The sequence below is a fragment of the Microbacterium sp. UNCCL10 genome (genome assembly GCF_000746195.1).
In the GTDB taxonomy this organism is placed as follows: domain Bacteria; phylum Actinomycetota; class Actinomycetes; order Actinomycetales; family Microbacteriaceae; genus Microbacterium; species Microbacterium saccharophilum.
Genome location: NZ_JQKT01000008.1, coordinates 171,883 through 281,308, shown reverse-complemented (window position 1 = coordinate 281,308; position 109,426 = coordinate 171,883). Strand labels below are relative to the sequence as shown.

Annotated in this window: 117 protein-coding genes and 1 tRNA gene (2 of these 118 running past the window's edge); 71 read left to right on the top strand and 47 right to left on the bottom strand. The window is 71.7% G+C overall.

What is annotated here, in order from left to right:
• From BR85_RS09890 to BR85_RS09880, 3 genes are all read left to right on the top strand, one after another.
• Positions 1 to 818, top strand: partial view of a VOC family protein gene (locus BR85_RS09890; protein ID WP_028496268.1) — the 3' portion only. The gene continues 67 nt to the left of window position 1, outside the view; 818 of the gene's 885 nt are visible here — the last part of the coding sequence; its start codon lies beyond the left edge, outside the window; its stop codon occupies positions 816 to 818.
• Positions 819 to 894: 76 nt separating this feature from the next.
• A complete protein-coding gene (locus tag BR85_RS09885) occupies positions 895 to 1,533 on the top strand; it encodes a hypothetical protein (RefSeq protein ID WP_028496269.1) in 639 nt (212 codons plus the stop codon).
• On the top strand, positions 1,530 to 1,853 hold the full coding sequence (locus tag BR85_RS09880; protein WP_036275390.1) for a hypothetical protein: 324 nt from the start codon (positions 1,530 to 1,532) through the stop codon (positions 1,851 to 1,853). The genes BR85_RS09885 and BR85_RS09880 overlap by 4 nt, the downstream gene beginning before the upstream one ends.
• A 196-nt stretch (positions 1,854 to 2,049) precedes the next feature.
• Here the strand turns inward: BR85_RS09880 and purB are convergent, their stop codons facing one another.
• The gene (gene purB, locus BR85_RS09875; RefSeq protein ID WP_028496271.1) at positions 2,050 to 3,432 is read right to left on the bottom strand and encodes an adenylosuccinate lyase; all 1,383 of its coding nucleotides are present in this window, start codon (positions 3,430 to 3,432) and stop codon (positions 2,050 to 2,052) included.
• A 28-nt stretch (positions 3,433 to 3,460) separates the two neighbouring features.
• A complete protein-coding gene (locus tag BR85_RS09870) occupies positions 3,461 to 3,967 on the bottom strand; it encodes a low molecular weight protein-tyrosine-phosphatase (protein WP_028496272.1) in 507 nt (168 codons plus the stop codon).
• 113 nt (positions 3,968 to 4,080) lie between these two features.
• Here BR85_RS09870 and BR85_RS09865 point away from each other — a divergent pair, with 113 nt between their 5' ends.
• Positions 4,081 to 4,332: a hypothetical protein gene (locus BR85_RS09865; protein WP_028496273.1), complete on the top strand. Its 252-nt coding sequence runs from the start codon at positions 4,081 to 4,083 to the stop codon at positions 4,330 to 4,332.
• Entirely contained in the window at positions 4,329 to 5,672 is a 1,344-nt protein-coding gene (locus BR85_RS09860; protein ID WP_051526260.1) for an alpha/beta hydrolase family protein, read from the top strand. The genes BR85_RS09865 and BR85_RS09860 overlap by 4 nt, the downstream gene beginning before the upstream one ends.
• Here the strand turns inward: BR85_RS09860 and BR85_RS09855 are convergent.
• Complete coding sequence (locus BR85_RS09855; RefSeq protein ID WP_028496274.1) at positions 5,638 to 6,036, bottom strand: phage holin family protein; 399 nt, start codon at positions 6,034 to 6,036, stop codon at positions 5,638 to 5,640. The genes BR85_RS09860 and BR85_RS09855 overlap by 35 nt on opposite strands.
• 73 nt (positions 6,037 to 6,109) lie before the next feature.
• Between BR85_RS09855 and BR85_RS09850 the strand changes: the two genes are divergently transcribed.
• From BR85_RS09850 to BR85_RS09795, 12 genes are all read left to right on the top strand, one after another.
• The gene (locus tag BR85_RS09850) at positions 6,110 to 7,180 is read left to right on the top strand and encodes a histidinol-phosphate transaminase (protein WP_028496275.1); all 1,071 of its coding nucleotides are present in this window, start codon (positions 6,110 to 6,112) and stop codon (positions 7,178 to 7,180) included.
• Between the two features lie 103 nt (positions 7,181 to 7,283).
• Entirely contained in the window at positions 7,284 to 8,429 is a 1,146-nt protein-coding gene (locus tag BR85_RS09845; RefSeq protein ID WP_028496276.1) for a thiamine pyrophosphate-dependent dehydrogenase E1 component subunit alpha, read from the top strand.
• Positions 8,426 to 9,409, top strand: a complete 984-nt coding sequence (locus tag BR85_RS09840) for an alpha-ketoacid dehydrogenase subunit beta (RefSeq protein ID WP_028496277.1) — start codon at positions 8,426 to 8,428, stop codon at positions 9,407 to 9,409. Before BR85_RS09845 ends, BR85_RS09840 begins: the two co-directional genes overlap by 4 nt.
• A 22-nt stretch (positions 9,410 to 9,431) precedes the next feature.
• On the top strand, positions 9,432 to 10,784 hold the full coding sequence (locus BR85_RS09835) for a dihydrolipoamide acetyltransferase family protein (protein ID WP_028496278.1): 1,353 nt from the start codon (positions 9,432 to 9,434) through the stop codon (positions 10,782 to 10,784).
• Positions 10,785 to 10,845: 61 nt separating this feature from the next.
• Positions 10,846 to 11,811 carry a metal ABC transporter substrate-binding protein gene (locus tag BR85_RS09830; protein ID WP_028496279.1) on the top strand — a complete coding sequence of 322 codons (966 nt, stop codon included), beginning with the start codon at positions 10,846 to 10,848 and terminating at the stop codon, positions 11,809 to 11,811.
• A complete protein-coding gene (locus tag BR85_RS09825) occupies positions 11,808 to 12,632 on the top strand; it encodes a metal ABC transporter ATP-binding protein (RefSeq protein WP_028496280.1) in 825 nt (274 codons plus the stop codon). The genes BR85_RS09830 and BR85_RS09825 overlap by 4 nt, the downstream gene beginning before the upstream one ends.
• Positions 12,629 to 13,489: a metal ABC transporter permease gene (locus BR85_RS09820; protein ID WP_028496281.1), complete on the top strand. Its 861-nt coding sequence runs from the start codon at positions 12,629 to 12,631 to the stop codon at positions 13,487 to 13,489. Before BR85_RS09825 ends, BR85_RS09820 begins: the two co-directional genes overlap by 4 nt.
• A gap of 47 nt (positions 13,490 to 13,536) precedes the next feature.
• On the top strand, positions 13,537 to 13,932 hold the full coding sequence (locus BR85_RS09815; RefSeq protein WP_028496282.1) for a Fur family transcriptional regulator: 396 nt from the start codon (positions 13,537 to 13,539) through the stop codon (positions 13,930 to 13,932).
• Positions 13,929 to 14,933: a permease gene (locus tag BR85_RS09810; protein WP_028496283.1), complete on the top strand. Its 1,005-nt coding sequence runs from the start codon at positions 13,929 to 13,931 to the stop codon at positions 14,931 to 14,933. The genes BR85_RS09815 and BR85_RS09810 overlap by 4 nt, the downstream gene beginning before the upstream one ends.
• Complete coding sequence (locus BR85_RS09805) at positions 14,926 to 15,702, top strand: TIGR03943 family putative permease subunit (protein ID WP_028496284.1); 777 nt, start codon at positions 14,926 to 14,928, stop codon at positions 15,700 to 15,702. Before BR85_RS09810 ends, BR85_RS09805 begins: the two co-directional genes overlap by 8 nt.
• Positions 15,692 to 17,122, top strand: coding sequence for a hypothetical protein (locus tag BR85_RS09800; protein WP_028496285.1), 1,431 nt, complete (start codon positions 15,692 to 15,694; stop codon positions 17,120 to 17,122). Before BR85_RS09805 ends, BR85_RS09800 begins: the two co-directional genes overlap by 11 nt.
• Positions 17,119 to 17,781: a DNA-3-methyladenine glycosylase gene (locus BR85_RS09795; protein WP_174799852.1), complete on the top strand. Its 663-nt coding sequence runs from the start codon at positions 17,119 to 17,121 to the stop codon at positions 17,779 to 17,781. The genes BR85_RS09800 and BR85_RS09795 overlap by 4 nt, the downstream gene beginning before the upstream one ends.
• Positions 17,782 to 17,793: 12 nt before the next feature.
• On the opposite strand, the gene BR85_RS14925 is transcribed toward BR85_RS09795, so the two are convergent.
• Positions 17,794 to 19,188, bottom strand: a complete 1,395-nt coding sequence (locus BR85_RS14925) for an HNH endonuclease signature motif containing protein (protein ID WP_051526261.1) — start codon at positions 19,186 to 19,188, stop codon at positions 17,794 to 17,796.
• A 282-nt stretch (positions 19,189 to 19,470) separates the two neighbouring features.
• Between BR85_RS14925 and rpmB the strand changes: the two genes are divergently transcribed.
• The 5 genes from rpmB to BR85_RS09760 all read left to right on the top strand — a co-directional run bounded on the left by rpmB (position 19,471) and on the right by BR85_RS09760 (position 22,796).
• Complete coding sequence (gene rpmB, locus BR85_RS09780) at positions 19,471 to 19,707, top strand: 50S ribosomal protein L28 (RefSeq protein WP_028496287.1); 237 nt, start codon at positions 19,471 to 19,473, stop codon at positions 19,705 to 19,707.
• On the top strand, positions 19,707 to 19,877 hold the full coding sequence (gene rpmG, locus BR85_RS09775) for a 50S ribosomal protein L33 (RefSeq protein WP_005051772.1): 171 nt from the start codon (positions 19,707 to 19,709) through the stop codon (positions 19,875 to 19,877). Before rpmB ends, rpmG begins: the two co-directional genes overlap by 1 nt.
• Before the next feature lie 4 nt (positions 19,878 to 19,881).
• Positions 19,882 to 20,187 (top strand): 30S ribosomal protein S14, encoded by a 306-nt coding sequence (gene rpsN / locus BR85_RS09770; RefSeq protein WP_028496288.1) that lies wholly within the window; start codon positions 19,882 to 19,884, stop codon positions 20,185 to 20,187.
• A gap of 269 nt (positions 20,188 to 20,456) precedes the next feature.
• Positions 20,457 to 20,735, top strand: coding sequence for an HU family DNA-binding protein (locus BR85_RS09765; RefSeq protein WP_028496289.1), 279 nt, complete (start codon positions 20,457 to 20,459; stop codon positions 20,733 to 20,735).
• A gap of 84 nt (positions 20,736 to 20,819) precedes the next feature.
• On the top strand, positions 20,820 to 22,796 hold the full coding sequence (locus tag BR85_RS09760; RefSeq protein WP_028496290.1) for a bifunctional copper resistance protein CopD/cytochrome c oxidase assembly protein: 1,977 nt from the start codon (positions 20,820 to 20,822) through the stop codon (positions 22,794 to 22,796).
• Between the two features lie 6 nt (positions 22,797 to 22,802).
• Here BR85_RS09760 and BR85_RS09755 read toward each other — a convergent pair whose 3' ends face one another.
• Positions 22,803 to 23,948 carry a hypothetical protein gene (locus tag BR85_RS09755; protein ID WP_028496291.1) on the bottom strand — a complete coding sequence of 382 codons (1,146 nt, stop codon included), beginning with the start codon at positions 23,946 to 23,948 and terminating at the stop codon, positions 22,803 to 22,805.
• A gap of 44 nt (positions 23,949 to 23,992) precedes the next feature.
• On the opposite strand from BR85_RS09755, the gene BR85_RS09750 reads away from it, so the two are divergent.
• The gene (locus BR85_RS09750; RefSeq protein WP_028496292.1) at positions 23,993 to 25,369 is read left to right on the top strand and encodes an ATP-dependent DNA helicase; all 1,377 of its coding nucleotides are present in this window, start codon (positions 23,993 to 23,995) and stop codon (positions 25,367 to 25,369) included.
• Between the two features lie 12 nt (positions 25,370 to 25,381).
• Here the strand turns inward: BR85_RS09750 and BR85_RS09745 are convergent, their stop codons facing one another.
• Together BR85_RS09745 and BR85_RS09740 are read right to left on the bottom strand one after the other, a co-directional pair.
• Positions 25,382 to 26,035 carry a biliverdin-producing heme oxygenase gene (locus BR85_RS09745; RefSeq protein ID WP_028496293.1) on the bottom strand — a complete coding sequence of 218 codons (654 nt, stop codon included), beginning with the start codon at positions 26,033 to 26,035 and terminating at the stop codon, positions 25,382 to 25,384.
• Between the two features lie 44 nt (positions 26,036 to 26,079).
• Positions 26,080 to 26,391, bottom strand: a complete 312-nt coding sequence (locus tag BR85_RS09740; protein WP_028496294.1) for a DUF2470 domain-containing protein — start codon at positions 26,389 to 26,391, stop codon at positions 26,080 to 26,082.
• Positions 26,392 to 26,493: 102 nt separating this feature from the next.
• Here BR85_RS09740 and BR85_RS09735 point away from each other — a divergent pair, with 102 nt between their 5' ends.
• Together BR85_RS09735 and BR85_RS09730 are read left to right on the top strand one after the other, a co-directional pair.
• Positions 26,494 to 27,756 carry a serine hydrolase domain-containing protein gene (locus BR85_RS09735; RefSeq protein ID WP_028496295.1) on the top strand — a complete coding sequence of 421 codons (1,263 nt, stop codon included), beginning with the start codon at positions 26,494 to 26,496 and terminating at the stop codon, positions 27,754 to 27,756.
• On the top strand, positions 27,753 to 28,628 hold the full coding sequence (locus tag BR85_RS09730; protein WP_028496296.1) for an EamA family transporter: 876 nt from the start codon (positions 27,753 to 27,755) through the stop codon (positions 28,626 to 28,628). Before BR85_RS09735 ends, BR85_RS09730 begins: the two co-directional genes overlap by 4 nt.
• A 7-nt stretch (positions 28,629 to 28,635) precedes the next feature.
• On the opposite strand, the gene BR85_RS09725 is transcribed toward BR85_RS09730, so the two are convergent.
• Together BR85_RS09725 and BR85_RS09720 are read right to left on the bottom strand one after the other, a co-directional pair.
• Positions 28,636 to 30,354 carry a long-chain-fatty-acid--CoA ligase gene (locus BR85_RS09725; RefSeq protein ID WP_028496297.1) on the bottom strand — a complete coding sequence of 573 codons (1,719 nt, stop codon included), beginning with the start codon at positions 30,352 to 30,354 and terminating at the stop codon, positions 28,636 to 28,638.
• A gap of 446 nt (positions 30,355 to 30,800) precedes the next feature.
• Positions 30,801 to 31,163 (bottom strand): VOC family protein, encoded by a 363-nt coding sequence (locus BR85_RS09720; protein ID WP_028496298.1) that lies wholly within the window; start codon positions 31,161 to 31,163, stop codon positions 30,801 to 30,803.
• Positions 31,164 to 31,219: 56 nt separating this feature from the next.
• On the opposite strand from BR85_RS09720, the gene BR85_RS09715 reads away from it, so the two are divergent.
• Positions 31,220 to 31,666 (top strand): MarR family winged helix-turn-helix transcriptional regulator, encoded by a 447-nt coding sequence (locus BR85_RS09715; protein WP_028496299.1) that lies wholly within the window; start codon positions 31,220 to 31,222, stop codon positions 31,664 to 31,666.
• A gap of 82 nt (positions 31,667 to 31,748) precedes the next feature.
• Complete coding sequence (locus tag BR85_RS09710) at positions 31,749 to 31,976, top strand: RNA-binding S4 domain-containing protein (protein WP_028496300.1); 228 nt, start codon at positions 31,749 to 31,751, stop codon at positions 31,974 to 31,976.
• Positions 31,977 to 31,992: 16 nt separating this feature from the next.
• On the opposite strand, the gene BR85_RS09705 is transcribed toward BR85_RS09710, so the two are convergent.
• Both BR85_RS09705 and BR85_RS09700 read right to left on the bottom strand, forming a co-directional pair.
• Positions 31,993 to 32,066 (bottom strand) — tRNA-Gly (locus BR85_RS09705).
• A gap of 65 nt (positions 32,067 to 32,131) precedes the next feature.
• Positions 32,132 to 32,368: a hypothetical protein gene (locus tag BR85_RS09700; RefSeq protein ID WP_028496301.1), complete on the bottom strand. Its 237-nt coding sequence runs from the start codon at positions 32,366 to 32,368 to the stop codon at positions 32,132 to 32,134.
• 52 nt (positions 32,369 to 32,420) lie between these two features.
• Between BR85_RS09700 and dcd the strand changes: the two genes are divergently transcribed.
• The gene (gene dcd / locus BR85_RS09695; protein WP_028496302.1) at positions 32,421 to 33,026 is read left to right on the top strand and encodes a dCTP deaminase; all 606 of its coding nucleotides are present in this window, start codon (positions 32,421 to 32,423) and stop codon (positions 33,024 to 33,026) included.
• 162 nt (positions 33,027 to 33,188) lie between these two features.
• Here the strand turns inward: dcd and BR85_RS09690 are convergent, their stop codons facing one another.
• Positions 33,189 to 33,911: a MarR family winged helix-turn-helix transcriptional regulator gene (locus tag BR85_RS09690; protein ID WP_231478639.1), complete on the bottom strand. Its 723-nt coding sequence runs from the start codon at positions 33,909 to 33,911 to the stop codon at positions 33,189 to 33,191.
• A 114-nt stretch (positions 33,912 to 34,025) separates the two neighbouring features.
• Here BR85_RS09690 and BR85_RS15800 point away from each other — a divergent pair, with 114 nt between their 5' ends.
• Complete coding sequence (locus tag BR85_RS15800) at positions 34,026 to 34,637, top strand: MarR family winged helix-turn-helix transcriptional regulator (protein WP_028496304.1); 612 nt, start codon at positions 34,026 to 34,028, stop codon at positions 34,635 to 34,637.
• Positions 34,638 to 34,640: 3 nt separating this feature from the next.
• On the opposite strand, the gene BR85_RS09680 is transcribed toward BR85_RS15800, so the two are convergent.
• From BR85_RS09680 to BR85_RS09655, 6 genes are all read right to left on the bottom strand, one after another.
• Positions 34,641 to 36,050 (bottom strand): MFS transporter, encoded by a 1,410-nt coding sequence (locus BR85_RS09680; RefSeq protein WP_028496305.1) that lies wholly within the window; start codon positions 36,048 to 36,050, stop codon positions 34,641 to 34,643.
• Between the two features lie 64 nt (positions 36,051 to 36,114).
• On the bottom strand, positions 36,115 to 36,678 hold the full coding sequence (locus BR85_RS09675; protein ID WP_231478641.1) for a GNAT family N-acetyltransferase: 564 nt from the start codon (positions 36,676 to 36,678) through the stop codon (positions 36,115 to 36,117).
• A 40-nt stretch (positions 36,679 to 36,718) separates the two neighbouring features.
• Complete coding sequence (locus tag BR85_RS09670; RefSeq protein WP_155947968.1) at positions 36,719 to 37,342, bottom strand: signal peptidase I; 624 nt, start codon at positions 37,340 to 37,342, stop codon at positions 36,719 to 36,721.
• Positions 37,339 to 38,259 (bottom strand): hypothetical protein, encoded by a 921-nt coding sequence (locus BR85_RS09665; protein ID WP_028496307.1) that lies wholly within the window; start codon positions 38,257 to 38,259, stop codon positions 37,339 to 37,341. The genes BR85_RS09670 and BR85_RS09665 overlap by 4 nt, the downstream gene beginning before the upstream one ends.
• The gene (locus BR85_RS09660) at positions 38,256 to 38,837 is read right to left on the bottom strand and encodes a hypothetical protein (RefSeq protein WP_028496308.1); all 582 of its coding nucleotides are present in this window, start codon (positions 38,835 to 38,837) and stop codon (positions 38,256 to 38,258) included. Before BR85_RS09660 ends, BR85_RS09665 begins: the two co-directional genes overlap by 4 nt.
• A gap of 64 nt (positions 38,838 to 38,901) precedes the next feature.
• Positions 38,902 to 39,480 carry an alternate-type signal peptide domain-containing protein gene (locus BR85_RS09655; RefSeq protein WP_028496309.1) on the bottom strand — a complete coding sequence of 193 codons (579 nt, stop codon included), beginning with the start codon at positions 39,478 to 39,480 and terminating at the stop codon, positions 38,902 to 38,904.
• A gap of 414 nt (positions 39,481 to 39,894) precedes the next feature.
• On the opposite strand from BR85_RS09655, the gene dnaK reads away from it, so the two are divergent.
• The 5 genes from dnaK (at position 39,895) to BR85_RS09630 (ending at position 45,093) form a co-directional block, all read left to right on the top strand.
• Positions 39,895 to 41,766, top strand: coding sequence for a molecular chaperone DnaK (gene dnaK / locus BR85_RS09650; protein ID WP_028496310.1), 1,872 nt, complete (start codon positions 39,895 to 39,897; stop codon positions 41,764 to 41,766).
• Positions 41,767 to 41,771: 5 nt separating this feature from the next.
• Positions 41,772 to 42,386 carry a nucleotide exchange factor GrpE gene (locus tag BR85_RS09645; RefSeq protein WP_028496311.1) on the top strand — a complete coding sequence of 205 codons (615 nt, stop codon included), beginning with the start codon at positions 41,772 to 41,774 and terminating at the stop codon, positions 42,384 to 42,386.
• Positions 42,387 to 42,401: 15 nt separating this feature from the next.
• A complete protein-coding gene (locus BR85_RS09640) occupies positions 42,402 to 43,382 on the top strand; it encodes a DnaJ C-terminal domain-containing protein (RefSeq protein WP_028496312.1) in 981 nt (326 codons plus the stop codon).
• Between the two features lie 19 nt (positions 43,383 to 43,401).
• Complete coding sequence (locus BR85_RS09635; RefSeq protein ID WP_028496313.1) at positions 43,402 to 43,836, top strand: heat shock protein transcriptional repressor HspR; 435 nt, start codon at positions 43,402 to 43,404, stop codon at positions 43,834 to 43,836.
• A gap of 156 nt (positions 43,837 to 43,992) precedes the next feature.
• Positions 43,993 to 45,093 carry an alcohol dehydrogenase catalytic domain-containing protein gene (locus tag BR85_RS09630; RefSeq protein WP_028496314.1) on the top strand — a complete coding sequence of 367 codons (1,101 nt, stop codon included), beginning with the start codon at positions 43,993 to 43,995 and terminating at the stop codon, positions 45,091 to 45,093.
• Here the strand turns inward: BR85_RS09630 and BR85_RS09625 are convergent, their stop codons facing one another.
• Positions 45,094 to 45,687 (bottom strand): hypothetical protein, encoded by a 594-nt coding sequence (locus BR85_RS09625; RefSeq protein ID WP_028496315.1) that lies wholly within the window; start codon positions 45,685 to 45,687, stop codon positions 45,094 to 45,096. It abuts the gene before it with no gap.
• 166 nt (positions 45,688 to 45,853) lie between these two features.
• Between BR85_RS09625 and BR85_RS09620 the strand changes: the two genes are divergently transcribed.
• The 5 genes from BR85_RS09620 (at position 45,854) to BR85_RS09600 (ending at position 52,466) form a co-directional block, all read left to right on the top strand.
• A complete protein-coding gene (locus BR85_RS09620) occupies positions 45,854 to 47,059 on the top strand; it encodes a glycosyltransferase (protein WP_028496316.1) in 1,206 nt (401 codons plus the stop codon).
• Positions 47,060 to 47,061: 2 nt separating this feature from the next.
• A complete protein-coding gene (locus BR85_RS09615) occupies positions 47,062 to 48,153 on the top strand; it encodes a glycosyltransferase family 4 protein (RefSeq protein ID WP_028496317.1) in 1,092 nt (363 codons plus the stop codon).
• Between the two features lie 202 nt (positions 48,154 to 48,355).
• Positions 48,356 to 49,321 carry a GlxA family transcriptional regulator gene (locus BR85_RS09610; protein WP_028496318.1) on the top strand — a complete coding sequence of 322 codons (966 nt, stop codon included), beginning with the start codon at positions 48,356 to 48,358 and terminating at the stop codon, positions 49,319 to 49,321.
• Positions 49,322 to 49,391: 70 nt separating this feature from the next.
• Entirely contained in the window at positions 49,392 to 51,596 is a 2,205-nt protein-coding gene (locus BR85_RS09605; protein ID WP_081782738.1) for an ATP-dependent Clp protease ATP-binding subunit, read from the top strand.
• A 36-nt stretch (positions 51,597 to 51,632) separates the two neighbouring features.
• Positions 51,633 to 52,466 carry a UbiA family prenyltransferase gene (locus BR85_RS09600; protein WP_028496319.1) on the top strand — a complete coding sequence of 278 codons (834 nt, stop codon included), beginning with the start codon at positions 51,633 to 51,635 and terminating at the stop codon, positions 52,464 to 52,466.
• Positions 52,467 to 52,486: 20 nt separating this feature from the next.
• On the opposite strand, the gene BR85_RS09595 is transcribed toward BR85_RS09600, so the two are convergent.
• From BR85_RS09595 to BR85_RS09580, 4 genes are all read right to left on the bottom strand, one after another.
• Positions 52,487 to 53,623: an FAD-dependent oxidoreductase gene (locus tag BR85_RS09595; protein WP_028496320.1), complete on the bottom strand. Its 1,137-nt coding sequence runs from the start codon at positions 53,621 to 53,623 to the stop codon at positions 52,487 to 52,489.
• Entirely contained in the window at positions 53,616 to 54,338 is a 723-nt protein-coding gene (locus BR85_RS09590) for a methyltransferase domain-containing protein (RefSeq protein ID WP_028496321.1), read from the bottom strand. Before BR85_RS09590 ends, BR85_RS09595 begins: the two co-directional genes overlap by 8 nt.
• Positions 54,335 to 55,468: a type III polyketide synthase gene (locus BR85_RS09585; RefSeq protein ID WP_028496322.1), complete on the bottom strand. Its 1,134-nt coding sequence runs from the start codon at positions 55,466 to 55,468 to the stop codon at positions 54,335 to 54,337. Before BR85_RS09585 ends, BR85_RS09590 begins: the two co-directional genes overlap by 4 nt.
• Positions 55,469 to 55,551: 83 nt before the next feature.
• A complete protein-coding gene (locus BR85_RS09580; protein ID WP_051526263.1) occupies positions 55,552 to 56,826 on the bottom strand; it encodes an MFS transporter in 1,275 nt (424 codons plus the stop codon).
• A gap of 58 nt (positions 56,827 to 56,884) precedes the next feature.
• On the opposite strand from BR85_RS09580, the gene BR85_RS09575 reads away from it, so the two are divergent.
• Positions 56,885 to 57,415, top strand: coding sequence for an ArsR/SmtB family transcription factor (locus tag BR85_RS09575; RefSeq protein ID WP_028496324.1), 531 nt, complete (start codon positions 56,885 to 56,887; stop codon positions 57,413 to 57,415).
• A gap of 7 nt (positions 57,416 to 57,422) precedes the next feature.
• On the opposite strand, the gene BR85_RS09570 is transcribed toward BR85_RS09575, so the two are convergent.
• Positions 57,423 to 58,001 (bottom strand): nitroreductase family protein, encoded by a 579-nt coding sequence (locus BR85_RS09570; protein WP_028496325.1) that lies wholly within the window; start codon positions 57,999 to 58,001, stop codon positions 57,423 to 57,425.
• Between the two features lie 115 nt (positions 58,002 to 58,116).
• Between BR85_RS09570 and rraA the strand changes: the two genes are divergently transcribed.
• Together rraA and BR85_RS09560 are read left to right on the top strand one after the other, a co-directional pair.
• Positions 58,117 to 58,584, top strand: a complete 468-nt coding sequence (gene rraA, locus BR85_RS09565) for a ribonuclease E activity regulator RraA (RefSeq protein WP_028496326.1) — start codon at positions 58,117 to 58,119, stop codon at positions 58,582 to 58,584.
• Between the two features lie 70 nt (positions 58,585 to 58,654).
• On the top strand, positions 58,655 to 59,041 hold the full coding sequence (locus BR85_RS09560; RefSeq protein WP_028496327.1) for a VOC family protein: 387 nt from the start codon (positions 58,655 to 58,657) through the stop codon (positions 59,039 to 59,041).
• A 5-nt stretch (positions 59,042 to 59,046) separates the two neighbouring features.
• On the opposite strand, the gene BR85_RS09555 is transcribed toward BR85_RS09560, so the two are convergent.
• On the bottom strand, positions 59,047 to 60,144 hold the full coding sequence (locus BR85_RS09555) for an ABC transporter permease (protein ID WP_028496328.1): 1,098 nt from the start codon (positions 60,142 to 60,144) through the stop codon (positions 59,047 to 59,049).
• Positions 60,141 to 61,025 (bottom strand): ABC transporter ATP-binding protein, encoded by an 885-nt coding sequence (locus BR85_RS09550; protein WP_028496329.1) that lies wholly within the window; start codon positions 61,023 to 61,025, stop codon positions 60,141 to 60,143. Before BR85_RS09550 ends, BR85_RS09555 begins: the two co-directional genes overlap by 4 nt.
• 181 nt (positions 61,026 to 61,206) lie before the next feature.
• On the opposite strand from BR85_RS09550, the gene BR85_RS09545 reads away from it, so the two are divergent.
• Positions 61,207 to 61,776 (top strand): NADPH-dependent FMN reductase, encoded by a 570-nt coding sequence (locus BR85_RS09545; protein ID WP_028496330.1) that lies wholly within the window; start codon positions 61,207 to 61,209, stop codon positions 61,774 to 61,776.
• A 310-nt stretch (positions 61,777 to 62,086) separates the two neighbouring features.
• Here the strand turns inward: BR85_RS09545 and BR85_RS09540 are convergent, their stop codons facing one another.
• Positions 62,087 to 62,737 carry a response regulator gene (locus BR85_RS09540; RefSeq protein WP_028496331.1) on the bottom strand — a complete coding sequence of 217 codons (651 nt, stop codon included), beginning with the start codon at positions 62,735 to 62,737 and terminating at the stop codon, positions 62,087 to 62,089.
• Positions 62,734 to 63,978 carry a sensor histidine kinase gene (locus BR85_RS09535; RefSeq protein WP_028496332.1) on the bottom strand — a complete coding sequence of 415 codons (1,245 nt, stop codon included), beginning with the start codon at positions 63,976 to 63,978 and terminating at the stop codon, positions 62,734 to 62,736. The genes BR85_RS09540 and BR85_RS09535 overlap by 4 nt, the downstream gene beginning before the upstream one ends.
• A gap of 151 nt (positions 63,979 to 64,129) precedes the next feature.
• Between BR85_RS09535 and BR85_RS09530 the strand changes: the two genes are divergently transcribed.
• The 3 genes from BR85_RS09530 to BR85_RS09520 are packed head-to-tail and all read left to right on the top strand — an operon-like array spanning position 64,130 to position 65,882.
• Entirely contained in the window at positions 64,130 to 64,567 is a 438-nt protein-coding gene (locus BR85_RS09530; protein ID WP_028496333.1) for a VOC family protein, read from the top strand.
• Entirely contained in the window at positions 64,567 to 65,253 is a 687-nt protein-coding gene (locus tag BR85_RS09525) for a winged helix-turn-helix transcriptional regulator (protein ID WP_028496334.1), read from the top strand. Before BR85_RS09530 ends, BR85_RS09525 begins: the two co-directional genes overlap by 1 nt.
• On the top strand, positions 65,250 to 65,882 hold the full coding sequence (locus tag BR85_RS09520; protein ID WP_028496335.1) for a dihydrofolate reductase family protein: 633 nt from the start codon (positions 65,250 to 65,252) through the stop codon (positions 65,880 to 65,882). The genes BR85_RS09525 and BR85_RS09520 overlap by 4 nt, the downstream gene beginning before the upstream one ends.
• A 199-nt stretch (positions 65,883 to 66,081) precedes the next feature.
• Here BR85_RS09520 and BR85_RS09515 read toward each other — a convergent pair whose 3' ends face one another.
• The 3 genes from BR85_RS09515 to BR85_RS09505 are packed head-to-tail and all read right to left on the bottom strand — an operon-like array spanning position 66,082 to position 69,911.
• On the bottom strand, positions 66,082 to 66,927 hold the full coding sequence (locus BR85_RS09515; RefSeq protein WP_028496336.1) for an exodeoxyribonuclease III: 846 nt from the start codon (positions 66,925 to 66,927) through the stop codon (positions 66,082 to 66,084).
• A gap of 48 nt (positions 66,928 to 66,975) precedes the next feature.
• On the bottom strand, positions 66,976 to 68,376 hold the full coding sequence (gene pntB / locus BR85_RS09510) for a Re/Si-specific NAD(P)(+) transhydrogenase subunit beta (RefSeq protein WP_028496337.1): 1,401 nt from the start codon (positions 68,374 to 68,376) through the stop codon (positions 66,976 to 66,978).
• Entirely contained in the window at positions 68,373 to 69,911 is a 1,539-nt protein-coding gene (locus BR85_RS09505) for a Re/Si-specific NAD(P)(+) transhydrogenase subunit alpha (protein ID WP_028496338.1), read from the bottom strand. The genes pntB and BR85_RS09505 overlap by 4 nt, the downstream gene beginning before the upstream one ends.
• Positions 69,912 to 70,100: 189 nt before the next feature.
• Between BR85_RS09505 and pyrE the strand changes: the two genes are divergently transcribed.
• Positions 70,101 to 70,679 (top strand): orotate phosphoribosyltransferase, encoded by a 579-nt coding sequence (gene pyrE, locus BR85_RS09500; RefSeq protein ID WP_028496339.1) that lies wholly within the window; start codon positions 70,101 to 70,103, stop codon positions 70,677 to 70,679.
• A gap of 19 nt (positions 70,680 to 70,698) precedes the next feature.
• On the opposite strand, the gene BR85_RS09495 is transcribed toward pyrE, so the two are convergent.
• Positions 70,699 to 70,878: a hypothetical protein gene (locus BR85_RS09495; protein WP_231478643.1), complete on the bottom strand. Its 180-nt coding sequence runs from the start codon at positions 70,876 to 70,878 to the stop codon at positions 70,699 to 70,701.
• 106 nt (positions 70,879 to 70,984) lie between these two features.
• Complete coding sequence (locus BR85_RS09490) at positions 70,985 to 71,794, bottom strand: HAD-IIA family hydrolase (protein ID WP_028496340.1); 810 nt, start codon at positions 71,792 to 71,794, stop codon at positions 70,985 to 70,987.
• Between the two features lie 41 nt (positions 71,795 to 71,835).
• Here BR85_RS09490 and BR85_RS09485 point away from each other — a divergent pair, with 41 nt between their 5' ends.
• Positions 71,836 to 72,789, top strand: coding sequence for an SDR family NAD(P)-dependent oxidoreductase (locus BR85_RS09485; protein WP_028496341.1), 954 nt, complete (start codon positions 71,836 to 71,838; stop codon positions 72,787 to 72,789).
• 18 nt (positions 72,790 to 72,807) lie between these two features.
• On the opposite strand, the gene BR85_RS09480 is transcribed toward BR85_RS09485, so the two are convergent.
• Positions 72,808 to 73,446: a metal-dependent transcriptional regulator gene (locus BR85_RS09480; RefSeq protein ID WP_028496342.1), complete on the bottom strand. Its 639-nt coding sequence runs from the start codon at positions 73,444 to 73,446 to the stop codon at positions 72,808 to 72,810.
• 8 nt (positions 73,447 to 73,454) lie between these two features.
• Positions 73,455 to 74,801 carry an Nramp family divalent metal transporter gene (locus tag BR85_RS09475; protein WP_028496343.1) on the bottom strand — a complete coding sequence of 449 codons (1,347 nt, stop codon included), beginning with the start codon at positions 74,799 to 74,801 and terminating at the stop codon, positions 73,455 to 73,457.
• A gap of 149 nt (positions 74,802 to 74,950) precedes the next feature.
• Here BR85_RS09475 and BR85_RS09470 point away from each other — a divergent pair, with 149 nt between their 5' ends.
• Positions 74,951 to 75,604, top strand: coding sequence for a TrmH family RNA methyltransferase (locus BR85_RS09470; RefSeq protein WP_028496344.1), 654 nt, complete (start codon positions 74,951 to 74,953; stop codon positions 75,602 to 75,604).
• Between the two features lie 133 nt (positions 75,605 to 75,737).
• Here the strand turns inward: BR85_RS09470 and BR85_RS09465 are convergent, their stop codons facing one another.
• Positions 75,738 to 77,057: an MATE family efflux transporter gene (locus tag BR85_RS09465; protein ID WP_028496345.1), complete on the bottom strand. Its 1,320-nt coding sequence runs from the start codon at positions 77,055 to 77,057 to the stop codon at positions 75,738 to 75,740.
• Between the two features lie 66 nt (positions 77,058 to 77,123).
• Here BR85_RS09465 and BR85_RS09460 point away from each other — a divergent pair, with 66 nt between their 5' ends.
• From BR85_RS09460 to BR85_RS09450, 3 genes are read left to right on the top strand one after another with little or no spacing between them, the layout of a single operon-like run.
• On the top strand, positions 77,124 to 78,944 hold the full coding sequence (locus BR85_RS09460; protein WP_231478644.1) for a lipase family protein: 1,821 nt from the start codon (positions 77,124 to 77,126) through the stop codon (positions 78,942 to 78,944).
• 25 nt (positions 78,945 to 78,969) lie between these two features.
• A complete protein-coding gene (locus BR85_RS09455; protein WP_028496347.1) occupies positions 78,970 to 80,949 on the top strand; it encodes a M13 family metallopeptidase in 1,980 nt (659 codons plus the stop codon).
• Positions 80,950 to 80,997: 48 nt separating this feature from the next.
• Complete coding sequence (locus BR85_RS09450; protein ID WP_051526264.1) at positions 80,998 to 81,915, top strand: serine hydrolase; 918 nt, start codon at positions 80,998 to 81,000, stop codon at positions 81,913 to 81,915.
• Between the two features lie 33 nt (positions 81,916 to 81,948).
• Here the strand turns inward: BR85_RS09450 and purU are convergent, their stop codons facing one another.
• Genes purU through BR85_RS09435 form a run of 3 tightly spaced genes read right to left on the bottom strand, consistent with a single transcriptional unit; the run spans position 81,949 to position 85,853 of the window.
• A complete protein-coding gene (gene purU / locus BR85_RS09445; protein WP_028496349.1) occupies positions 81,949 to 82,827 on the bottom strand; it encodes a formyltetrahydrofolate deformylase in 879 nt (292 codons plus the stop codon).
• Positions 82,828 to 82,885: 58 nt separating this feature from the next.
• Positions 82,886 to 84,370: a peptide MFS transporter gene (locus BR85_RS09440; RefSeq protein ID WP_036272667.1), complete on the bottom strand. Its 1,485-nt coding sequence runs from the start codon at positions 84,368 to 84,370 to the stop codon at positions 82,886 to 82,888.
• A 43-nt stretch (positions 84,371 to 84,413) separates the two neighbouring features.
• The gene (locus tag BR85_RS09435) at positions 84,414 to 85,853 is read right to left on the bottom strand and encodes an MFS transporter (protein WP_051526265.1); all 1,440 of its coding nucleotides are present in this window, start codon (positions 85,851 to 85,853) and stop codon (positions 84,414 to 84,416) included.
• Between the two features lie 97 nt (positions 85,854 to 85,950).
• Here BR85_RS09435 and BR85_RS09430 point away from each other — a divergent pair, with 97 nt between their 5' ends.
• Positions 85,951 to 86,670 carry a GNAT family N-acetyltransferase gene (locus tag BR85_RS09430; protein WP_028496352.1) on the top strand — a complete coding sequence of 240 codons (720 nt, stop codon included), beginning with the start codon at positions 85,951 to 85,953 and terminating at the stop codon, positions 86,668 to 86,670.
• Positions 86,671 to 86,677: 7 nt separating this feature from the next.
• Here the strand turns inward: BR85_RS09430 and BR85_RS09425 are convergent, their stop codons facing one another.
• Positions 86,678 to 87,055 carry a hypothetical protein gene (locus BR85_RS09425; protein WP_028496353.1) on the bottom strand — a complete coding sequence of 126 codons (378 nt, stop codon included), beginning with the start codon at positions 87,053 to 87,055 and terminating at the stop codon, positions 86,678 to 86,680.
• A 239-nt stretch (positions 87,056 to 87,294) separates the two neighbouring features.
• Between BR85_RS09425 and BR85_RS15420 the strand changes: the two genes are divergently transcribed.
• From BR85_RS15420 to BR85_RS09415, 3 genes are read left to right on the top strand one after another with little or no spacing between them, the layout of a single operon-like run.
• The gene (locus tag BR85_RS15420) at positions 87,295 to 87,444 is read left to right on the top strand and encodes a hypothetical protein (protein WP_155947969.1); all 150 of its coding nucleotides are present in this window, start codon (positions 87,295 to 87,297) and stop codon (positions 87,442 to 87,444) included.
• Between the two features lie 38 nt (positions 87,445 to 87,482).
• Entirely contained in the window at positions 87,483 to 88,616 is a 1,134-nt protein-coding gene (menC, locus tag BR85_RS09420; protein WP_036272671.1) for an o-succinylbenzoate synthase, read from the top strand.
• A 19-nt stretch (positions 88,617 to 88,635) separates the two neighbouring features.
• On the top strand, positions 88,636 to 89,490 hold the full coding sequence (locus tag BR85_RS09415) for a hypothetical protein (protein ID WP_028496355.1): 855 nt from the start codon (positions 88,636 to 88,638) through the stop codon (positions 89,488 to 89,490).
• Between the two features lie 43 nt (positions 89,491 to 89,533).
• On the opposite strand, the gene BR85_RS09410 is transcribed toward BR85_RS09415, so the two are convergent.
• Positions 89,534 to 90,988: an SPFH domain-containing protein gene (locus BR85_RS09410; protein WP_051526266.1), complete on the bottom strand. Its 1,455-nt coding sequence runs from the start codon at positions 90,986 to 90,988 to the stop codon at positions 89,534 to 89,536.
• Between the two features lie 168 nt (positions 90,989 to 91,156).
• On the opposite strand from BR85_RS09410, the gene BR85_RS09405 reads away from it, so the two are divergent.
• The 6 genes from BR85_RS09405 (at position 91,157) to BR85_RS09380 (ending at position 96,980) form a co-directional block, all read left to right on the top strand.
• Positions 91,157 to 91,531, top strand: coding sequence for a DUF4870 domain-containing protein (locus BR85_RS09405; RefSeq protein ID WP_036272674.1), 375 nt, complete (start codon positions 91,157 to 91,159; stop codon positions 91,529 to 91,531).
• Between the two features lie 10 nt (positions 91,532 to 91,541).
• The gene (locus BR85_RS09400; protein ID WP_028496357.1) at positions 91,542 to 92,285 is read left to right on the top strand and encodes a GntR family transcriptional regulator; all 744 of its coding nucleotides are present in this window, start codon (positions 91,542 to 91,544) and stop codon (positions 92,283 to 92,285) included.
• Positions 92,286 to 92,506: 221 nt separating this feature from the next.
• Positions 92,507 to 94,084, top strand: a complete 1,578-nt coding sequence (locus tag BR85_RS09395) for a sugar ABC transporter ATP-binding protein (RefSeq protein WP_051526267.1) — start codon at positions 92,507 to 92,509, stop codon at positions 94,082 to 94,084.
• On the top strand, positions 94,084 to 95,091 hold the full coding sequence (locus BR85_RS09390; protein ID WP_028496359.1) for an ABC transporter permease: 1,008 nt from the start codon (positions 94,084 to 94,086) through the stop codon (positions 95,089 to 95,091). Before BR85_RS09395 ends, BR85_RS09390 begins: the two co-directional genes overlap by 1 nt.
• A gap of 69 nt (positions 95,092 to 95,160) precedes the next feature.
• A complete protein-coding gene (locus BR85_RS09385) occupies positions 95,161 to 96,327 on the top strand; it encodes a sugar ABC transporter substrate-binding protein (protein ID WP_028496360.1) in 1,167 nt (388 codons plus the stop codon).
• Positions 96,312 to 96,980 carry a TetR/AcrR family transcriptional regulator gene (locus BR85_RS09380; protein WP_051526268.1) on the top strand — a complete coding sequence of 223 codons (669 nt, stop codon included), beginning with the start codon at positions 96,312 to 96,314 and terminating at the stop codon, positions 96,978 to 96,980. Before BR85_RS09385 ends, BR85_RS09380 begins: the two co-directional genes overlap by 16 nt.
• Before the next feature lie 7 nt (positions 96,981 to 96,987).
• Here the strand turns inward: BR85_RS09380 and BR85_RS09375 are convergent, their stop codons facing one another.
• Positions 96,988 to 97,578, bottom strand: coding sequence for a TetR/AcrR family transcriptional regulator (locus BR85_RS09375; RefSeq protein ID WP_028496361.1), 591 nt, complete (start codon positions 97,576 to 97,578; stop codon positions 96,988 to 96,990).
• 144 nt (positions 97,579 to 97,722) lie between these two features.
• On the opposite strand from BR85_RS09375, the gene BR85_RS09370 reads away from it, so the two are divergent.
• Entirely contained in the window at positions 97,723 to 99,111 is a 1,389-nt protein-coding gene (locus BR85_RS09370) for a glycine--tRNA ligase (protein ID WP_028496362.1), read from the top strand.
• 3 nt (positions 99,112 to 99,114) lie between these two features.
• Here BR85_RS09370 and BR85_RS09365 read toward each other — a convergent pair whose 3' ends face one another.
• From BR85_RS09365 to BR85_RS14920, 3 genes are all read right to left on the bottom strand, one after another.
• Entirely contained in the window at positions 99,115 to 99,543 is a 429-nt protein-coding gene (locus tag BR85_RS09365) for a DUF1801 domain-containing protein (protein ID WP_028496363.1), read from the bottom strand.
• Positions 99,544 to 99,546: 3 nt separating this feature from the next.
• Positions 99,547 to 100,116 (bottom strand): HhH-GPD-type base excision DNA repair protein, encoded by a 570-nt coding sequence (locus BR85_RS09360; protein ID WP_028496364.1) that lies wholly within the window; start codon positions 100,114 to 100,116, stop codon positions 99,547 to 99,549.
• A gap of 234 nt (positions 100,117 to 100,350) precedes the next feature.
• The gene (locus BR85_RS14920) at positions 100,351 to 101,241 is read right to left on the bottom strand and encodes an Ltp family lipoprotein (protein WP_051526269.1); all 891 of its coding nucleotides are present in this window, start codon (positions 101,239 to 101,241) and stop codon (positions 100,351 to 100,353) included.
• Positions 101,242 to 101,876: 635 nt separating this feature from the next.
• On the opposite strand from BR85_RS14920, the gene BR85_RS09350 reads away from it, so the two are divergent.
• The 6 genes from BR85_RS09350 to BR85_RS09325 all read left to right on the top strand — a co-directional run bounded on the left by BR85_RS09350 (position 101,877) and on the right by BR85_RS09325 (position 105,983).
• Positions 101,877 to 103,319 (top strand): protoporphyrinogen/coproporphyrinogen oxidase, encoded by a 1,443-nt coding sequence (locus tag BR85_RS09350; RefSeq protein WP_028496365.1) that lies wholly within the window; start codon positions 101,877 to 101,879, stop codon positions 103,317 to 103,319.
• A 93-nt stretch (positions 103,320 to 103,412) separates the two neighbouring features.
• Positions 103,413 to 103,784 carry a hypothetical protein gene (locus BR85_RS09345; protein WP_028496366.1) on the top strand — a complete coding sequence of 124 codons (372 nt, stop codon included), beginning with the start codon at positions 103,413 to 103,415 and terminating at the stop codon, positions 103,782 to 103,784.
• Between the two features lies 1 nt (position 103,785).
• Positions 103,786 to 104,196 carry a phage holin family protein gene (locus BR85_RS09340; protein ID WP_028496367.1) on the top strand — a complete coding sequence of 137 codons (411 nt, stop codon included), beginning with the start codon at positions 103,786 to 103,788 and terminating at the stop codon, positions 104,194 to 104,196.
• Positions 104,186 to 104,455, top strand: a complete 270-nt coding sequence (locus BR85_RS09335; protein ID WP_028496368.1) for a hypothetical protein — start codon at positions 104,186 to 104,188, stop codon at positions 104,453 to 104,455. Before BR85_RS09340 ends, BR85_RS09335 begins: the two co-directional genes overlap by 11 nt.
• Before the next feature lie 172 nt (positions 104,456 to 104,627).
• Entirely contained in the window at positions 104,628 to 105,431 is an 804-nt protein-coding gene (locus tag BR85_RS09330; RefSeq protein WP_028496369.1) for a uroporphyrinogen-III synthase, read from the top strand.
• A 93-nt stretch (positions 105,432 to 105,524) separates the two neighbouring features.
• Positions 105,525 to 105,983: a hypothetical protein gene (locus tag BR85_RS09325; RefSeq protein WP_028496370.1), complete on the top strand. Its 459-nt coding sequence runs from the start codon at positions 105,525 to 105,527 to the stop codon at positions 105,981 to 105,983.
• A gap of 6 nt (positions 105,984 to 105,989) precedes the next feature.
• On the opposite strand, the gene BR85_RS09320 is transcribed toward BR85_RS09325, so the two are convergent.
• On the bottom strand, positions 105,990 to 106,811 hold the full coding sequence (locus BR85_RS09320; protein ID WP_028496371.1) for an ABC-2 transporter permease: 822 nt from the start codon (positions 106,809 to 106,811) through the stop codon (positions 105,990 to 105,992).
• Positions 106,808 to 107,947: an ATP-binding cassette domain-containing protein gene (locus BR85_RS09315; protein WP_081782740.1), complete on the bottom strand. Its 1,140-nt coding sequence runs from the start codon at positions 107,945 to 107,947 to the stop codon at positions 106,808 to 106,810. Before BR85_RS09315 ends, BR85_RS09320 begins: the two co-directional genes overlap by 4 nt.
• A 100-nt stretch (positions 107,948 to 108,047) precedes the next feature.
• On the opposite strand from BR85_RS09315, the gene BR85_RS09310 reads away from it, so the two are divergent.
• Both BR85_RS09310 and BR85_RS09305 read left to right on the top strand, forming a co-directional pair.
• A complete protein-coding gene (locus BR85_RS09310) occupies positions 108,048 to 109,133 on the top strand; it encodes an enoyl-CoA hydratase/isomerase family protein (RefSeq protein WP_081782741.1) in 1,086 nt (361 codons plus the stop codon).
• Positions 109,134 to 109,136: 3 nt separating this feature from the next.
• Positions 109,137 to 109,426, top strand: the beginning of a protein-coding gene (locus BR85_RS09305; protein WP_028496373.1) for a nuclease-related domain-containing protein. 640 nt of this gene lie beyond the right edge of the window; only the first 290 of its 930 coding nucleotides appear in the window; its start codon is at positions 109,137 to 109,139; the stop codon falls past the right edge of the window.

Genomic DNA, 109,426 nt, shown 5'->3' with positions numbered 1-109,426 from the left:
TCTTCCCCGGCTCCCGGGTGAGAACCTCCTCCTTCTATCCGCAGGAGGGCCTGCTCGACTTCCAGAAGGACTACGCCGGGAAGCCGTTGACCGTCGACGTCGAGATCGACGGCTACCGGCTGGTCCTGATCAACGCGGGCGACACGTTCCGCCCGAACCCCTCGATCTCATTGACGCTGAGCTTCGCGGATGCGGAGATGGATCGGCTCGACGCGCTCTGGGCCGCGCTCGCCGACGGCGGACGCGTCCTCATGCCCCTTCAGGAATATCCCTACAGCGCGCGGTACGGCTGGGTGGAGGACCGGTTCGGGGTCAGCTGGCAGCTGACGGTGGCGGGCGATGAGCAGAGGCCGCCGGTCATGCCGACGTTCCTCTTCAGCGGACCGGCGCAGAACCGCGCCCGCGAGGCGATCGAGGAGTACACCGGACTCTTCCCCGACGCGCAGGTCGGCACGATGGTCGACTATCAGGAGAAGAGCGGCCCCGCGGATGCCGGTGCGGTCATGTACGCCGACTTCACCCTCGCCGGCCAGTGGTTCACCGCCATGGACTCGGCCGCGACCGAGTCGCATCCGTTCACGGAGGGCGTCTCGCTGCAGGTCGAGTGTGCGGACCAAGCGGAGATCGACCGCTACTGGGCGGTGCTGTCCCAGGTGCCGCAGGCGGAGCAGTGCGGCTGGTGCAAGGACCGGTTCGGCGTCAGCTGGCAGATCGTCCCCGGCGGCATGGACGACCTCATCTCCTCGCCAGCCGCGTATGCGGCGATGATGGAGATGCACAAGATCGACATCGAGGGGCTGCGAGCCGCGGCATCCTGACTCCCCCGGCGGGTCCTCAGGTGGCGGCGACCTAGACTGGAGCCGTCCCATTCCGCCCCTTCGGAGGAGTTCCGTCGTGTCCCAGGCCGCCGCCACCCGCACTTTCGAGGTGCGGCACGTGCAGCTCGCGCGTGCGTTCTTCGCGGCACTCGCGGCGGTCATGATCACCTTCACGCCGGATCACTCGGCGGCGGTCGGGCTCTCCGTCTTCAGCGGCTTCGCCATGGCGACCGGGATCGTCCTGCTGCTCGCGGCCTGGCTCGTCCGCCCCCGCGGGCGGCGCGCGCCGGCTGTCGCGCTCGGCGTGGTCACGATCCTCGCCGGCATGGTCGGCGGACTCGGCGGCATCCGCAGCATCACCCTCTTCTTCGTGCTCGTGATCGCGTGGGCTCTCCTCGCGGGCATCGTCGAACTCGTCGTGGGCCTGCGCGGCCGTCGGCGCGGCGATGCCACGGCCCGGGACGCCGTCTTCATCGGCGCGCTGACGATCCTGCTGGCCGTCGGGCTGCTGCTCGTGAACCCCGCGTACAGCCTGGAGTACTTCATCAAGGAGGCCGGCGCGACGTTCGAGCTGACCGGCATCAGCATCGGCGTCGGCATCTTCGGGGCCTACGCCGCGATCGTCGCCGTGTTCCTCGGCATCGCCGGCTTCAGCCCGCGTCCCGCCGACGCCACCGCGGACGACCTGACTGCCTCGGCAGGAGAGAGCGCATGACCGACCCACCCCCCCCCCGCCGCGACCTGCTCAAGCCGGTGCAGCTCATCGGCTTCGCCTTCATCGCCGCCGCCTTCGCGGGCGTCATCACCCTCGTGACGATGGGCTTCTTCCAGACGCTCACCGGCGACCAGCGCACGCACGTCATCGTCGTCGCGCTCATCGTCGCCGGCATCGCGTTCATCGTGACCCTCGTCGGCATCGCGCTGCTGATCCTCGCCGTCGACCCGGTGGAGATGTCCAAGCCCGTCGACCGCCCTGTGCTGATGCGCGAGGACGACCGCCCGGCCGACCCCGACAAGGGAACGCCCCGCGCCTGACCGGGTCCCTCGCGGCGCGCCGGTGCGCCGCGCGGCCCCGCCCCGCCGCATCCGCGCCGGCGAGCCCACCCGCCGGGCCCCCGCCGCGAACTGCAGGATCGGGCGTGACGGGTGGGGCCTGTGGGGCTCACGCGTCACTCCAGCCACAGGTCATCCTGCGGTTTGCCGTCCGCGCCGGGAGCGGTACGCGGCGGGGTCAGGCCAGTTCGTCGACCAGCGCGTCGGCGAGGCCCACGTAGCCGGCGGGGGTGAGGGCCAGGAGGCGCTGCTTCGCGGCATCGCCGATGTCGAGGCCCTGCACGAACTCGGCGAGCTCGGGTCCGCCGACGCGGCGGCCCCGAGTGAGGTCCTTCAGCAGGGCGTACGGGTCGGTGATCTGCGAGCGACCGGCGACGATCTCGGCGCGGACGACGGTCTGGATGGCCTCGGCGAGGACCTCCCAGTTGGCGTCGAGGTCGGCCAGCAGCACGTGGCGCGACAGCGAGATCTCGGTGAGGCCGCGCTGCAGGTTGTCCAGCGCCAGCAGCGAGTGCCCGAACGCGACGCCGATGTTGCGCTGCGTCGTGGAATCGGTGAGGTCGCGCTGCATGCGGCTCGTGACGAGCGTCGATGCCAGCGTCGCGAAGAGGCCGCCGGAGATCTCCAGGTTCGCCTCGGCGTTCTCGAAGCGGATGGGGTTGATCTTGTGCGGCATCGTCGATGACCCCGTCGCACCGGCGACCGGGATCTGGGCGAAGAAGCCCATCGAGATGTAGGTCCAGATGTCCGTGGCCAGGTTGTGCAGGATTCCGCCCGCGTGCCGGACCCGGTCGTAGAGCTCGACCTGCCAGTCGTGCGACTCGATCTGCGTCGTCAGCACGTTGAAGCCGATGCCCAGGCTCTCGATGAAGCTGCGGGACAGCTCCGGCCAGTCGACGTCCGGGGCGGCGGCGAGGTGCGCCGACCACGTCCCGGTCGCGCCGGAGAACTTCGCGAGGTACTCCCCGCCCTCGATCTGCCTCGCGACGCGGTCGAGGCGCCACGCGAAGACGGCGAGCTCCTTGCCCATCGTCGACGGGGTCGCCGGCTGCCCGTGCGTGCGGGAGAGCATCGCGGCATCCCGGTGCTCGCGGGCAAGGTCGGCCAGCGCGGCGGACACGGCGCGCAGCTTCGGCAGCCACACGTTCTCGACGGCGCGCTTGACCGTCAGGGCGTAGGAGGCCGAGTTGACGTCCTCGCTCGTGCACGCGAAGTGCGTCAGCTCCGCCACGGCATCCAGGCCGAGCGCACTCAGCCGGTCGCGGACCAGGTACTCGACCGCCTTGACGTCGTGCCGCGTCACGGCCTCCTTCTCGGCGAGCCAGTCGATGTCCGTCTGCCCGAAGTCGGTGTAGAGGGCCCGCAGTGCGGCCTTGTCGGCCGGCGACAGCGGCGACGAGCCGAACAGCGACCGATCGGTGAGGGCGATGATCCACTCGACCTCGACCTCGACGCGCGCGCGGTTCAGGCCCGCCTCGGAGAGGTAGTCGGCGAGGCCCGTGACCGCGGAGCGGTAGCGGCCGTCGAGCGGGCTGAGGGGCTGGGGAGGCAGAGAGGTCACGAGGCTCCGATCGGGTGAAAACGGGCGCTCAGGACGTCGGACGGATGGCGGGTTCGAGCTGCCGGAAGAGCGCCCGGCTCGCACTCTCGATCATACCGAGCACCTCGTCGAACATTCCGGGCCCCGCGTAGTACGGGTCGGGGACGTCGAGCGAGCCGTCCGGCTGGGGGTCGAACGACAGCAGCAGCGCGAGCTTGTCGGTGTCGGCGGCCGACGGCGCCCAGCTGGCGAGGATGCGCTCGTGGGAGCGGTCGAGCGCGACGACGAGGTCGCTGCGCTGGAAGTCGTCGAGGGTGAACTGCCGGGCGCGGTGCTTCGATCCGTCGTAGCCGCGCCGCTGCAGCGCCTCGATCGTGCGGACGTCGGCGCGTTCCCCGACATGCCAATCCCCGGTGCCGGCGCTGCTGGAGTGCACGCGGTCGCCGAGTCCCGCCTGCTCCGCGAACCAGCGGAAGACGACCTCCGCCATGGGCGACCGGCAGATGTTCCCGGTGCACACGAACAGCACGCGGAAGGGCTCGGACGCAGGGGGCACGCTCCATATTGTGGCGAATACAGCGCCTTCTGCACAGGATGCCGTTTTCCGGCGCTCCGAACGGCGCCGCGGCGGCCGCACCGCAGCCGCTCCCGCGCGGTCAGGATCGGCTCATGGACCTGCAGGCGGCGACCGCTCTCGCGTTCGCCCGCGAGCGGCTCGCCGGCGCCGCCGCCGACGTCGACGACCTCCGGGCGCAGGCGCGCGCGCTCACGGCCGCGACCGCCTGGACGGCGCGCGCGGCCGATGCGTACCGCGCCGCGCTGCAGGAGTGGAGCGACCGGCTCGACGCCCTCGCGGTCGGCATCGCCCTGTGCGAGAGCGAGCTCGCCGCCCGGATCCGCGCACTGGATGCCGGCCGATGAGCGATGACCTGGAGATCCGCAGCGGCGGCGTGATCGCCGTCGACACGGCCGACCTCCGGCACGCGGCGGGACGGCTGACCTCGCTCGCGTCGGCGGGGGACCGGGTCCACGCGGCCCTCGTCGGGGTGGCGCACCACCTGGCCATGCACGGGGTATTCGCGTCCGTGCCGTGCGCTCTCGCGGACGAGGCCGCCGGCCGCGCCGCCGCGCTCGCCGCCGACCTGCGCACCCTCTCGCTCGTGTACGAGCTGGTCGAACTGGAGGCGCAGCGCGCCGCGGCGGAGGCCGGCGGCGACCCGGCCCGCGCGGCGCGTCTGGGCCGGGCGTACGCCGCCCGCCAGGCGGAGGCCGGCGACGCGGGCGCCGAGGCGATGCGGCTCCTGGACGGGTGGCGCGGCGAGGCGCACGCCGAGCTCGAGCGTCAGATCGCGCAGGCGCTGCAGCCGCTCGGCCCGCAGGGGTGGGGTGCGGCGTTCGCGCTGCCCCTGCTCCTCGCCCGAGTGCGCACGCTCGGCCGCGGGTTCGTGCCGCGCGACGCACAGCTCCGGGGCGGGCCTCAGCCCGTCACGGTGCCGGTCCTCCGGCGCGGCGCGGCGACCGCGCCGCGTGCGCTCGCCGACGTCGCGGCGCGGATGCCGGGCCACGGCGACGGCCGCATCCGTGTGGAGCGCTACGTCATGCCGGACGGGTCGCGGCAGTTCGCCGCCTACCTCGCCGGTACGCAGAGCGCGATGTCGGTGTCGGAGCCGTTCGACATGGCATCGAACCTCGACCTGTACGACGGAGCGCGCGCCGCCTCCTACGACGCCGCCGTCGCGGCCCTGCACGCGGCGGGTGCGCGGGATGGGGACACGGTGCACCTGGCCGGGCATTCGCAGGGCGGGATGATCGCCGAGCGGCTCGCGCTGGACGGGCAGTTCCGCGTCGCCACGGTCGTCACCTTCGGCTCGCCCGTGCAGGCCGATGTCCGGGGCGACACCCTGCAGGTCGCGCTGCGGCACACCGACGACCCGGTCGCGGCGCTGGCGGCCGGCGGCGCGCCGTACCCCACGGGCGCGCCCGGCAGCTTCGTCGCCGAGCGCGTCGCCGATCCCGGCGGCTCCGTCACCGACCTCGCCTTCGGCGCGCATCAGCTGGATGCCTACGCCGAGACCGCACGGCTCGTCGACGCCTCGGACGACCCGCGGGTGGAGGCCGTGCGCGAGCGTCTCGCGGAGCTCGGCACTGCGACGTCGGTCACGGCCACGCTCTACGGCGCGGAACGCGGCTGGGTGCGCGCGCCCGGCCGCGCCGATCCGAACCCCGTCAGCGCTTCTTCTTCAGCTGCGGGCGGAGGATGATCCCGAGGATCCAGTTGATGAGCGAGATCACGATCGCGGCGACCACGCCGAGCCAGAACTCCTCGACGCGCAGCCCCCAGCCCCACCACAGCGTCAGCCAGGCGGTCAGCCACAGCAGGAAGCCGTTGATGACGACCGAGATGAGGCCCAGCGTCAGGATGTACAGCGGGAAGGCGACGATCTTGATGACCGTGCCGATCACCGTGTTGACGATCGCGAACACGGCGGCGACGGCGAGCAGCGTCAGGACGAGCTGCAGCGTCTCACCGGGCGCGAACGGCAGGACGTCGACCTTGAGCGGCTCGATGAGGGTGACGACCCAGATCGCGAAGGCGTTGATGACGACGCGGATGAGGAAGCGCATAGTGCGCTCAGTCTGGCACGCCGCATGGTTCGGGGGCACGGGTGTGCGGGAGACTCGTCAATAGACTCGTCGCGTGACCGACATCCCCGTCCGCATCCGTCCCGAGATCGCCGCCCTCCCGCCGTACCGGCAGGGCAAGCAGGCCGGCGAGGGAGCCTTCAAGCTGTCCAGCAACGAGAACCCGTTCGGGCCGCTGCCGGGCGTCGTCGCGGCCGTCGCCCGCGCGCAGGCCTTCAACCGGTATCCGGATGCCTCCTCCCCGCGCCTGAGCGCACGCATCGCCGAGCGGTACGGGGTCGCGCCGGACGCGGTGCACATCGGCGCGGGCTCGGTGTCGATCCTCTTCCAGCTCGCGCAGGCCACCTCCGGGCCCGCGGACGACATCGTGTTCTCCTGGCGCTCGTTCGAGGCCTACCCGAGCCTCGCGACGGTCGCCGGCGCCACCGCGACCACCGTGCCGAACACGCCCGACGGGCGCCACGACCTCGTCGCGATGGCCGCCGCCGTCACGGAGCGCACAGGCATGGTGCTCGTCTGCAGCCCCAACAACCCGACCGGTCCCATCGTGACGCAGGACGAGTTCGACGCGTTCCTGGCCGCGGTGCCGGCGAACGTCCTCGTGGTCCTCGATGAGGCGTACGCCGAGTTCGTCACCGACCCCGCCGCCGTCGACGGCCGCCGTGTGCTCGCCGCCGGCCACGACAACGTCGTGGTCCTGCGCACGTTCTCGAAGGCGTACGGCCTCGCCGGTCTCCGCGTGGGCTACGCCGTCGGGCACCCCCGCATCCTCGACGCCGCCCGCTCGACCGGCATCCCGCTGTCGGTCACCGCAGCCGCCGAGGAGGCGGCGCTCGCGAGCCTCGACGCCGAGGAGGAGCTGCTCGAGCGCGTCCGCGTCATCGCCGACCGCCGCGACCGCCTCGTGCGGCTGCTCCGCGATGCCGGCTGGGACGTCCCCGACGCGCAGGGCAACTTCGTGTGGCTGCCCGCCGGAGACCGGGCGCTCGAGGTCGCCGAGGTCTTCGAGGCCGCCGACCTCATCGTCCGCCCGTTCGCCGGCGACGGCGTGCGCATCACGGTCGGCGAGGAGGAGTCGCTGGACCGCGTGGTCGAGGCGGCGCACCGGAGCATCGCGTCGGAGTGACGGTCGCGCCCCCGCGTCGCCTGTGGACTCGGCACCGTGAATCCCGGCATCCGTTGTCGATGTCCTGCAGAAGCCGCACCGGAGGGCACGTTAGCGTAGGACCGTGACCCCCTCTTTCGAGGCTCAGGCCGATGATCCCGCCCTCGTCCGCGTCCTCGCGGCCGACGGCACGTTCGCGCCCACCCCGGAGGCCGAGCGCCTCCTCCCACTGATCGACGCGCTGAGCGACGACGACCTCCGCGGCCTCTACCGCGACATGGTGGTCGTCCGCGCCTTCGACCAGCAGGCGACGAACCTGCAGCGTCAGGGCCAGCTCGCGCTGTGGCCGCCGTCCTTCGGGCAGGAGGCCGCACAGGTGGGCTCCGCGCGGGCCGCGCGTCCGCAGGACCACCTCTTCCCGTCGTACCGCGAGCACGTCGTATGCACGATCCGCGGCGTCGACCCCATTGACATCGTCCGGCTCATGCGCGGCCTTACGCACGGCGGATGGGACCCGACAGACCCGAAGAACGGCAACACGCACATCTACACGCTCGTGCTCGGCGCGCAGACGCTGCACGCCACGGGCGTCGGGATGGGGATGGTCTTCGACGGCCGCTGCGGCACGGGCGACCCGGAACAGGACGCCGCCGTCATGGTCTACTACGGCGACGGCGCGTCCAGTCAGGGCGACGTGCACGAGGCCATGGTCTTCGCGAACACCTACCGCACGCCGCAGGTGTTCTTCCTGCAGAACAACCACTGGGCGATCTCGGTGCCCGTCGCCACCCAGGCGCGTGCTCCGCTCTACCGCCGCGGTGAGGGCTACGGCATGCCGTCGCTGCGGGTGGACGGCAACGACGTGCTCGCCAGCTACGCCGTCACGAAGCTCGCGCTCGACGAGGCGCGGGCCGGCGAGGGCCCGCGCGCCATCGAGGCGCTCACGTACCGGATGGGCGCCCACACGACGAGCGACGACCCCACGAAGTACCGCACCTCCGACGAAGAGGCCTCGTGGGCGCGCCGCGATCCCATCCAGCGGATGCGCGCGTATCTCGAGGGTCGCGGCGCGGCCTCGACCCTCTTCGCCGAGGTGGATGCCGAGGCCCGGGCCTACGCGGACGACGTCCGGGTGCGCACGAACGCGCTCGGCGACATCGACGCCGCGTCGATGTTCGCGCACGCGTACAGCGACGAGCACCCGCTCATCGATGCGCAGCGGCAGTGGCTCGCCGACTACGAGGCCGCGTTCGGGGAGGCCCAGGCATGACCGACGTCCAGAACCTGCCGTTCGCGAAGGCCCTCAACGCCGGCCTCCGCGCCGCGATGGCCGCCGACGACCACGTCCTGCTCATGGGTGAGGACATCGGCCGCCTCGGCGGCGTCTTCCGCGTCACCGAGGGGCTGCAGGCGGAGTTCGGCGACCGTCGCGTCCTCGACACCCCGCTCGCCGAATCCGGCATCGTGGGCACGGCCATCGGGCTGGCGATGTCGGGCTTCCGGCCCGTCTGCGAGATCCAGTTCGACGGGTTCGTCTTCCCGGCGTTCGATCAGATCACCTCGCAGCTCGCGAAGATCACGAACCGCCACGAGGGCGCCTACCGGATGCCGGTGGTCATCCGCATCCCGTACGGCGGGCACATCGGCGCGGTCGAACACCACCAGGAGAGCCCCGAGGCGTACTTCGCGCACACCCCCGGCCTGCGGGTGGTGTCCCCCTCGACGCCCAACGACGCGTACTGGATGATCCAGGATGCGATCACCTCGCCCGACCCCGTGATCTTCCTGGAGCCGAAGGCGAAGTACTGGATCAAGGGCGAGGTCGACACCGCCGACCGGGCGCTGCCCCTGCACGCCTCGCGCGTCGTCCGCCGCGGCACCGACATCACGTTGGTCGGTCACGGCGCCATGGTCACGACGCTCCTGCAGGCCGCCGCGCTGGCCGAGTCGGAGGGCACGAGCTGCGAGGTCATCGACCTGCGCTCCCTCTCGCCCATCGACTACGGCCCCATCCTGGACTCCGTGCGCCGCACGGGCCGCATGGTCTACGCGCAGGAGGCCCCAGGCTTCACCTCCGTCGGGTCGGAGGTCGCCGCGACCGTCATGGAGAAGGCGTTCTTCGCCCTGGAATCCCCCGTCCTCCGGGTCTCCGGCTTCGACGTGCCGTTCCCGCCGGCCAAGCTCGAGGGCACGTACCTTCCCGACCCCGACCGCATCCTCGAAGCCGTCGACCGCGCACTGGCGTACTGACGCAGACTGATTTGGAGCACCGATGAGCACGCAGACCTTCCATCTGCCGGATGTCGGCGAAGGCCTCACCGAGGCGGAGATCGTGCAGTGGCGCGTCTCCCCCGGCGACGCCGTCGCCGTCAACGACGTGCTTGTCGAGATCGAGACCGCCAAGTCGCTCGTCGAGCTGCCGTCGCCGTTCGAGGGAACGGTCGGCGAGCTCCTCGCCGCGGAGGGCGACACCGTGACGGTGGGTGCCGCGATCATCACGATCGCGGGAGCCGCCGCCGAGCCGGACGCGTCTGCGGGCCTGTCGGAGCACGGCGAGAAGGCCGCCGAACCCGAGGACGGCGGCGCGGTCCTCGTCGGCTACGGCACCGGCGGGCACGTGCAGTCGCGGCGGCGCAAGCCCGCCGAGCGTCCGGTGAAGGCGTCGGTCGGCGTCGTCGCGAAGCCGCCCATCCGCAAGCTCGCCCGCGACCTCGACGTCGACCTCACGCAGGTCGTCCCCTCCGGCCCCGCCGGGGAGGTCACCCGCGACGACGTCGTCAAGCACGCCTCGCAGGCCTCGGTGTTCCGCAACATCGCGACGCCCGAGGCGCCCGAGGTCCGCGAGCAGTCCATCCCGGTGGCGCCGCAGGCCGCGTCCCGCCCGGCTCAGCCCGTCGCGGCGCCGCCCGCCGCCGACCCGGAGCGCGAGGAGGCGATCCCCGTCAAGGGTGTCCGGAAGGCCATCGCGAGCGGCATGGTGCGCTCCGCCTACACGGCCCCTCACGTCTCGGTCTGGACCGACGTCGACGCAACCCGCACGATGGAACTCGTCAAGCGGCTGAAGGCGTCGCCGGACTTCGCCGACATCAAGGTCTCGCCGCTGCTCATCATGGCGCGCGCCGTCATCTGGGCCGTCCGCCGCACGCCCATGGTCAACGCCGCCTGGATCGACAACGAAGACGGCTCCGCCGAGATCCGCGTGCGCAACTACGTCAACCTCGGCATCGCCGCCGCGACGCCGCGCGGCCTGCTGGTCCCGAACATCAAGGATGCGCAGGACCTCAACATGCAGGGTCTCGCCCGCGCGCTCGAGAAGCTCACGCTCACGGCGCGCGAGGGCAAGTCCACCCCCGCCGACCAGCAGGGCGGCACGATCACCATCACCAACATCGGGGTCTTCGGGATGGATGCCGGCACGCCGATCATCAACCCCGGCGAATCCGGCATCATCGCGATGGGCACGATCCGGCAGAAGCCCTGGGTCGTCGACGGCGAGGTGCGCCCCCGCTTCGTCACGACCGTGTCGGGGTCGTTCGACCACCGCGTCATCGACGGTGACGGCGTGAGCCGGTTCGTCGCCGACATCGCCTCGATCCTCGAGGAGCCCGCGCTGCTGCTGGACTGAGCGCCGCCGCAGGCATCCCGTTGATTTGAGAATGGTTATCAATAGCACGTAGGCTGGAGGCATGCGCCGCTCCGCCCCCGTCCTCTCGCTGGTCGCCGCCTCCGGGCTGCTCCTCGCCGGATGCTCCGCCGCGGGCACCGAGGACGACGGCATCCGGGTCGTCGCGTCCACGACGGTGTACGGCCAGATCGCCGAGGCGATCGGGGGCGACCTGATCGAGGTGACCTCCCTCATCTCCTCCGTTGCACAGGACCCGCACGCGTACGAGGCTCCCGCCCGCGACCAGCTGACCATCTCCCGCGCCGACCTCGTCATCCGCAACGGCGGCGGCTACGACGCCTTCGTCGATGGACTCATCGAGGCGAGCGATGCGGATGCCGTCGTGCTGACGGCCGTGGAGTTCTCGCACGCCTACCCGGGCAACGACGGCCACAGTGTCACAGGGGACAGCGCCGAGGCCGACCACGATCACGACAGCGGCGCCGCCCACGACCACATCGACGGCTTCAACGAGCATGTCTGGTACGACCCGGATGCCATGGCGCACCTCGCCGCGGACATCGCCCACGAGCTGAGCGAGCTGGACGCGGCCCACGCCGGCGACTACGCCGCCAACCTCGCCGACTTCCAGTCCGGCATCGAGGAGATCACGGGCGACCTCGCCGCCGTCGCGGCCGCGCACGCGGGCGACCGCGTCTTCGTCACCGAACCCGTCCCGCTGTACCTGGTCGAGGCGGCGGGTCTCGTCGACGCCGCGCCCGCCGCGTTCAGCGAGGCCGTAGAGGAGGGGCAGGACGTCCCGCCGGCGACGCTGCTCGAGGCGCGCGACATGCTCGACACCGGCGAGGTGCGTGCGGTCCTCGCCAACGCGCAGACCGGCGGGGCCGAGACCGGCGAGGTCCTGCGCTGGGCGGCCGCCGACGGCATTCCGGTCGTGGAGTTCACCGAACTCGTCCCCGAGGGCGAGACCTACCTCGGCTGGATGCGGGCGAACATCGCCGATCTCGCCGGTACGCTGACCCGGTGACCTCGCCCGCCGACCCCGCGCTGCAGAATCCGCTGCAGATCCGCGGCGCCGCCCTCCGGCGCGGCGACCGGGAGCTGTGGAGCGGTCTCGACCTCGACGTCGCGCCCGGCGAGCTCATCGCCGTGCTCGGACCGAGCGGCTCCGGCAAGACCACGCTGCTGCGCGCCATCCTGGGCCTGGAGCCGCTCAGTGAGGGCACCATCACGGCGCTCGGCGAACCGGTGCGCCGGCGCGGCAACCGCCGGATCGGGTACCTGCCGCAGGCGCGTCCCCTCCCGCGGGACACCTCCATCCGCGGGCGCGAGCTCGTCGGCCTCGGCGTCGACGGCCACCGCTTCGGTCTGCCGCTGCGCCGCCGCGGCGACCGGGCCCGCGTCGACGCGCTGATCGACGCCGTGGGCGCGGGCCACTTCGCCGACGAGCCGGTCGGCGTGCTCTCCGGCGGCGAGCAGCAGCGGCTGCGCGTCGGGCAGGCGCTCGCCGACGACCCCCGCCTGCTGCTGTGCGACGAGCCGCTCACGAGCCTCGACCTCGCGAACCAGCAGGCCGTCGTGCGGCTCATCGACGCGCACCGGAAGACCGGGGCCGGCGTGCTCCTCGTCACCCACGACATCAACCCGGTGCTCGGGAAGGTCGACCGCATCCTGTACCTCGCGAACGGCCGCTTCACCCTCGGGAAGCCGAAGGACGTGCTGACCTCACCCGTCCTCAGCGACCTCTACGGCGCCCCCGTCTTCGTGCTGCGCGCCGGCGACCGGCTCGTCGTGGTCGGCGCGCCCGACGCCGAGGAGTCGCACCACCACCACGAGGGGCACCAGTGAACTGGGCGGACGTCGGGGACGCCATGTTCGGCGGCCTCGCGGACTACGGCGACATCCTCGCGCTCGTGTCGAACTCGGTGTGGGCAGGCGCGATCCTCGGGCTCGTCGGCGGGCTCATCGGCGTCTTCGTGATCCAGCGCGACATGGCCTTCGCAGTGCACGGCATCAGCGAGCTGTCGTTCGCCGGCGCCGCCGCGGCGCTGCTGGTCGGGGCGGACGTCGTGACGGGGTCGATCGTCGGGTCGCTCGTGGCCGCCGGTCTCATTGGGTGGCTGGGGGCGCGGGCCCGGGAGCGCAACTCCATCGTCGGCGTGCTCATGTCGTTCGGGCTGGGTCTCGGCATCCTCTTCCTCTCGCTCTACAACGGACGCAGCGCCAACCGCTTCAGCCTGCTGACGGGGCAGATCGTGTCGGTGCAGTCCGCGCAGCTCGGCTGGCTCATCGGGATCTCCGCGTTCGTGCTCATCGCGCTGCTGCTCATCTGGCGTCCGCTGCGGTTCGACTCCCTCGACCCGCAGTCCGCCGCCGCCCGCGGTGTGCCCACCGCGGCGGTCTCCCTCGGGTTCATGCTGCTGCTGGGCCTCGCGGTCGCCGTCGCGGTGCACATCATCGGCGCGCTCCTCGTGATGGCGCTCGTCGTCACGCCCGCCGCCGCGGCCGTGCGGGTCGCGTCGGGAGCCGTCGCGGTGCCGCTCCTGTCGGCGCTGTTCGGCATCGTCGCGGCGGTCGGCGGCATCCTGCTCGCCATCATGGGGACCCTGCCCGTGAGCCCCTACATCACCACCATCTCCTTCGTGATCTACCTCGTCTGCCGCGTCATCGGTGCGCGGCGCGGGCGGGTCACGACGGCGCGATGAGGGCTTCCGCACGGGGAGCTCGGAAGCCCCGCGGGTAGACTCCGGCCATGGCCCAGCGCAACACCTGGCAGCGCGATCGCGTGCGCGCGGCGCTCTCCGGCTCCCCCGGATTCGTGTCCGCGCAGGACCTGCACGCCTCCCTCCGCGACGACAACACCGGCATCGGTCTCGCCACCGTCTACCGCACCCTCGCCTCCCTCGCCGCCTCCGGCGAGGCCGACCAGCTGCAGAGCCCCGAGGGCGAGGCGATCTACCGCGCCTGCTCGAGCGAGGGCCACCACCACCACCTCATCTGCCGCAGCTGTGGCACGACCGTGGAGATCCAGGCCACCGACGTCGAGACGTGGGCGCAGCGGACGGCGGCAGCGCACGGCTTCACCCGGGCAGAGCACGTCGTCGACATCTTCGGGCTGTGCGCGGCCTGCTCGGAAGCGGCGCGGTGACCAGCACCCCGACGGCCCCCGCGCGGGTGCTGCCCTGGGCAGCCCTCGGCGCGGGCGTCGCCGTGATCGCGGCGCTGCTCGCTCTCGCGCTGATCTCCCCGGCACCGCTGCTGCCGACCCGCGCGCAGGACGCCCTGACCCTCTCCATCAGCGTGCTCGTCGAGTCGCTGCCGTTCGTGCTGCTCGGCGTCATCCTCTCGATCGTCGTGCAGGTGTGGGTGCCGCCGGACGTCATCGAACGCTGGATGCCGCGGCGCGCCTGGGCCCGCCGGGCCGTGCTGTCGCTCCTCGGGATGCTGATCCCGGTCTGCGAGTGCGGCAACGTCCCGTTCGCCCGCGGCCTCATGATGCGGGGGTTCACGGTCCCCGAGACGCTGACGTTCCTCATCGCCGCGCCGATCGTGAACCCGATCGTGATCATCACGACCCACCAGGCGTTCGGCTTCGACGACGGCATCCTCATCGCCCGCCTCCTCGGCGGGTATGCCGTGGCCAACCTCATCGGCTGGCTGTACAGCCGTCACCCCGACCCCGACGGCCTCGTCACCGACCGGTTCCGCGCCGCGTGCGAGATCGTCGAGACCGAGACCGAGTCCGGCGGTCGCGGGCGGCGCAGCCTCGCCCAGTTCGTCGTCGAGCTGCGCGCCGTCATGCCCGCCCTCGTGATCGGATCCGCCCTCGCCGGCGCCGTGCAGGTGCTCGTCCCGCGCGACCTGCTCCTCGCGATCGGGTCGAATCCGGCGCTGTCGATCGTCGCGATGATCGCGCTCGCGATGGTCGTGTCGATCTGCTCGAACGTCGACGCGTTCTTCGCCCTGTCGTTCGCATCCGCGTTCACACCGGGCTCGATCGTCGCGTTCCTGATCGTGGGCCCGCTCGTCGACGTGAAGATGCTCGCGCTGCTGCGGACGACCTTCCGCACGCGCGTGCTCGTGGGACTCGTCGTGGTCGTCGTGCTGAGCGCGGTCGCGCTCGGCGGGGTGGTGAACCTCCTTGCCTAGGCTCCTCGGGACGCGCCTGCTCGGTGTGGGGCTCACCGCCGCCCTCGCCGCCGTCACGCTCGCCCTCGCCGTCACGGATCGGCTCGGGCTCTACATCAACCCCGACTCGACCTGGTTCGCCGTCTCGATGGCGGTGCTGGCGCTGGCCGGCGCCGTGCTCAGCTTCGCCCTGCCGCTCGGCGAGGAAGCCGACCACGGCCACGGGCACGGCGAGGACCACGGGCACGACTACGACCACGTCGGGCACGCCGACGGAGCCCACGCGCCGGGCGGGATCACGCCGGGCGGGATCGCGGCGCTCACCGGCGGCATCCTCGCGACCGGTCTCGTCGGCGCCATCGTCCTCGTCCCGCCCGCGACGCTCTCCGCCGAGCTCGCGATGTCGCGCGACACAGGCACGGCGCCCCTCTTCCAGGGCGCCGACAACGTCGCGCTCGCCGCGACCGGCGACACGGCGTCGTTCGGCGTCGGCGAGTGGGCGAGCGTCTTCGCGACCGCGACGAACCCCGATGCCTTCGACGGCGACGAGATCACGCTCACCGGCTTCGTCACGCCGGGCGAGGACGGCTTCGACCTCACCCGGCTCGTCATCACGCACTGCGTCATCGACGCCCAGCCCGCCCGCATCCCGATCACCGCGGCGGACGCACCGGAGACGGGCGAATGGGTCACCGTGACCGGCACCATCCGCGACGTCGAGGGGCGCCTGCACGTGCAGGCCACCTCGGTGGACGTCGTGGCGGAGCCCGAGGACCCGTATGAGTACTGACCCGCCGACGCGTCGCTCCCAGGCGCGGCAGCGGCGCAGCCGCGCCTTCACGACGAGCTTCGCGGTCGTCATCGGGGTGCTCGCCGCCGTCGGCCTCGGCGGCGCCGCTCTCACGACGGCGCAGGGTCCGCGCATCACGCAGGTGCAGATCGACGCGGAGGCCGCGGTCGCGGCATCCGGGTCCCGCATCCTCTTCACGACGACCCAGTCGCTCGCCGAGGTCACGGCCGAGCAGGTCACCGTCTCGCCGGCCGCCGACTTCACGGTGGACACCGCCGGCCGCACGGTCGGCGTGCGGTTCGCACTGCCGCTGTGGGATGCCACGGAGTACACCGTGACGATCTCCGACGTCGTCGGCATCGGCGGGGGGCCCGCGGCGACGATCACGGAGACCTTCACGACCCCGCCGCTGGAGGTCTACCTCCTGCAGCGCGGCGAGGGGGAGGACACCGTCTTCCGCACCGGGCTGGCCGGAGACGCCGCCATCCCGGTGTTCACCGCGCCGCACATCGAGGACTTCCGCGCCACGTCCGGGCACCTCGTCATCGCGACGCGCGACGACGAGGACCTCTCCGAGCTCATCGTGACGGCGCTGGACGGCTCGGACCCGCGCACGCTGCCGCTGCCCGGCGACGGCATGGTCACCAACCTGCAGAGCGCCGACCGCGGCGATCTCATCGGCTACACGTTCACGGATGCCGACATCGGCCCCGCCGGGGGACGCGAGAGCGTGCTGCACACGGCGTCGCTCGGCGCGGGCCGTGCGGACGACGACCCCACGCCCATCACGATCGAGGGCGGGGATTCCCGCGTCGAGGACTGGCGGTTCGTGCCGGGGACCGACAGCGTCCTGCTGCTCACCTTCGACGGCGCGCTCACCCTCGCCTCGCCGGCCGGCGGCGAGCCTGTCGCGCTCGGCAACGCCGTCGTCATCCACGGGATCGCGCGCGGATCCACCCAGGCGGTCGTCGAGCGGATCGACGGCCTCGCGCGCATCGACCTCGCGACCGCGGACGAGGAGCCGCTGGCGGGCACGGCGCCCGACCTCGGGCAGCCGGGCGCCGTCACACCCCTGCTCGGAGGGACAGGCGAGACCCTGCGCGTGCTCGCGCACCTCGACGGCTTCACCGTGATCTCCACCGACGTCGCCGTGGTGGATGCCGACGGCTCCGCGCGTACCGTGTTCACGGTGCCGCCGGAGGACACGCTGCTGCAGACCTGCGTCTCGCCGAGCGGGCGGTACGCGGCGCTGCTGGTGGCCCCCGACATGGTCGACAATCCGTACGACGGTTACGCCCTGCCGTTGCCGACCCGGCTCGAGACCCATGTCATCGCGCTCGCCGGGGACGCCACGGACAACGAGATCGTGGCGCTCTCCGGGTTCGACATCTCGTGGTGCCAGAACGCGACGCGCGGATGATCCCCGCCACCCGTGACGCCCTCACCGCGCTGCCGCTCGAGGTGGCGCCGCGCCTCCTCGGCGGGATCCTGCGCGTCACGGTGGACGGCGTCACGGTCGCCGTGCGGCTGACCGAGGTCGAGGCGTACCACGGCCTCGGTACCGGCGACGTGGCCGACCCCGGTTCGCATGCCCGCAGCGGACCCACGGCGCGGAACGCGACGATGTGGGGCGAGCCCGGGCACCTGTACGTCTACCTGAGCCACGGCATCCACTCGTGCGTCAATGTCGTCTGCGGACCCGAGGGACAGGCCGGCGGAATCCTGCTGCGCGGCGGAGAGGTGATCGAGGGGGTGGATGCCGCGTTCACGCGGCGCCGGGCGGCCCGCACAGCGCGCGACCTCGCCCGGGGACCGGGACGGCTGGGCGACGCCATCGGCCTCCGGCATCCGCGCCATGACGGGATCGACGCCGTGACGGGCGCCCCGCGGGCGGGCGCGACGGCGCACTTGCTCCTGCCCGAGGAGACCGCGCCGGTGGTCGAGACGGGCCCGCGCGTCGGGGTCGCGGGCGTGGCCGGCACGGCGGCGTTCCCGTGGCGATTCTGGCTGCCGGGCGAGCCGACCGTGTCGTCGTTCCGGTGGGGGCGCGGGGCGGGTCCGTCCCCGGCTACGCCGTAGTCCGCCGCGCCGTCACGTGCGCTGCACCTTCTTGCGCAGGCGGATCGGGGACGTCGTGACGGCGCGCCATCGCATCGAGGCGTCGAACCAGACCGGTGCCATGACTTCGGGGACGCCCTGATTCATCCTGATCCGCCATCCGATGCGGTCGAGGAATCGGTGGTGGTACCAGCAGAGGAGGACGCCGTTGTCCGTGTGCGTCGCGCCACCGTGGGCGTGCTCGGTGACGTGGTGGATCTCGCACCAGCCCGCGGGCACGCCGCATCCCGGGATGATGCAGCCGCCGTCGCGGAGGGCGATCGCGCGTCGCTGGTGCCGGTTGAACACGCGCTCCTCGGTGCCGATTCGGACGATTCGTCCATTCTCACCGGTGGTGACGCGCTGAATGCGTCCGGAGCACGCGATGTGCCGGGCGACGGTCATGGAGACCGGCTCCGCACATCCCTGCGCGTGCGCGTAGCCGGTGTCGCCCGCGAGGTCCGCGGCCGCGACCGACACGACGAGGGTCGGTGCATGCCCGCCCAGCGTCGGCAGCAGGCCGCTGGATGCTGCGACACCGAGCGCGGCCGCGAGCGCGTCGTGCTGCTTCTGGGGGCGGGTGCGGTCATCGAGCGGGAGGAGCGGCACGTCTTCGCGGTCCGGGGTGAACGACACCTTCGGGGAGAGCTGTGCGTCGAAGATCGTCTGCAGCTGCGCGGCGACCTCGGGCAGCAGCATCCCGCGGACCGGCACGCCGGCGGGCGTGGCGACACCGAGAACGAGGGCACGTGTGCGGATCGCCGCGCGCTCGCGGGGTTCGGCGCCGTCCTGATCCAGCGCGATGGCCCAGGTCTGCGCGTGGATCTTCAGCAGTTCCGCGCATGCCGGCGGCGCACCGTCCGGACCCTCGCCGCGCGCTTCGGCGACGACGATGTCCGCGGCGCCCCGCCGCGCTGCGGCGGTGACCCGCGGGGCCGTCGCCTGGAGGGGGTCGGTGATCGCAAGGATCCCGTCGATGCCGACCACGCCCTCGAGCGCCGCCGACCGCACCGACGGGAAGGCGGCGTCGAGCGTTTCGCCGGTCGTCTCCGACACCGCGGGCCGCACGGCTCGGGCCGCGCGCTGCACGCGCGTCGCCGTCTGGGGCGTGAGCCGCGTGATCTTCTGGACGAGCTCGGTGACGTCCCGGCATCCGAGATGGGAGGTCATCCGCTCCTCCCGCACGGGCGCTTCCGAGCGGCGCATCACCTCGCCCACGGCATCCACCAGCAGCGCATCGACCAGCCGACCGAGTTCCGCGACCGTGCCCAGCTGCGTCGCCAGCTCAGTCTCACTGGCCCGCTCGAAGGCCCGCGACGACGCCGCGGCCCGCACCAGATCCGCAGCCTGCGGGAGCAGGTTCTGCAACGGTGCGGCGAGGAGGTCCATAGCCCCTATTCTGCGCCGGGGGTCCGACATCCAGAGGCGGAAAAGCGCTGGTCCGCGGCAAGAAAAAGGGGGCACGAGATGAGAGTTCTCTCACCCGATCCGGAGGTCTTGCGGGGGCCGGGATCTGCGCCGTGCTAGACTGACTCTTTGTCTGCGCGCACTCCAGCACGCAGTACGTATCCCCCTCCTGATCCCGGCCACCCGGCCGCGCGCAGGCGTGGGATGCAGACAAGGGATCTTGGGTGGCACCGTCCGGTGTCACGGTACTAAGGAGAAATCACTATGGCAGCAGTGTGCCAGGTGACCGGAGCTGTTCCCGGCTTCGGTCACGCCATCTCGCACTCGCACCGCCGGACGAAGCGCCGCTTCGACCCGAACGTGCAGAAGAAGACCTACTTCGTTCCCTCGCTCGGTCGCAAGATCACGCTGAACGTGTCGGCTAAGGGCATGAAGGTCATCGACGTCCGCGGCATCGAGTCGGTCGTCAAGGACCTCCTCGCGAAGGGTGTGAAGCTCTAATGGCGAAGAAGGCTCAGGACGTCCGTCCGATCATCAAGCTGCGGTCCACCGCCGGCACGGGGTACACCTACGTGACGCGCAAGAACCGTCGCAACAACCCCGACCGCATCGTGCTGAAGAAGTACGACCCGGTGATCCGCAAGCACGTCGAATTCCGAGAGGAGCGCTGATCTCATGGCCAAGAAGAGCAAGATCGCGCGCAACCACCAGCGCGAAGAGGTCGTCGCCCGCTACGCCGAGAAGCGTGCCGAGCTGAAGAAGACCCTCGTGGACCCGAACGCGACCGACGAGGCCCGCGAGGCCGCCCGCGTCGGCCTGCAGAAGCTGCCGCGCAACGCGTCGCCGGTGCGCCTGCGCAACCGCGACGCCATCGACGGCCGCCCGCGCGGCCACCTGTCGAAGTTCGGCATCTCGCGTGTCCGCTTCCGCGACATGGCGCACCGGGGCGAGCTGCCCGGCGTGACCAAGTCGAGCTGGTAAGCACCCCTCGCATCGAAGGCCCGGATCCCCGCAGGGGGTCCGGGCCTTCTGCTGTGCCGGCTGAGAGGCGGGTCGTTGAGACCTCATCCGTCACATTCGCCCCATCCTTCCCGCGACACGCCGGGGAAACCGCCCTCAGGACGCCGGAAATCCGCGGAATGGCGCGGTTCGTGGGTATATTCGGGACCGGTCCATCCGACCAACCGGGCGCGCGCCGTCCGGTCCGAAGTAATCAAGGCGGCACTCGTCGCCTCCTGGAGGACAACCCCATGGCCATCACCAAGACCGAGCTCGTTGCCAGCATCGCCAGTGCGACGGGCCAGAGCCAGTCCGCTGTCTCCGGCGTGCTCGACGCTCTGTTCTCGACCGTCTCCGACGCCGTCGCCAAGGGCGACAAGGTCACGATCCCCGGCTGGATCGCCTTCGAGCGCGTCGACACCGCCGCCCGCACGGGCCGCAACCCGCAGACGGGCGAGGAGATCAAGATCGCCGCCGGCAAGCGCGTCAAGGTCACCGCGGGCTCGAAGCTGAAGGCCGCCGTCAAGTAAGACGTCACCTGAAGAAGGGGGATGCCGTCCGGCATCCCCCTTCTGCATGTCCGGGGCCCGGAATCCCGCGCGTAGGCTGGAACGGTGAACTCCCGTGCGCTCCGCTACGCCGGGCCGGCGATCCTCGCGGTGTCCGCGCTCGTGGCGCTCCTCGCCGGGCTCGCTTTCGGCGGCGGCGCGGCGCCGCTCCTCCTCGGCGACCCGGGGCCGGTCGTGCGCTGGGGGCTCCCCGTCGCGACGCTCGTCGTGAACCTCTCCGCCGCCGGCATGGTGGGATCGCTCGTCCTCGCCCTGTTTGCCCTGCGCTCGGGGGAGCGGCCGTTCGACACGGCCCTCGACCTCGCCTCGGTCGCGGCCGCCGTCTTCACCGTCGCCGCGGGCGTCACGGCCTTCTTCACGTTCCTCAGCATCTTCAACCAGGCTCCGGCCGCGGACGCCCAGTTCGGCGCGCAGCTCGGGCGCTTCCTCGTCGACACGGAGCCCGGCCGGGCGTGGTCGCTCACGACCCTCGGCGGCGCGGTGCTGACGGTGCTCACCTTCGCCGTCCGCGGCTGGACGTCGACAGTGCTCGTCGCCGTGCTCGCCGTCGCGACGCTCATCCCCATGGCCACGCAGGGCCACTCCGGCGACGAGGCCAACCACAACACCGCGGTCGTCGCGCTCGCGATCCACATCATCGGCGCCGCCGTCTGGCTGGGCGGCCTGGTGCTGCTCGTCGTCCTGCGACCGCGGATGCCGCGCGCAGCCCTGACCGATGTCCTGGCGCGCTACTCCAGCATCGCCCTCGCCGCCTTCGTCGTCGTGGCGCTGTCCGGCACGGCGCGAGCCGTGGCCGGCCTCGGCGCATGGGACGACCTGCTCTCCGCCTACGGCGCCCTCCTGTCCGTGAAGGTCCTCGCGCTGCTGGCGATCGGCGTGCTGGGCGCCTGGTACCGGCGGCGCCTCATCGCGGGCATCGGGACGGATGCCGGGGCGCGGCGCTTCTGGAGCCTCATCGCCCTGGAGCTCGCGTTCATGGGCATCGCGAGCGGGGCGGCGGTCGCCCTCGCCCGCACGGCGCCCCCGACGGTCCTCTCGTTGCCGGCGTCGCCCTCGCCCGCCGAGGTGCTCACGGGTGCCCCTCTGCCGCCGGAACTCACCGTCGACCGCTGGTTCACGACGTGGGACATCGACGTGCTGTGGGCGTTCGCGGTCGGGTTCGGCGTCTTCTGCTACCTCGCGGGGGTCCGCCGTCTCCGCGCCCGCGGCGACGCCTGGCCGCTGTACCGCACTGTGCTCTGGCTGGTCGGGATGCTGCTGCTGCTGTGGGTCACGTGCGGCCCGATCAACGCGTACCAGGACTACCTGTTCAGCATCCATATGGTCGGCCACATGCTGCTCACCATGGCGATTCCGCTGTGCCTCGTGCCGGGCGCCCCCGTCACACTCGCCGCCCGCGCCATCCGCAAGCGCGAAGACGACACACGCGGCGGTCGCGAGTGGATCCTCTGGGCCGTGCACACGCCGTTCGCCAAGGTCGTGACGCATCCGCTCGTGGCCGCGGCCGTCTTCATCGGGTCGCTGTGGATCTTCTACTACACCGACCTGTTCCGGTGGTCGCTCTACGACCACATCGGCCATGAGTGGATGGTCGCCCACTTCCTCATCTCGGGGTATCTCTTCGTGCTGTCCCTCGTCGGCATCGACCCGGTACCGCTCCGCTTCCCGCACCCGTTCCGGCTCGTCATGCTCATCGGCGTCATGGCGATGCACGCCTTCTTCGGCATCGCGATCATGATGTCCTCCGGGCTGTTCGTCGCGGAGTGGTTCGGCTCGATGGGCCGCACGTGGGGCGACACCCCGCTGCAGGATCAGTACGTCGGGGGCGGTGTCGCATGGTCGATCGGCGAGATCCCGACCCTGATCCTCGCGATCGTCGTCGCCATCCAGTGGAGCAGGTCGGACGACCGGGCTCAGCGCCGCTCCGACCGGCACGCCGACCGCACGGGCGACGAGGAGCTCACCGCGTACAACGCGCGCCTTCAGGAACTCGCGGACCGCGAGGCCCGCGCGGCGCGCTGACCGACGTCACTCGGCGGAGGAGACCTGGATCGACGCCGTTCCGTCGGGCAGGATCGTGACGGTCCCCTCGATGAAGAACGGCACGTCCTCCGAGCGTGGGAACACCGTGCCGTCCTCGATACGCCGGATGAGGACGTCCACGTGGGCGACGGCCTCCGTGCGTCGGATGACCCAGTTCGCGCCGTCCGGGGCCAGGGCGACCGTCGGCTGCTGCGTGATCGACCACGTGGGGAGGTCGGCGATCCGGTTCTTCACGTCGATCCCGAACGGGCATCCGGTCGGCTGCAGCACCTGCTGCTCCGCGCATCCGGTGAGGAAGCCCTCCACCTTCTCCTGCACGACGTCGACGAAGTCGGGTGTCGGCTGGGTCTGCAGGTCGACGGGAACCTGGGCCTGCGGAGTGTCGGAGAGCACGGCGACGCCCGTGCTCTCCGAGATCGGCGTGTCGACCGACAGCGCATAGAGCCCCGGGGAGAAGACCAGGAGCGGGATCGCGGCGAGCGGATCCGCATCCACCCCATCGGGGGACACCTGCCGCTTGTCGACCTCGAAGCCGTTGACCCGGAACTGCATCGCACCGCGCACGGTCAGGTCGATGACGGCGAGGGGGCTCTGCGCGAAGCGCCACGACGGTGCGACGCCGATCCACCCGTTCCGCTCGACCTGGAACGTGCTCGTGCCCTCGAAGGGGCCGGACGAGTACGACACGGTGACACTGGTGATGCCGTCGCTCTCTTCGACCTCCTCCGCCGTGATGTCGGTCAGCGGGGCGAGCGCGTCGCGGCGGAGGAGTGCCTCCGACGCGTTGAGGGGGAGGCGTGAGGCGGTCAGGTCGGCGGAGTCGACCGGCACCCCCGGGATCGCGAGGGCATCGGCCGCCCGGCCCTGGCTGAGGAGGTCGAGGTAGCCGAGCACGAAGGCGGTCGGGCTGTACAGCTGCTGGTACAGGTAGGCGCCGGTGCCGGTCAGGGCGGCGGCCAGGAGCACGCCCACGAGGCCGAGGGCGGTGAGGTCGGCCGCGAGGCGGCGACGGCGCCGGCGGTGGACGGATGCCGCGCGCGCCGGGGCGGCAGCGGCATCCGGCGCGGGCGCGGGATCGGCGGGCGCGGGCGCGACGGCATCCGTCTCGGTCAGATCGCGCGTGCCGTCCACGTACCCAGTCTAGGAAGGCCCGGCTGATAGCTAGCATGGTTCCGGTGAGCACGCCGACCCTGTCACCCGAGCAGGAGGCGCTGTTCCGGCTCATCGAGGACACCCGCGAGCATGTCTTCGTGACGGGCCGCGCCGGCACCGGCAAATCCACGCTGCTGCAGCATCTCGCGTGGAACACCCACAAGCAGATCGCCGTCTGCGCCCCGACCGGGGTCGCCGCCCTCAACGTCGAGGGCCAGACGATCCACTCGCTCTTCCGGCTCCCCATCGGCCTCATCGCGGACAGCGAGATCGAGCAGTCCGAGCCCGCCCGCAAGATCATGAACGCGATCGACACGCTCGTCATCGACGAGATCTCGATGGTCAACGCCGACCTCATGGATGCCATCGACCGGTCGCTCCGGCAGGCTCGGCGCCGCCGGGCCGAGCCCTTCGGCGGCGTGCAGATCGTCATGTTCGGCGATCCGTATCAGCTGTCGCCGGTGCCGCCGCGCGGCGACGAGCTGCGCTACATCCAGGATCACTACCGGTCGTTCTGGTTCTTCGACGCGCAGGTGTGGGCCGGTCCCCGGGCCGATCGCGGCGCGATCCGCTCCGACGGGCTCCTCGACCTCGGGCGCGTCGGCGCGCCCCTGCACATCCGCGAACTGCGCGACATCCACCGGCAGTCCGATCCGGCCTTCAAGGCGATGCTCAATGCCGTCCGGCACGGGATCGTGACGGCCGAGATCGCCGACGCGCTCAACACGATGGGGGCGCGCACCCCGCCCGAGCCGGTGGACGGCGAGCCGCCCATCATCACGCTCGCGACCCGCAACGACATCGTGAACCGCATCAACCAGCGGCACCTCGATGCCCTGACGGGGCCCGTGCAGACGGCGCGCGCCGAGATAAGCGGCGACTTCGGTCGCGGCGACACCTACCCCGCCGAGCCGGAGCTCCAGCTCAAGGTCGGTGCGCAGGTGATGTTCCTCCGTAACGACATCGCCGGATACAGCGGTGACGGCCCCCGCTGGGTGAACGGCTCGATCGGCACCGTGACCCGCATCGCGGGCGGGTCGGTGCGGGTCGAGCTCGACGGTGAGGAGCACGACGTCGAGCCGACCGTCTGGGAGAGGTTCCGCTACGCGTACGACCCGGGCTCACGCAAGCTCACCCGCGACATCGTCGCCGAGTTCACCCAGTTCCCGCTGCGGCTCGCGTGGGCCGTGACGATCCACAAGTCGCAGGGCAAGACCTACGACCGCGCGATCGTGGATCTCGGGTCGGGGGCGTTCGCCCCCGGGCAGACCTATGTCGCCTTGTCCCGGCTCACGTCGCTCGAGGGCCTGTACCTGTCTCGTCCGCTCCGCCCGAGCGACATCCTGGTCGACCGCGACGTGCGCCGCTTCATGGCGGCCGTCCGGGCGGCCGCGGAGTGAGCGCAGAGCGGATCAGGCGACGCGTGCCGCCTTGTCGGCGAGCAGGTCCTCGAACAGCTCGGTGTTGAAGCGGTAGGCGAGAAGGACTTCCTCGATGATGCGCTCCTGCTCGTCGGCTTCCCAGGGCGCACGGTCCAGCAGCTCGCGATAGGCGTCCTTGAAGGCGCGGGTGTCGGCGATGTCCGCGAAGAGGTAGAAGCGCACGCCGTCCTCGGCGAAGCCGAACTGCCGGGCGAGGATCCGCCCGATGAACTGACCGCCGGACAGGTCGCCGAGGTAGCGCGTGTAGTGGTGCGCGACAAGCCCGCCGGGCCACGTGGCGCCGACCTCTCGGATGCGGTCGACATAGCGCTGCGTCGCCGGCAACGGCGACACGGTGCCGCGCCATGCGGAGCCCAGGAGGTGGTCGAGGTCTGCCTCGATCGACGGGAGCCGGTCCAGTTCGGGGCTCAGGAAGGGCGCGACGGCCGCATCCGTCCGCAGGGTCGCCGCCGCCTCCTCGAGCGCCTCGTAGATGAACCAGTGCTGCACGACGAGCGCGGTGTAATCGTCGAGGCTTCCGCGTTCGGCCATGAGATCCGTCATGAAACCTGCGCCCTCGCTGCCCGAGTGGGCGGCGTGCGAGCGGTCGCGGATGGCGGCGGAGAAGGGGACGGGCTCGGTCATGCCCTTCAGCGTAGCGGAAAGTAAGGCTCAGCTAACCTGAAGCTTCACTCGTGGTCGCGGGGCGTGATCCCGAGACGCCGGCAGGCGTCGTCGTACAGCGCCACGATCTCGCGCCGCACCTCGCGGCGCTCGGAGATCGGGCCGGACGGCCACGGCACGCGGAGGAGGTCATCCGTGCCGTCCGTCGACGTGACATGCCACTGGCCGGCATCCGCGTCGAAGGTCTGCATCGTGGCGGCGATCGGATCGGGGAGAGGAGAGAACGCGCGCGCGATCAGCAGATTGTCGTCGGCGTGGTCGCGGTTCATGTGTCCGAGGACGCCGGCGAGGGCGTCGTCGTCGAAGGGGGTCGGCATGCTTCGACCCTACGCGGACGCTCCGTGTCAAGGGGGTGCCGGCGAAGAGGCCCGTCATGGCGGGTGTGTTCTAATCGAAGGGTGAACTCCGGGGGTGGACGAATGCTGCGCACACGTCGCTCTCGACGGCTCACGGCCCTGGCCGCCGCGGCTGTCCTCGCGCTGACGCTCACCGCCTGCGCACCGGACGACGAGCCCGCCGTGACGCTCCCGCAGCAGGTCGACGCGGCTCTTCCCGAGGCCACGCAGACCGAGCTGCGCGCCGCCGTCGAGCACGCGATGGCGGCGACCGCCTCCTCCGGCGCGATCGTAGGGGTGTGGGCGCCCTGGGCCGGCACCTGGGTGACGGGGCTCGGCACGACCGCGGTCGACGGGGCCGAGGTCACGCCGGACATGACGTTCAAGGCCGGATCCGTCACGCGGGCGATGACCTGCGACGTGCTGTACGCCCTCGCCGCCGACGGCACCGTCGCGCTCGGCGACCCCGTCACGGAGTGGGTGTCCGGTGTGCCCGATCTCGGCGCGGTCACGCTCGAGCAGCTCTGCGACGGCACGAGCGGGCTCGCCGGGTACGGAGGCCGCATCTTCGGGCGATGGATCGCGAACCCCGAGCGGGTGTGGAGTCCGCGGGAGCTGCTCGCCTACGGGATGTCGGCCGGCCTCGCTTTCGAGCCCGGTTCGGCCTACCTCGATTCCGACACCGGATACGTCCTGCTGGGCCTCGCCCTTGAGCGCGCCTCCGGCAAGCGGGCGGCCGAGCTGTTCCAGGAGTACGTCTTCGAACCGGTCGGCATGGCCGCCAGCTCGCTGCCCGCCGGCTCGCCCGCGGATGCGTCGACGCTCCCCGGACACCGGTCCGGCGATGCGAACGGCGCGGTCGACTGCGCGACGCCGCCGCTGGATCTGACGGGCCTCTCCGCGTCGGCCGGCTTCACCGCCGACGGCGTCCTGACGAACGTCACCGACCTCGGCCGCTACGTGCAGTCGCTGGCCACCGGCGCACGCTCGTACGATGTCGACGCGCGCTTCGAGGAGCCCCGCGCGCCCGGTGCCGAAGCTCCCTCCTGGTTCACAGTGGACGGCGGCACCTACCAGGCCGGGTCGCTCGTCGGCCAGTACGGCTCGTTCCCCGGCTATCTCACGGCGGCCTTCGCCGACCGGCAGACCGGCATGGCCGTCGTCGTCGTGCTGAACAACTCGCGCGGATCCGCCGACGCCGTCCGCGCCACGGCCTGGCAGCTGGCCGCGATCGCCTCGAAGGCGCCGGCGGCCGCCGGTCAGGCGGCTCCCGAGGCGGGCCTGCCGTGGACGGCGGAGGGCGTCCTCCCGGACATCGACAACGCCACCGTCTGCCCCGCGTCGTGACCGCACGTGCGGGCGCGGCTCCGGCCGTCGCGCTCGTCGTGGCGGGGCTCGCCTGCCAGGAGGTGGGCGCCTCGCTCGCCTACCTGCTCTTCCCCCAGGTCGGCCCCCTCGGCATGGTGATGCTGCGGCTGGTGTTCTCGGCGCTCGTGCTGCTGGCCATCGCCCGCCCCAGATTGCGCGGCCACACGTCGCGCGACTGGCTGAGCGTCGTCTGGTTCGGTGTCGTGCTGGCCGTCATGAACGGCTTGTTCTACCTCGCGCTGGAGCGCCTGACGCTCGGCGTCACCGTCACGATCGAGGTGCTGGGCCCGCTCGTCCTGTCGATCGTCGCGAGCCGTCGCGCGTCGGCATGGCTGTGGGCCGCGCTCGCCTTCGCGGGTGTCGTGGCGCTCGGCGGCGGCGGGTGGGATCGACTCGATCCGGTCGGCGTCGTCTTCGCGCTGGGCGCGGCGGCCAGCTGGGCGCTGTACATCCTCGCCTCCGCCCGGGTCGGCGCCGCGTTCCCCAAGCTCGACGGCCTCGCCCTCGCGATGACCGCGGGCGCGCTGATCTCCCTGCCGTTCGGCATCGTCAGCGCCGGCGGAGCGCTGCTGCGCCCGGAGCTTCTCGCCATCGGCGCCGCCGTCGCGGTGCTCTCCTCGACCATCCCGTACGCGTTCGAGCTGATCGCGCTGCGGCGCCTGCCGGCATCCGCCTTCGCGATCCTCATGAGCCTCGCACCCGCGACGGCCTGCCTCGCCGGCTTCCTGCTGCTCGGCCAGCAGCTCACGACGCTCGAGCTCGCCGGCATCGCACTCGTGATCGTCGCGTCGATCGGCGCCGTGCGCGCGGCCGGGCGACGTGCGCGGGAGGCCGTCGAACCCGTCGCCTGACGCCGGTTCAGTCCTCCACGGGGACCGCGCGGACGGCGCCCCGGTCGGCGATGAGCGTGTCCCGCACGCGTCGGCGCAGCACCTTGCCGATGAGCGACTTCGGCAGCTCCTCCCACACGCGGTACGAGGTCGGCCGCTTGTACTCGGCCAGCTGTTCGCGGGCGACCTCGCGGGCGGCATCCTCGTCGAAGGTCGCGCCGGGCTCCAGCACGACGACCGCGGTCACGATCTCCGCGCCGCCGCCGCGCGGGATGCCGACGACCGCGGCCTCGGCGATGCCGGGCACGCCGGACAGCACCTTCTCGACCTCGGTCGGGGCGACGTTGAAGCCGCCCGTGATGATGATTTCCTTCTTGCGGTCGACGACCGTGACGAACCCGTCCTCGTCCTGCATGACGAGGTCGCCCGTGCGCAGCCAGCCGCCCTCGAGCAGCGTCTGCGCGGTCTCCTCCGGGCGGTTCCAGTAGCCCTGGAAGACCTGCGGGCCCTTGATGAGCAGTTCGCCGGTCTCGCCGAGCCCGACCTCGCGGGTCGGCTCGTTCGGGTCGACGACGCGGATGTCGGTGGAGGGGAACGGGATGCCGATGGCCCCGATCTTGCGGGTGTCGGTGAACGGGTTGGCGAGGGCGACAGGGCTCGTCTCGGTGAGGCCGTACCCCTCATTGAGCATGCTGCCGGCCTGGTCCTCCCAGCGCTTGACGATCGCCGGGGTCAGGGTCATCGCGCCGGAGATCGAGTAGACGACGTCGCTGAGGTCGAGCTTGCCCTCCTTCGCGACCCGTGCGAGACGGTCGAACATGGGCGGGACGGCGGGGATGAACGTCGGCGGCAGCTTCTTCGCCGCCTGCGAGACGAGCTCGGGGTCGAACGTCGGGAAGAGGACGGCGTTCGATCCGGTCTCCACGGCGTAGATGACCGACAGCAGCAGCCCGAAGGAGTGGAACATCGGCAGCAGCCCGTAGATGCGGCCCTCGCCGTGGCGGAACTGCGGCATCCACGCGGCGCCCTGGCGGGCGTTCGCCCACAGGTTCCCGTGGGTGATCATGGCGCCCTTGGGGGTGCCGGTCGTGCCCGACGTGTACTGCAGGCACGCGACGTCGGACACCGTCGGCCGCGGGAACGCGGCATCCAGCGGAGCGGACTTCTCCAGCCGTGCGAACGGGACCGTCCCGGCCGCGGGCGCCGTGAGCTTCGCGCGGGACTCGCGGGCCTTCGCGATCGGCAGGCTCAGCGCCAGCCGGGTCGGCAACGGCATGGCGCGCGTGACGTCGACGGAGACGACCTGGCGGATGCCGACATCCTTCGGCAGGTTCTGGATGACGGGCGCGACCTTGTCCCACGCGAGCGCGTACTGCGCGCCGTGGTCGCGGAACTGCACCTCGAGCTCGTCCCGCGTGTACAGCGGGTTGTGCTCCACGACGATCGCGCCCAGGCGCAGCACGGCGTAGAACGCGATGAGGTGCTGCGGGGCGTTGGGCATCACGAGCGCGACGCGGTCGCCGGGCCGGACGCCGAGGTCGTACAGGCCCTGAGCGACGCGGGCGACGCGGTCGGCGACCTCCCGGTAGGTGAGGCTCTTGCCGAAGAACGTGACCGCGGGGCGCTCGCCGTACTGCGCGACGCGCTCGTCGAGGAGGTCGGAGAGCGAGCCCGTCGCCGGCTCGATGTCGATCGGCGTGCCCTCGGCGTAGAAGCGGTTCCAGGCGCGCGTCTCGTTCAGGTGCATGGGATCAAGGTTACGGCGCGGGGCATTTCGCCGCGGGACGAATCCTCGCGGCGTGGCTCGGCCGCGCCGAATGGCGGGTCACGGGGCGTCGCACCCGCACATCGGCGCGGATGAACCTTCGGGGTTGCGCTCACAGCGCGCCGGGCCGGGCGGGTGGCCTTCGCCTGCGGCATCCTGCGGGTGTCGGTCGGTTGCACCCGCACTTCGGCGCGGATGAATTCTCAGGGCCCGATTCGGCCGCGCCGAATGGCGGGTCACGGGGCGACGCACCCGCACATTGGCGCGGGTGAACGCCTCGCGCGCTCGCAGCGCACCGGGCCGCGCCGAGGAGCGTGGCCTTCGCCCGCGGCATCCTGTGGGTGACGCCCGGCCTCACCCACACTTCGGCGCGGATGAACCGCGCTGGCCGGCTCGGGAGGTCGGCGAGGGCGCCCCGGCGCGGCCGCTCACGCCCGATCGTGCAGGGTGATGGCGTAGCCGTCCGGGTCGAGGAACGTGAATGTGCTCCCGAACGGGCCGTCGATCGGCGCCGCGGCGATGGTGACCCCGTCGGCGACCATCGCGTCATGGATCGCCATCGTGTCGTCGGCCTGCATCCAGACGCCGACGCCGTGACCCAGCGGACCGGCATCGAGATCGACGCCGGGAAGGGGCGGACGCACCGCGAAGACCGCCGGGGAGGTCGCGAAGACCACTGCCTGGGGCGGTCCCGCCTGCCGCGCGAAGCCGAGGTACCGCTCATAGAACGCCGCCGCGCGTGGGACGTCGCGCACCTGCAGGGAGATGAAACCGGGGCCGGAAACCGTCATGGCAAACTCCTATCTATGTCAGATAACTGACATCTAATGTATGTCAAGATACTGACATGGCTCAGGATGCGCAACGGATCGACCTCGCGGCATCACCGGGGTACCTCCTGAAAGTGGCGTCCACGGCGCTGCGGGCAGCCATGGAGGAGGTGCTGCATCCGCTCGGGATGACGATCACGCACTACTCCTGCCTCGAGCTGCTGGCGCAGCGTCCCGGCCTCTCCAACTCCGAGCTCGCCCGCGGGGCCTTCGTCACGAGGCAGTCGATGAACGTGCTGCTTCAGGGGCTGCAGCGCGACGGGCTCGTGACGCGCCCGGAGCAACCCGCCGCGGGGCGGGCGCTCCCGACCGAGCTCACTGCCGCCGGCCGACGCCAGCTCGACACAGCCAGCGCCGCCGTGCGGGCGGTGGAGGACCGCATGGTTGCGGACCTCAGCCCCGGGGACCGGGCCCGTCTCATCGATCTGCTGGGGCGCTGCGCCTCCTCGCTGACGCAGAGCTGAGCCAGGGCGTCACGTCGCCCGTGGCGACGACCGTCGTCAGCGGAGCGGGTGCCGCGGGTGCCCGGTCGGATAGCATTCCGACATGGCCAACCCGACCCCCATCGAAGACGTGTCGATCGGGGGCGAGGCCATTCGCCTCGGGCAGTTCATGAAGTTCGCCGGGCTCCTCGACTCCGGCGGCGACGTGAAGGAAGCCATCATCGACGGCTACGTCACCGTGAACGGCGAGGTCGATCGCCGTCGCGGGCGGCAGCTGCAGCTCGGCGACGTGGTCGGCCACGAGGGGCGCCGAGTACGCGTCTGCCCGTGAGGGTCGAGCGGTGAGGTGGAGGGGCTGACGGGAATCGAACCCGCGCTATCTGCTTGGGAAGCAGAAGTTCTGCCATTGAACTACAGCCCCGTGCGCTGTGCGCCGGTCCAGACTACCCTGCCCGAACCGGAGCGCCAACGCGGCCCGAAGGAAGCTCAGCCGGGCGAGCCGGGGTAGCGGCCCGGAGGCACCTGGATGCCGGGCCGGTATGCGGGTGCGAACTGCTGTCCGGTCTCCCGCATCGCGAGCACCACGCCGTTCTTCACCGCCGTCCGCATGATGAGGTACCCGACCCACAGCATGAGCGCCACGACGGCCAGGTAGATGACGAGCATGAGGATGAAGAAGCCGACGCCGAATCCAGCGGCCAGCCCTGAGTAGTCGTTGTCCATGACCGAACGATATCGGCGCGGACGTCCCGCACCGCCGCACTACGCTGGGCACGTGCTGCTCAGTGATCGAGACATCCGCGCCGAGATCGACGGAGGCCGCGTCGGCCTCGACCCGTGGGATCCGGAGATGGTCCAGCCGTCCAGCGTCGACGTGCGCCTGGACCGATACTTCCGCCTCTTCGACAACCACAAGTACCCCTTCATCGATCCCGCCGAGGACCAGCCCGACCTGACGCACCTGATCGAGGTCGCCCCGGACGAGCCGTTCATCCTGCACCCGGGCGAATTCGTCCTGGGCTCGACGTTCGAACAGGTCACCCTCCCCGACGACGTCGCCGCGCGACTCGAGGGCAAGTCGTCGCTCGGGCGCCTGGGTCTGCTGACCCACTCCACCGCCGGCTTCATCGATCCGGGATTCTCCGGGCACGTCACCCTCGAGCTCTCCAACGTCGCGACCCTCCCGATCAAGCTGTGGCCCGGCATGAAGATCGGGCAGCTGTGCTTCTTCCGCCTGTCGTCGGCGACCGAATCGCCGTACGGCTCGGGCCCCTACGGCAACCGCTACCAGGGCCAGCGCGGGCCCACGGCATCCCGCTCGTTCCAGAACTTCCACCGCACCGACGTCGGCTCGACCGACGCGGGAGCCTCCGGCCGCTGACACCGGCGACCGCGCGGCGGATTTCGTCCGCGACGTCGCCGCCACGGCAGGTGGATGCCGGCTGACGGCCACGATCTCCGCCGTTCGGCCGCCCGCGCTGCGGGGAACGGCGAAGCGCCCGCCTCCGCAGGGAGACGGGCGCCGACCGGGGGATGCCGGGGCTCAGGCGTCCCGGCGGCTCTCACCGCGCGTGAAACCGGCCTCGAAGCCGCGCGCGTACGCGTCCTCCGCCATCCGATGACCCGCGTGGCCGTGGTGACCGTGCCCGCCGTGGGCAAAGTCGCCGCCGAAGCCGCGCCCGCCGTGACCGCAGTCACCGTGGCCGTGGTGGCCGTGGTGACCGCGCCCGCCGGGCCCGAACCCGCGCCCGGCTCCGAACCCGGGCCCGGCTCCGAACCCGCGCCCGGGGCCGAAGCCCTCCCGCCGGCCGAAGCCGTGCCCACCGGGCAGCCGCTCCGCGCCGTCCCAGCCGAGTCCGCGCGCGATCGCCTCGAGCGAGGCGACGGTCGTCGCGAAGTCGTCGTCAGAGACCGTGGCGGCCACCTTCGAACGGATGCCGTCGACGAGCGCGCCGAGGCGCTCCTTCGCGGCACGTCCCTCGTCGGTGAGCGCCCATCCGGCATCCACCCGGGTGACCCACCCGCGGTCGGCGAGCGTCCGCAGCTTCTTGCCGCGAAGTCGCTCGAGCGCCTCGGGCGCCTCGACGTCACCGTCGATCAGGGTGAGGATGCGCCAGTCGCGGCGCGTGACGCCCTCCGCTGCGAACGCCGCCTGGAACTCGCGCTCGAGAAGTCGGTCGACCGCGCGCAGCCAGAAGCCGAGCGGACGGGACGGGAAGGCGGCGTCCTCATCGATGTTGTTCGTGTTGTCCATGTCGTTGTCCATGGGAAGTCCTTTCACCGGCGGCGGTCGATCCGCCGCGGATGCATGTCATATCGCATGCATATGTAGGATGACATGCATTGAGGTCTCATGTCAAGGTGCATGTAAATTCGGAGGATGACCGATTCCGAATCCGAACCCGCCGAGCTCGACGCGATCATGGCCGCCCTCGCGCTCGTGCGCGGGCGCGGGCGGGGTCCCGGCGGGTTCGGACCGGGTGGCCCCGGCTTCGGACCGGACGGCTCGGGATCGTCCCGTGGCCGGGGCGGACCGTTCGGTCCCGGCGGCCCCTTCGGCGGCGGCCCGGACGGCCACCGCGGCCATGGCCCGTGGAATCACGGCGGACCGCACGGCGCGCAGCACGAGTGGCTCGCCGCGGGGCCGCGCCTCGGCGGCCCGGCACGCCTCCGCCTCCTCGACGCGCTCGCCGCGGCATCCCACCCGCTCTCGGTCAGCGAGGTCGGGGAGGCGATCGGTGTCGATCAACCGCGCGCGTCGCGCCTGATCCAGCAGGCCGTCGATCTCGGGCTGGTCCGCCGGGAGGCAGACCCCGACGACGCCCGGCGTACGCGCGTCGCGCTGACCGCGCAGGGCACCGCACTCGCGCAGGGGTTCCGTGGGCAGCGCCGCGAGCACCTGACCCACGCGCTCGCGGACTTCACCCCCGAGGAGCGGACCGAGCTCGCCCGGCTGCTCACCAAGCTCGCGGCGGCGTGGCCGCAGCGCTGACGGCTACAGGCGGACGTGCGGGGGCAGCTTCACGAACAGGAGCATGACGAGGCCGAGGGCCAGCACGATCGCGATGCCGAGGATGCCCCAGTAGGTGGCGCCGAACCAGACGATGAAGAGCGTCCAGAGCAGGGGCGAGATGAAGCTCGCGACGCGACCCGTCGTCGCGTACAGGCCGAAGATCTCGCCCTGCATCCCCGGCGGCGTGACGCGCGCCAGCAGTGAACGGGACGCCGCCTGCGCGGGTCCGACGAAGGCGCAGAGGATGAGTCCGCCGACCCAGAACGGGAGCTTCCCGGTGTCGTGCAGCAGGAAGACCGCGACGGCGATGACGACGAGGCCGGTGAGCGAGGCGACGATGACGGCGCGGGCGCCGAAGCGGTCGTCGAAGCGCCCGGCGATGATCGTGGAGACGCCGGCGACGAGGTTCGCGACGATCCCGAAGATCATCACCTCGTTGGGGGAGAAGCCGAAGGCGACGGCGGCGAGCACCCCGCCGAAGGCGAAGACGCCGGCGAGACCGTCGCGGTAGACCGCGCTCGCCGCAAGGAACCAGAACGTCGGGCGGTGGTCGCGGAAGAGCGCCGCGATGTTGCGGACGAGCTCGACGTAGGCGCGGAAGAACCCGACCGGCTCCGCGCCCTCGCGGGCCGGCGGCTCGGGGACGTTCCGGAACAGCGGGATCGCGAACACGATCGTCCAGACGGCGCAGCCGACCGCGATGACGCGGTACGCCATCCCGTTCGAGGTGTCCATGCCGAACCAGTCCGCGAAGGTGAGCGCGACGACGATCCCGAGCGCGAGGATGCCGCCGATGTACCCGAGCCCCCACCCGAGCCCGCTCACCCGTCCGACGGTGCGCGGGGTGGAGACGCTGACGAGGAGCGCGTTGTAGTTGACGCCGGCGATCTCCGACACGACGGCGCCGAGGGAGACCAGGATGGCGCCGAACCAGAAGAAGGCGGGGTCGGCGAAGACGAAGAACAGGCTGAACTGCACGAGGGCGAGCAGCACGGTCGCCACGAGCAGCCAGCGCTTCTTCCGGCCGGCGCGGTCGGCTGTCTGGCCGAGGACGGGCGCGATCAGCAGGATGACGATGCCCGCGAGGAACGAGACGAGCCCGTACCCGCTGCTCAGGTCGGCAAGCGCGCGCTCCTTGACCGGGTCGGACGCGTCGAGTGCGGCGATGTCGGCCGGTAGGAAGTTGTCGGAGACGAGGTACAGCGAGACGAAGACGAAGGTGAGGATGACGGAGTTGAACGGCTGCGCCGCCCAGTCCCACATCGCCCACGACCGCACCTGCCGCTTCGGCACGATCCGGTCGGGGGCGGAGTCCTGGAACACCTCGCCGATAGCGCCCAGCGCACGGGTGTCGGCGGGGGCGGGCGGGGTTTGCGGGGAGCGCGAGCTCATGTCCGTCACGGGTGGACCCTTCAGTGGTGCGACCGGTGCGCGAGGAGCGGCACCCGCGCTCAGATTATCGGCGCGCCGCCCATTCGCGTTCGAGGATCGCGTACCGAGCCGTGTCGGTCCACTCGCCCTTGAGGTACATGTCCTCCACGAAGTGCCCCTCGTGGCGCATCCCGAGGCGGGTGCAGAGGGCGACGGATGCCGTGTTGCGGGGGTCGAGCTCCGCGTAGACGCGGTGCAGCCCGAGCTCACCGAAGCAGAGGTCCAGCAGCAAGGTGGCCGCTTCCTGCGCGTAGCCGTGCCCCTGGTGCTCCGGCAGCAGGATCCACCCGATCTCCGCCGTCCGGTCCTCGACGCTGTGCAGCTCGAGGTACGTCGTGCCGAGGAAGCGACCCTCGCGGTCGCGGATGGCCGGCTGCAGGTAGTCACCGGGCTTCTCCAGGCGCAGGGCGCCGGCATCCCGCGCCAGCACGTCCACGACCTGGTCGAGGGAACGCGGCTCGTAGAGCAGGTACCGGCACACCTCCGGGTCGGACTGCATCGCGTACAGCGGCTCGAGGTCGCCCGGCTGCAATGCGGTCAGGCGTACGCGCTCGCCGTCGAGCGGGTGGAAGTCCCAGGGCAGAGCCACGGCATCCATCCTGCTCCTGACGACGACGTCACGGGAGCGATCACGCCGTCGCGCGCCGCCGGGCCCGCTCGCGCGCGGCCTGGACGACTTCGAACACCGCATAGAGGAACAGACCGCCGGCGGCGATCGCGAGGACCAGCGTGCGGTTCGCGCCGGTGAGCAGGCTGTTCACCCAGCCGAGCAGCGGGAAGCTGTACCAGATGGTGCCGCGGATCTGCACGGCGCGCACGGGCTCGGCATCCGGGTCGGTGTTGTTGTCGCCCTGCGTGATGAAGGTCAGCTCGCCGTCTGTGTAGGTCTTCGAGATGACGCGGTGGCTCACCACGGCGGCCTCGCCGGAGCGGATCTGGTACGTCACGACGTCGCCGATGGCGATCTCGTCGGCCGGCGTCGGCTTGACGACGACGAGGGTGCCCGGGGGGAGCGTGGGCTCCATCGACTGGGTGAGCACCGTCATCGCGCTGCCGCCGACGAGGGCGGGGAGGGCGACGACGGCGACCGCGACGGCGAGGAGAAGGACGAGCAGGCCGCTGCTCAGGCCCACGCCGAGGTAGTGGAGCAGGCCGCGCTCGCCCTCCTCGCGTGCGCGCGCCTCTTCGCGGTGCGCGCGACGCGTGGCGGTCGGCAGCGTGATGGCGGGGAAGGATGCGGTGGCGGTGGTCATGATGCGCACTGGAGTCTCGGGAGGATGCCCCAGTCGAGGGGGCTGGTGCGGATGACGGTGACGCTGTCGCTCACCGTCGCGGTGGTGCTGTACGACGATTCCTTCGCTTCGACGGCCAGCTCGAACGTGCCGTTGGGGGAGATGTCGAAGGGTTTGATCGTGAGGGAATTCGCTGTGACGGAGTCGATTTCGCGGCCCGACACCGTATCGAACACACGGTAGGTCACGCTTCCGGACGGCCGGTTGGCGGGCGCCGCCCAGCTGAGCGTCACCTTGCCGGCCGAGCCGTTGGTGCAGGTGATCGCCGTTGCGGGGGCGAGACGGTAGACGCTCTGGGTCAGTGGGGCGGCGGTAGAGGTGGCCTTCCAGTTCGCGCCGACCGCGCCGGTGGCGGTGAAGGTCGCGGTGACGCTCTGACCCTGCAGGGCAGCATTGCTGCTTCCCGCGTCGGTGCCTGCGATCTTGGTGGCCACGCACACCGTGACGGATGTGCCGGCCGCCAGGTTCTGCGCGGCGGCGGGCAACGCCGGCATCGGGTTGGCGAGCGTCGTGGTCACCGCCCCCGTCGCGGGGGCGGCGGCGCCGCACGTGCCCGTCCACAGCGACAGCGTCGTCTTCTGGGCGAGGGCGCTGCTGCTGCCCGTGGCGAGCTGCGTCGTCAAGGTGTAGGTGAGCGGCGTCGTGCCCGTGTTCGTGAGGACGAGGGTTCCGCCGACCGGCGACGACGAGGTGCCGGCGTACGCGTAGGTGGTCGTGAGAGAGCCGGCCTGCGTGAGCGTCGTCGCGGCCGAGGCGGAGGAGGCCGTGGCCGAGACGGAGGCGGCGGCGGTCCAGGACGCCACGGCGGCGCCGGACCCGCCGAGCACCGCGAGGGTGACCAGCGCGGCGACGGGGCCGAGGTGGCGGCGACGGATCATGGCTGGACCTGCGTTCCGGAGACGGTGAGGGTGAGGGGGGATGCGGCGGCGCCGGCCGCGGCAGCGGGTGCGCTGTCGGGGAGGCCGAGGCCGATGCAGACGAGCGCGGACGCGCCGGCGGCGAGGGTACCGCCGAGGGCGCGGGTCGTGCCGATCGTCGCGGTGACGGGGGCGGTGACCCGGCCGGCTGCACAGTCTGCCGCCGATGCGGCGGTGCCCGCCGTGACGACGAGCGCCGAGGTGAAAGCGGTGGCGGTGGCCGTGGGGGTGATGCTGAGGCTCAGCCGCGTGGTGCCGGAGTTGCGGACCGTTGTGGCCGCGTAGACCGTGCGGCCCGGGTAGAGGCCGGTGGCGGCGAGCTGGGGGTTCGTGACCGTGAGGCCCGCCGACCCGGCGCGGAGCGTGGTGGCGCTCGACGCCGGGGCGGCGACCGACCAGGCGGCGTATGTGGCGCCGCCGGCGGTGATCCCCAGCACGATCGTGGCCGCGGTCCCCACCACGGCCAGGAGGATCCGGCGCGGAGCCGACGCAGCCCGCTGCGCGCGCCGTGCGGCGTGGCGGTCGGTGCGTCGGGACATCAGGATCCTCGGTTCGAAGCTTCGGGGCCGGAAGGGCCCGCCGCCGGAGCGACGGGCCCACGGATCACGCGGTCTTCTGCGTGAGCGAGACGGCGAACTGGCTGAGGTTCACCGCGCCGGTCTTCATGGTGTTCTCCGCGCCGGCCGCGCCGTTCGGGAAGGTGAGCGTCACCGTGACGGTGACGTCCTGAGCGATGTTTCCCGCTCCCGGAACGACGGCGAAGTCGTTCTTGGCGGTCTTGACGATGCCGGCGCCGGTCGCGGTCAGCTCGGCGTTGGCCTGGAGGTACCCGGCAAGCGCAACGTCGGCAGGCTTGGTGGCATCGGCCGCGGAGATCGAGCCGCCGGCGAGCGTGAGGGTCGCCTGGAGTGCGTCGCCTTCGGCCTTGATGCTCATGGTCTTCGTGTAAGTGAGGACGTCACCGGGGACGATGGCGTACGTCGCGAGGTCGATGGCGGCGGTCGAGCCGTTCGCGGTCCAGACGCCGGCGGTGCCGGAGTCCTGCACGACGAGGTTGCCCGCGACGATCGAAGCGCTGCCGGCGGCGGCCGAGCTGTTCCAGGTGGCGAACGTGCCGGCACCGCCGAGGAGGAGGGCGACGCCCGCTGCGGTGGCGATGGAGGCCTTGGCGATCTTGTTCATGATGGGGTCCTTTCGCGGCTTGTGGCCGCCTTTTCGGGGGGTTGTGGGGTGCGGGTCGCGCTGCCTGCGATTCAGATCCGGGGCGGCTTGTCGAGCACATGATGAGTCTCTCGACCCGACCTCAAGAAGCACCCCCGATCGCAGCGAGCACCTCCGCAAGATCGTCCGAACGTCCCGTGAGCCCCAGCCCTACCCACAAGGAACCCTCAGGTTTCTCACAAGGAAGCCCCCGATCCCTGGCATCCCGCGGTTCGGCCCGATCTCCGCCGGCATCCGTTTCCGGCCGACATCCCGAACTTGATACGACCAGACTCAACTTCATTTGACCCTCTGGGCGCGTCCGCGTACACTTGAGTCATCGCGGCTCAGGTTGGGCCGCCCCCAGACTTTCCATTGATAGAAGGAGCAGCACACATGGCACGTGCAGTGGGTATCGACCTCGGGACGACGAACTCCGTCGTCTCTGTCCTCGAAGGCGGCGAGCCAAAGGTCATCGCCAACGCCGAGGGCTTCCGCACGACCCCGTCGGTCGTCGCTTTCACGAAGGACGGCGAGGTGCTCGTCGGCGAGACCGCCAAGCGCCAGGCCGTGACGAACGTCGACCGCACCCTGACCTCCGTCAAGCGCCACATGGGCACCGACTGGAAGACGCAGTCGATCGACGGCAAGGCGTACACGCCCCAGGAGATCTCCGCCCGCATCCTGCAGAAGCTCAAGCGCGACGCCGAGCAGTACCTGGGCGACACCGTCACGGATGCCGTCATCACGGTCCCCGCGTACTTCAACGACGCCGAGCGTCAGGCCACGAAGGAGGCCGGCGAGATCGCGGGCCTCAACGTCCTCCGCATCATCAACGAGCCCACCGCCGCCGCGCTCGCGTACGGCCTGGACAAGGGCAAGGAGGACGAGCTCATCCTCGTCTTCGACCTCGGTGGCGGCACGTTCGACGTCTCCCTCCTCGAGGTGGGCAAGGACGACGACTTCTCCACCATCCAGGTGCGCTCCACCGCCGGCGACAACCGCCTCGGTGGCGACGACTGGGACCAGCGGGTCGTGGACTACCTCATCAAGCAGTTCAAGGACACGACCGGCGTCGACGTCTCGGGTGACAAGATCGCCCTCCAGCGCCTCAAGGAGGCCGCGGAGCAGGCGAAGAAGGAGCTCTCGTCCTCGACCAGCACGAGCATCAACCTGCCGTACCTCTCGCTGACCGACTCCGGACCCGTGTCGCTGTCCGAGACGCTGACGCGCGCCAAGTTCGAGGACCTCACCAAGGACCTGCTCGACCGCACCAAGAAGCCGTTCGAGGACGTCATCCGCGAAGCCGGCATCAAGGTCGCCGACATCGACCACGTCGTGCTCGTCGGCGGTTCCACCCGCATGCCCGCGGTCAGTGAGCTCGTCAAGAAGGAGACCGGCAAGGAGCCCAACAAGGGCGTCAACCCGGACGAGGTCGTCGCCGTCGGCGCCGCCCTGCAGGCCGGTGTCCTCAAGGGTGAGCGCAAGGACGTGCTGCTCATCGACGTGACCCCCCTCAGCCTCGGCATCGAGACCAAGGGCGGCATCATGACGAAGCTCATCGAGCGCAACACCGCCATCCCGACCAAGCGCAGCGAGACGTTCACGACCGCGGACGACAACCAGCCGTCCGTCGCGATCCAGGTCTTCCAGGGTGAGCGCGACTTCACGCGCGACAACAAGCCGCTGGGCACGTTCGAGCTGACCGGCATCGCGCCGGCTCCGCGCGGCATCCCGCAGGTCGAGGTCACGTTCGACATCGACGCGAACGGCATCGTGCACGTGTCCGCGAAGGACAAGGGCACCGGCAAGGAGCAGTCGATGACGATCACCGGCGGCTCGTCGCTGCCGAAGGAGGACATCGAGCGCATGGTCCGCGAGGCCGAGGAGCACGCCGCCGAGGACAAGAAGCGCCGCGAGGCGGCCGAGGTCCGCAACCAGGCCGAGACCCTGTCGTACTCCATCGAGAAGCTCATCGCCGACAACGCCGACAAGCTGCCCGAGAACGTCAAGACCGAGGTCCAGGCCGACGTCGACGCTCTGAAGACGGCGCTCGCCGGTGACGACGACGACGCCGTGAAGACGGCGTTCGACAAGCTGAACACGTCGCAGACGAAGCTCGGCGAGGCGATCTACGCCTCGTCGCAAGCCGAGCAGCAGGCACCGGATGCCGGCGCTCCCGCCGGCGAGGGCGACGCGCCGACGGCATCCGCGGAAGAGGATGTCATCGACGCCGAGGTCGTCGACGACGAGGACGAGAAGAAGTAGGACTCATGACGAAGAAGGACTTCGAACAGCCCGAAGAAGGCGACGAGGTCCTCGGCGAGGAGGGGTCGGAGGCGCAGGTCTCCGACCCTGATTCGCAGGAGGACATCGTCGAGGACGACGTCGCCGAGGAGGACGAGCTCACCGTCGAGGACATCCTCGGCGCGATGCAGTCCGATGAGGCGACCGTCGCGGACGCCCCCACCGAGGAGCACGACCTGCTCCTGGACCTCAAGCGCCTGCAGGCCGAGTACGCCAACTACCGCCGCCGGACCGAGGAGCAGCGGGAAGCCGAGATCGAGCGCGCCAAGGGCGCGGTCGCGAAGGGCCTCCTGCCCGTGCTCGACGACCTGGACCGTGCCGAGAAGCACGGCGATCTCGAGGAGGGCACCCCCTTCACGCAGATCGCCGAGAAGCTCCGGGGCGTCGCCGAGCGCATGGGCGTCACCGCCTACGGCGTCGCCGGCGAGGCGTTCGACCCGCAGCAGCACGAGGCGATCTTCCAGGCGCCGACACCCGGTGTCGAGACCGCGACGGTCCTCGAGGTCGTCGAGGTCGGCTACCGGCTGGGCACCACCGAGCTGCGGCCGGCGAAGGTCGTCGTCGCCGTCCCGGCGGAGTAGTCGGAGAGGAGTTCCATGGCCAGTCAGGACTGGTTCGACAAGGACTTCTACAAGGTCCTCGGTGTCAGCAAGGACGTCACCGACGCCGACCTGAAGAAGACGTACCGCAAACTCGCGCGCACGCATCACCCCGACTCCAATCAGGGTGATGCGGGCGCAGAGGCGAAGTTCAAGGAGATCAGCGAGGCGTACGCCGTGCTGAGCGACAAGGAGCAGCGCGCCGAGTACGACCAGATCCGCGCCATGGGCTCCGGCGCGCGCTTCCAGGCGCCCGGCGCCGGCGGCGGCTTCGAGGACGTCTTCAGCCGCTTCGGCGGCCGGGGCGGCGCGCAGACCGCTGACTTCGACGACCTGTTCGCGATGTTCGGCGAGCAGACCGGCGGACGCTTCGGCTCCGGCCGGTTCGGCCAGCCCTCCGGCGGGTTCCGCGGGTTCGGCGGGCCGCAGCGCGGCGCCGACGTCACCGCCCGGACGACGCTGGACTTCCAGACCGCGGTCCGCGGGGAGACGATCTCGCTGCAGGGCGAGGACGGCAAGCCGTTCAAGGTCAAGATCCCCGCCGGCGTCGCCGACGGGCAGAAGATCCGCCTCCGCGGCCGTGGGCGGCCGTCGCCGGACGGCGGCGAGCCGGGCGACATCGTCGTGGCGGTCGCGGTGCGCCCGCATCCGGTGTTCACCCGCGACGGCCTGAACCTCCGCGTCACCGTTCCCGTGACGTTCACGGAGGCGGCGCTCGGCGCGACGATCGAAGTGCCGACGCTCGGCGGCGATCCCGTCAAGCTCCGGGTCGCGCCGGGCACGCCCTCCGGGCGTGTGCTGCGGGTCAAGGGACGCGGCGTGCAGACGTCGAAAGGCACCGGCGACCTCCTCGCCGAGGTGCAGGTGGCCGTGCCGTCGCACCTGGATGACAAGGCCCGGGAGGCGCTCGAGCGGTTCCATGAGCTCGAGTCGAAGGAGAACCCGCGCGCCGATCTGATGAGCAAGGCCCGCGAGTAGATACGAAGAGGTGAGGAGCATGGCTGACAGCACGATCGATGAGGACGCCCCGATCCTCGCCATCGCGGTGGCCGCCGAGCTCGCCGGCATGCACCCGCAGACCCTGCGCCAATACGACCGGCTGGGCCTCGTCATCCCCGCCCGCACCCAGGGCGGCTCGCGGCGGTACTCCCTGCGGCACGTCGCGCAGCTCCGCGAGGTCGCGGCGCTGTCGGCCGACGGGATGAGCCTGCCCGCCATCGCCCGGATCATCGAGCTCGAGGACCAGGTGCGGCGGCTGCGCCGCGAGGTCGCCGACCTCGAACAGCGCCTGCGCGACGAGGTCGACCAGCGTCGCGGCGCCCGGGTCTTCGCCGCGGGCGCGAGCGGCAGCGTCGTGACCCTGCGCCACGGCACGCGCGTGCGCCGCGCGACCGAGGTCGTGCTCTGGCAACCCCGCGCCCCCCGCGACTGAGGCGACTGACCGGCGCGCCGCCGAGCCGAACGGCGGAGATCGCGTGCGATCCGCCGCGGCGGGTGGCATCCGGGGCCGTGTGGGCGATGGTCTCCGCCGTTGCGTCCTGTGGCCGAGCCGACCGGGGTAGCGTCGGACGCAGACGAGGAGGTCGACATGCAGATCATCGGTGCAGTCCTGGAGACGTCGGGCGCGGACGCGCCCTTCGCGCGATCGCGGCCGTTCCGCGTCGGGCCGCTCGAGCTCGATGCACCGGAAGCCGGCGAGCTGCTCGTCCGGATAGAGGCCGCCGGCGTCTGCCACTCCGACCTCAGCGTCGTCGACGGCAACCGGCGTCGCCCTACACCGATGCTCCTCGGTCATGAGGCCGCCGGAATCGTCGAGCGCACGGGGCCGGGCGTCACCGACGTCGCCGTGGGCGACCGGGTCGTCATGACTTTCCTGCCGCGATGCGGGGAGTGCGCCGGCTGCCGCACCGACGGGCGACTGCCCTGCGAGGTGGGCACCGGAGCCAACAATGCCGGCACACTCGTGGGCGGCGGCATCCGCCTGCACCGCGGAGCGGAGGCCGTGCACCACCATCTCGGCGTCAGCGGGTTCGCGACCCACGCCGTCGTCAGCCGCACCTCGGTCGTACCGGTCCCGGCCGATGTGCCGGGCGAGATCGCGGCACTGCTCGGCTGCGCGGTCCTCACCGGAGGCGGCGCGGTGATGAACGCGGCCCGTCCGGCTCCCGGCTCCACGATCGCCATCGTCGGGCTCGGGGGCGTCGGGATGGCCGCGCTGCTGGTCGCCGTCGCGCTCGGGGTCGAGGTGATCGGCATCGATGCCGTTCCCGCCAAGCTCGATCTCGCCCGCGAGCTCGGCGCCGCGGAGGCACTGTCCCCGGCCGATGCGATCGACCTCGGCCTCCGCGTCCCCGCCGTCGTCGAGGCCGCCGGCAACGCCCGGGCCTTCGAGACCGCCGTCGCCGTGACCGCCCCCGGCGGCACGACCGTCACGGTCGGACTCCCGGCCCCGGACGCGCGGGCAGCGGTGTCGCCGCTGCTGCTGACCGCCGAAGCCCGGACGATCATCGGCAGCTACCTCGGCTCGGCGGTACCGAGCCGCGACATCCCGCAGTATGTCGACCTCTGGCGCGCCGGAAAGCTGCCCCTGGAGAAGCTCGTCTCCAGCCGCATAGGACTCGACGACATCGACGCGGCCATGGACCGGCTCGCGGCCGGCGGAGAGCTACGTCAGCTCATCGCATTGTGATCAGCTCGGGTCGAGTCGCAGCACGTCGGGAGACTCGCCGACGGGCAGGTCGTCCACGAGCCGCAGCGAGCGGGCCACCTCGTCGACGGCGCCGAGCGCCGTCCCGAACCGCTCCCGGTCGGCGCTGACGGCCGTCAGCGTCACGAGGTGGGTGCCGGTGTCCCACGTGTACGTCGCGAACGGGGGCGTGCGCGGGTCGGGCGGCAGATCCATCACGAGCTTCTCGCCGACCCCCAGGTAGGTGCCGCGGAACGACTCCGTGTCGTCGTACTCGATCGGCATCATCGCCCGGGCGGCGCGCACCTGCGGCGTCGCCTGCTGCACCTGCGCGAGCGCGACGAGGAGCTCGGGATCGTCCTTCCACACCCACGCGAGCACCCGCCCGTCGGCGCGGCGCATCAGCAGCGGCGCCGCCTGGCTCATCGCCCACGCCGCGACCCGGCTGCCGGGCCGCTCCGCACGCCCGACCGCAGCGTTCGCCTGCGCCAGCAGCATCCCGATCGCGCGCTTGCGCGCGCGCCGGCCGCGCAGGCCGAGCGATCCGGTGACGGGCACCCAGCGGCGGGGGTCGGCGTCTGCCTGCAGTCGAGCCATGACACCCAGCGTACGGTCGGGACCGTCGATGCAGGCCGCCGAGATGCCGCCGAGATGCGCCGCGCGCGGCACGGCTCCGGGCTCGGCGGGACCGCCCGACTAGACTCGGATCCGGCGCAGACGCGAACCGCGGCGCGCGCCAGCCGCACAGATTGGCCCGTACCCCGTGACCGACTCCGCGACACCCCTCAGCGAACCCGTCGCTGACCGACGTCCGCTCACCATCGTGATGGCCGCCGACACCTTCGGCCCCGACGTCAACGGCGCCGCCCGTTTCGCCGAGCGTCTGTCCGCCGGCCTCGCCGCCCGCGGTCACGACGTCCACGTCGTGACGCCCAGCGTCACGCACGCCCGGCACGGCACGTTCACCGAGGTCTTCGAAGAGCAGTCCATCACGGTGCACCGGCTGCCGGGATGGCGCTGGTACCCGCACGACTGGCTGCGCTTCGTGCTGCCCTGGATGGCGAAGCACTACGCGCGCCGCATCCTCGACGACGTCAAGCCCGACGTCGTGCACAGCCAGTCGCACATCGTCATCGGTCGCGGCATGACGCGCATCGCGCGCCAGCGCGGCATCCCGGTCATCGCGACGAACCACGTGATGGCCGAGAACATCATCGACTTCACGACGCTCCCGCCGGTCCTCGACAAGGTCGTGATCAAGCTCGCGTGGGATGACGCGAAGCGCACCTTCGGCATGTCGCGGGCGGTCACGACGCCCACGCGCCGGGCCGCCGAGTTCCTCGAGCGGACCATCGACATCGACGGTGTCATCGCGATCAGCTGCGGCATCGACAAGGGCAACTACACGCCCGATCTCACGCCGCGACCGCACCGCCGGGTGCTGTTCGTCGGACGCCTCACGACCGAGAAGCACGTCGAGGTGACACTCGAGGCCATCGCGAAGCTCGTGCCCGAACTCGACGTCGTCTTCGACATCGTCGGCGGCGGGGACCAGCGGCGGAACCTCGAGCAGACGGCGCACCGCCTGGGCATCGACGACCGCGTCGTCTTCTACGGCCGCACCTCGGAGGAGGACCTCCGGGCCGCGTACACGCGGGCCGACGTGTTCGCGATCGCCTCGATCGCCGAGCTGCAGTCGATCGCGACGATGGAGGCCATGGCATCCGGCCTCCCGATCGTCGCCGCCGATGCCGTCGCCCTGCCGCACCTCGTGCACGACGGCGAGAACGGCTACCTCTTCGAACCGGGCAACTCCGACGACCTCGCCGACAAGCTGCGCCGCGTCCTGACGGCATCCCCGGAGGAGTACCTGCGGATGCAGCAGGCATCGCTCACGGCGGTCGAGGCGCACGACATCAACAAGACGCTGGACACGTTCGAGAAGCTGTACCGCGGGGAACCGCTCTGACGATGCGGCTGTTCTTCGACGCCCGGTACATCCGCACGGATTTCCACGACGGCATCAGCCGCTACTCGGCCGAGCTCGCCGCCGCCGTCGCGGACGCCGCCGCGGAGCGCGGCGTCGAGGTCACCTACCTGATCGCCGACGAGGGGCAGCGCGCTTATCTCGCGGCCGGCGCCACGACGCGCCGCATCCACCCCCCCACGTCGTGGCGGGAGCCGTTCACGGCGCTGCGGCTGAACCGTGACCGACCCGACGTCGTGTTCTCGCCGATGCAGACGATGGGCTCACTCGGCCGGCGCTTCCGCCTCATCCTCACGCTGCACGACACCATCTACTACCGCCACCGCACGCCGCCGCGCGACCTGCCCGCCCCGATCCGCGTCGGGTGGCGCCTGTTCCACCTCAGTTACGTGCCGCAGCGGCTCACCCTCAACGCCGCCGACGTCGTCGCGACGGTGAGTGAGACGAGCAAGCGGCAGTTCGCCGCGGCGCGGCTCACGAAGCGTCCCGTCGTCGTGATCCCCAACGCGCCGCAGAAGCTGGCCGGGATGCTGCCACCGGGCGTCGTCGTGACACCGGGCACGCGGAACCTCATCTACATGGGCTCGTTCATGCCCTACAAGAACGTCGAGACGCTCGTGCGCGCGATGGCGTCGCTTCCGGGGCGCACGCTGCACCTGCTCTCGCGCATCACGCCCGCCCGGCGGGCCGAGCTCGAAGCGCTCGCGCCCGAGGGTGCGGCGGTCGTGTTCCACGGCGGCGTAACCGACGCGGAGTATGCGGCGCTGCTGGCCGATCAGGCCGTGCTGGTGAGCGCGAGCCTCGACGAGGGATACGGGCTCCCGCTCGCCGAGGCTCTCGCGCTCGGAGTCCCGGCCGTCGTGACCGACATGCCGATCTTCCGCGAGGTCGCCGGCGACGGCGCCCGCTACGCCGCCGGAACGGATCCGGCAGCGTTCGGCGCCGCCGTCCGCGCTCTCGACGACCCCGCCGAGCACGCCCGCACGGTCGCCGCGGGCACGGCGCACATCGCGCGGTTCTCGTGGATGCGGTCGGCTGGCGTCCTGCTCGACACGGTGGTCGACCTGGCGCGCTGAGCCGCGCCGGCGCCTCAGGGGAGGCGCGACGGATCGGTGGGGACGGCGCGGTAGCCGTCGGTGGCGAGGGCTCGCACTGTGCCGACCAGACCGACGGCGGCAACGGCCACCAGGAGGATCGTGATCATCATGGCTGAAAAGCTACGCCGGAACAGATACTGCCACTAGTGGCAGAGCAGCCGCTATTGGTAGGATTCCTGCCATGAAGACCGTCGCGTGCGTCGTGCAGCCTGGGTTCGCCCCGTTCGAGTTCGGCCTCGCGTGCGAGGCGTTCGGACTGGACCGCAGCGACGACGGCATCCCGAACTTCGACTTCCGCATCGTCACGCCCGACCCGGGCGCCGTGCCGGCCAACATCGGGTTCTCCCTCAACGTCGACGCCGACCTGGCCTTCGCCGACGAAGCCGATCTCGTCGTCCTCACCCCCATCCCGCGCGACGCGTGGGATCACGTCGACGAGCGCGTCACCGCGGTCGTCCGCCGCGCCGTCGAGCGGGGCGCCTGGGTGCTGACGGTCTGCAGCGGCGCCTTCGTCGTCGCGGCCGCCGGCGTGCTCGACGGGCGTCGTGCGACGACGCACTGGCGCTACGCCGACACGATGAAGCGCATGTACCCGGCCATCGACGTCGACCCGCACGTCCTCTATGTGCAGGACGGGCGCATCATCACGAGCGCCGGCACGGCGGCGGGCCTCGACGCGTGCCTGCACCTGCTGCGCATCGAGCTCGGCGCCGAGATGACCAACAAGATCGCCCGGCGCATGGTCGTCCCTCCGCAGCGGGACGGCGGACAGGCGCAGTTCATCGACCGTCCGCTGCCGGTGTCGACGTCGCTCTCCCTCACGCCCGTGACCGACTGGATGCTGGAGAATCTCCGCCTCGACCTGTCCGTCGACCAGCTCGCATCGCGCGCGCACATGTCGCCGCGCACCTTCGCGCGCCGGTTCAAGGCCGACTACGGCACGACCCCGGCCGCGTGGCTCGCCCGCCAGCGCATCATCCAGGCGCAACGCCTGCTCGAGCAGACCGACCTGGGCCTCGACAAGATCGCCTGGGAGTGCGGGTTCGGGTCGGCGGCCGTGCTGCGGCAGAACTTCGCCCGCACGCTCGGCACGACGCCGACGGCGTACCGGGCGCGCTTCACGTGCACGGAGTCGATGGCATCCTGACCCAGCGAGCGGCAGCCTCTCGTGATAAACTTGAGTCCGTAAGGCTCAAGTTTGGGATGCGAGGGGAACGATGAACGCACAGCCGACACCCGGCCAGGAAGACCAGCAGAGCGCCCTGGAGCAGTTCGGCATCAACCTCACCGAGCGCGCGCGGCAGGGCAAGCTCGACCCGGTCATCGGCCGGGACAGCGAGATCCGGCGCGTCAGCCAGGTGCTCACCCGGCGCACGAAGAACAACCCCGTCCTGATCGGCGAGCCCGGCGTCGGCAAGACCGCCGTCGTGGAGGGTCTCGCGCAGCGCATCGTCGCGGGCGACGTCGCCGAGTCGCTGAAGAACAAGGAGCTCATCACCCTCGACATCTCCGCGCTCGTCGCCGGAGCGATGTACCGCGGGCAGTTCGAGGAGCGTCTGAAGAGCGTCCTCAAGGAGATCACCGAGTCCGAGGGCCGTGTTATCACCTTCATCGACGAGCTGCACGTCCTGATGGGCGCGGGTGGCGGCGAGGGATCGGTCGCGGCATCCAACATGCTCAAGCCGATGCTCGCGCGGGGAGAGCTGCGGCTCATCGGGGCGACCACGCTCAACGAGTACCGCGAGTTCATCGAGAAGGATGCCGCACTGGAGCGCCGCTTCCAGCAGGTCTACGTCGGCGAGCCGAGCGTCGAGGACACCGTCGCGATCCTCCGCGGGCTCAAGGGGCGCTACGAGGCCCACCACGGTGTCACGATCAGCGACGGCGCCCTCGTCGCCGCGGCGGCGCTCAGCAACCGGTACATCCCGTCGCGCCAGCTACCGGACAAGGCGATCGACCTCATCGACGAGGCCATGAGCCGGCTGAAGATGGAGATCGACTCGAGCCCCGTCGAGATCGACGAGCTGCGCCGCCAGGTGGACCGCATGCGCCTGGAGGAGCTCGCCCTCAAGCGCGAGAAGGACGACGCGTCGAAGGAGCGCCTCGCGAAGCTCCGCGAGCAGATGGGTCAGGCGGAGGCGCAGCTGACGGCGCTCGAGGCCCGGTGGGAGCGGGAACGCGCCGGCCTGAACCGCGTCGGCGAGCTCAAGAAGCAGTACGACGAGGCCGTCACGGCGCGCGACCGTGCGCTGCGGGAGGCCGACTACGCGCGCGCCTCCAAGCTCGAGTACGAGACCATCAAGCGACTCCAGCAGGAGATCGCCGACGCCGAGCGCGCCGATGCGAATCCCACCGAGGAGCGCATGGTCAACGAGCAGGTGACCGACGAGGACATCGCCGCCGTCATCGCCGCGTGGACCGGCATCCCGGTCGGCCGCCTGCTGCAGGGCGAGTCCGAGCGGCTCGTGCACCTGGAGAGCGAGCTCGGCAAGCGGCTCATCGGGCAGAAGCAGGCCGTCAAGGCGGTCGCCGACGCCGTGCGTCGTTCCCGGGCGGGCATCAGCGACCCGAACCGGCCCACCGGCTCGTTCCTCTTCCTCGGCCCGACCGGTGTCGGCAAGACCGAGCTCGCCAAGGCGCTCGCCGACTTCCTCTTCGACGACGAGCACGCCATGGTCCGCATCGACATGAGCGAGTACGGCGAGAAGCACTCCGTCGCCCGGCTCGTCGGCGCCCCTCCGGGATACATCGGCTTCGAGCAGGGCGGTCAGCTGACCGAGGCCGTGCGGCGCCGGCCGTACTCCGTCATCCTGCTCGACGAGGTCGAGAAGGCGCACCCCGAGGTCTTCGACATCCTGCTGCAGGTTCTCGACGACGGACGCCTCACCGACGGGCAGGGGCGCACGGTCGACTTCACGAACACGATCCTGATCCTCACCTCGAACCTCGGCTCGCCGATCCTCATCGACCCGACGCTCGCCATCGAGGTCAAGCGCGACCAGGTCATGGCGCTCGTCCGGCAGGCGTTCCGCCCGGAGTTCCTGAACCGGCTCGATGACATCGTGATGTTCCAGGCCCTTAGCGAGGACGACCTCGCGCAGATCGTCGAGCTGTCCGTCGACGCGCTGCAGCGGCGCCTCAAGGACCGCCGCCTGACGCTCGCCGTGACGCCGGATGCCCGCGCCTGGCTGGCCGAACGCGGCTACGACCCGCTCTTCGGCGCGCGGCCGCTGCGCCGGCTGATCCAGTCCGAGATCCAGGACCGACTCGCCATGGCGCTGCTGTCCGGCGGCGTCCGGGACGGCGAGGTCGTGCGCGTCGACGTCGCGGCGGACGGGTCGCAGCTCGTCCTCACGAGCGACGGCACCCCGCCGCCGGTCGAGGACGACGAGGTGATCGAGGCGGAGCTGCTCGACGACTGAGTCCGGTGGTCACGGCGCGCGTGAGAGCATCGAGCCGTGACCACGCTCCGCGCCCTGTGGGGCTCCACCCACCCCGGGCCCTCCGTCGTCGTGACGGTGCTCGCGGTGGCCCTCGGGATCGCGTCGGGGGTGGAGCCGTGGCGCGTGGCGCTGCTCGGCGTCGCCGTCCTGTGCGGGCAGCTCTCCGTCGGCATCTCCAACGACGTCATCGACCGCGACCGCGACACGGCGGTGGGGCGCACGGACAAGCCGCTTGTGCGGGGCGACGTCTCGGCGCGGACCGCGTGGATCGCGGCCGTCGGCGCGCTCGTCGTGTCGCTCCTCCTGTCCGCCGCGATCGGGTGGGGGATGCTGGCGGCGCACGCCGTCGCGCTCGCCGCGGCCTGGTCCTACAACGCGGCCCTCAAATCCACGGCCCTCTCGATCGCGCCGTTCCTCGTGAGCTTCGGGATCTTCCCGTCCCTCGCGACCCTCTCGGCGGTGCCGCCGCAGCTCGCCCCTCCGTGGGCGTGGATCGCGGGCGCCGCACTCGGCGCCGCCGTGCACCTCACGAACGTGCTGCCCGATCTCGACGACGACGACCGCACGGGTGTGCGAGGGCTGCCGCACCGGCTCGGCCCGCGCGTCTCCGTCGTGATCGCCGCCGCGGCGATCACGGCCGGCGCCGTCGCCGTGCGGGCGGGGGCCGCTGCCGCCGGGGCACTCGGAGCCGTGTCGTGGGTCCTGTTCGCGGGCGTGGTGGCACTCGCGGCCGCGACCGTCGTCCGCGTGCTCGTCCGGCGGCCCGACCGGGTCGTCTTCCGCCTCGTCATGGCGTCGGCGCTGCTGCTGGCGGTGCTGCTCGTCGCCTCACCCGGCGCGCTGCGCTGATCCTGGGTGCGACGCCGCGGTCAGCGGGCCGCGGCGTCGAAGCCCATCGCGTACCCGCGCGCCACGATCGGGCCGGCCGCACCGAGTGCGATACGCAGGGCCGCCTCGCGCACGACGTGCCCGACCGGGCCCTTCGCTCGACCGAGCCCCGTGTTGAGCGCGGCCAGGCGCGCGGCCCACGCGGCCGAGCGCACCCGGTCCCGCTCCCAGGCGGCCAGTTCGGCCTCCGGTTCCCGTCCCGTCCGCAGCCACCAGGCGAGGAGCGGCGCGAGGCTTGCGGCATCCAGGAGGCCGAGGTTCATCCCCTGCCCGCCGATGGGGCTCACCTCGTGGGCCGCGTCGCCGATCACGAGGATGCGGCCCCGCCGCAGCCGCGGCGCGACGACGCGGCGGACGCCGAACGAGGTCGCGGACCCCGCGGCGTCGGCGGCTCCCGGCTCCCCGCGATCGGTGAGGGCCGTGCGCAGCCGCGCGAGCCGGGCGGCGGCGTCGTCCGCGCCCCCGCCGTCCCATGCGACGAACCGGCGCCGACCGCCGGGGAGCGGGAACGACTCGAGCACCCCGGACGGTGCCAGGTGCACCACCGCGACCTCCGCATCAGGCCGCCCCGGCACGTCGGCATCCGTCATGAGGTAGCGGTCGGGGTACGCGGTCTGCCGGAGCGCGCCCGGCCGGTAGACGAGCCCGCGTGCGGTGGCGCCGCCCGCGACGACGACGAGGGGCGCCGACAGCTCGATCTCGCCGGTGCCGGCGGCGGTCACCCGGACGAGGTCGCCGTCGGCGCGGATGGCGGTCACGACGACGCCCCGCCGCGGCGCGGGTGCGCCGACGGCCAGCGCGGCCTCGGTCTCGGCCTGCGGCAGCGTCGCGACGAACGGATGCCGCGCGCTCAGCCGATCGAAGCGCACGACGCCGAGCAGCCGCCCGCTGCTGCGCGCTTCGCCGCGGCGCACGCGGACGGCCCGCTCCAGGATGCGGTCGGTCGCGCCCCCGTCCTCGAGCGCCGCGAGGACCGGCGCATGGAGCCCGATCGCGCGCGTCCCCGTGCCGGCTTCGGTGCGCCGCTCGAGCAGGGCCACCTCGACGCCGCGGCGGGTGAGCTCGGCCGCGAGCAGCGTGCCGACCGGGCCGGCTCCGATGACGACGACGTCAGGCATGGCCGACGCTCCGCGCCAGGAGGCGGAACGGCGCCGGGCGATCGATCCGCCACGGACTCGGGGCATCCGCGGGGTCTCTGACCTCGCCCGCCGCGATCGCCGCCGCGAGCTCCTCGGCCCGGAAGCTGCGCCGGATCGAGCGCAGGCCGTCGGTGCGGAGGAACGTGCCCCCTGCGAACGGTGTGATCCCGACCGTGTACAGCGCGTACGCGAGCCGGCCGCGCTCGATGTCGGAGTGCAGCACCGGGCCCGTCGACAGCGCCCGGGAGGCGGCGGCGAAGGCCGGCAGCTCGGCGCCCAGGTGGTGCAGGACATGGTTGGAGACGACCGCGTCGAACCGCTCGCCCTCCGCGACGAGAACCGCGGCGTCCACCGCGCGGAAGCGGATGCCGGGGGCCGCCCACCGTGCCGCGACCTCGTGCGCGCGCGGGTCGGGGTCGACGCCGGTCCACTCCACGTCCAGGCCGTCTGCGCGCGCCAGCCCCGCGAGCCGGGCGACGAGGTCGCCGCCGCCGCAGCCGAGGTCCAGGACGCGCGCCGGGCGGCCGAGCCCGGCCAGGTGCGGCCGGAGCGCCGAGCGATAGACGCGGCCCCAGCCGGAGACGAGCCGGTTCACGACGGCGAACCGGTGCAGCGTCGCGGCGAGCCGCTCGGGATCGCAGTCCGGGTCGTCCATGAGCTCGCGGAGCGCCTCGTCCCGCGTGGCGAGGCTCACGCGCGCTCCGCCGTACGCCGTGTGAGGAGGGCCGACTCGACGGTGAGACCGGGGCCGAAGGCGAGCGCCGCGATCCGCTGATCCGGCGCAGCCCCCGCGTCCCCGTCCCCGCCGGCGGCCCCCTCGAGGAGACGGCGGAGGATGAAGAGGATCGTGGCGCTGGACATGTTGCCGTAGTCGCGGAGCACCTCCCGGGAGAGGGTGAGGGCGTCCGGCGCGAGCGCGAGGCCGGTCTCCACGCGGTCCAGGACGCTGCGCCCGCCCGGATGGACGGCCCACGCGTCGACCGTCTCGTCGCCGAGGAACCGGTCGACCGCGCCCCGGATCTCCCGGCCCACGATGCGGGGGACCTCGGCGGAGAGGACCATCTCGAACCCGGCGTCGCCGACCGTCCACACCATGTCCGTCTCGCCCTCGTCGGTGAGGGCGGTGCCGAACCGCTCCAGCTCCAGCCAGTGCGCGCCGCGCAGCGAGGTGACGGCGGTCACGACGGCGGCGGCGGCGCCGTCGGCGAAGACGGAGGACGCGACGATCTGCTGCGGGTCCGCGGAGGAGCGGAAGTGCAGCGTGCACAGCTCGGCGCACACCACGAGGACGACGGCGTCCGGCTGGGCGGCGCAGATGCGCGCGGCCGTGCGGAGCGCGGGGATGCCCGCCGCGCAGCCGACGAAGCCGAGGTGATAGCGCTCCACGGTCGTCGGCAGGCCGAGGTCGCGGACGAGCCGGTAGTCGGGACCGGGGGCCACGAGGCCCGTGCAGGACACCGTGACGACGTGCGTGACCTGCGCCGGGTCTACGGCGGCGGAGGCCAGCGCCGATCGCGCCGCACCCGCGAACAGGTCCGGGGCGTGCCGGATGAACTCGGTGTTGCGAGCCCCCGTGCTCGGTCGCAGCAGCGTCCCCGCGGCATCCACGACGGCCATCGCCGTGTCGTCATCGGGTGCCTCGCCGGAGAGGCCGGCCAGCACGGTGTGGCGGTGCTCGATCGCCGCTGCATCGAAGGCGGCATGGATGAGCCGTTGCGTGCGACGGTCGAGGCCGGGCTGCGCGGCGAAGAGGTCGCGCACCTGCCCCTGCGTCAGCCGCGTGGAGGGGACCGCGGTGCCGATGGACAGGACGCTCGTGGTCATGGTCCACCCTAACCAGCTCCGGATGCCGCAGGGCCGGGGGTGGTGCCCCGGTTCCCGGCCGTCTACAGTGCAGTGCCGGGCCGTCAGTCGCCCGGCGTCGGCAGCTCCCGCATCCGCCAGAACGGGCCGGTGATGACGAAGAGCGCGGATGCCAGGGCGCCCGCCGCGGCGATCCACATCGTCGTGGGGACGCCGAGCCACGTGCCCAGCGCGCCGGCGAGGAGCGCCGCGATCGGCATGACGCCCCACACGCAGAACCGGATCGACGCGTTCATCCGGCCGAGCAGCCGGGGCGGCGTGATCCGCTGGCGGAAGGTGACCTGCGTGATGTTGTAGAGCAGGACGCTGAAGGTTCCGAGGAAGCTCTGCACGAGCAGCAGCGGGAAGGCGATCGCGGGGACGGCGACGGCGGCCGGGAGCAGCAGGGCGATGAGCGAGAAGACGATGGCGCTGGCCGGGATGGTGCGCGCCTCCCCGAGGCGGCGGAGGATGCGGGGCGTGACGAGGGCGCCGACGAAGCCGCCGACCGCGCCCACGGCGAAGATGACCCCCATCTGGGCCGGCGAGAGGCCGAGCGTGCGCAGCAGGAAGATCGGCAGCAGCGTGAAGGTGATCGTGCTGAAGAAGTTCGACACCCCGGTCGTTCCCACGATCCGTCGCAGGTGCACGTTGCCGAACACCCAGCGCAGGCCCTCGCGGATCGAGGCGACGAGCGGATCGTGGTCGTGCCGCGCGGCGACCAGCTCGGAGTCGCGGGTGCGCAGCAGCGCACCGGCGGACAGCAGGTAGGTGACGGCGGTGACGAGCACCGCGAAGGGGGCCGTGATCACCCCGATGAGCCACCCGCCGGCCGCGGGACCGGCGATGCCGGCGAGCTGGGCGGTGGACTCGAGCTTGCCGTTCGCCTCGGCGATGTGGTCCGCGGGGACCAGTGAGGGCACGACGCTCTGGTAGGAGACGTCGAAGAAGACGGTCGCGACGCCCATGACGAGGGCGACGAGGACCATGTGCCAGATCTGCAGCAGACCCGCCCACCACAGCAGGGGCAGCGCCGCGAGGGCGACGGCGCGGATGACGTCGGCGACGATCATGACGTGGCGCTTGCGGAGCCGGTCGATCCACGCTCCGGCGGGCAGTCCGACGAGCAGGAACGCGGCCGTTCCGGCGGCTCCCAGCAGGCCGACGTCGAACTCCGTGGCCTGGAGCAGCAGCACGGCGAGGACGGGGAGGGCGAGTTCGGTGATCTGCGCCCCGAACTGGCTCAGCGCCTGACCGCTCCACATCGTGAGGAAGTTGCCGTCGCGCCACAGCGAGCGGTGCGGGGTCGGCGCCGCCTCCGACTCGACTGGTTGGGACATGTCGATCAGTCTGCGCCGACCTGTTGGGTTCTGTCAATCACCCCGCTACGCTCGCATCATGACGCACGAGGCGAACGGCTCCGACAAGGCGGCGCTCGCGCTCGCCCGGGCGTTGAGCTCGCCGCTGCGGCTGCGCGTGCTGCGCCTGTGCGCATTCGACGCCCGCACCAACAAGGAGCTCGCGGAACTGCTCGAGGTCAACCCCGGCACGATGCTCCACCACGTCCGCACCCTCGTCGACACCGGGCTGCTGGCCGCCGAGCCGGCGCGCACCGGCACCCGCGGCGCGCGCGAGGTGCCGTACCGGGCGACGGGGCGGTCATGGCATGCCCCGCACGGGCCGAACTTCTCCGTCATCCTGCTCGAGACGATGCGGCAGCAGCTGCAGGAGGTCGACCCGCAGCTCGTCGAGACGAGCTGGCTGGGGCTCCGGCTGAACGCCGAGCATCTCGACGAACTGCAGAAGCGGCTCTACGGCCTGCTGCAGGAGTTCAAAGAACGGGGCCCGGATGCCGGCGGCGACTCGTACTCGCTCGTGACCGTCCTGCACCCGGACCGCAACCCGCCGGCCGAGCGGCCGGCAGGCTGAGCGGCGCTCACGCCCCGACGAGCGAGTCCTTGACGCTGCGGCGCGTGCGCGGGGCGAGCTCGCGCTCGCGCAGCGGCTCGGGCGCGGCCGATACGTCGCCGAGGGTGCCGACGGCCATGACGGTCAGCGGCGTGACACCTGCATCGAGAGCGAACGTCGCTCCGACGGCGGCGCGGTCGAAGCCGCCCATCTGGTGGGTGTGGAGGCCGGAGGCGTGCGCCTGCACCGTGAAGTGCGCGGCGGCCTGGCCGGTGTCGTAGGTCGCGAAGTGCTGCGGCTCGCCGTCGATCTCGGTCGTCGCGGCGAAGACGACGAGCGCGGCGGCGTCCGCGGCCCACGCCTGGTTGAAGCCCGTGAGGGCGGCGACGACGGCGGCGTGCGCCTCGGTGCCGCGCCGGGCGACGATGAAGCGCCACGGCTGCGTGTTGTTCGCGGACGGGGCCCAGCGGGCCGCCTCGAGCGCGCTCGCGAGGGCGGCCTCGTCCAGCGGTGCGGCCGGGTCGAAGATGCGGGTGCTCCAGCGCTCCGCGAGGACATCGAGGATGGGGGTGTCGGTGGCGGCCGTGCGGTCGAGCGTGAGGCTCATGTCGTCTCCTGGTGGTGCGGGGGAGGGACATCGTCGGCCCGTGATCACTTCGATTCAATTGTATGCAATACGGCTTTGTTCCCGCTGTGAGCGCCGGGGGCAATAGCGTGGGCGCATGACGATCGCGACGGCCGACCTCTTCGACGAGCGCGGTGAGGCGCTCGACTCGCTCGCCCTGCAGCTGCACGACCTCGGCGGGCACGTGGCGTTCGACGGCGCCATCCGCACGGTCCGCTGCCATCGCGACAACGCGCTGGTCAAGGAGATCCTGGCGACGCCGGGCGACGGGGCGGTGCTCGTCGTCGACGGCGGGGGTTCGCTGGAGTCCGCACTCGTCGGCGACCTCATCGCGGCATCCGCTGTCCGCAACGGCTGGGCCGGGATCATCGTGCACGGCGCCGTCCGCGACCGCGCCGCTCTCGCGACCCTGCCGCTCGGCGTCAAGGCGCTCGGCTCGAACCCGCGGAAGAGCGCGAAGGACGGCCGCGGCGAGGTCGACGTCACGGTGGCGATCGCCGGGGTGTCCTTCCGGCCGGGGGCGCACGTGTGGGCCGACGCCGACGGCATCCTCGTCGAGCGCTGAGGGCCTTCCCTCGCGGCGCGGGGCGGTCGATACTGTCCTCGACACCGCCTGGATCAGCCCGAGGAGCATCATGATCCGTTCCGCCGCGTCGTTCGCCGGATTCTCGGTGGACGACATCCCCGCCGCCGAGGCGTTCTACCGTGACGTGCTGGGCCTGCAGGTCGAGACCAATGGCATGGGGATCCTCGAGATCACGATGCCGGGGGGATGGCGCGCGATCGCCTATCCGAAGGCCGACCATGTGCCGGCGAGCTTCACCATCCTGAACCTGCTCGTCGACGACATCGACGCCGCCGTCGATCAACTGAACGCGCAGGGCGTCGCGACGAAGATCTACGACGACCCCGACTTCGGCACCGACGAGCGCGGCATCGCCCGCGGCAACGGCGGACCCGACATCGCCTGGTTCCGCGATCCCGCCGGGAACGTCCTCTCCGTGCTCGTGGATGCCGGGTAGGCCGATCAGGCCTTGAGGGCGTCGGCGAGCGAGACGCGGGCGCCCATCCGCAGCAGCGAGTTCTCGTAGATCTTCGCGCCCACGAGGATCGCCGCGACGCACGTGGCCAGCAGCACCGCCAGCGAGAGAAGCGGCTCCCACCACAGCGCCTCGCCGAGGAAGACCCGCACCGGCATGCCGACGGGGGCCGAGAACGGCACGTACGACATGACCGTCAGGACGACCGGGTTGTCGTTGAAGAACACCACGAGGAAGTACGGCGCCATCACGAGGAAGGTCAGGGGCGTCGTCGTCGACCCGATGTCCTCCTGGCGCGACACCATCGCCGCGGCGGCCGCGAACAGCGACGCCAGCAGGATGAAGCCGAACAGGAAGAACACCGCGAACCACACCAGCGGCGCGCCGAGGCCGCCGAGCAGGGCGCTCTGCCCCGTGACGGTGAGGCCCACGACCGTGATGGCCGCGAGGCCGATCACCTGCCCCATCGCGAGGATCGTGTTGCCGATGACCTTTCCGGCCAGGAGCGCGCGGGTCGGGATGGCCGAGATGAGCAGTTCGACGACGCGGGTCTGCTTCTCCTCCACGACGCTCTGCGCGATCGTCGAGCCGAAGGTGAGGGCGGCCATGAAGAAGATCAGACCGAACCCGAGCGAGACGAAGTAGCGGAGGATCTCATCCGTGCCGCCGGTCGTCAGCAGTTCGATCTCGGGGGACACGCTGAGCAGCGACGTGAGGGCGGATGGCGCCGACTCGTCGGCCACGATCGTGTACCCGAACGGCTCGGCGCCGCCCGGGACGAGGGCCGCGTCGACGTCGCCGGAGCGCACCAGGTCGCGCGCCTCGTCGGCCGAGCCGACCTCGGTGACCTCGACGGCATCCTTCCCGCCGTCCAGCGCCGACGCGGTCTCCGAGGTCACCGCGACGGGGATGCGGTTCTCCGCCTGCGCGGCGAACCCGCCCCAGAGGACGCCCGCGAGGGCGATGGCGAAGAGGATGGCGGTCGAGATGACGAACGCCTTGCTGCGCAGCTTGGAGCCGACCTCGCGCTCGGTGACGAGCCACACGCTCTGTGCGAACGAGGGGGCGACGGCGGGGGTGGTCACTGGATGACCTCCTTGAAGATCTGGGCGAGGGAGGGATGCCGGGGGGAGAAGCTCGCGACGTCGCCGGACTCCACCGCGCGGCGGAGGACCCGCTGCGCCGTCTCGTCGCTGTCCGCGTCGAACAGGGCGTAGCCGCCGTCGAACTCGAGCACATCGACGCCGGGCTCGGACCGCAGCCATCCGGCGTCGCCGCCGGAGATCAGCTCGAACCGCCGCAGCGCGTGCTGCGCGCGGAGCTCGCTGCGGCTGCCGGCGGCGCGGATCGTGCCCCCGGCGACGATCACGAGGTCGTCGCACAGGCGCTCGACGACGTCGAGCTGGTGCGAGGAGAACAGCACGGCGGCGCCCGCCGCGGCGCGGGCCTGGAGCACGGCGGCGACGACGTCGACGGCGAGGGGGTCCAGCCCGGAGAACGGCTCGTCGAGGATCAGCACCTGCGGGTCGTGCACGAGCGCCGCGGCGATCTGCGCGCGCTGCTGGTTGCCGAGCGAGAGGGTCTCGACGTTGTCGCCGAGGCGCTCGCCGAGCCCCAGCTCCTCGAGGAGGGCCGTGGCACGCGTCGTGGCATCCGCCTTGCTGAAGCCGTGGAGCCGGGCGAGGTAGACGACGTGCTCCAGGACCCGCATCTTGGGGTACAGGCCGCGCTCCTCCGGCATGTAGCCGAACCGGCGCCGGTCGGCGGCCGTCACGGGGCTGCCGCCGAGGGTCACGGTGCCGGCATCGCGGGAGAGGACGCCCAGGATGATGCGCATCGTCGTGGTCTTTCCCGCTCCGTTACCGCCGACGAAGCCCGTCAGGCGGCCCTCGGTCACGGTGAACCCGACGTCGTCGAGCACCCGGCGCGCGCCGTAGCTCTTGGTGATCCCGCTCAGTTCGAGCATCGTGCCTCCTCGGTCATCGTGCCTCCGACGCTACGGAGCCGCGGGACGCGCCGCCTCCCCCCTGCGGGGGATTCGGCCGCGGTACTTCATGCGCTGGAATAGATGTTCGCGGCGGACGGTTGGACCAGGGGTCACGGCGCGGATCGACGCGCACCCCGTCTCCCTTGGAGGAATCACACTCATGACCGACCGGACCATCGGCTACATCGTCGGCAGCCTCTCGTCGACCTCGATCAACCGCCGCCTCGCGAAGGCGCTGGAACGCCTCGCCCCCGCCGGGACGACGCTCGTGGAGATCCCGATCGCCGGCCTCCCGTTCTACTCGATGGACCTCGAGGCGGACTTCCCGCAGGCCGCGCGCGACTTCAAGGACGCGATCGCCGGCGTCGACGGCGTCATCATCGTGACCCCCGAGTACAGCCGCTCGATTCCCGGCGTCCTGAAGAACGCGCTGGACTGGTCCGCGCGCCCGTACGGCCAGGCGTCCTTCGACGGCAAGCCGACCGCCGTCATCGGCACCTCGGGCGGCGGCATCGCGACGGCGGCCGCGCAGCAGCACCTCAAGGCGATTCTCAGCCACCTCAACGCACCGACGCTCGGCCAGCCCGAGGGCTACGTCCAGTCCCTCCCCGGCCTGTTCACCGAGGACGGCGAGGTCACGAACGACGAGACCGCCGCGTTCCTCGTCGCGTACCTCGACGCGTTCGGCGCCCTGATCGAGCGCTACGCGCGGGTCTCCGTCGCGGCCTGATCCGCGACTCCTGCGACGCCCTCGGGTTCGGGGGTGGTTTCTCAGGGTCCCTTGCAGCACCTCATGACCTCTGCGGTTGTCAGTAGGTCAGGCAGACGCTCGGCTGGAATCCCAGCCGAGCGTTTTGCGTGGTCGGCGCCCGGACGGGGGACGCAGCGGGTGGCGCCGCGGCGATCTGCAGGATGCCGTGTGGCTCATGGGGCGCGTGGGCCCCATGCGCCCCATCCGTCACGCCCGGTCCTGCAGTTCGCTGCGCGGGCCGCGGTGTCGGTGATCGTGGCCGGGAGACTCGCTGCGGTCCCGCCGGAGGTCAGGTGAGGCCGTGCCGGTGCGCCCAGACGACCGCGGCCACGCGGTCGCGGACCCCGAGCTTCTGCAGGACGTTCGACACGTGCGTCTTCACCGTCGCCTCGCCGATGAACAGGCGTTCGCCGATCTCGGCGTTGCTGAGCGCCTGCGCGACGAGGCGCAGCACCTCCCGCTCGCGCTCGGTGAGATCGACGTGCAGCGTGGCCGGCGCGGCCGGGACCTCCGCCGGCCGGGGCGCGAAGCGCTCGATGACGCGGCGGGTCACCGCCGGTGCGAGCAGGGCATCGCCGGCGGCCGCGACCCGGACCGCGGCGGTGAGCTCCTCCGGCCCCGCGTTCTTCAGCAGGAAGCCGCTCGCCCCGGCATCCAATGCCTGGAAGAGGTAGTCGTCGCGGTCGAACGTCGTGACGACGACGACGGCTGCCCGGCTGCCGAGGACGTCGACGATCCGCCGGGTCGCCTCGAGGCCGTCCATGCCGGGCATCTGCACGTCCATGCAGACGACGTCCGGTTGCAGGGCGGATGCCGCAGCCACGGCGGCCGCGCCGTCTGCCGCCTCACCCACGATCTCGATGTCGCCCGCCGCCTCGAGGATCATCCGGAAGCCCGCGCGCATGACGGCGTGGTCATCGACGAGGAGCACGCGGATCACGCGGGCACCGCCGCGGCGGCGGGCACACGCGCCCGCACGACGAAGCCGCCGCGCGCGCGCGGCCCCGCCTCGAACGTGCCGCCGGACGCGACGGCGCGCTCGCGCATCCCGACGAGACCGAGACCCGGCCGCGTGCCCGGCGTGACGCGGCCGCTGTTGGCGATCTCGAGCTCGATGGCGCCTTCGTCGTAGCGGAGCCGCACATCTGCGACGGCATCCGGGCCGCCGTGCCGGCGCGCGTTCGTCAGGGCCTCCTGGGCGATGCGGTAGAGGTTCACCTGGACGAGTTCGGACGCCTCGACGGGTTCGCCTACGACGGTCAGCGTCGTCGGCAGCCCGTTCTCGCACGCATGCGCGATGAGCTCCCCCAGGGCGTCCAGGTGCAGGGTGGAGGCGCCCGGCCCGTCGGCGTCGGGGGTCCGCAGCGTCTCGAGCAGATGGCGCAGCTCGTCGAGTGCATCGCGGGCCGATGCCTCGATGGCCGCGAGCGCGGTTCGCGCACCGGCCGGATCTCGATCGAGCACGGCGCGCGCCGCGCCGGCCTGCACGCCCATCGCCGAGACGTGGTGGGCCACGACGTCGTGCAGTTCGCGCGCAATGCGCACGCGATCCAGCGCGACGGCCTGCGCCGCGGTGAGCTCCCGCTCCCGTTCGAGGTCGGCGGTGCGCTCCTCCAGCGCCGTCCGCGCCAGCCGCTGGGCGTACGCGCGCTCGCCGAAGAAGTATGCGCCGCCGAAGAACGCCGCGTTGACGAGGAACTGCATGAGGATGAAGGCCGCGAACGGCGAGAAGAGACCCGCCCGGGAGAGTCCGTCCTCGGCGCCGTCGCCGACCGCCGACTGGAACGTCGTCACGATGAGCCACACGAACATGCCCACGATCACGAGCAGGCGCACCGTCGTGGCGCGCCGCCGGTCCGCCGCCCACGCACCCACCGTATACATCGCGATGAAGAGGGCGATGTTGCCGACGTAGATCTCCGGGATCCGGAACGAGACGCCGACGAAGAACGCGATCGCGACGCCGACGAGGACGAGTTCTGGATGCCGGCGGCGCACCGCGAGCGGCACCGTCAGCCCCAGCGCGTAGACGACGCCCCAGCCGAGCGGCGGCCCATCGTCGCCGTAGACGCCGGCGACCTGGCCGAGGCCGGTGCTGAGGATGCCGGCGACGAGCATGAGCCCGGCGAGCCAGAGGTCGCCGGGGATCAGGCGGGAGCGGGGCGAAGGCGGAGCCGTCATCCCTCCAACGTAGGGCGGAGGCCGCGGCGTGACATCCGCCGAGCGGGGGAGATCGCGCACCATTCACTTGCTCTTGACAAGCAAGCTTGTTATTTGCAAGTATCCCATCAGTCCCGTCACAGACGCCGGGGCCCATCCTCTGGAGGACGCGATGACCGACATCTTCGTCAACCTGCCGACCGCCGACCTCGAGCGCAGCAAGGCGTTCTACATGGCCCTCGGCTGCGAACTCAACCCGCTCTTCACCGACGAGAACGCCGCGTGTGTCGTGTGGGACGAGAACATCTACTTCATGGTGCTGACGCGCGAGTTCTTCGCGACGTTCACCGACAAGGAGGTGGCCGACCCACGGACGACCGCGCAGGCGCTCACCGGGCTGAGCCGACCGTCGCGCGAAGAGGTCGACGCCGTGCTGGCCGCCGGCATCGCGGCGGGCGGGGTGGAGCCGCGCCCCGCGCAGGACTACGGCTTTATGTACTCCCGCGACCTGGAAGACCCGGACGGCAACGTCCTGGAGTTCCTCTACATGGATCCGCAGGCCGCCACGCAGGGGCCCGAGGCGTACCTGGCGGAGCAGGCACAGCAGTAGTGGCGTCCCGGAGCTATGGCCAGTACTGCGGCGTCACGACGGCCGTCGAGCTGATCGGGGAGCGTTGGGCGCTGCTCATCGTCCGCGATCTGCTCGTCGGGCCGCGCCGCTACACCGATCTCAAGCAGGGGCTGCCGCGCATTCCCACGAACATCCTCTCGACGCGGCTCAAGGAGCTGCAAGAGGGTGGGGTCGTCCGCCGGGTGCCGCTGATGAACTGCGGCCTCGTCTATGAGCTGACCGACTACGGGCGCGAGCTCGAGCCCATCATGCTCGCTCTCGGGCGCTGGGGCTTCCAGGCGATGGGCGACCCCGGCCCGGGCGACGTCGTGACGGCGGACTCGCTCACGATGGCGCTCCGGACTGCTTTCCAGGCGGATGCCGCCGCGACCATGCCCGCGACGGCATACGACGTCCACGTGGGCGCCGTCGCACTCCGCGCCGACGTGTCGCGGCACGACCTGCGGGTCGCGCAGCTCGCACCGCCGGCCCCGCCGGTCGGTGGGCGCCCGCCGGAGGGCGAGGCCGACATCGTGTTCGCCGCCGATCCCGGCATCCGTCACATCATCTCCGGCGCGCTCACGCCGGCCCAGGCGGTCGACGAAGGAGTGGTGCGTGTCGTCTCCGGCGACGAGAATCTGCTCGAGCGATTCGCCGCGACCTTCCACATCGGAGGCACCTCATGACCGGACGCATCGTCATCGACATCTTCATGACCCTCGACGGCGTCGCGCAGGCGCCCGGCGCCCCTGACGAGGATCCCAGTGGCGGATTCCCCTACGGCGGCTGGCAGGCGCCGTTCGCCGACCGCGCCAGCGGGGAACAGATCATCGAAGGCATCACGCGCATCGACGCGCTCCTCCTCGGTCGCCGCACGTACGACATCTTCGCGGCGTACTGGCCGCGCCACGCGGGACAGGCCTCGGTCATCGCGGACGTCCTCAACGGTGTGCCGAAGTACGTCGCGTCGCGCGGCACGCCGACTCTGGACTGGGCGGAATCCACGCTTCTCGGCCCCGACCTCGCCTCCGAGATCGCGGCGCTGCGCGCACGGTACGCCGAGACGCACGTCATCGGGAGCATCGACTTCGCGCACAGCCTGCTCGACGCCGGGCTCTTCGACGAGCTGAACCTGTGGGTGTACCCGCTCGTCCTCGGACGGGGGAAGAAGGTGTTCCCGGAGGGCGCCGTGCCCGCGACACTGCGCCTCGTCGAGCCGCCGTTCGGCTCGGGGACGGGGGCCGTGCGGCTGCGCTACGCCCCGGCCGGACCTGTCGCCACCGGCGTCATGGGGCCCGAGGACCGGGAAGTCTGAGCCGCGCCGCGCCGCGCCGCGCCGCAGCGCAGCGGGGTGCGGCGATTCGCCGGCCCTGAATGACCGCGCGGGCCGACGCTTCGCGACAGGTGAGCGGGGGTGCCGGGCGGGCTGCGGGTTTCACCGGTCCCGAATGACCGGGCGGGGCGGCGTGTTGCGACAGGTGAGCGGATGCCGCGCCGCGGCGCGGCGGGGCGCGTCAGCCGAAGATCATCGGGACGTCGTCGTCATCGGCGGGGCCGGTGAGGTCGAGGTCTACCACGACGGGCACGTGGTCGCTGGGGCCGTCGCCCTTCCGCTCGTTGCGGTGGATCGCGGCGCCCGCCACCGCGTTCGCGAACGCGTGCGAGCCCAGGATGAAGTCGATCCGCAGCCCCTGATTGCGGGGGAAGCGGAGCTGCTTGTAGTCCCAGTAGGTGTAGCCCTCCGGCACGAGCGGACGCACGGTGTCGGCCAGGCCCGCATCCAGCAGGGCTTGGAACGCGGCGCGCTCCGGCGGGGACACATGGGTCGTGACACCTTCGACGACCGTCGGGTCGCCGTTGTCGGCGTCGGTCGGCGCGATGTTGAAGTCGCCGGTGAGGGCCAGCGCCAGGTCGGGCTGCGCGGCGAGGGTCTCCTGCGTGTAGCCGCGCAGGGCCTCGAGCCAGTCGAGCTTGTAGAGGTAGTGCGGGTCATCGAGCGACCGCCCGTTCGGGACGTACAGGCTCCATACCCGCACGCCACCGACCGTCGCACCCATCGCGCGCGCCTCCTGCGCCGCGCCCGGGCCGTTGTGGCCCTTTTCGAATCCCGGCATCCCGGGGAACGCCGTCACGACGTCCTCGAGCGGCTCGCGACTCGCGATCGCGACGCCGTTCCACTGGCTGAGCCCGTGCGCCTCGACGGTGTACCCGGCCGCCTCGAACTCGGCGTACGGGAACTGCTCGGGCTTGCACTTGATCTCCTGCATCGCGAGCACATCGACGTCCTCGCGGACGGCGAAGTCGACGATCCGCCCGACACGGGCACGGATCGAGTTGACGTTCCAGGTGGCAAGCCGCATGGCATCCAGCCTATTCACCGGCGGCGACAGCAGCCGACGCGCAAGGCCTCACAGGACGCGGAGGATGTCCTCGACCCGCTCCTTCGCGTCGCCGAACAGCATCTGCGTGTTCTCGCGCCAGAACAGGGGGTTCGCGACGCCGGCGTAGCCGGATGCCATCGACCGCTTGAAGACGATGACGTGCTCGGCCTCCCACACGCGTAGCACCGGCATCCCGGCGATGGGGCTGCCCGGGTCCTCCGCCGCGGCGGGGTTGACGGTGTCGTTCGCGCCGATGACGAGCACGACCGACGTGCGGGCGAAGTCGTCGTTCACCTCGTCCATCTCGAGCACGACGTCGTACGGCACACGGGCTTCGGCCAGCAGCACGTTCATGTGCCCGGGGAGGCGGCCGGCGACCGGGTGGATGCCGAATCGCACGTCGACGCCACGGTCGCGCAGACGCTGCGTGAGCTCGGCGACCGGGTACTGCGCCTGTGCGACGGCCATCCCGTAGCCGGGGGTGATGACGACCGACGCGGCGGATGCCAGCAGCTCGGCCGCGCTCTCCGCGTCGATCTCGCGGTGCTCGCCCGTCTCGGCGTCGCCGCTCTGCGGAGCTTCGATCCCGAAGCCGCCCGCGATGACGGAGAGGAACGAGCGGTTCATCGCCTTGCACATGATGTACGACAGGTAGGCACCCGACGAGCCGACGAGCGCGCCCGTCACGATCAGCAGGTCGTTGTTCAGCAGGAAGCCCGCGGCGGCGGCGGCCCAGCCCGAGTAGCTGTTGAGCATCGAGACGACGACGGGCATGTCGCCGCCGCCGATCGAGGCGACGAGGTGCCAGCCGAGCGCGAGCGCGACGATCGTCACGGCGACGAGCAGCCACAGCTCGGGGGTCAGCACGTACCAGACGGTCAGGCCCACGAACAGGACGAGGGCGCCGAGGTTCAGGATGTTCTTGCCGGGTAGGACGAGCGGACGCGACGGCATCCGCGCGGACAGCTTCAGGAAGGCGACGATCGACCCGGTGAAGGTGACCCCGCCGATGAAGACGCCGATGAAGACCTCGGCGTGGTGGATGTCGCGGAGGGCTCCGACGAGCTCCGGCGCGTGCAGGTGCCCGTTCCAGCCGACGAGGACGGCGGCGAGACCGACGAAGGAGTGCAGGAGCGCGATGAGCTCCGGCATCCCGGTCATGGCGACGACGCGCGCCCGCCACAGGCCGATGGCTCCGCCGACGATCATCGCGACGATGAGGACGACGAGTCCCGTCATCGTGGCGGCCGAGCCCCACCCGGCGGTCGCGGCGAGCCAGAACGTCGCGACGAGCGCGATCGCCATGCCGACGATCCCGAAGAGCACGCCCCGGCGGGCGGTGTCGTGCTTGCTGAGCCCCGCGAGGCTCAGGATGAACAGCAGCGCGGCGACGAGGTACGCCCCGGTCGCGACGGATTCGGCGGTCATCGACCGGCCCCCTTCTGGAACATCGCGAGCATGCGCCGCGTGACGGCGAACCCGCCGAAGATGTTGATGCTCGCGAGCAGCACCGCGACGGCCGCGAGGGCCTGCACGATCGGGTCGTCCACGGTGATCTGCAGCATCGCGCCGACGATGATGATGCCGGAGATGGCGTTCGTGACGCTCATGAGCGGCGTGTGCAGCGCGTGCGCGACCTTGCCGATGACGTAGAAGCCGACGACGACCGACAGCACCAGCACGGTGAAGTGCTGCGGCAGCGGCGCCGGCGCGACGGCGGCGACGAGGAAGAGCGCGGCGATGCCGAGCGTCGTGAGCACGCCCTTCAGCACGGGGCTCACGGGCTTGGCCTCGCGCACCGCCTGCGGCTCGACGGGCGCGGCCGCCGGTGCCGCCGAAACCTGCACGGGCGGCGGAGGCCACGTGACGGCGCCCTCCTTCACGACGGTGACGGAGCGCTGCACGATGTCGGCGTCGTCGATCGTCAGCTGCCCGTCCTTGCCGGGCGTCAGCAGCTTGAGCAGGTTCAGGAGGTTCGTCCCGTACAGCTGCGACGCCTGCTGGGGGAGCCGCCCCGCGAGGTCGGTGTATCCCAGGATCACGACACCGCCCGGTGTCACGATGCGCTCGCCGGCGACCGACCCCTCGACGTTGCCGCCTTGAGCCGCGGCCATGTCGACGATGACGCTGCCGGGCCGCATCGCCGCGACGTCGGCCGCCGTGATGAGGCGCGGGGCCGCGCGGCCCGGGATGAGCGCGGTCGTGATGATGATGTCGACGTCCGCGGCCTGCTCGGAGTAGATCTCCGCGGCGCGCCGGTCGTACGCCTCGCTCGTGGCCTTCGCGTAGCCGTCGGCGGAGACCATCTGCTCGGCCACCTCGACGGCGAGGTACTCGCCCCCGATCGAGCGGACCTGGTCGGCGACCTCGGGTCGCGGATCGGTGGCCCGGACGATCGCGCCGAGGCTCGAGGCGGCGCCGATCGCGGCGAGGCCGGCGACACCGGCCCCCGCGATCAGCACCTTCGCGGGCGGGACCTTGCCGGCCGCGGTCACCTGGCCGGTGAAGAACCGCCCGAACTCGTGCGCGGCCTCGACGACGGCGCGGTAGCCGGAGATGTTCGCCATCGAGCTCAGGACGTCCATCGACTGGGCGCGGGAGATGCGTGGGACGGCGTCCATCGCGAGGGCCGTGACGCCGTGCGCCGCGAGCGCCGACAGCAGCTCCGGACGGAACGCGGGGGCCAGGAGGCCGATGAGTGTGGCGCCGGGGCTGAGCAGGGCGATCTCGTCGGGCTCAGGCGCGTTGATCTTCAGCACCACGGGCGAGGACCAGGCCTCGGCGCGGGCGACGATGCGTGCCCCGGCCTCGACGTAGGCGTCGTCGGGGAACGACGACGCGGCGCCGGCATCCGTCTCCACGACCACGTCGTAGCCGAGCGCGAGGATCCGGCCGACGGTGAGGGGGGATGCCGCGACGCGGCGCTCGCCGGGTCGCTCGGCGACGATGCCGATCTGCGTCATGGGGGGCTCCTGTGCTCGATGCCGCCGTCGCGCGTCGGGGTGGGCGCGTCACGGCGATTGTGGACCGACTCTCGACTCTAGGGATGCCGCAACCCCGCGCCCCGCACATTTCCCGGCAATAATCGCGGTTCTTTCCGAGCCGTCATCCTGGACGCGGTCGCGGCGCGGCTCCTCCGTAGACTCGGAGGCATGACCGCCGCCTCCACGCCCGAGCTCGAAGCCGACCGCCGGCGCCTCATCTCCCTCATCCAGGACGAGGCGGTGTTCCACGGCGACTTCACCCTCTCCAGTGGCAAGAAGGCCTCGTACTACGTGGACATGCGCCGGCTCACGCTCGACCACCGTGCGGCCCCCGCCATCGGGCGGATCATGCTCGACCTCATCCGCGACGTCGACGGCGTCGTCGCCGTGGGCGGGCTGACGCTCGGGGCCGATCCGATCGCGAACGCCGTGCTGCACGAATCGGCGCGCACCGACCACCCGCTCGACGCGTTCGTGGTCCGCAAGGAGCCGAAGGACCACGGCCGCGGCCGTCAGGTCGAGGGCGCCGACATCGTCGGCAAGCGCGTCGTCGTGGTGGAGGACACGTCGACGACGGGACAGTCGGCGCTGAAGGCTGTCGCGGCGCTGCGCCGCGAGGGCGCAGAGCCCGTCGCCGTCGCGGTGATCGTCGACCGGAAGACCGGCGCGCAGGCCGCCGTCGAGGCCGAAGGCCTGCAGTGGCTCGCGGCGATCGACCTCGACGACCTGGGACTGCAGCCGCAGTAGGCCTCGGGCCGTCGGCCGCTCAGGCGAAGATCGGCAGCTGCGACGCGAGGGCGAGCATGAGCCCCAGGAGCGTCAGCAGTACGAGCGCGCGACCGTTCGGCAGCGGCGTACCCTGCGGCGCGTCCTTCCGGCCGCGCAGGAACAGCACCAGCGCGACGAGGAGCACGGCGAGCCCGGACAGGGCGAGGAAGATGGCCATCAGTGGTCCCCACGATCGCGGCGGAAGTACTGCACGACGAAGACGACGAGCGTCCCGACGAGGATGACGGTGGTCGCGGCGAAGAGCAGATTCTGCTCGAGCTCGTTCACAGCACCTCCGGAAGGTCGGACTCGGCGGGCTGCGCATCGACGAGATCGGCGACGGACTCCAGGATCTCGTCCGGCCGGAACGGATAGCGCTCGACCTCGGCACGGTCGGAGATGCCCGTCATGACGAGCACCGTGTGCAGGCCCGCCTCGATGCCCGCGACCACGTCGGTGTCCATGCGGTCGCCGATCATGCCGGTGTTCTCGGAGTGCGCCCCGATCCGGTTCATGGCAGAGCGGAACATCATCGGGTTCGGCTTGCCGACCACATACGGCGTCTTGCCGGTCGCGTGCGTGATGAGCGCCGCGAACGAGCCCGTCGCGGGGACGACGCCGGAGGGCGTCGGGCCGGTGGCATCCGGGTTCGTGATGATGAACCGGGCACCCGCGTTGATGAAGCGGATCGCCTGCGTGATCGCGTCGAACGAGTAGCGACGCGTCTCGCCCACGACGACGTAGTCCGGGTTCGTCTCCGTCATGACGTAGCCGGCCTCGTGCAGCGCCGTCGTGAGGCCGGCCTCGCCGATGACGAACGCGGTGCCGCCGGGCAGCTGCGACCTGAGGAAGTCCGCCGTCGCGAGCGCCGAGGTCCACAGGCGGTCCTCCGGCACGTCGAGTCCGGACAGCGCCAGCCGGGCGCTCAGATCGCGCGGCGTGTAGACCGGGTTGTTCGTGAGGACCAGGAAGGGCGTTCCCGTGTCCCGCCACTGGGCGAGCAGCTCCGCGGCGCCGGGGATGGGCCGGCTGTCGTGGACGAGGACGCCGTCCATGTCGGTGAGCCAGCACTCGATATCGGCGCGTGTCCGCATGGGGCCAGCCTAGCCGGGGCGATCGGCCATAGTCTCGACGGGTGACGCGCGACCCCTGGGATCCCGAGAGCCTTCCCGACCTCACCGGACGGCGGTATCTCGTGACGGGCGCCACCGCGGGCCTCGGGTTCTTCTCGTCCCTGCAGCTCGCGGAGGCCGGTGCCCGCGTCATCATGACCGGGCGGAACCCGAACCGCCTCGTCGCTGCGCGCGCCGCCGTGCTGCGGCAGGCGCCGGAAGCCGTCGTGGAGACGATGGTGCTCGACACGACGAACCTCGGCTCGATCCGGGCGGCCGCGGCGACGGCGCGCGGGCGGACGGGGCTGGACGGCCTGCTCCTCAACGCCGGCATCGTGCACCCGCCGGCGGAGCGCCAGACGACGCGCGACGGACGCGAACTCGTGTTCGCGACGAACGTGCTCGGCCACTACGCGCTCGCGGGGGAGCTGCTGCCGGCGCTCGCGACGGCGCGCGGCCGGATGGTGTGGGTCGGGTCGCTGTCCACCGCGATGTGGCAGTACGACCCCATCGACCCGGAATTGGAGAACGGCTACACCGGGTGGCGCGCCTACGTGCAGTCGAAGGTCGCGACCACCGCGCTCGGTTTCGAGGCCGACCGGCGGCTGCGGGCAGCCGGCATCCCCGTCACGAGCGTCGTCGCGCACCCCGGCTACTCGATCAGCGGACGCACGCGCGGGATCGTCGGCGTCAACGAGCCCGGTCGCCGCAAGCGGTTCGCCGACAACCTGCAGGCGGCGTTCGCGCAGTCGAAGGAGCGCGGCGCGTGGTCGCTCGTGCGGGCGCTCGTCGATCCCGACATCGAAGGCGGCGCGTACTGGGGTCCCGCGGGGCGCACGCGCGGCGCGCCCCGTGCCGCGACGGCGTCCAAGGTCACGCGCGACCCGGACATCGCGGCACGGCTGTGGAACTACTGCGAGCACGCGACGCGGATCCCCTGGCCGTTCGAGAAGCTCCGCAAGACCCGGCGGCGCTGACGGTTCAGGGGCCGGGGTTCAGGCGCTGAGCCAGACGGCGTCGGCGGCGCCGGCCGGCAGGGCGACGGTGGCGCCGTCGTCGATGCGCACGGCGTCCCGGCCGGTGACGACGAGGGTATGGCCCACATCGATGCCGGCGATGTCGAGGGCGCGGAGCAGGCCGGGGTCGCGGTCGGCGACGCGCAGCACGCGGCCGCTGTGTCCGATGCGGGCCTCGCCGAGCAGGACGAAGGGCTCCCGGTGCACCGTGCCGTCGGCATCGGGGATCGCGTCCCCGTGCGGATCGAAGCGCGGGTGATCCAGGCGCGCGTCGATGCCCTCGAGGAGCCGGTCGCTGATCGTGTGCTCGAGCACCTCGGCCTCTTCGTGCACCTCGTCCCACGCGTACCCGAACTCGCGGACGAGCCACGTCTCGATGAGGCGGTGCCGCCGGATGATCGCCGCGGCCCGCTCCCGCCCGGCGGAGGTCAGCGCGATGGGGCCGTAGGGGCGATGGGACACGAGACCCTGGGCGGCGAGCTTCTGCACCATCTCGGTCACGGTCGACGGAGCCAGGCCCAGTTCGGCGGCCAGTTGCGACGGCGTGATGTCGACGCTCTGCCACTCGGTGTGGTGGTAGATCGTCTTCAGGTAGTCGTCGATCGCGGCGGAGGGCACGCTCCAGGCTATCCGCCCGTGAAGACCAGCCACAGGAGCACGGCGTTGAGCGCGATGAGGAAGACGGATGCCAGGATGCCCGCGACCGTCGTGACGATGCGGTTGCGGTGCGCGCCGAGGACGTCGCGCCGCGCCGTGAGTGCGACGAGCGGGACGAGGGCGAACGGGATGCCGAAGGACAGCACGACCTGGCTGATGATGAGCGCGAACGTCGGGTCGACGCCGGCCGCGAGGATGACGAGCGCCGGGATGAGGGTCACGAGGCGCCGGGCGAGCAGCGGCACGCGCACGCGCAGGAGCCCGTGCATGATCTCGGCGCCGGCGTAGGCGCCGACCGCGGTGCTCGCGAGCCCGCTCGCGAGCAGCCCGACGGCGAACAGCGTCGCGACGACGGGTCCGATGCCCGCCTCGAGGGCCGCGTGCGCGCCCTCGAGGCTGTCGGTGCCGGGCACGCCCGCGAGGCTCGCCGCCGCGAGCAGGAGGATGCAGAGGTTCACGGTCCCGGCGATCGCCATGGCGATGGTGACATCCCACCTCGTGGCGCGGAGGAGCCGCGCGGCATCGAGCCGCTCCCCTCCGCCGTCGAGTGCGTAATCGCGCTCGTGAGCGCGTATTCGCGCCGTCGAGTGCGTATCCGCCTCCCGCGGCGAAAGCGGCGGCGGGCGGAAACGGTCACGGGCCAGCGCGCTGTGCGCGTAGATGGCGTGCGGCATGATCGTCGCGCCGAGGATGGATGCCGCCAGGAGCACGGAGTCGGCGCCCTCGAAGCGGGGGATGAGGCCGGCGACGACGCCGGCGGGGTCGGGCGGCGCGAGGAAGACGCCGTAGGTGAAGCCCAGCGCGATGATGACCACGAGGCCGATGATGACGAACTCGAAGCTGCGGGCGCCGCGGCGCGACTGGATGAGCAGCAGCGCGATCGACACGGCCCCGGTGATGACGCCGCCCCACAGCAGCGGGACGCCGAAGAGGAGCCACAGCGCGACGGCGCCCCCGATCACCTCGGCGACGTCGGTGGCCATCGCGACGAGCTCGGCCTGCAGCCAGTACGCCCGCCGGGCCGCGGCCGAGCGGAAGCGGTCGCCGAGCGCCTCGGGGAGGCTCTGGCCGGTGACGATCCCGAGCTTCGCGGAGAGGTACTGGATGAGCCACGCCATGACATTGCCGATGACGACGACCCAGACGAGCAGATACCCGTAGCGGGCGCCGGCCGTCATGTTGCTCGCGACGTTGCCCGGGTCCAGGTACGCGACTCCGGCGACCAGGGCGGGTCCGAGCAGCCACGCGACGCGGCGGGCCGGGCGGCGCGGCGCGGGCGCGATCGCCGGTTCGGGGGACGCCGCTGTCTTGGACATACCGGAACGATACCGCAGGATTTTTCGGCAATCCGAAAAATCTCACCCCGGGCAGTAATGCCGCTCGATCGCAGCCTCCGGTCCTCGATGCAGCCTCGGTGAGGAGTCCTGGCGGAGTTGGGGCACATCGCGCCCGGTAGCCTGGCCCGGTGAGTGACGCATCCGCCCCGCAGCACGTCGAGGCCGAAGCGGAGCCGCAGCTCCCCGTCGGGGTCGGGCCCTGGCCGGGCGGCCCGGACGCCTGGCCGGAGGATCCGCGCTATGACCGGGAGCTCCTGGCATCCGGGGACCGTCGCAACGTCGTCGACCGGTACCGGTACTGGACGATGGAGGCCATCGTCGCCGACCTCGATACCCGCCGGCATCCGTTCCACGTGGCCATCGAGAACTGGCAGCACGACATGAACATCGGCTCGATCGTGCGCAGCGCGAACGCGTTCGGCGCCGCCGAGGTGCACATCATCGGTCGCCGGCGCTGGAACCGTCGCGGCGCCATGGTCACCGACCGGTACCAGCACGTCCGCCACCACGAGGACGTCGCCGCCTTCACGGCGTGGGCCGATGCCGCCGGCATCCCCGTCGTCGCGGTCGACAACGTCGACGGCTCGGTGCCGGTCGACAAGGCCGAGCTGCCGGAGCGCTGCGTCCTGCTGTTCGGCCAGGAGGGTCCGGGTCTGTCGCCGGAGGCGCTCGCCGCCGCGGGCTCCGTCGTCGAGATCACGCAGTACGGCTCGACGCGCTCCGTCAACGCCTCCGCGGCCGCCGCCGTCGTCATGTACGACTGGTGCCGCCGCTGGGCGTGAGCGGCTTCCGCGCGGGATGCCGGGCCGCCGCGCGGGAGCGCTGAGAAACCACGATCAGCATGAGAAACACGTCCTGGCGTGGCTTCTCACGCCGGATGTGGTTTCTCGGGCGAATGAGAGCGGATGCCGGACGTCACGCGCCGGCGCTGACCCACTCCGGGCGGCGGACGCGCCAGCCCAGGGTCGCGAGCCGCGCGAGCATGTAGACGCCGAAGAAGCACACGGCGAGCCACGCGAGGCCGCCGGCGCCTTCCGGCCGCAGCAGCCACAGCGCGACGAGGGCGGGCAGGTACGGCACGAGATTCAGGATGCCGGCGAGTGCCAGGTACTTCGCGTCGCCCGCGCCCATCAGCACCCCGTCGAGCACGAACACGACGCCGCAGACGGGCTGAGCCACGGCGAGCACGAGCAGCGCCGGCTGGATCATCGCGGCAAGAGCCGGGTCCCCCGTGAACACGAGCCCGATGACACCCGACGACGCGGCGATCACACCGCCCACGATCACACCGAACCAGGCGCCCCACGCGACGGTGCGGCCGAGCACACGGCGGACGAACGGCTCGTCGCCGGCACCGAGCCCGCGCCCGATGAGGGCCTGCGCGGCGATCGCGAGGGCGTCGAGGGCGAACGCGGCCGTCGAGAACATCGTGAACGCGACCTGCCAGCCGGCGAGCTCCTCCGTGCCGAGCCCGGTCGCGACGCCGACCGTCACGAGCAGCGCGAGGCGCAGCGACACGGTGCGCAGGAACAGCCACCCGCCGGAGCGCGCCGAACCGCGCACCCCTTCCCGGCGGGGGAGGACGGATGCGGCATGCCGCCGCGCGAGGCGTCCGATGACGAGGACGTAGGCCCCGACCATGCCCCACTGGGCGGCGACGGTGCCGGCCGCGGAGCCGGCGATCCCCCAGCCGAAGCCGTAGATGAAGAGCCAGTTCAGCAGGGCGTTCGCGCCGAAGCCCAGGCCCGCGATCCACAGCGGCGTGACGGTGTCCTGCATGCCGCGGAGGAGGCCGGTCGCCGCGAAGACGATGAGCATGGCCGGCAGGCCCCACATCGACAGGCGCAGATAGATCTCGGCCTGCTCAGCGACCTCCGGGGTCGCCCCGAACGCGCCGACGAGGGCCGGGGTGGCGAGCGACCCGACGACCGCGAGCACGCCGCCGAGCCCCAGCGCGAGCCAGAGCCCGTCGATCCCGGCGCTGACGGCGCTGGAGGCATCGCCGGCGCCGAAGCGGCGGGCGACGGCGGGCGTCGTGGAATACGCCAGGAACACCATGAGGCCCACGACCGTCTGCAGGACCGCCGAGGCGATGCCGAGGCCCGCGAGCGGCACGACGCCGAGATGGCCCACGAGCGCCGCGTCCACGATGAGGAACAGCGGCTCGGCGACGAGCGCGCCGAGGGCGGGGACGGCCAGGCGCAGGATGTCCCGGTTCAGGGTCTGCGTCGCCATGCGTCGAGCCTAGGGGGCCGACCCCGGGCGCGATCGCGGCGCCCGCGCGGTCGTACGCTGTTGGCTGTGGAACCGGAGCCCTGGACGACGCGGATCATGCGCCGCCTGCCCCTTGCGCGCTTCCTCGAACGGATTCCGCCGTGGCTGCGGGCCGTGATCGCTGCCGCATCCGTCGTGCTCGGTGTCGTCATCGTCATCCGTCCCACCTCTGCGCTCGGCGTCCTGGCGGTCCTGCTGGGCGGCGGCATGATCCTCGCGGGCATCCTCGAGTTCGCCCCGACGGAGGACGAGTCCGAACGCGCCTGGTGGCGCACGGTGGCCGCTGCGGGCTGGCTCCTCGGCGGGGTGTTCATCCTGCTGTGGCCGGGGATCACGGTGCGTGCCGTCGCCGTCCTGGTCGGCCTCCTGCTCATCCTGAGCGGCGCGCTCGGGGTCATCGCCGCGTTCCGGCGGGGTCGCACCTGGGACGCCCGCGTCGCGGACGGTGCCTTCGGCGCATCGGGCATCGTGTTCGGCGTGCTCGCGCTCTTCTGGCCCGACATCACCCTGCTGGTCGTCGGCGTCGTGTTCGGTGCGCGTCTCATCATGGACGGCATCCGCGGTCTGTGGGCGATCGCCCGCCGCCGGCGCAGAGACCGCGCCGCCGTCGGGCCGACCGCGACCGCATCCGCACCCCGCCGCCGGTGGGGCCGGACGGCGCTCGGGATCGGATCGGTCGCGCTCGCCGTCACGGCCGTGCTCGTCTCCCTTCCGCTGCGCGAGGTCCCCGCCGTCGTGGACGACTTCTACGCCGCACCGCGAGGCATCCCCGACGAGCCGGGACGACTCATCCGCGCCGAGGCCTTCGACCGCGACGTGCCGGTCACGGCGCAGGCGTGGCGCATCCTGTACACGACCACCGGCGTCGACGGTGAGGTGCGTGCGGCCAGCGGACTCGTCGTCGTCCCCCTCGAGGGCGACGGCGACTGGCCCGTCATCGACTGGAACCACGGCACGACCGGCTTCGCGCAGCACTGCGCGCCGTCGCTGAACGCCGATCCCTTTGCGGTGGGCGCGATGTACGTGCTCCCCAGGGTCATCCGCGAAGGCTGGGCGCTGGTCGCCACCGACTACATCGGCCTCGGCACGGAGGGACCGCACCCCTACCTCATCGGCCCGCCCAGCGCCCATGCCTCCCTCGACGCCGTGCGCGCGGCGCGAGAGCTGGAGGACGCCGACCTCGGCGGGCGCACCGTCATCTGGGGCCATTCGCAGGGCGGCGGCGCGGCACTGTGGGCGGGCGCGCTGGCGCGCACGTACGCGCCCGAGGTCTGGGTGCAGGGTGTCGCCGCGCTGGCACCGGCGAGTGACCCACCCGCGCTCGTCGACCACGTCACGGAGGTCACCGCGGGCAGCATCTTCGCCTCCTTCGCCTTCGCCTCGTTCTCGGCGATCTACCCCGACGTGACCTACCGCGACTACATCCGCCCGGGTGCCCAGGAAGTGCTGCGGGCGATGTCCGAACGCTGCCTGACCGATCCCGCGACGATCGTCTCGGTCATCGCTGCGCTGGGTCAGAGCGGGGACCCAGCCCTGTTCTCCCGATCCCCGCAGATCGGCGTGCTCGGCCGGCACCTGCGGGCCAACATCCCGCCGGACACGATCACCGCCCCGCTGCTCATCGGCCAGGGCGGGTCAGACACCGTCGTGGTCCCGGTCACGCAGTCCGTCTTCGTGGACCGGCTCTGCCGGGCCGAGGTGGATGTGGACTACCGCACCTACGCCGGGTTCCAGCACGCCGCGGTCGTCGAGGGGTACTCACCGCTCATCCCGGAGCTGTTCGAGTGGACGCGCGCGCGGTTCGCCGGTGAGCCGACCGAGCGTGGATGCCTCCGGTCGGAACGCTGATGCCGGCGGCGCCTATCCTTGATCCATGACCGAGAACCACACCCGCTCAGGTATCGACATCGCCGAGCTGAGCGAGCAGATCCGGCCCCAGGACGACCTCTTCCGCCACGTCAACGGCGCGTGGCTCGACCGTACCGATATCCCCGAGGACAAGGCCCGGTGGGGCTCGTTCCACCTCATCGCCGAGCAGGCGGAGAAGGATGTGCGGACGATCATCGAGGAGTCGCAGGATGCCGAGCCCGGCACCGAGGCCCGCAAGATCGGCGACCTGTACGCGAGCTTCATGGACACCGAACGCGCCGACGCGCAGGGTGCGGAGCCGATCGCCGCGCAGCTCCGGCGGGTCGATGCGATCACCGGCATCCCGGAGCTGCTGCGCACGGTCGGGGAGATCGAGCGCGAGGGTGTCGGCGGTGTCATCGCCACGTACATCGAGCCGGACCCCGGCAACCCGCAGCGGTACGTGGCGTTCTTCGTGCAGAGCGGCCTGTCGCTGCCCGATGAGAGCTACTACCGCCTGGAGAACTTCCAGGCGACCCGCATCGCCTTCCGCGACTACGCGAAGACCATGCTCGAGCTCGCCGGCCTCCCCGAGGCCGACGCGCAGGCCGACCGCATCATGGCGCTGGAGACCGAGCTCGCGACCCACCACTGGGACAACGTGCGCAGCCGCGACGCCGTCGCGACCTACAACCTCATGACCTGGGCCGAGGTCGAGGAGCTCGCGGGCGTGAGCCTCGCCCCGTGGCTCGAGGGCCTCGCCGGCGACCTGCGGGACGGGTTCGCCGAGATCAACGTGAACCAGCCGAGCTACCTCACCGGGCTCGGGACGCTCCTCGTCGAGGAACGGCTCGAGGACTGGAAGGCGTGGCTGCGGCTGCACATCATCCGCGCCTCCGCACCGTTCCTCTCCGCCGACATCGTCGAGGCGAACTTCACCTTCTACGGCACCGAGCTCACCGGCGTGCCGGTGAACCGGGAGCGCTGGAAGCGCGGGGTCGGACTCGTCGAGGCGGCGCTGGGCGAAGCGGTCGGCAAGGTCTACGTCGAGCGGCACTTCCCGCCGCGCGCCAAGGAGGAGATGGACGAGCTCGTCGCGAACCTCATCGAGGCGTACCGGCAGTCGATCTCCGAGCTGGAGTGGATGACGCCCGCGACCCGCGAGCGGGCGCTGGAGAAGCTCGCGGCCTTCACTCCGAAGGTCGGGTACCCCGTGACGTGGAAGGACTACAGCGACCTCGAGATCGACGCGGCCGACCTCATCGGCAACGTCCGTCGCGCGAACGCGTGGGAGCACGACCGTCAGCTCGCGAAGCTCGGCGGGCCGATCGACCGCGACGAGTGGTACATGACCCCGCAGACGGTCAACGCGTACTACAACCCGCTCATGAACGAGATCGTCTTCCCGGCCGCGATCCTGCAGTACCCGTTCTTCGACATGGATCGCGATGCCGCGGCGAACTACGGCGGCATCGGCGCGGTCATCGGCCACGAGATCGGGCACGGCTTCGACGATCAGGGCAGCGCGTTCGACGGCACCGGCGCGCTCAACGACTGGTGGACCGACGAGGACCGCGCCGCGTTCCAGGAGCGCACGGCGGCCCTCATCGAGCAGTACAGCGCGCTCGTCCCTCGGGGGCTGTCCGATGACCACACCGTCAACGGCGCCCTCACGATCGGCGAGAACATCGGCGATCTCGGCGGACTCGGCATCGCCATCAAGGCCTACCGGCTGCACCTCGCCGAGACCGGGGAGAGCGGCGACGGCCCCGAGATCGACGGGTTCACCGGCATCCAGCGGCTGCTGCTGAGCTGGGCGCAGATCTGGCAGCAGAAGGGCCGGGATGCCGAGACCATCCGGCTGCTGACCGTCGACCCGCACTCGCCGAATGAGTTCCGCTGCAACCAGATCGTCCGCAACGTCGACGAGTTCTACGAGGCCTTCGGCGTCACGGAGGGCGATGAGCTCTGGCTCGACGCCCACCAGCGTGTCACCATCTGGTGACACCGACCACCCTGCGCGCGCCGTGAGGCGCTTCCGGAAAGGACGATCGTGAGCACGGCGGAGCCCTCACGAGAAACCGCGGCGCTGCGGGGTTCGCGGCGCACCGGACGCGGCCGCTCCCGGCGGTCCGCGCCCGGCCGCCGCTCCTTCGACGCGACCCTGAAGGCGCTGGACGCGCTGGCGACCTCCGGCGCACAGGTCTCGGTGCGCATCACGGACCTCGACCGGGGGACGGTCGTCCTCGCCGGGGACGATCACCTCGTCCTGCCGATCGGCGGGCTCGGCGTCGTGCCGCTGCTGATCGAGGTCGCCGCCGGGTTCGAGGCGCGCACGATCGAGCCCCTGGAGATCATCGAGCGCTCGTCCCTCCCTCCGGTGGCCGTCGGCGGGATCTGGCAGCACCTGAAGGCGCCGGCGCTGCCGCTCGCCGACCTCGCCGTGCTCGCCGCCGCGACCGGCGACGCGCTCGCCGCCAACGCCCTGCTGGAGCGCGTGGGGCTGGATGCCGTGCGCACCCGCATGGAGCAGATCGGTCTGTCGCGGTCCGCCCTCATGGACCGCTTCCGCGACGAGCGCGGTCCCGATGACGCCCCGCACGAGGCCCTCGGCTCGGCGGGGGAGCTCGCCGCCGTCTTCGCCGCGCTCGTGAACTCGCAGGTCGTCTCGGCCCCCGTGAGCGCCCAGGTCGCGGAATGGCTGAGCCTCAACCACGACCTGTCGCTCGTGGCATCCGCGACGGGACTCGACCCGTTCGCGCACGACGACGACCGGCACGACCTGCTGTTCATCAACAAGACCGGACGGGCCAACGGGGTGCGCGCCGAGGCGGGCGTGCTCGCCGGCCCGCGCGCCGGCGTCGCCTATGCGCTGATCGTGTGCTTCGACGACCTGTCCATCGCGCACCGGCTGCGCGCGCACGAGGCGTTCCGGACTCTGGGGCTCGACCTCATGGAGTACGCGTTCTGACCGCCCGCCGCCCGGGGCCGTGAGCGCGGCCGGTCAGAAGACGATCGTGTGGTTGCCGTGCGGGATGACGCGGTCCTGCGCGTGCCAGAGGACCGCGCGGGAGAGCACCTGACGCTCGACGTCCGCGCCTCGCCGTGCGAGTTCGGACGCCGAGTCGGCGTGGGTCACGCGGACGGTGTCCTGCTCGATGATGGGGCCCTCGTCGAGGTCGGTCGTCACGTAGTGCGACGTCGCGCCGATGAGCTTCACGCCGCGCTGCTTGGCCTTCTTGTACGGCTCCGCGCCGATGAAGGCGGGCAGGAACGAGTGGTGGATGTTGATCACCGGCACGCCGAGCTTCTCCAGGAAGTCCGCCGACAGGATCTGCATGTACCGGGCGAGCACGACGAAGTCGACGTTTCCGACCAGGAGCTTCAGGATCTCCGCCTCGGATGCCGACTTGTCCGGACCGGCGACCGACGGGACGTGGAAGAACGGCACCCCGAACGAGCGCACGTCGTCGGCGGCCGTCGTGTGGTTGGAGACGACCATCGGGATGGTGACCGGCAGGTCGCCGCGGCGGTGCCGCCACAGCAGGTCGAGCAGGCAGTGGTCCTGCTTGGACGCGAGGATCGCCATCCGCTTGGGGACGGACTGGTCGGTCAGCGACCACTGCAGCTCGAACGGGTCGAGCGCCGCGCCGATCTCGGCCTCGATCTGCGGCCGGTCTGCGGCGAAGTCGGGGCGGTGGAAGACGACCCGCTGGAAGTAGGCGCCCCCGACCGGGTCGTCGGAGTACTGGTCGAACGCGACGATGTTGCCGCCGATGCGCGTGATCATCGCCGAGACGGCGGCCACGATCCCCGGGGTGTCCTTGCCGTGCACGATGAGGCACGCGTGGGCGGGCAGGAGGTGCGGGTTGTGCGCGGTCATGGATTCGATTCTGCCGTGTCCGGCGTGCCCCGCCGGTCACCGGCATCCCGCTGCCGCGTCAGCGGACGCCCTTCATGAGGGCGAGGACCGGCTTGGCGGCGACGAGCAGGCCCGCGCCGACCGCGACGGCGATCACGCCGAGCACCGCGAAGTAGGGCACCTCGTTGTCCGGGTCGTAGAACGTCGCGAGCTGCCCGGCGATCGCCGTCCCGAGGGAGACGGAGAGGAAGAACAGCGCCACCATCTGCGTGTGGAACGCCTCCGGGGCGAGCTTCGTCGCCGCCGACAGGCCGACGGGGGAGAGGAGCAGCTCGGCGACCGTGAAGACGAGCAGGATGCCGACGATCGCCAGCAGCGGGGTGGAGTTCTCCGCGCCTCCGGCGAACGGCAGGAACAGCAGGAAGGCGGCGCCCATGACGATGGCGCCGAGGGCGAACTTCACGGGGGTCGGCGGCTGCCGGGTCCCGAGCTTCGTCCACAGCAGCGCGAAGACGCCGGAGAGCACGATGATGAAGACGGGGTTGATCGACTGCACCCACGGGACCGGCATCTCGAAGCCGAAGAGGTTCCGGTCGAGCCGCTTGTCGGCGTAGACGGTCAGCACCGTGAACTGCTGCTGGTACAGCGACCAGAAGGCCACCGAGGTGAGGAACAGCGGCAGGAAGCCCCACACGCGGCTGCGTTCGACGTCGGTGATGCGGCGGCTCGTGAGGATGACGGCGAAGTAGGCGATCGCCGCCCCGACGACGGCGATGATGACGATGAGCGCCAGGTTGTCCGCCCGGATGACCCCCACGAGCACGAGGACGACGATGAGCGCGACGGCGGCCGCCGCGATGCCGACGACGACGCCGTAGCGGCTGCGCGGCAGGGGGTTGGGGATGGTGCGCGCCTCGTCGGGCAGGCTCTTGCGGCCGAACGAGTACTGCAGGAGGCCGAACGCCATGCCGACGGCGGCGAGTCCGAAGCCCCAGTGGAAGCCGAGCGTGGACTGCAGCAGGCCGGTCAGGAGGGGCCCGAAGAACGCGCCGAGGTTGATGCCGAGGTAGAACAGCGAGAAGCCGGCATCCCGGCGGGGGTCCTCTGCCGTGTACAGCGTGCCGACGACCGACGTGGCGGTGGCTTTGAGGCCGCCCGAGCCGAGGGCCACGAGCACGAGGCCGATGCCGACGCCGAGGAAGCCGGGGATGAGGGCGAGGGCGATGTGGCCCGCCATGATCACGATGGCGCTGAAGAAGAGGACCCGCTCGGCGCCCAGCATCCGGTCGGCGATCCACGCCCCCAGGATCGTGGACAGGTAGACGCCCCCGCCGTACGCGCCGACGATGCCGGCGGCGACGGTCTCGTCCATGCCGAGCCCGCCGTCCGTGGCGGAGTAGTACAGGTAGAGCAGCAGGATGCCCTGCATGCCGTAGAAGCTGAAGCGCTCCCACATCTCCACGCCGAAGACGTGCGCCAGCGCCCACGGCTGGCCGAAGAACCGCGTGTCGTGGTCGCCGGATGGCTTCTGCCCGGTGCTCGGAGCCGGTCGTGCGTTGCTCATGCGGGCCAGGCTAGCCGCGTGTGCGGCCGTTGTCGCGGGGTGCTCAGTCGCGCAGGGACGGGTGGCGCTCCTCGGCGGCCCGCCGCGAGGGGATCGCCAGGGCGAGACCGAACGCGATGACCGCGGCGACGCCGCCGAGCAGGAACGACAGCTGGAATCCGGTGCGCGAGGGGACCGGCATCCCGTCGTGCACGGTCGTGTAGGTGGCGAGCACCGCGCCGACGACGGCGGCCGCCGTGCTCGTGCCGAGCGAGCGGAACAGGGCGTTGAGCCCGTTCGAGGCCCCGGTCTCGCTCTGCGGCACGGAGCGCATGATGAGCATCGGCATGGCGGCGTATCCGAACCCGATCCCGACGCCGATGCCGATGTTGGCGATGAGCAGGTGCCAGACCTCGCTGGATGCCAGCAGCGTGAAGCCGTAGGAGAGGATCAGCGCGAGGGAGCCCAGCACGAGGAGCAGCTTGGGGCCGACGGTGCGCGCGAGGCGGCCGGAGAATGGCGAGAGCACCATCATGACGAGGCCCGCCGGCATGACGACGAGGCTCGCGGCCACGAGCGAGAGCCCGAACCCGCCCGCGGGCGTCGGCAGCTCCAGCATCTGCGGGTACGACACGTTGGAGGAGAAGAGCGAGAACCCCATCGCGACCGAGGCGAGGTTCGTCAGCAGGACGGGGCGTCGTGCGGCGACGCGCAGGTCGAGCAGGGGCTCCGCGATGCGCAGCTCGTACCAGCCCCAGACGAGCAGCACCGCGATCCCGCCGAGTCCGCAGCCGAGGACGGCCGGCGAGGCCCAGCCCCATTCGTTGCCGCGGGAGACGGCGAGGAGCACGCCGATGAGGCCGACGGCGAGCCCGACCGCGCCGACGACGTCGAACCGGCCCGCCGTGCGCAGGACGCTCTCCGGCACGATCCACAGTACGAGGACGAACACGATGACGCCGAGGCCCGCCGCCATCCAGAACAGCCAATGCCAGTCGGCGAACTCGGTCACGAGGGCGCTGATCGGGAGCCCCAGCGCGCCGCCGACGCCGAGGGTGGCGCTGATCAGCGCGATCGCGGCATCCACGTTCCGCTTGTGCAGGACGTCGCGGAGGATCGAGATGCCGAGCGGGACGACGCCGGTGACGGCGCCCTGCAGCGTGCGGCCGACGATGACGCCGACGATGCCCGGCGAGGCCGCGGCGATCACCGAGCCGAGCACGAGGAGAGCCAGCAGTGCGAGGACGATGCGCTTCTTGCCGTACATGTCGCCGAGGCGTCCGGCGATCGGGGTGATCACGGCGGCGGCGAGCAGCGTCGAGGTCACGACCCAGGCGGTGTCGTCGCGGCTGGCGTCGAGGAGCTCGGGGAGCTTCGCCTGGATCGGGACGACCAGCGTGAACATGAACGAGGAGCAGAGCCCCGCGATCGCGAGGACGGCGACGATCGCGCCCTGCGGCGAGGATCGGGTGAGGCGCTTCCTCGCGTCCTCGTCCCCCGGCATCCCCTCAGGCTATCGCCCGCGTCGGCCGGGATCGCGCGGGGCGAGGGGTGTGGAGGCGGGGAGCGGAGGGCGGGGCGGCCGGAGTACCGTGGGCGGCATGACCGATTTCGCACCCGACGGCATCGAGATCCGCTCCCTCACGACCCTGGAGAGCATCGTCGAGGCGAGCCGCGTGCTGGGCGAGGTGTGGGGCGGGGATGCCGGGATGCCGGCGAACCTGCTGCGCGCTCTCGCGCACTCGGGCAACTACGTCGTCGGGCTGTACGACGGCGAGCGGATGATCGGCGCCTCCGCCGGCTTCTTCGCCGCACCGGCCGAACGGTCCATGCACTCGCACATCACCGGCGTGCTCGAGGAGTACCAGTCCCGTGGGCTCGGCCGCGTGCTCAAGCAGCACCAGCGCGATTGGGCGTTCGCCCGCGACGTCGGCCACATCACCTGGACCTTCGACCCGCTGGTGGCACGCAACGCGCACTTCAACCTGCTGATCCTCGGCGCCCGCGTCACGGAGTACCTCGTCGACCACTACGGCTCGATGCCCGATGCGGTCAACCGGGGCGACGAGACCGACCGCCTGCTCGTGTCGTGGTCGCTGGCCTCGCCGCGCACCGGCAACCCGCCGGACGAGGACATCGTCGCCTCGGTGGCCATCCCGCGCGACATCGAGACGATGCGGCGCGAGCGACCCGCGGATGCCGAGCAGTGGCGCCGCACGGTGCGCGAGCAGTTCGCCGACCTGTACGGGCGCGGATTCGTCGTGGGCGGGTTCCGTGACGAGGCCGGCTATCTCTTCGTGCAGGAGTCCGCCCGCAGCTGAGGCCGGGTCAGCCGAACGTGAAGCCGTCCGGGTCGCCGTCGCGCGGCTCGCGCAGCCGCGCCGGCAGCGGCCACGGCAGCTCGAACCGCTTTCCCAGCCTTCGCAGGTCGCCGAAGTCCTCGAGCTTGACGACGATCCGCTCGGGCGTGACCTCGACCATCCGGACGCGGAGCGCGGTCTCGCCCTCGCCCTCCAGCATCCACGGCTCGGCGAGGTAGCGCAGCCCGTGGTCCTCGAGCGCCGACTCCGCCTCGAGCCAGTCGACGGATGCCGCGACCTCCCGGCCCAGCAGGTCCACCGCCGTCCACGTGTCGCCGTCGGGGCGGATCCATCCCACGACCTCGCCGTCGTCGCGGCGGTGCGCCGTCCAGTCGTCTCCGATCACGCGGCCCACCCTACTCGCGCCACCGCGGCCCCGCGCCCCCGCGGCCGCGTGATCCGTATGTCCCCGACCCGCGCCGAGCAGCCCCGGAGGAGATGACGCCTCGGGAGGACGGATGCCGGGAATCCCACCTCCTGCGGGGACATCTCCTCCCGAACGGCGCAGCTCGAGGCGTATCAGCGCGGGTCGCACGCGCTCCTGAGAGCAGAGCTGGGCCGCAGCCACCCCCGAGGAGGACCACGATGATGCGCACCTGTGCGAACGCCCTCCGCACGGCGATGGCCCGGCTCCGCGCGACGCGTCGCCCGCGCCGCCGGTATCACCCGCACCGCCGCTCGACGTATCTGCCCCCGCGCGACCCGGCGCTCCGCCGCCGCGACGCCCGAGTGTGACGGGTCCGCCGGCCCGCGACCGCCGCTAGCCTGGCCGCATGCCCCTCGCCCGCCCCGCCCTCCCGGTGACACTGGAGTCCCTCGAGCTCCGTGTCCTGCACCTCCCGCTCGTCGCGCCGTTCACGACATCCTTCGGCACCGAGACCGTCCGCGAGGTCATCGTCGTGCGCGCCCGCACCGCCGGCGGCGAGGGCTGGGGCGAGATCGTGACGCAGCACGCACCGCTCTACTCCAGCGAGTACACGCAGGGCGCGTGGGACGTCGCGGAGCAGTTCCTCGCCCCCGCGCTCCTCGATGCCGGCGCCGTCGCGCCGGACGACGTCGCCCGCATCCTCGAACCGTTCGTCGGACACCGGATGGCGAAGGCCGGTCTCGAGCTGGCCGTCCTCGACGCGGCCCTCCGCGCCGAAGGCCGCTCGCTCGCCGCGCACCTCGGCGCCGTGACGGACCGGATCCCGAGCGGCGTCAGCGTCGGCATCCAGCGCGACCCGGCCGCCCTCGTCGACACCGTCGCGGGATACCTCGCCGAGGGGTACGTGCGCATCAAGATCAAGATCAAGCCCGGCCGCGACATCGCCGACACGGCCGCCGTCCGGGAGGCGTTCGGCGACATCCCGCTGCAGGTCGACGCGAACTCCGCCTACACCCTCGCGGATGCCGACACGCTGGCGGAGCTCGACCGGTTCGACCTCCTCCTCATCGAGCAGCCGCTGCAGGAGGACGACATCGTCGACCACGCGACCCTCGCGAAGCGCCTGTCGACCCCGGTCTGCCTCGACGAGTCGATCGTGTCGCTCAAGGCGGCGCGCGACGCGCTCGCGCTCGGGGCGGCCTCCGTCATCAACATCAAGGCGGGCCGCGTCGGCGGCTACCTCGAAGCCGTCCGCATCCACGATCTGTGCCGGGATGCCGGTGTGCCGGTGTGGTGCGGAGGGATGCTGGAGACCGGGATCGGCCGCGCCGCGAACGCCGCGCTCGCCGCGCTTCCCGGTTTCACCCTGCCCGGCGACGTCTCGGCGTCGAACCGCTTCTACGCGCAGGACATCGTGACCGAGCCCATCGTGCTCGAGCACGGGCACGTACGGGTGCCGACCGGGCCGGGGCTGGGCGTCGAGATCGACGAGGTCGCCCTCGAGCAGGCGACGGTGCGCAGGGTCGAACTCCGGCGCTGATCGGATCTACGCTGGCTGCGTGCCAGGTCGCGCGACGCATCGACGCGGGCTTGCGGCCCTCGTGGCGGTCGCGCTCGCGCTGACCGCGTGCGCCGCGGCCGACGCGGCGGAGGGGCTCCCGCCCGGCGTCGCCGTCGAGCTGACGCAGCTGCGCTCCGACGTCGCCGATCGCCGGATGCAGGTGCGCGTGCAGAACGCGACCGACACGGCCATGGAGGTGCACGGCGTCACCGTCGCCGATCGGCGGTTCACCGAACCCGCGCGGCAGGTGATCGACCGGCCCACGACGATCGCCCCCGGCCGCACCGTGGCTCTCCCGGTGCAGCTCGCGCCCGCCGCGTGCGCGTCGCCGCCGGCGGTCGCCGCGACCGTGACGCTGACCTACCGTCTCGGTGACGCCGCGCGGACCACGACCGTCGCGGCGCGTGAGGACTTCCCGTTCCTCGCCGACCTGCACGCGCGGGAATGCCTCGCCGCGGCGGTCGAGGCATCCGCCACGCTCGCCTGGGGCGCCTTCACCCCGTCCCCGCCCGGGGAGCCGGCGACCCTCGCGCTCGAGATCGCCCCGCACGCGGGCGCCGCCGGGGTGCGCCTGGTCGCCGTCCGCGAGACGAATCTGCTCTCCTACCGGCAGCCGGATGCCGCGGCGACGGCGTACCGCCTCGATCACGCGGTGGGAGCCGCCCGGGAGTCGATCGCCCTGCCGCTCGTCCCGGCACGCTGCGACCCGCATGCCGTGCAGGAGGACAAGCGCGGCACGGTGTTCACGTTCGATGTGGAGGTCGACGGACACGCCGGCACCATCCAGCTCCCCGCGTCGCCGGAGCTGCGCGCCGACATCCTCACCTGGGTCACGGCGTGGTGCCGGGGCTGAGCGTCCGGACGGCCGCCTGAAGGTCGAGCCCGCCCGGTGCGGGTCAGGATGCCGGCGCGCCGTCCTCCGCGGCGAAGGCCCGCCCGATCTCCGCGCCGCGCGCGACGGGGTCGCCGACCGCGTCGGCCGGGGACTCCGCCGGGCGCTCCGCCGCTTCCTGGCGGATGCCCTGCGCGACGCCGCGCCCGGTCGCCTGGCCCTGGATGATCTGCCGCAGGTCGATCCCCGTCGCCGCCTCGACGGCGTCGAAGGTCGCGCGCATCCCGGTCGCCGATTCGGCGGCGATGTGGCTCGAGGCCCCCTCGCCGCCCAGCACCGTGATGGATCCCACCTTGTCGAAGCCCCGCGCGAACTGGGTCATCATCGGCACGAGGGCCTCGAGGGCGCGCTGGGCGAGCAGGGCCTCCTGGTTGCGGGACAGTGCCTCGGCCTCGGCCTCGATCGCCCCGGCACGGGCCTCGCCGGCCAGTCGCACGGCGTCCGCCTCGGCCTGTGCGCGCAGGCGCGTGGCCTCCGCCTCCTGCGCGGCGATCTGCGCGCGGGCCTCGGCGGCCTTGACCTGCGCGTACGCGTCGGCGTCGGCGGCGCGCTGCCGCTGGTACAGCTCGGCGTCGGCGACCTTCTTGATGTCGGCGTCGAGCTGGGCCTGCTTGTTCTCCGCGGCCTGGAGGAGCACCGCCTGCTCGCGCACCGCGCGTTCCAGCGCCTCGGCCTGGTCGGCCTCCGCACGGGCGCGACCGACCTCGGCCGCGGCACCGGCCTGGTTCTTGTCGTACGCGGTCTGCTCGATGAGGTTGGCCTCGTCCGTCGCGATCTGACGGGCGCGCACCTCGCGGGCCGCGTTGATGCGCGCGACCTCCGCCTCGCGGCGGACGCGCTCGACCTCGCTCGCGCCGAGCGCGTCGATGTACCCGTTCTTGTCCGTGACGCCCTGGATCTGGAAGGAGTCCAGGATGAGGCCCTGCGACAGCAGGTCGCTCTTGATGCCCTCGGCGATCTGGTCGGACAGCTTCTGCCGGTCGTTCATGAGCTGCTCGACCGTCAGGGTCGCGACGACGCCGCGGAGCGCACCCTCGAGCTGCTCGGTCGTGAACTGCTCGATCGCGCCGTCCTGTGACAGGAAGCGCTCGGCCGCGCGGCGCACGAGTTCGGGGTCGGAGCCGATCTTCACGAGCGCGACGCCGCTGACGTTGACCGTGACGCCCGTGGACGACTGCGCGGTCGGCTCCATCTTGATCTGGCGGGCGCGCAGCGAGATCATCTCCGCCCGCTGCGTCAGCGGGTTCACGAGGGCGCCGCCGCCCGTGATGATCGAGATGCGCGACGACTCCCCGCTCGCGCCCTTCTGCGTCTTGCCGACGATGACGAGCGCCTGGTCGGCCTTGGCGACCTTGTACCAGGCGCGCACCATGATGAGGGTGAAGATGAGGATGACGGCGATGACGACGACGGTGATCCCGACGATCACGGCGACGCCTCCGGCAGCGAGGATGTCCACGGCACTCCATTCGTGTCTGGGCAGATGTCGCGCAGAATCGAGTGCCTGCGCGGAGCCTGCTTCGAACGTAGCGTGCCGCGGCCCGCGAACGGCAGGTCGGATCAGCTCCGCCTTCCGCTCGGAGCACCGGAACCCCGCGACAGGGGTGGCGAGCCCTACGCTGGGGGCATGACGATGCCTCCGCAGCCGCCGTACGGCGCTGTCCCGCCCGTGCAGCCGATGAGCCCCGCCGACGAGAAGATGTGGGCGACGCTCACGCATCTGAGCGGGATCTTCTTCAGCTTCCTCGGACCGCTCGTCGCCTACCTCGTGCTGCGCGAGCGTGGCCCGTTCGTCCGCGCGCACACCGCGACGGCGCTCAACTTCCAGCTGACCCTGCTCATCGCGTACGTCGTGAGCAGCGTGCTGATCCTCGCGGTCATCGGCCTGGTCCTCCTGCCGTTGGTCGGCGTCGTGGGTCTCGTGTTCGCGATCGTCGCGGCCGTCAAGGCCAATCAGGGCGAGTGGTACACCTACCCGCTCACCATCACCTTCGTGCGCTGAGTCCCACCACATGGCGCGCGGCGGGCTCGATCACACCTCCGGCATCCCGCTGTATCTCCAGATCAAGGAGATCCTGCGGGCGGAGATCACCGAGGGCACGGCGGACACGCTCTCCCCGGTGACCGAGGCGATGCTTCTGGAACGGTTCGGCGTCAGCCGAGCGCCCATCCGGCAGGCGCTCCAGGAGCTCACGACCGAGGGATACGTCTACCGGAAGCAGGGCAAGGGCACCTTCCCGGTGACGGGCGTGCGGGTGGCCCGCCCGGCGGACGTCCGGCCCGGCGATCTCTACCGTTTCCTCGCAGAACGCGGCCTGCATCCCGGTTCGACCGTGTCGGATCTCGGCCGCGTGGCCCCGCCCCCGGACATCGCGCAGAAACTCGGCATCGGGCCGAGTGAGCCGGTGCTGCACTTCCGTCGGCTGCTGACGCTGGAGGGCCGGCCGTTCGCCGACAACGAGATCTACATCCGGACTCCGGATGGGTTCCTGCCCCGCACTGCCGAGTTGGACGACGGGGGATCGGCGTTCGCGCTCCTCGAGGCCGAGTTCGGCATCACGGTGGAGCGCTCCGAGCACGACGCGTGGGCCACGGCGGCGACCGACGAGCAGGCGGCCGCGCTCGCGGTCCCGGTCGGGAGTCCGCTGCTCGTCATCGACACCCTGTTCTATACGACCGGCGGCGTGCCGGGCGGCTGGCGGCGGGCCGTGCACCGGGCCGAGGACTTCAAGTTCAGCTTCATCACGACGCCCTGACCGCCGTTATGAGGTCGTTGCCCATGCATCGTTGACTTTGTCATTTTGTTATGACAAAGTCGCCGCAGGCGAGGAGGTATCGGCGAAGTCGCCCGGCCTGCACTGACCGCATCCATACATGAAGCACAGTGAGTAGACGCAGTGTCTAGCCACTGTTAAAAAAAGCACAAGCCGTTCGGTCCACACCGTCGGCGCGCCACGACACGAGGAGGTGTTCGGCGGTGATCGAGACCCTCGATGAGCGCGACCCGAGCGCAACGGATGACGGCGCGGTCGCTCCGCGCCTGGAAGTGCGGGCGCTCTCCAAGACGTTCGCGGGAGTGACTGTCCTCAAGGACGCCCACCTGGAGGTCCGCGCGGGGGAAGTCCACGCCCTGGTGGGCCAGAACGGCTCGGGCAAGTCCACGCTGATCAAGCTCATCAGCGGCGTCTACCGCGCCGACCCCGGCGGCGACGTCCTCGTCGACGGCAGACGGATCGGCACCCCCGTCGACCCCGGCGCGCTGCACGGCGAAGGGCTCGCCTTCGTCCACCAGGATCTCGGGCTCATCCCCGACCTCTCCGTGCGGGAGAACGTCCGCGTCGGGCAGCACTCCACGCGTCGCTACACCGGCTGGATCGACAAGAAGAAGGATGCCGCGGCCGTCCGCGACGCACTCGAATTCCTCCACCTCGGTCACATCTCGCCGCAGGCGAAGGTTGCGAGCCTGCGCCCCAGCGAGCGCGTCGGCGTCGCGATCGCGCGTGCGCTGCAGAACCGCAACATGGGCAGCGGCATCGTCGTCTTCGACGAGTCGTCACGCGCCATCCCGCACGAGGCCCTCGATGACTTCTACGCCATGGTGCGCCTCCTCACGTCGCAGGGCACCGCCGTCATCATCGTGAGCCACAACCTCACCGAGGTGCTCGACATCGCCGACCGGGTCACAGTGCTGCGCAACGGCCGGGTCGTGGAGATGGGCCGGCCCACCGCGGGACTCGACGAGGCGGCGCTGACCAAGCTCGTGCTGGGCCGCTACGGAGAACTCGACGACTTCGCCGAGAGCATGCCGGCCGAGCGAAGGGCGGGCGGCCTCGAGCTGCGCGGCATCCGCGGGGGACGCCTGCGCGGATTCACGGCGACTGTCCAGCGCGGCGAGGTCGTGGGGTTCACCGGAAGCATCGACTCCGGCCTGTCGAGCCTCGCCCCGCTCATCGCCGGCGCGGCGCGCGGCTCCGGTGCCGTCGTCGTCGACGGCACCGAGCTGTCGCTCGAACGGCCGAGCATCGCGAGGTCCCTGGGCACGGGGATCGCGTACATCCCGCAGGACCGTCACGGACAGGGGCTGGCCACCGAGCTCACCGTTGAGGAGAACGTGACCCTCCCGCATCTCCGGCGTCGCGGTAGGCCATGGTGGACGGGCCGCTCCTGGCAGAAGGCGGAGACGGAGGCCGTCCTCAAGAAGTTCTCCGTCACCCCCGCCGACCGTCGCGCCGTGGTCGCCACCTTCTCGGGTGGCAACCAGCAGAAGGTCCTCATGGGCAAGTGGCTGCTCGGCGGCCCCGCCGCCCTCATCCTCGACGACCCCACGCAGGCGGTGGACGTGGGTGCCCGGTCGGCCGTGCTGAGTGCCACCCGTCAGGCCGCCGTCGACGGGGCCGCCGTCGTCCTCTGCAGCTCCGAGGTGGACGACCTCGCCGCCGTCTGCGACCGCGTCGTCGTGCTCGAAGAGGGCAAGATCCTGACCGAGCTGCACCGGCCCTTCACCGCCGACGACATCTTCTCCGCGATCTTCCACGAATCCGAGGAATCCCACTGATGAGCTCTGTATCCCCCACGACCACGACCGTCACCGTCCGCCCGCCGAGGCCGGCTGCGCAGCGGATCGCGCTCAGCCTGCTCTCGCGCTACGCGCTGGTGATTCTCTGGATCATCATGCTGCTCGTCCTCCTGGCGCTCGTGCCGGGCGACGTCAGCCCGGTCAACGCCATGCGCACGGTCTTCAGCCAGATCACCCCGGTCGTCTTCCTCGCGCTCGGCGTCGTCATCACGATGTCTGTCGGCGAATTCGACCTGTCGTTCGCCGGCATCTTCTCGATCTCGGCCGTCGCGGTGCCGTCCCTCGCAGTGCTGCACGGCTGGCCCGTGCCGCTGGCCGTCCTGGGCGCCCTCGCCCTCGCCCTCCTCGCCGGCGCCGTCAACGCCGCGCTCATCGTCGGCCTGGGCATCAACTCGGTCGTCGTCACCCTGGGCGTGTGGAGCGTCGCGGGCGGCCTGGCGTTCCTCCTCTCCGGGGAGACCACGGTCAGCGGCCTCGACCCGGCGCTCGCTGCCATCTCCACGGGCCGCTTCGTCGGTCTGCCGCACCTGTTCTGGTACGGCGTGATTCTGGTCTCGATCGTCGCCTATGTCATGGGGGCGACCCCGGTCGGCCGACACATGGCCTTCGTGGGCTCGAACCGCGCCGTCGCCGCTCTCGCCGGCATCGCGGTCGGACGCGTGCGCGTCGGCGCCTACCTCGCCAGCGCCCTGCTGGCGGGTCTTGCCGGCGTCGTCATCGCGCTCGGCAACGGCGGGTTCAACCCGGCATCCGCGTCCGCCTTCCTGCTGCCGACCTTCGCCGCCGTCTTCCTCGGCACCGTCGCCGTCGTTCCGGGCCGCTTCAACCCGATCGGCATGCTGATCGCCGCGTACTTCCTGATCACCGGCGTCTTCGGGCTCCAGCTGCTCGGGCTCACCGGCTGGGTCACGGAGGTCTTCTACGGCGCCGCGCTCATCCTCGCCGTCACGGTGTCGCACCTCCTGCAGCGCCGGGTCAAGAGCTGAGCGGCGCCGCCGGCGCCGTCCACAGACCAGCACCACCCCACACCAAGAGAAAGAACAAGGAGTCACTCGATGATGAAGTCGCTTCGCACTCTGGGCGTCACCGCAGCCGCCCTGAGCATGCTCCTCCTCGCCGGCTGTTCCGGCGCGTCCGACCCCGAGCAGCCCGCCGGCACGGGGGACCCCGCCGTCGAGCTCACTGCCGAGGCGCAGGCCGCGCTGGACATCGTCGAGGGCGCCACGGTTCCCGTCGACGAGTTCGAGGCGCCCGGCCCCGCCTTCGACGCGACGGCACTCACCGGAAAGACGTTCTACTTCGTGCCGGCCACGCTGCAGGTCCCGGTGCTGAACGTCATCGGGGAGAAGCTCGGCAACGCGCTCGGCGAGTTCGACGCGCAGCTGCAGATCTGCGACGGCAAGGCGAACCCCGCAGACATCGCCTCCTGCGTCGGGCAGGCGATCCAGGCGGATGCGGCGGGTGTCGTGACCGCCGGCATCACACCCGAGTTCGCGCCCGCGGCCTTCGCGGACCTGGAGGCGGCGGGCATCCCCTGGGTGCAGGGCCTCACCGCCCCGGCCGGCGAGGGCGACCCCACCAAGGTCGGCTACGTCGCCGAGAACCAGGTCCTGCTGCAGACCTGGACCACCAACTGGGTCATCGCGGACTCGAACGCGGCCGCGAACGTCCTCGTGATCAAGCTCATCGACACCCCGGCCACGACCATGTGGGCCGATGCCGGCATCCTCGCCACCTACGCGGAGGGCTGCGCGGACTGCACCACGCAGGTCATCGAGATCAACTCGGGGCAGCTCGACCGTCTGCCGAGCCTCATCAGCTCCGCGCTCGTCGCGAACCCGGACATCACCTACATCCAGTCGCAGTTCGACCAGTTCATGCCGGCCGTCACGCAGGGTGTCCAGTCGGCGGCACGCGATGACATCCAGGTCGTGAGCGTCGACGGATCCCTGGCCACCCTGCAGGACATGGCGAACGGCGGGGTCGCGCAGGCGGCTGCCGCCTACAACAAGTCCGCGCTCGGCTGGTACCTCGCCGACGCCGTGGCGCGCATGGCCGCCGGCCAGCCGGCCGTGCAGAACCTCGAGTTCCCGTACCGCCGCGCCTTCACGCAGGAGACGGTCGCCGACCTGACCCTCACCCCGGAGGCCGAGGCCGCCGGCGAGTGGTTCGGCGACGCTGACTACCAGGCGGGCTTCCTCGAGCTGTGGGGCGTCAACTGATCCCACGGTCCACGCCGCCGGTCTCCGCCCCCACCGGGCGGGGGCCGGCGGTTTCGCCGCCCGCGCGGGCCGCGCGCAAAGGCGACACCCGGGACCGGCTCCTCGCCGCGGCACGCGCAGTCTTCGCCGAGCGCGGCTTTCCCGCCGCTACCGTCGACGACATCGTGACGCAGGCCGGCTCGACGCGCGCCACCTTCTACATGCACTTCTCGTCCAAAGCCGAGCTCCTCGGCGAGATCGTCGGAACGATCGAGGAGTACTTCATCCTCATCGACGGCACGGCGCTCGAGGATGCGGTCCGCGTCGGCGATCCGGACCGGCTCCGTGCCTGGATCGACGACAAGCTTGACCACTGGACCGCGATCCGCCCCGCGCTCGGCATGCTCGTACATGCCGACTCCGACCCCGAGGTGGCACAGTCGGTGGAGACATCGCATGACAAGGTCATCGCCCAGCTGCGACGCGCGCTGGACTCGGCCGACCGTTTCGCTCCGGGCGAGCGCCTCGCCCGGAGCACCGTCGCCTTCGGGGCATTGCAGCATCTGTCCCGGCGCTACGCGTCCGACGGCTGGGCGGGCCGGCTCGACCGCGCCGGCGCCGTGGAGGCGCTGGCGGCGAACTGGGCTGCGCTGCTCCTCGACCGGCGGCCCTGACGGCCGGTCACTCGCCGACGAGCAGTGAGCACCACGACTCGGTGAGCGTCTGCAGGCAGACCTCGCGGGGGATGACCCAGCCGTTCTGGAACCACCGGCGTGCGAGGAACTCCAGCTGGCCGAACGCGAGCACGCAGCGCACATGCCGAGAGGCCGGGTCGAAGCGGTCGGCGCGGTCGAGCCCCTCGTGCATCTGGCTCGCGGTCGCCTCGAACCACCCTTCGATCACCTCGGCGACCTCCGGGTCGCTCGGCGCGGCCTGGTTGGCGGCCACGAGGTACGGCTTGGTCTGCGGCCACTGATCGATCTTCGCGTCGAGGTACCGCTCGATGAGGTCGCGACGTCCCGAGGCGACGACCTCGGACAGGGTCGGATCGTCGACGGCGACGAAGATCGCATCCGCCCGGGCGATCAGCTCGCGGACGACCTCGGCCTTCGACGAGAAGTGCAGGTAGAACGTCGCACGGGTCGTCGTCGCGGCGGCCGCGATGTCATCCACAGTGGTGGCCGCATAGCCTTTGGCCTCGAACAGCTGCAGCGCCGCCTCCAGCAGCAGGGCACGCGTCTGCTGCTTCTGTCGCTCGCGCAGCCCGGCCATGCACGTCAGACTACGCGGACACCGGACCGCGTCGGGCACCCCGTCATCGGGTGCCGTGATCGGCGACAGTAGACTGGAGGGATGCCGGCACCTCCGGCATCCGCGCGTTCCGCGCCCGCTTGTACCGACCATTTGGAGCCACCTGTGGCCGAGCAGTCCCGTCTCGACAAAGTCATCGCCCTCGCCCGTCACCGCGGGTTCGTCTTCCAGGCCGGTGAGATCTACGGCGGCTCCCGCTCGGCGTGGGACTACGGCCCCCTCGGCACGGAGCTGAAGGAGAACATCCGCCGCCAGTGGTGGCAGACGTTCGTCCGCGGGCGCGGCGACATGGTGGGCCTGGACTCCTCCGTCATCCTGCCCAAGCGCGTGTGGGAGGCCTCCGGCCACGTCGCGACCTTCACCGACCCGCTCGTGGAGTGCCTGCAGTGCCACAAGCGCTTCCGCGCCGACAACCTCATCGAGGACTTCGAGGCGCGCAAGGGTCGGCCCGCGGAGAACGGCCTCGCCGACATCCCGTGCCCGAACTGTGGCACGAAGGGCCAGTACACCGAGCCGAAGGCGTTCTCCGGCCTCGTGAAGACCTATCTCGGCGTCGTCGACGACGAGAGCGGCCTGCACTTCCTGCGTCCCGAGACCGCGCAGGGCATCTTCGTCAACTTCACCAACGTGCTCACCGCGTCGCGCAAGAAGCCGCCGTTCGGCATCGGCCAGGTCGGCAAGGCGTTCCGCAACGAGATCACCCCGGGAAACTTCATCTTCCGGACGCGCGAGTTCGAGCAGATGGAGATCGAGTTCTTCACGCCGCCCGCCGAGGCGCAGGAGTGGTTCGAGCACTGGGTCAAGGCGTGCTGGGACTGGTTCCTCGACCTGGGCCTGGACCCGGAGAACATGCGTCAGTTCGACGTGCCCGAGGACGAGCGTGCGCACTACTCGGCCGGCACGATCGATTTCGAGTACCGCTTCGGCTTCCCGGGCAAGGAGTGGGGCGAGCTGATGGGCGTCGCGAACCGCACCGACTTCGACCTGACGAGCCACATCGAGGCGTCCGGTCACAAGCTCAGCTACTTCGACCAGGCCTCCGGGGAGACGTACGTGCCGTACGTCATCGAGCCCTCGTTCGGTCTGACCCGCTCCATGATGGCGTTCCTCGTCGACGCGTACCGCGAGGAGGAGGTGCCCAACGCCAAGGGCGGCACCGACACCCGCACGGTGCTCCAGCTCGACCCGCGGCTCGCACCGGTGAAGGTCGCCGTGCTGCCGCTCAGCCGCAACGAGAAGCTGTCGCCGCTCGCTCGCGAGGTGGCCGACACGCTGCGCACGCAGGGCTGGAACGTCGACTTCGACGACGCCGGGGCGATCGGTCGCCGGTACCGCCGTCAGGACGAGATCGGCACGCCGCTGTGCGTCACGATCGACTTCGATTCGCTCGAGGATGACGCTGTCACGGTCCGCGACCGCGACACGATGGCGCAGGAGCGGGTGCCGCTGGACGCCCTCACCGCCTACCTGGGCGAGCGGCTCCGCGGCGCCTGAGCCTCAGTCGAGGGGTGTGATCTCGATGCCCTCGGAGCCGCCGGCGGCCGCCCACGCGTACGACTCGGCCACGAGTTCGCGCAGGACGTCGAGGTCGACGGCGCTGAGGTCCTTCAGGTAGAGACAGCTGACGCTCGTCGTGTGCGGGCCCAGGCGCGCGAGGGTGTCGGCGTGCTCGGCGAACCCCTCCATGAGGTAGACCGTCATCGACGCCTTGCGCGGGGCGAACGCGGCGAGCGGCATATCCCCCTCGGTGCCAGTGGGATAGCGGTAGTGGCAGGCGCCGAACCCCACGATCCCCGAGGACCACATCTCCGGGCGACGCCCGGTGACCTCGCTGAACAGCTCGACGAGCGTCTCGGCGTCGCGGCGACGGACCGCGGGAGTCACCGCGCTGAGGTGCGCGCCGACGTCGACGCCGGTCCGCTCCACGGCTCAGCCCGCCTTGGCCGCCGCCTTGGCGGCGCGTTTGTGCTCGCGCACCTTCGTCAGGCTCTCCGGCGAGACGATGTCGGCGACGGAGCGGAACGAGCCCTCCTCGCCGTACGCCCCGGCTGCCTCCCGCCATCCGGCGCCCGTGAAGCCGTACTGCTTGCCGAGGAGGGCCAGGAAGATCTTCGCCTTCTGCTCACCGAAGCCGGGCAGGGCCTTCAGCCGTTTCAGGACGGTCGGGCCGTCCGGCGTGCCTTCGGTCCAGATGGCGGCCGCGTCACCGCCCCACTCCGCCACAACGGCCTGGCTGACCGCTTGCACGCGTCCCGCCATCGAACCCGGGAACCGATGCACGGCCGGGGTCTGGGCGAAGACCGCGACAAGCGCCTCCGGGTCGTACGCGGCCAGCGTGGCGGCATCCAGGCCCCCCACGCGCTGCGCGATCTTCAAGGGACCGGCGAACGCCGTCTCCATCGCGACCTGCTGATCCAGAAGCATCCCGATCAGCAGAGCCAGCGGATCGTCGGTCAGCAGCGCGTCGGCCTCGGGGTCGCCGGTGATGTGCAGGCTCATGTTCTCCATGCTCTCACCGTCTCGGTCGCACTTTGAAGGCGAAATGTCGCCCGTGCTGTCACCGAAGCCCTCACGAGCGGGCCGGTGCACATGGCGAACCTCAACCGCACGCTCGAACAGAGCGGGGCGAAGAGCTCCCCGCAGGGGCAGTCCGAGTGTCAGGCCGGGGCCGACCCACCTCAGTGCGAAGCTCCGCAACAAAGCGAGGCCTGGCGCCCGGTCTTACCCTGCCGGTCAGTAGCCGACGGCCTTCAGAGCGTAGTCTGCCTGCTCCGGGGTGAACTGGCTGCCATACTCGCTGGTGAGCTGGTCGTAGAGCGAGGAGCGGCTGAACGAGGTCATGTCGAGGTAGTCCTCAGCGGCCTCCACTGCCTCAGCATTCCAGTCGACAAGCATGTTTTGCTCCAGGTAATTGACTGCGAACTCCGCGTCGGCGGCCTCGAACCCTGAGCCGTATTCGCTGGTCAGCTGTTCGATCAGCCCGGCACGGCTGAACGACGTGAAGCTGATGTATGACTTTGCCTCCTCGACGGCATTCTCCTGGCCCAGAGTGAGCGCCGGCGGCTCGTCCAACGTGAGAGTCACCGTCGTGCCAGCCTCGACCTCCGCACCGGACGCGTCTGTGGACAGCACCTTCCAGGCTGCGTCCCCGTTGAAAGTCGCCCTGAGACCTGCCGCTTCCAGCGCGGCGGCAGCGTCCTTGGCCGTCATCCCCACGAGACCCGCGGGGACAGCAACCATCTCCGGCTCCGACTCGGGTTCGGACTCCGCGGTCTCCCGTACCTCGGAGATCGGAGTCTCCTTGTCGTCGGCCGTGGGGCTTGCATCGCGGTTCCCGCCGCCGAGCGCACTGCCGACACTGCCGATGATGATCAGGCCCGCCACAATCCCGACCGGGATGATGATGCCTTTCCGCTTGAACCAGGGGCGCTTGGCCCCCGGATCCTCGGCGACCGTGGGGACATTCGCCGCGGCCGCCGGTGCCGATGCGGCGGCTGGGCCGCCCAACGGCCGCGTCTGCTCTGTCCAAGCGGTCCCGTCATACCAGCGTTCCGTGCCTGAAGCGTTCGCGTCGGGGTACCAGCCCGCCGCGTAGTTCTGCTGCCCGTCGGTGGGTGTCGTCATCGTCTGCCCCTTCGCTTTCTGAACGCGAACATCCGCCAGGTCGACGGATGAGCGTCACGCCTCAGCGGTGAGAGCGTGACGTCTTCCCCAGACGCGTCGCCATCAACATACCCCCGCAGGTCCGACACCCGGTCGCTTCGGGCAGGGAATAACAATGACGCGCGGAAACCCGGGGCCCTTGTCCACGACACGTGGGAGACAGCGACGGTAACCCTCCGCGAGACCGTCCCCTATGAGCGGTTCACCGAGTCGCTCATCACCGAGGGACGTCTACCTGCTGCTGGCGAAGCACACGAACATGACCAACCGGGGCACTTTCGGGTCCGAGTACGTCATGGCCGTATGAGGCGTAGCTCGAGCATGGGAGCGAGGGGTGGCGAGACGAAGCGACTGCGCCTACCCCCTGCGGGAAGGGGGAAGCCCCGAGCATGCACGCGCGCACGGGGGGGGGGGGGGGGGGGGGGGGGGGGACAATGTTGCGAGATCCGCGCTGCACCGCGCGTAGGGCGCCCCTGGAATCCAGCGCACCCAACCACGGAAACGCCCGGGAGGGGCGCCTCGCCGGCTGTAATCCGAAAGGGAACTCCGTTTTCCTGACCACCCTCACCGTCGGCGCCGGTGCGAGGATGGACGCCATGACCGACTCTGCCTCCGGCCTCGTGGGGCGCGCCCGTGACGCCCGCATCGTCGTGATCGGCGGCGGCCTCGCCGGCCTCGTGGCCGCGCTCGAGTGCGCCAAAGTCGGGATCGGCGTGACGCTCGTGGATGCCGCAGAGCGCCTGGGCGGCGGGATCGTCGCCGCGGACCTCGGCGGGACCGCCGTCGACGTCGGTGCGGAGGCGTTCGCCCCGCCGGAGGGGGCGTTCGCCGCGCTGCTGGACGACCTCGGCCTGAGCGGAGACATCGTAGAGTCGGCGGCCGGCGGCGTGTGGGTGGCGGGCCTGCCGGGCGGGCGGGCACCCCTCCCGGAGCAGAGCATCCTCGGCATCCCCGCCAACCCGTTCGCCGACGACGTCCGCCGGCTCATCGGGTGGCGGGGCGCGTGGCGCGCCTACCTCGACCGCCTCCGGCCGCCGCTCACCATCGGCCGCGCGCGCAGCCTCGGCGACCTCGTGCGCACGCGCATGGGCGACCGCGTCGCCGATCGCATGGTCGCGCCGGCCGTCCGCGCACGGTTCGGGGTCGACCCCGACCGGCTCGACGTCGACGCGGCCGTCCCGGGACTCAACGGCGCTCTGACGCGTGCCGGCTCGCTGAGCGGAGCGGTCGCGGAACTGCTCGCGGCCACGCCGGATCACGTGGCGCGGGCCCGGCGCGCGACGCTCCGCGGCGGCCTGACCCGCCTGACGGAGAGCCTCGAGGAGCGGCTCGCCCTCCTCGAGGTGACGATCCAGCGCGGCGCGCGCGTGCAGAGCCTCGCTCGCACCGACACCGGCTGGCTCCTCACCTGCGACCCCGCGGAAGACGGAGCCGCGCTGGAGATCGCTGCCGACGCGGTGATCGTGGCGACCGGGCAGGCCGAGGCCCGCCGGCTCGTCCACCCGTTCGCGGCCCTGCCCGACCTCCAGGCTTCCGCGCCGCCGCGCGAGATCGTCACGCTGCTCGTCCACGCCCCGGCGCTGGCGGACGCGCCGCGCCGCGTCGCCGTGGCCGCGACCGACGGGACGGTCCTCCGCCACGCCACCGCCGAATGGCCCGGGCTGGCCGATGCCCCCGACCGCGGATCCCACCTCCTGCGAGTGACGTCCGCACCCCGCGCCGACGCCGGCGACGATGACGCCGCCATCGACCGCGCCCTCGACGCCGCCGCGGCCCTCACCGGTGTGCCCCTGACTCGCTCCGAGCTGCGCGGCGCGCACGTGTGCCGCGAGGTCTCCGTGACGCCTGCCGAGGTCAGCGGCCACGCCGAGGCGACGGCCGCGATCCGCGGCGCCGCGCACGACGCCGGGCTCGCCCTCACGGGCGGCTGGCTCGTCGGCGGTGACCCCGCGCGGGTCGCCGCGGATGCCGTGGCAGAGGCCGATCTCGTCCGTGGACACGCGCTCTGGGGAACGCCGATGGGGCACATTACGCACTGACGCCGCCCTTGGCAACCCCCGGATGCCGGAACAGGCATACAGGACTACCCTGGTGTCACCAGCACCATCGGCAACGAGCGTGAGGAGAACCCCATGAGGGGCAAGATCGGGATCGTCATCGGATTTGCGGCGGGCTACGTGCTCGGGTCGCGTGCCGGGCGTGAGCGCTACGAGCAGATCAAGGACGGCGTGCAGAAGGTGTGGGACACCCCGCAGGTCCAGAAGCAGGTCGACAAGGCCAAGGAGCTCGGAAAGACCGCGGCCATGGCGCTGCCCAGCGCCCTGTGGGACGGCGCGGTGAAGGTGGGCAAGGCCGCCAGCAAGAACGGGAGCGCCGGCGACCGGCTCGACGCCGCCATCCGTGCCGGCAAGAAGTCCGCCGATGACGTCGTCCGCGCGGGCGAGATGACCGCCGAAGAGGCCAAGGAGGCCGCCGCGAAGGTGGCGAAGGCCGCGGACAGCTGAGATGAGCACCCCCCGCGGATTCCGCGACCGCTCCGACGACAGCCTCTTCACCCTGCTGGGTGAGGTGCCGGAGCTGGTCCGCAACCTCATCGCCGCGGAGATCGACTCCGCGAAGAAATGGCTCAAGAGCGTCGGCAAGGATGCCGGGATGGGCGGCGTCTGGTTCGTCATCGCCCTGTTCTTCCTCTTCTGGGCGATCCCGACGCTCGGGGCGTTCACGATCATCGGACTCGCGTCCTGGATACCGGCATGGCTCGCGGCGCTCATCGTGCTCGTCCTCCTGCTGGTGATCGCGATCGTGTTCGCGCTCCTCGGCATCCTGCGCATCAAGAAGCTGACCCGCACCGACAGCCCCGCGAAGTCGATCAAGGCCGACGCGCGGATCGTGAAGGACGTGACCGATGAGTTCTGAGATCGTTCCCCGCACCGCCGTGGCTCTCGGCATCGCCGACCCCGTGGAGCGCGCCCGCGCCGAGCTGAAAGCGGCGCTGTTCGCCATCGAGGAGAAGGCCAACGTCCCCAAGCGGATCGGCGACGTCGTCGACGAGCAGGTCGTCGCCGCGCGGCGCTTCGCCCGCGCCAACCCCACCGGGGCCGCTGCGGCGGTGGCCGGCGTGGCCGCCGTCGTGGGTCTCGCGGTGTGGGGCATCGTCCGCCTTTACACCCGCTGATCTGGGGTGCAGAGCCCGGCGGACGGGTGCGGGGTATGCTCGAACCTCAGGCAGTGGCGATGAGGCAGATGCTGCCGACGATGCGATCCCGAGCGCGTGGACGTCTGTCCTCGCCCGGTCGCGCTGTCGGTCGCTCGAACGGGCGTCCGGCGAAGGACCACGAGAGTCGAGCATGAACACACAGCCACAGGCCGCCACGGCCGCGAAGCCCCTGAAGGGCTGGCGTGTGCTCGTCCCGCGCGGCGGTCCGTGGGGGGACAGCGTCGCCGCGACGCTGCGCGCCCAGGGCGCCGTCCCCGTGATCGCACCGCTCATCAACTTCGCCCCGTCGACCGACCAGGCGACGCTCGAGAAGGCGCTGGCCGACCTCGCCGCCGGCGCCTTCGACTGGGTGACCCTCACCAGCGCGACGACCGTGGACGTCCTATACGCCTACCGGGCGGTCATCCCCGCGACGACGCGTGTCGCCGCCGTGGGCGAGACGACCGCCGCCGCGCTCAGCGCCGTCGGGTACCGCGTCGACCTCGTGCCCGACGAGGACAACTCGGCCGCGGGCATGGCGGCGCAGCTGATCGCGCTCGAACCGGAGCCGCGCCGCATCCTCACCCTCCGCAGCGAGATCGCCAAGCCCGTGCTGACGCGCCGGCTGACGGAGGCGGGCCACGACGTCCGCAGCGTCGTGGCGTACCGGACCGTCGGGGTCCCCGTCACCGAGCGCATCGCGCACGACGTGCAGAGCGGGCGGATCAACGCCATCCTCGTCACGAGCGGCTCGGTCGCGGAGCAGGTGCGGGAGCAGTTCCCCGAGATCCCGGCCGACACGGTCATCGCGGCGATCGGTCCGCGGACCGCGAAGGACGCCCGCAAGGTCGGGCTCGGCATCCATGTCGTCGCACGGGAGCAGACCGTCGGCGGACTGATCGACGCCGTCTCGCGCTTCCCGCTGCCGCACGCCACAGACGAGTTCACGCTCTGACCACCCGCCCGGGACGCCGCGGACCGGTGACACGCCGCGGATCGTTGCCGGTCCGTGAGCACACGGCACGCCGCGCGCTGGCAGACTGAGGGCATGGTGACTCTCCTGCTCGACTCGACGCAGCTGGAGGTCGTGCTCTCCGCCGCCGAGCGGGCGCTCGCCTTCCGTCGCGGCAGTGTGAAGGTCGCGCGCACGCAGATCCGGAAGGTGCAGCTGACCGACGACGCGTGGACGTGGCTGCGCGGCGTCGCGAGCCCGGGAACGCACGTGCGCGGCGTCGTCGCGATGGGCACGTGGCGGGCGGCGGGCGCGTCGGACTTCGTCGTCGTGCGCGGGCACCGGCCCGCCGTCGTCATCGACATCGAGGGCGAGTCGGAGTTCCAGCGTCTCGTCCTGACGACGCGGCACGCACTCGCGCTCGTGCAGGCGCTGCAGCTGGAGACGGATGCCGAGCCCACCGATGTCGTCGACATCGTCACGGGCGCCATTCCCACCGCGGCCCCGCGGCCGAAGGCGCCCCGCGCGCGGCGGCCGGCGCCGGCGACCGCCTGACGAGGGTCAGCTGACGTCGCGGCGCCAGCTGAGCAGGTGCCCGAGGCCGAGGAAGACGACGGCGTACGCCAGCAGCACGAGGCCGCCGGCCCACCACTCCAGGCTCTGGGTCTCCCCGCCGACCATGCCGGTGTAGATGCTCGCGCCCGCGAGCGCGTCGGAGGCGGCGCCCGGGAGGTACTGCGTGACGGCGTCGAGGCCGTCGACGAGCCCTGCGACGACCCGCAGGATCGGCTCGATGAACTGCGTGAAGGCGATCACGCCGACGACGGCGCCGACCTGACTGCGGACGAGCGTGCCCACCCCGATGCCGATCAGCACCCACAGCGGGAACGCGATCACCATCCGGCCGACCATCGCCCAGGTGTCCGCGTCCTGCAGCTGCGTGTCGACACCGAAGGCGGCCAGGATGCCGGCGCCCGGGACGACGGTCGACACGAGGGCGACGAGCGCGAACAGGAGGCCGACGACGATGCCGGCGACGATCTTGCCGCCGAGCGCCACCCCGCGGCGGGGTGTCGCGAGGAACGTCGGCGTGAGCGTCTGGTGGCGGAACTCCCCGGTGACTAGCAGCGCGCCGATCAGGAGCGGGAAGACGTAGCCGACGGCCGTCGCGAGGCTGTAGACCATGGGCGGGATGAGCTCTGCGGGCAGCTGCGGACCCTGGGCGGCGTCCCCCAGGGCCCCGGACGCGCCGGCCGCGAAGACGGCCGCGAGGCCGGCGGCCGTCGAGCCCACCCAGGCGACGAGGACGAGGGCGAGGACCCACCACAGCGACGTGGAGAACTGCTTGGTGAGCTCGGAGCGGGTCGCGCGGGTCAGGCTCATCGCCGATCCCCCTCTCCGTCGGGGCGGGGCGCATCGTCGTAGCGGGAGAAGAAGTGGTCGGCCTCGACGTCGGACTCCGTCTTCTCCTCCGCCGCCTCCCACGGACGATCGACGGCGATCGCCTCGTCGAGGTCGTCAGGCGCCTCCTCCTCCGCAGGCGGCACGTCGGGCGCCTCCGCCGCCGGGAGGGCCGGGGCAGCGGGCGCGATCGCCGGCGGGGCGGCAGCATCCGGCATGTGCGTGCGGATGCCGTTCACGAGATCGAGGAAGACCTCCTCGAGCGCCGGGCCGCGCCGCTGCAGCGTCGACAGGGCGATGCCCGCAGCCGCCGCGATCGCGCCCACGGCCGCGGGGTCGGCGCCGCGGACGGAGAGGCCCGAGCGCATGACGTCGTACCCGAGGCCCCGCGCGTCGAGGGCGGTGCGCAGCGCAGCCCGGGCGGGCGCATCCACGAGCGTGGCGAACTCGTCCGGCGGGGTGAGCGCCTCCAGCGATCCCTGGAACACGAGCCGGCCGCGCGCGATGACGAGCAGCGAGTCCGCCGACTGCTGGATCTCGGCGAGCATGTGCGAGGAGACCAGCACGGTCCGCCCCTGAGCGGCCAGCTCGCGGAGGAACCCCCGCATCCACTTGATGCCCTCCGGGTCGAGCCCGTTGGCCGGCTCGTCCAGCACCAGCACCCCGGGGTCGCCGAGGAGGGTGTAGGCCAGGCCGAGCCGCTGACGCATGCCGAGGGAGAACCCGCCGACCTTCCGGCCGCCGACGTCGGCGAGACCGACGACGCCCAGCGCTTCGTCCACGCGGGCGTGCGGGATGCCGGCGGCCTGTGCGTACACCTTGAGATGGTTCGCGGCGGTGCGGCCGGGGTGGAAGCTCGACGCCTCCAGCGCCGCACCCACCGTCTGCAGCGGCTGCGCGAGCTCGGCGTAGCGCTGCCCGCCGATCGTCGCGACGCCCGACGTGGCGCGGACGAGGCCCAGCAGGATGCGCAGCGTCGTCGTCTTGCCGGCGCCGTTGGGCCCGAGGAACCCCGTCACGACGCCGGGCTCCACGCGTGCCGTGAACGCGTCGACCGCCGTCACCGGGCCGAACCGCTTGGTCACGCCGGTGAACTCGAGTACGCGTCCTTCAGGCATAGGGGCCCTCTCCTCGTCGCCGGATCCCTTCCATCCTGGCTGAAACGCGCGTCTCGCGCTGTGCGGAACGGCCCCTCCGGGCGCGGGTAACGTTGCCCGGGTGAGCACCACGGAGAGCGATACCGCGACCGGCACCCCGCAGACCCGCATCCGCGCCCGGGCGGACGGGAGCGTCGGCCACCTCACACTCGATCGGCCCGAAGCGCTCAACGCGCTCGACCTCGGCATGATCGACGATCTCGCCGCGGCCCTGGACCGCTGGGAGGAGGCCCCCGACGTCCAGGTGATCCTGCTCGACGGTGCCGGCGACCGCGGGCTGTGCGCGGGCGGCGACGTCCGCGGCCTGTACGACCAGATCGTCGGGGGCCGTCCGGAGGACACCGGCGCCTTCTTCCGTGCCGAGTACGCCCTGAACGCCCGCATCGCCGAGTACCCCAAGCCCGTCGTCGTCTTCGCCGACGGCATCACGATGGGCGGCGGCATCGGCCTGGCCGGCCACGCCGGGGTGCGGGTCGTCACGGAGCGTTCCCGACTGGCGATGCCCGAGACGCGCATCGGCTTCACCCCCGATGTCGGCGGCTCCTGGCTGCTCGGGCGGACGCCCGGCCGCATCGGGGAGTACCTGGGGCTGACGGGCGCCGCGATGGATGCCGCCGACGCGATCTACGCCGGCTTCGCCGACCACTTCGTGCGGAGCGCGCACCTGGGCGATCTGCACGAGGCGCTCGTCACCCGGGCCGATCCGTCGACCCCGAACGAGCTCGTCCTGCTGTTCGATGAGACCGCCGCGCCCTCCCGGCTGGAAGCGGCGCGCCCGTGGATCGACGCGGCGTTCTCCGCCCCCACGGTCGCCGAGATCGTCGACCGACTGCGGGCACGGCCCGAACCGGAGGCCGTGGAGGCGGCGGCGACCCTCGCCGAGCTCTCGCCGACCGGTCTCGCCGTGACGCTCGACGCGATCCGGGCCGCCCGGGAGCTGCCGGGTCTGCGCGACGCCCTCGCGCAGGAGTACGGCCTGGTCCTGTGGTTCGCCGTGACCCAGCCGGATCTCGTCGAGGGCATCCGGGCGCAGCTCGTCGACAAGGACCGGTCGCCGCGCTGGCAGCCCGCGACCTTCGCCGACCTGGCTCCCGACATCGCGGCGGAGGCGCTGGCCTACCGGCCGGGCACGCCGCTCTGGGGCTGACCGGTGTTCGACAGCCCGCTCTCCGCCTCCGCGTACGACGTCCTGGAGGTCGCCCCCGACGTCGACGAGGAGTCGCTGCGCCGCGCGTACCGCCTGCGGCTGCGGCAGACCCATCCCGACACCGGTGGCGACGCGGTGCAGTTCGTGCAGGTGCAGCGCGCATGGGAGCTCGTGGGGACGCCGGCCGCCCGCGCCGCGTACGACCGCGGGCACGGCTTCGGTGAGACGTCGGTCTCCTTCGCGCCCGCCGGACCGGGCTGGCGCCCGCCGAGCCGACCGGCGGATACCCGGCC

What these genes read in the sequence shown, in the direction of transcription:
- BR85_RS09640 (WP_028496312.1), top strand. Translation starts at nt 42,402, where the DNA reads ATGGCCAGTCAGGACTGGTTCGACAAGGACTTCTACAAGGTCCTCGGT.
- BR85_RS09335 (WP_028496368.1), top strand. Translation starts at nt 104,186, where the DNA reads ATGAGTTCTGAGATCGTTCCCCGCACCGCCGTGGCTCTCGGCATCGCC.
- BR85_RS09700 (WP_028496301.1), bottom strand. Translation starts at nt 32,368, where the DNA reads ATGGACAACGACTACTCAGGGCTGGCCGCTGGATTCGGCGTCGGCTTC.
- BR85_RS09435 (WP_051526265.1), bottom strand. Translation starts at nt 85,853, where the DNA reads ATGCCGGGGGACGAGGACGCGAGGAAGCGCCTCACCCGATCCTCGCCG.
- BR85_RS09455 (WP_028496347.1), top strand. Translation starts at nt 78,970, where the DNA reads ATGACCGAGAACCACACCCGCTCAGGTATCGACATCGCCGAGCTGAGC.
- BR85_RS09490 (WP_028496340.1), bottom strand. Translation starts at nt 71,794, where the DNA reads ATGCGGACACGCGCCGATATCGAGTGCTGGCTCACCGACATGGACGGC.
- BR85_RS09690 (WP_231478639.1), bottom strand. Translation starts at nt 33,911, where the DNA reads ATGGACAACGACATGGACAACACGAACAACATCGATGAGGACGCCGCC.
- BR85_RS09545 (WP_028496330.1), top strand. Translation starts at nt 61,207, where the DNA reads ATGACCGACCGGACCATCGGCTACATCGTCGGCAGCCTCTCGTCGACC.
- BR85_RS09475 (WP_028496343.1), bottom strand. Translation starts at nt 74,801, where the DNA reads ATGTCCAAGACAGCGGCGTCCCCCGAACCGGCGATCGCGCCCGCGCCG.
- BR85_RS09340 (WP_028496367.1), top strand. Translation starts at nt 103,786, where the DNA reads ATGAGCACCCCCCGCGGATTCCGCGACCGCTCCGACGACAGCCTCTTC.
- BR85_RS09385 (WP_028496360.1), top strand. Translation starts at nt 95,161, where the DNA reads ATGATGAAGTCGCTTCGCACTCTGGGCGTCACCGCAGCCGCCCTGAGC.
- BR85_RS09605 (WP_081782738.1), top strand. Translation starts at nt 49,392, where the DNA reads ATGAACGCACAGCCGACACCCGGCCAGGAAGACCAGCAGAGCGCCCTG.
- menC (WP_036272671.1), top strand. Translation starts at nt 87,483, where the DNA reads ATGCCCCTCGCCCGCCCCGCCCTCCCGGTGACACTGGAGTCCCTCGAG.
- BR85_RS09530 (WP_028496333.1), top strand. Translation starts at nt 64,130, where the DNA reads ATGACCGACATCTTCGTCAACCTGCCGACCGCCGACCTCGAGCGCAGC.
- BR85_RS09505 (WP_028496338.1), bottom strand. Translation starts at nt 69,911, where the DNA reads ATGACGCAGATCGGCATCGTCGCCGAGCGACCCGGCGAGCGCCGCGTC.
- BR85_RS15800 (WP_028496304.1), top strand. Translation starts at nt 34,026, where the DNA reads ATGACCGATTCCGAATCCGAACCCGCCGAGCTCGACGCGATCATGGCC.
- BR85_RS09765 (WP_028496289.1), top strand. Translation starts at nt 20,457, where the DNA reads ATGGCCATCACCAAGACCGAGCTCGTTGCCAGCATCGCCAGTGCGACG.
- BR85_RS09330 (WP_028496369.1), top strand. Translation starts at nt 104,628, where the DNA reads ATGAACACACAGCCACAGGCCGCCACGGCCGCGAAGCCCCTGAAGGGC.
- BR85_RS09795 (WP_174799852.1), top strand. Translation starts at nt 17,119, where the DNA reads ATGATCCCCGCCACCCGTGACGCCCTCACCGCGCTGCCGCTCGAGGTG.
- pntB (WP_028496337.1), bottom strand. Translation starts at nt 68,376, where the DNA reads ATGACCGCCGAATCCGTCGCGACCGGGGCGTACCTCGTCGCCGCGCTG.
- BR85_RS09520 (WP_028496335.1), top strand. Translation starts at nt 65,250, where the DNA reads ATGACCGGACGCATCGTCATCGACATCTTCATGACCCTCGACGGCGTC.
- BR85_RS09655 (WP_028496309.1), bottom strand. Translation starts at nt 39,480, where the DNA reads ATGAACAAGATCGCCAAGGCCTCCATCGCCACCGCAGCGGGCGTCGCC.
- BR85_RS09660 (WP_028496308.1), bottom strand. Translation starts at nt 38,837, where the DNA reads ATGTCCCGACGCACCGACCGCCACGCCGCACGGCGCGCGCAGCGGGCT.
- BR85_RS15420 (WP_155947969.1), top strand. Translation starts at nt 87,295, where the DNA reads ATGATGCGCACCTGTGCGAACGCCCTCCGCACGGCGATGGCCCGGCTC.
- BR85_RS09315 (WP_081782740.1), bottom strand. Translation starts at nt 107,947, where the DNA reads ATGCCTGAAGGACGCGTACTCGAGTTCACCGGCGTGACCAAGCGGTTC.
- BR85_RS09740 (WP_028496294.1), bottom strand. Translation starts at nt 26,391, where the DNA reads ATGCCGACCCCCTTCGACGACGACGCCCTCGCCGGCGTCCTCGGACAC.
- BR85_RS09515 (WP_028496336.1), bottom strand. Translation starts at nt 66,927, where the DNA reads ATGCGGCTTGCCACCTGGAACGTCAACTCGATCCGTGCCCGTGTCGGG.
- BR85_RS09680 (WP_028496305.1), bottom strand. Translation starts at nt 36,050, where the DNA reads ATGAGCTCGCGCTCCCCGCAAACCCCGCCCGCCCCCGCCGACACCCGT.
- BR85_RS09550 (WP_028496329.1), bottom strand. Translation starts at nt 61,025, where the DNA reads ATGCTCGAACTGAGCGGGATCACCAAGAGCTACGGCGCGCGCCGGGTG.
- BR85_RS14920 (WP_051526269.1), bottom strand. Translation starts at nt 101,241, where the DNA reads ATGACGACACCCACCGACGGGCAGCAGAACTACGCGGCGGGCTGGTAC.
- BR85_RS09360 (WP_028496364.1), bottom strand. Translation starts at nt 100,116, where the DNA reads ATGAGCCTGCACATCACCGGCGACCCCGAGGCCGACGCGCTGCTGACC.
- BR85_RS09610 (WP_028496318.1), top strand. Translation starts at nt 48,356, where the DNA reads ATGAAGACCGTCGCGTGCGTCGTGCAGCCTGGGTTCGCCCCGTTCGAG.
- BR85_RS09855 (WP_028496274.1), bottom strand. Translation starts at nt 6,036, where the DNA reads ATGCGCTTCCTCATCCGCGTCGTCATCAACGCCTTCGCGATCTGGGTC.
- rpmG (WP_005051772.1), top strand. Translation starts at nt 19,707, where the DNA reads ATGGCGAAGAAGGCTCAGGACGTCCGTCCGATCATCAAGCTGCGGTCC.
- BR85_RS09580 (WP_051526263.1), bottom strand. Translation starts at nt 56,826, where the DNA reads ATGTCCCAACCAGTCGAGTCGGAGGCGGCGCCGACCCCGCACCGCTCG.
- BR85_RS09405 (WP_036272674.1), top strand. Translation starts at nt 91,157, where the DNA reads ATGACGATGCCTCCGCAGCCGCCGTACGGCGCTGTCCCGCCCGTGCAG.
- BR85_RS09390 (WP_028496359.1), top strand. Translation starts at nt 94,084, where the DNA reads ATGAGCTCTGTATCCCCCACGACCACGACCGTCACCGTCCGCCCGCCG.
- BR85_RS09735 (WP_028496295.1), top strand. Translation starts at nt 26,494, where the DNA reads ATGCTGCGCACACGTCGCTCTCGACGGCTCACGGCCCTGGCCGCCGCG.
- BR85_RS09645 (WP_028496311.1), top strand. Translation starts at nt 41,772, where the DNA reads ATGACGAAGAAGGACTTCGAACAGCCCGAAGAAGGCGACGAGGTCCTC.
- BR85_RS09615 (WP_028496317.1), top strand. Translation starts at nt 47,062, where the DNA reads ATGCGGCTGTTCTTCGACGCCCGGTACATCCGCACGGATTTCCACGAC.
- BR85_RS09745 (WP_028496293.1), bottom strand. Translation starts at nt 26,035, where the DNA reads ATGACCGAGCCCGTCCCCTTCTCCGCCGCCATCCGCGACCGCTCGCAC.
- BR85_RS09595 (WP_028496320.1), bottom strand. Translation starts at nt 53,623, where the DNA reads ATGCCTGACGTCGTCGTCATCGGAGCCGGCCCGGTCGGCACGCTGCTC.
- BR85_RS09835 (WP_028496278.1), top strand. Translation starts at nt 9,432, where the DNA reads ATGAGCACGCAGACCTTCCATCTGCCGGATGTCGGCGAAGGCCTCACC.
- BR85_RS09720 (WP_028496298.1), bottom strand. Translation starts at nt 31,163, where the DNA reads ATGACGGTTTCCGGCCCCGGTTTCATCTCCCTGCAGGTGCGCGACGTC.
- BR85_RS09535 (WP_028496332.1), bottom strand. Translation starts at nt 63,978, where the DNA reads ATGACGGCTCCGCCTTCGCCCCGCTCCCGCCTGATCCCCGGCGACCTC.
- BR85_RS09865 (WP_028496273.1), top strand. Translation starts at nt 4,081, where the DNA reads ATGGACCTGCAGGCGGCGACCGCTCTCGCGTTCGCCCGCGAGCGGCTC.
- pyrE (WP_028496339.1), top strand. Translation starts at nt 70,101, where the DNA reads ATGACCGCCGCCTCCACGCCCGAGCTCGAAGCCGACCGCCGGCGCCTC.
- rpsN (WP_028496288.1), top strand. Translation starts at nt 19,882, where the DNA reads ATGGCCAAGAAGAGCAAGATCGCGCGCAACCACCAGCGCGAAGAGGTC.
- BR85_RS09670 (WP_155947968.1), bottom strand. Translation starts at nt 37,342, where the DNA reads ATGACCACCGCCACCGCATCCTTCCCCGCCATCACGCTGCCGACCGCC.
- BR85_RS09830 (WP_028496279.1), top strand. Translation starts at nt 10,846, where the DNA reads ATGCGCCGCTCCGCCCCCGTCCTCTCGCTGGTCGCCGCCTCCGGGCTG.
- BR85_RS09625 (WP_028496315.1), bottom strand. Translation starts at nt 45,687, where the DNA reads ATGGCTCGACTGCAGGCAGACGCCGACCCCCGCCGCTGGGTGCCCGTC.
- BR85_RS09465 (WP_028496345.1), bottom strand. Translation starts at nt 77,057, where the DNA reads ATGGCGACGCAGACCCTGAACCGGGACATCCTGCGCCTGGCCGTCCCC.
- rpmB (WP_028496287.1), top strand. Translation starts at nt 19,471, where the DNA reads ATGGCAGCAGTGTGCCAGGTGACCGGAGCTGTTCCCGGCTTCGGTCAC.
- BR85_RS09800 (WP_028496285.1), top strand. Translation starts at nt 15,692, where the DNA reads ATGAGTACTGACCCGCCGACGCGTCGCTCCCAGGCGCGGCAGCGGCGC.
- BR85_RS09400 (WP_028496357.1), top strand. Translation starts at nt 91,542, where the DNA reads ATGGCGCGCGGCGGGCTCGATCACACCTCCGGCATCCCGCTGTATCTC.
- BR85_RS09635 (WP_028496313.1), top strand. Translation starts at nt 43,402, where the DNA reads ATGGCTGACAGCACGATCGATGAGGACGCCCCGATCCTCGCCATCGCG.
- BR85_RS09725 (WP_028496297.1), bottom strand. Translation starts at nt 30,354, where the DNA reads ATGCACCTGAACGAGACGCGCGCCTGGAACCGCTTCTACGCCGAGGGC.
- BR85_RS09345 (WP_028496366.1), top strand. Translation starts at nt 103,413, where the DNA reads ATGAGGGGCAAGATCGGGATCGTCATCGGATTTGCGGCGGGCTACGTG.
- BR85_RS09840 (WP_028496277.1), top strand. Translation starts at nt 8,426, where the DNA reads ATGACCGACGTCCAGAACCTGCCGTTCGCGAAGGCCCTCAACGCCGGC.
- BR85_RS09495 (WP_231478643.1), bottom strand. Translation starts at nt 70,878, where the DNA reads ATGGCCATCTTCCTCGCCCTGTCCGGGCTCGCCGTGCTCCTCGTCGCG.
- BR85_RS09710 (WP_028496300.1), top strand. Translation starts at nt 31,749, where the DNA reads ATGGCCAACCCGACCCCCATCGAAGACGTGTCGATCGGGGGCGAGGCC.
- dnaK (WP_028496310.1), top strand. Translation starts at nt 39,895, where the DNA reads ATGGCACGTGCAGTGGGTATCGACCTCGGGACGACGAACTCCGTCGTC.
- BR85_RS09815 (WP_028496282.1), top strand. Translation starts at nt 13,537, where the DNA reads ATGGCCCAGCGCAACACCTGGCAGCGCGATCGCGTGCGCGCGGCGCTC.
- BR85_RS09880 (WP_036275390.1), top strand. Translation starts at nt 1,530, where the DNA reads ATGACCGACCCACCCCCCCCCCGCCGCGACCTGCTCAAGCCGGTGCAG.
- BR85_RS09440 (WP_036272667.1), bottom strand. Translation starts at nt 84,370, where the DNA reads ATGAGCAACGCACGACCGGCTCCGAGCACCGGGCAGAAGCCATCCGGC.
- BR85_RS09860 (WP_051526260.1), top strand. Translation starts at nt 4,329, where the DNA reads ATGAGCGATGACCTGGAGATCCGCAGCGGCGGCGTGATCGCCGTCGAC.
- BR85_RS09570 (WP_028496325.1), bottom strand. Translation starts at nt 58,001, where the DNA reads ATGAGCCTCACGCTCGACCGCACGGCCGCCACCGACACCCCCATCCTC.
- rraA (WP_028496326.1), top strand. Translation starts at nt 58,117, where the DNA reads ATGACGATCGCGACGGCCGACCTCTTCGACGAGCGCGGTGAGGCGCTC.
- BR85_RS14925 (WP_051526261.1), bottom strand. Translation starts at nt 19,188, where the DNA reads ATGGACCTCCTCGCCGCACCGTTGCAGAACCTGCTCCCGCAGGCTGCG.
- BR85_RS09350 (WP_028496365.1), top strand. Translation starts at nt 101,877, where the DNA reads ATGACCGACTCTGCCTCCGGCCTCGTGGGGCGCGCCCGTGACGCCCGC.
- BR85_RS09560 (WP_028496327.1), top strand. Translation starts at nt 58,655, where the DNA reads ATGATCCGTTCCGCCGCGTCGTTCGCCGGATTCTCGGTGGACGACATC.
- BR85_RS09715 (WP_028496299.1), top strand. Translation starts at nt 31,220, where the DNA reads ATGGCTCAGGATGCGCAACGGATCGACCTCGCGGCATCACCGGGGTAC.
- BR85_RS09630 (WP_028496314.1), top strand. Translation starts at nt 43,993, where the DNA reads ATGCAGATCATCGGTGCAGTCCTGGAGACGTCGGGCGCGGACGCGCCC.
- BR85_RS09430 (WP_028496352.1), top strand. Translation starts at nt 85,951, where the DNA reads ATGACCGATTTCGCACCCGACGGCATCGAGATCCGCTCCCTCACGACC.
- BR85_RS09585 (WP_028496322.1), bottom strand. Translation starts at nt 55,468, where the DNA reads ATGACCACGAGCGTCCTGTCCATCGGCACCGCGGTCCCCTCCACGCGG.
- BR85_RS09575 (WP_028496324.1), top strand. Translation starts at nt 56,885, where the DNA reads ATGACGCACGAGGCGAACGGCTCCGACAAGGCGGCGCTCGCGCTCGCC.
- purU (WP_028496349.1), bottom strand. Translation starts at nt 82,827, where the DNA reads ATGACCGCGCACAACCCGCACCTCCTGCCCGCCCACGCGTGCCTCATC.
- BR85_RS09665 (WP_028496307.1), bottom strand. Translation starts at nt 38,259, where the DNA reads ATGATCCGTCGCCGCCACCTCGGCCCCGTCGCCGCGCTGGTCACCCTC.
- BR85_RS09320 (WP_028496371.1), bottom strand. Translation starts at nt 106,811, where the DNA reads ATGAGCCTGACCCGCGCGACCCGCTCCGAGCTCACCAAGCAGTTCTCC.
- BR85_RS09375 (WP_028496361.1), bottom strand. Translation starts at nt 97,578, where the DNA reads ATGGCCGGGCTGCGCGAGCGACAGAAGCAGCAGACGCGTGCCCTGCTG.
- BR85_RS09325 (WP_028496370.1), top strand. Translation starts at nt 105,525, where the DNA reads ATGGTGACTCTCCTGCTCGACTCGACGCAGCTGGAGGTCGTGCTCTCC.